The following is a 115,343-nucleotide window of genomic DNA, read 5'->3' on the forward strand; positions in this document are numbered from 1 at the left end:
AGTTTGAATTAGAAAAAGCACAAAAAGAAGCTCAAGAAGTAGTTAAAAAAGCGAGTCTTGAAGCGCAAGAAATTTTGAAGAATCTCAATGATAAAGCAGCGTTGAAACCACATGAAATTATTGCTGCTAGAAAAGAACTTGAAGGTTTGGCTCCAACCATTGATTTTTCTAAAAATAAGGTTTTGAAAAAAGCGAAAGCACAAAGAGGACTTAAGCAAGGGGCTGAAGTTAATGTCACTTCTTATGGTCAGCGTGGTAAATTGATTCGTTTAGAAAAAGATGGACGTTGGACGGTTCAAATGGGTTCAATCACGACTCGTTTAAATGAAGATGAATTTGAAGTGATTGAAAGTCCAGAACAAATTCAAGCCAAAACTAAAAATGTCAGCAAGAAGGTGACTTCTAAAGTCAAAGCTCAACTTGATTTACGCGGGATGCGTTATGAAGAAGCAGAACTGGAATTGGATAATTATATTGACCAAGCTCTACTTGCAAATTTGATTCAAATTACGATTGTTCATGGGATTGGAACGGGTGTTATTCGAGAAATGGTACAGAAAAAACTTCAAAAACACCGTCATATTAAATCTTATGAATATGCACCAATTAATGCTGGTGGCTCTGGAGCAACGATTGCTATTTTGAAGTAAAATAATAAATTTCTCAAAATCTATTTTCTTGAAATTTTAAGTGAATTACACTAGAATAGTCTTACTGAAGAAAATTATTTCAATGAAGGAGATAAAATGGAATATAATATTACTGATGCAACGTTTGATGAAGAAACAAAAGAAGGGCTTGTTTTAATTGACTTTTGGGCAACTTGGTGTGGTCCATGTCGCATGCAAGCGCCAATTTTGGAACAACTTTCAGAAGAACTTGACGAATCAGAACTTAAGATTTGCAAAATGGATGTTGATGAAAACCCAGCAACAGCCCAAGGATTTGGCATTATGTCTATCCCAACATTGATGTTCAAAAAAGATGGTGAAGAAGTAAAACGCATTGTTGGTGTTCAAACAAAAGCACAACTTAAAGCCGTTATTGCTGAATTATCATAATAAAAATTACTGACAGAACTTTTTTCTTCTTGAAATAAAGTCTGTCAGTATTTTTTTATATTCAATTCTAGTGAAAAGTTCTGTCAGTAAAAGAGAGTGAAAGCATGGCACATACTGACAAGTCTGTCATTAAAATGAGCGTGACAAAAGGCTTTTAAAATGATATGATTGAAAAAGAAAAATTTCAAAGAAAATAGGGATTTGGAAGGTCAAAAAGACTTTTCAAATTTTGAGGAGTTTAATATGTCAAAGAAAAAAGATACTGAACTTGAAATTATTGATACAGCTGACGGAGCTGTCATTAAAAGTGGAAAAAAAACAATCGCCGAAATTAAAGAAAAATCAGGAAATTTTGTCATTGTTTTTTCAGGTAAAGAAATTGCTACAGTGACTTCTTTTGAAGCAGCTCTTGAGGAAGCAATTATGGCTTATAATCTTTCGATTTAAAGATTTATTTGTGATTGATTTGAAATTTCTAAGTTATAACTTGAAATTAATAAGATAATTTGTTAAAATATTTCTTGTCGTCATAAAGCGATCTTGGGGTATAGCCAAGCGGTAAGGCAAGGGACTTTGACTCCCTCATGCGTTGGTTCGAATCCAGCTACCCCAGTAAAAAAACGTAAAAGGAAACGCTGTTTCCTTTTTTCTTTTTGCGAAAATATGCTAGAATAGGGGAAAGCATTTATGAAAATGTAAGGAGAAGTTTATGAGAAAAACAAAAATTGTTGTTCCAATCATGCTGACAGAGTTAGCAGAGCTTGAGAAAGTTTCTGTCAGTGATTATCGAACAGCAGATATTGTTGAATGGCGTGCCGATTTTTTGTCAGCAGATGAAATTTTAGAGATGGCTCCTAAATTCTTTGAAAAATTTAAAGAAAGTAAGATTTTATTTACTTTAAGAACAGTCAGAGAAGGCGGAAATATTCAAGTTTCTGAAAAAAAATATTTACAGATTTTAAAAGAAATTTTGACTTACAATCCCGCATATATCGATGTCGAATTCTTTACGCATGGCCCTTCATTTGCCGCTTTGAAAGATTTTCGGGATAAAATGGTGCTTTCTTATCATAATTTTGATGAAGTTCCGTCCGATTTGACCAATCGGTTGATTAAAATGCACGAAGAAGGAACTGCCTTTGTTAAAGTTGCTGTGATGCCAGAACGTGAATGTGATGTTCTTGATTTATTACAAATCACTCGTGATATGACTTTAGAATACGGTGATCATTTTATCAGCATGGCAATGGGTGACTTAGGACGACTTTCAAGAATTTCTGGCTATTTGACTGGCTCTTGCTGGACTTTTGCAAGTTTAGAAAATTCTAGTGCGCCTGGGCAAATTTCTCTCAAAGAAACAGAGTATATTTTGGATATCTTAGAAAAATAGAGAATGATATAATCAGAGATATTGTTCGGTTATGACAGATAATTTTTTTACTTTTATTAGGACAAGTAGAATGGACCAAAAGCTTTATAAGTGAAAATGTTATAATAGATAATGAAAAAGGACGCTTTGTTCATTAGAAATTAAAAATAGGATTAATTTACTGACAGCTATTCTGTCAGTAAAAAAGGAGAAAAAAGTGGTTATTAGCCGTTATTCACGTCCAGAAATGGCAGAGATTTGGTCAGAAGAAAACAAGTATAAAGCATGGCTTGAAGTCGAAATTCTTGCAGATGAAGCATGGGCAGAGCTTGGGGAAATCCCAGCAGCAGATGTGAAAAAAATTCGCGAAAATGCAACTTTTAATGTTGAACGTATTCTTGAAATTGAAAAAGAAACACGTCATGATGTGGTAGCTTTCACACGTTCTGTCAGTGAATCATTGGGTGAAGAACGCAAATGGGTTCATTATGGTCTGACATCAACAGATGTCGTTGATACAGCTTATGGTTATCTTTATAAACAAGCTAATGATATTTTGCGCAATGATCTAAAAAACTTTGCAGAAATTGTTAAAAATAAAGCTTTAGAGCATAAATACACAGTAATGATGGGTCGAACTCACGGCGTTCACGCTGAACCAACAACTTTCGGCTTGAAATTAGCCACTTGGTACAGCGAAATGAAACGAAATATTGAACGTTTTGAACATGCTGCGAAAGCTGTTGAAGCTGGGAAAATTTCTGGTGCTGTTGGAACTTTTGCTAATATTCCTCCATTTGTAGAAGCCTATGTTTGTGAAAAATTAGGGACTCGTCCGCAAGAGATTTCAACACAAGTCTTACCACGTGATTTACATGCAGAATACTTCCAAACGTTGGCGCTCATTGCGACATCAATTGAACGCATGGCCACAGAAATCCGTGGATTACAAAAATCTGAACAACGTGAAGTTGAAGAATTCTTTGCTAAAGGTCAAAAAGGCTCGTCAGCAATGCCACACAAACGTAACCCAATTGGTTCTGAAAATATGACAGGTTTAGCCCGCGTCATTCGTGGACATGCAATTACGGCTCTTGAAGATGTTAGTCTTTGGCATGAACGTGACATTTCACACAGTTCTGCTGAACGTATCATTGCACCTGATACAACAGAATTATTGGATTATATGTTGAATCGTTTTGGGAATATCGTTAAAAATTTGACTGTTTTCCCAAAAAATATGAAACGAAATATGGATGCGACTTTTGGCTTGATTTACAGCCAACATGTCATGTTAATGTTGATTGAAAAGGGAATGACGCGTGAAGCAGCTTACGATTTAGTTCAGCCTTTGACTGCAAAATCTTGGGATGAACAAGTGATGTTTAGACCATTGCTTGAAGAAAATGAACAAATTCGTCAGTATTTGAATGATGAAGATATTGATAAAGCTTTTGATTACAATTATCATTTAACAAGAGTCGATGAAATTTTTGACCGTGTCTTTGATTAATAAGAAAGCCTACTAAAAAGTAGGTTTTTTTGTTATTAAAACGAAATATAAAAAGGATTGACAAATTTAATGAAAACGGATACACTTATAAAAGTAAATATGAGAACGTTCCCACATGTGAAAGGAGGAAGTGATGACAACAATCAAGCAAGTTGCGCTTGAATCAGGAGTTTCAAAGTCCACTGTTTCTCGTTTTATTGCTCAGAATGGCTATGTAAGTGATGAAGCCAGAGAAAAAATTGAACGAGCAATAAAAAAACTAAATTTCAGACCCAATCTTTCTGCCCAATCTTTAAAAACTAAAAAGAACCAGCTTGTTGGACTATTATTGCCAGATATTTCCAATCCTTTTTTCCCAATGCTAGCCAAAGGAGCAGAGGAATTTTTAAAAGAAAAAGGTTATCGTGTGATGCTCGGAAATATTGGTGAAAAGAATCAATCTGAGCAAGATTATTTGAAAGTTTTGATTCAAAGTAATGCTGCTGGCATCATTTCAACCCATGATTTTAAAGAAGACTTTCCTGATTTGGATATTCCAACTGTAATCGTGGACCGAGTAGGCCATAAAAGTAACTATGGTGTTTTTTCGGACAATGAGTCAGGTGGACGATTAGCAGCAAAAGTGATTGTAACAGCAGGAGCAAAAAAAGTCGCTGTAGTCAGCGGTCCTTTGAATGCCACAAATATCAATAATCGTTTTAAAGCAAGTATTGCTTATTTAAAAGAAAAACAAGTTGATTTTAAAGCTTTTTACAGTCAAAGTTATGATTTTGAAGAAATTCAGAAAGAGGCGAGAGAAGTGCTTGCCAATGAAGAAAACTTTGATAGTATCATTGCACCATCGGATATTCATGCCATGGCTTATATCCACGAAATTCATCGTTTAAATAAGAAAATTCCTGAGGATATTCAAATCATTGGTTATGACGATATTCAAATGAGCCAATTCATTTATCCAGCACTCTCAACCATTCATCAATCTGCTTATCAGATGGGGCTTGAAGCTGCTCAACTTATTTATAAAATCGCGACTGACCAAGTAATTGAGAAGTCTAAAATTGAACTCCCTGTTCATTATGTAGCGCGTGAAACAATTCGACAAAAGAGAAAAGAATGAGGAAAAATTAATGACAAAAGTAAGTGTTATAGGAAGTATTTCAATGGATTTAGTCACAAGGACTAACCGAGTGCCGAATGCTGGAGAAACAGTATTTGGTGAAGATTTCGCTATGGTTCCCGGTGGAAAAGGAGCGAACCAAGCCGTTGCTTTTGCTAGACTTTCTCCTAATGAAGTAAGTATGATTGGAGCAGTAGGCAAGGATGCTTTTGGTGAGAGTATTTTGCAAAACTTCAAAGAAAATGCAGTTCTTTTTGAAAATGTGGGAACGGTACCACAAACAACAGGGATTGCTCAAATTACTCTCTATGATGACGATAATCGTATTATTATTATTCCAGGTGCTAATAATGAAGTTCTACCAAGTTATCTAGCAGACCTTTGGGAGAAAATTAAAGAAAGCCACCTTGTTATTCTACAAAATGAAATTCCACATGAAACAAATCTAGCGATTGCTAAATTCTGTAAAGAAAATGCGATAAAAGTTCTTTATAATCCAGCTCCAGCAAGAAAAACAGATTTGGAAATGATTGATTTTGTTGATTATATCACACCGAATGAACACGAATGTAAGGAACTTTTTCCAAATTTAGCACTTGAAGAAATTCTCAAAAAATATTCAAATCGTCTGATTGTCACCTTAGGAAGTGAAGGAGTCATTTTCCACGATGGAGAGACTCTTCAAAAAATTCCTGCCATAAAAGCTAAGGTTGTAGATACAACTGGTGCAGGAGATACATTCAACGGAGCCTTTGCCTTTGGTTTGACTGAGAACTTATCAATTAGTGATTCTATCAGATTAGCTGTCGTTGCTTCTCATTTATCTATTCAAAAATTTGGCGCACAAGGCGGGATGCCAAAGCTATCAGAGGTTAAAGCAAAATTAAAAGAACTTGAAATTAATCTCTACTAAAAAAGAAAGAGAGTTAAATTTATGAAAAAAGAAGGAATACTTAATAGTGAATTAGCAAAAATTGCTGACGATTTGGGCCATACTGACCAAGTTTGTATTGGAGATTTAGGCTTACCAGTACCATCAGGTGTCAAAAAAATTGATTTAGCCCTGACAAGAGGAAAACCCAGTTTTCAAGAAGTGCTGGACATCTATTTGGAAAATATTTTAGTTGAAAAAGTCTATCTTGCTGAGGAAATAAAAGAAAATAATCCTGAACAGTTAGCGATTTTACTGACAAAATTATCAGCAGATGTTGAAATAGTTTTTGTCAGTCATGAAACCTTAAAATTAATGAATCATGAGGTCAAAGCAGTGGTGAGAACAGGAGAAAATACGCCTTATTCAAATATTATTTTACAATCAGGTGTCGCTTTGTGAAAAAGGAGGAGGTCAATTTTGAAAATAGAAATGAAGAACATTTCTAAATCATTTGGAACGAATAAAGTTATTGAAGCAATTGATTTAACGATTAATTCAGGAGAAGTTCATGCCTTAATGGGAGAAAATGGGGCTGGAAAATCTACTTTGATGAATATTCTAACTGGTCTATTTCCAGCTTCTGGTGGGGAAATTGAGATTGACAGTGAAAAGAAAATTTTTAAAAATCCTCAGGAAGCAGAAGGATTTGGAATTAGTTTTATTCATCAGGAAATGAATACTTGGCCTGATTTAACAGTCTTAGAGAATCTTTTTTTAGGACGAGAGATAAAAAATAAATTTGGTATTTTAGATACGAAGGCCATGCGAAAAAAAGCAAATTTTGCTTTTGAACAGCTGGGAGTAAAAATTGATTTAGACAAAGAAATTGGTAATTTATCAGTTGGTCAGCAACAAATGGTTGAAATAGCTAAAAGTTTTTTGTCTGATTTAAAAATTTTGATTATGGATGAACCAACAGCAGCATTGACCGAAAGAGAAACAGAAAGATTGTTTTCAGTTATTGCTGGTCTAAAAAATCAAGGGGTTGGAATTATTTATATTTCTCATCGAATGGAAGAAATTTTTAAAATCACAGATTGTGTAACTGTCATGCGTGATGGCCTAGTCATTGATACACAAAAGACGAAAGAAACCAACGTTGATGAATTAGTTAGAAAAATGGTTGGTCGGCCAATTACAGATTACTATCCCCAAAAAAATGCTGAAATTCGAGAAATTGTATTTGAAGCCGACCATTTATCGGCAGAATCTTTTAAAGACATTTCATTTTCAGTTCGTTCAGGTGAAATTCTCGGATTTGCAGGACTCATGGGAGCTGGTAGAACTGAGGTCATGCGAGCAATTTTTGGAATTGATAAGCTAAAATCAGGTACGATAAAAATTAATGGAAAGAGTCTAACTATCAATAACCCGGCACAAGCAATCAAAGAAGGAATTGGCTTTTTAACAGAAGACCGAAAAGATGAAGGACTTGTTCTTGATTTCTCAATAAAAGATAATATTACTCTTCCGAGTACAAAGGATTTTATTCATCATGGCCTCTTTGACGATAAAACAGCAACAACTTTTGTTAAGCAACTCTCTGAGCGTCTTAATGTTAAAGCGACAGATGAAGAACAAATAGTTGGTTCTCTATCTGGAGGAAATCAACAAAAAGTTGTCCTTGCCAAATGGATTGGCATTGCGCCAAAAGTTTTAATCTTAGATGAACCAACACGAGGAGTCGACGTGGGAGCCAAGCGTGAAATTTATCAATTAATGAATGAACTTGCTGAACGTGGTGTTCCAATTATTATGATTTCAAGTGATTTACCCGAAATTCTTGGTGTTGCAGACCGAATTGCAGTGATGCATGAAGGAGAAATAGCAGGAATTTTAGCCAAAAATGAAGCAACACAAGAAAATGTGATGCAGCTCGCAACAGGAGGACAATAAGTGTGAAAGCTCTATCTCAAAAATTCAGTTCTTTAACGACAATGATTGCTCTGATTGTTTTGATGATTATCATTACGTGTATCAATCCCAACTTTATGACGGCAAACAATTTGCTAAATTTACTCTTACAAGTCACGGCTAATGGATTTATTGCTTTTGGGATGACCTTCGTAATTCTAACTTCAGGAATTGACCTGTCAGTTGGCGCAATTTTAGCCCTTTCAAGTGCAGTGTCCGCAGGTTTTATAGCCCAAGGAATGCCTTTACCGCTAGCAGTAGTCTGTGCGTTAATCATTGGTGCTTTTCTTGGAGCGATCAATGGTGCACTTATTGCCTATGGGAAATTGGCCCCTTTCATTGTAACTTTAGCTACTCAAATGGTTTACCGCGGAGCAACCCTTGTTTTTACTGATGGTAATCCAATTACTAAACACATGGATGGCTATTTCTTAGCCTATATTGGACAAGGTTATTTACTGGGTATTCCTTTCCCTGTTATTTTAATGATTCTTGTTTTCATTGTTTTATGGATTTTGCTTCATAAAACAGCCTTTGGTAAATCAGTTTATGCTTTGGGTGGTAATGAAAAAGCTGCTTATATTTCAGGAATTAAACTAAATAAAGTAAAAATTGCCATTTACACTTTATCTGGAGCAATGTCCGCAATTTCTGGTTTAATCATCAGTTCTCGTTTGTCATCAGCAACGCCACAAGCAGGTTCTGGATACGAAATGTATGCAATCGCTGCCGTTGTCCTTGGGGGAACCTCTCTAATGGGAGGAAAAGGGCGTATGTTTGGAACAATGATTGGGGTATTAATCATTGGTGTTCTAAATAATGGCTTAAATATAATTGGTGTGTCAGCCTTTTGGCAACAAGTCATCCAAGGATTAGTTATTCTCGTTGCAGTTCTTATCGATGTCATTCGTAGCAAACGGAAATAGGAGAGTTGAACATGAAATTAGTAAAAAAATTAACTTTTGCTTTTGTAGCTACTTTAGCAGTCTCAACTTTGACCGCATGTAGTCTTTATACCGGCATTCCAGGCCGTGATGGAAAAGAAAAAGTAGAAGAGGTAACGCATAAGAAACCAAATGAATTAAATATTGGTGTTTCTATTTCGACAACAAACAATCCTTATTTTGTTTCAATGAACAATGCGATTAAATCAATGGCCAAAGAAAAAAATACAAAATTAACGGTTTCTGATGCCCAAAATGATTCTGCAACACAATTAAATAATGTTCAAAATTTCATCAGCCAAAATGTGGATGCGATTTTAATTAATCCTGTAGATTCTGATGCCATTGTTCCAGCCATTAAAGCAGCCAATAATGCCCATATCCCAGTGATTGCAATGGATAGAGGATCAAATGGTGGAACAGTTTTAACAACCGTTGCCTCTGATAATGTGGCCGCTGGAAAAATGGCAGCTCAAGCCGTTGAAAAATTGGTTGGTAAAAACGTAAAAGTTCTGGAACTTTCTGGAACACCAGGAGCTTCGGCAACAATAGACCGTGGTAAAGGATTTAATAGTGAAGCTAAGACCTTAGGATTAAATATATTATCCAGTCAATCAGCTAATTTTGACAGAACAACTGGTTTAAATACGACTCAAAATATGCTCCAATCTCATAAAGACGTCCAAGCAATCTTTGCGCAAAATGATGAAATGGCACTGGGAGCAGCTAAAGCTGTGCAAGCCACTGGACAAAAAATAGCTATTTTTGGAATTGATGGTGAGTCTGAAACACATGATGCCATAAAAGCAGGGACAATGACCGCAACGATTGCTCAACAACCGGCTAAAATTGGTGAAATGGCTTTGCAAGCTACCTATGATTATTATCAAGGTAAAAAAATTGCACATATGATAAATTCGCCAATCTATCTTGTGGATAAAGATAATGTTGACCAACATCAATGGTAGTATAAAAATATAAATTCTGTCGCTAGGGTAGTTTGATATAGATTATCATAGAGTAGCTTTTGTTATTAAAAGTTATCAAAAGCTAGGTAAATAAAGGGTTTTATAGATTGTTTTATTTTATAAAGTTATCAAAGTTTGCTAAATATTATCAAATTTCTGCCCCTTTTTTTGCCCCTTTTTTAAAAATAGACCTCTAATTTAAGAGGTCTATTTCATTTAGTTTTTCTATTATATTTTTGCTCATTTCTTCAGTTACATGAGAATATATAGAAAGAGTTGTTTGAGGGTTATTATGACCCACTCTTTCCATGATGGACTTCAAAGGTATTCCAAGCTCAGTTAATAAAGCAATATGAGTATGCCTGAAAATATGTGTACTTAAATTTTTAGATGAATTTATTTTTTTTAGTCTGCTATTCACAACAGAAATGTTATATGGTTTATTGTTTTTATAAATAAATATATAATTATCTTTGCTTATTTTATCCTTTGGATATTTTAAAGGATATTCATCAATTATTTGAAGACATCTTTTGGGTAGCGTGATTTTTCTATCTGAATAAATATTTTTAGTTGTTGTTTTAGAGTTAGAAACACTATCCCATGTACCATTTATATGTAAAACATTATTTTCAATATTCTTGTTTTGAATTGCTACACATTCTCCAAATCTTAGACCTGTAAGTGACATAAATTCAATTAACAATGCGGTTGATTTATCTATTACTGCCATATCTTTTATGACTTGTTTTAATTCGCTACGCTCAAGATATTTTTCTTTTTTCTTTTCTCTTTGTTCTAATGTCAAAACTTTCTTTTTGATTTTAACATTAGGAATAGGATTAACTGACAGGTATTCTTTTGATATAGCGTAGTCTAAAACCATATTAAAAGATGCCTTAAGTGTCTTAATATAAGAATAAGAATAATTTTCCTTATAATATAGTTTTTCCAATATCTCTAAAATAAAAACAGAGTTAACATCTGATAATAAAGTATCTTCACTAACTAAACTTCTAATTTTTTTCTTTGCAGTATCTCTTAATGAGGCTGTTTTAGCTTTTACGGTTTCTTCATAAATCGAAAAATATTCGTCTTGGACTTCCCAGAAAGTGATAGAAGCTATTTTATTTTGCTCATCTTCAATTTTTTGTTTTTCTTTTTCAAGCTTTGCATCTATTTTATTATACAATAGCCTAGAAGCTTCATTTTGCGCCCTAGAGCTATTCTTATCTAGTGTTACTGATACTTTCCTTGTCTTACCTTTAGTATCTGTATAGCGCTCACAATACTTATATTTACCATTAGGTAAATCTTCTACCCACATTTGCTTTTTATACCTCATTTCTGATAGAATGGTATAGTAAAAAAGCTTATTGAAGCCTTTATACTACTTTATAGTTTAAATCCACCCTCGTCCGACCAAAGATAGGGTGGATTTTTTAGTTTATTCTAATCCTGATTGGTATTTATGTGACAAGAGCCAGCTACCATCTGCCTGTTTAACAAAAGTTAATGAAATTGATTTATACTTTGAAGCCCCCATATTATTCCAAGATACATCTTTGACGGTATAATCTCCACTAGATGATTCATTTGAATCTGATGGAGTGCCAAATTTTGCTTCAAGTCCATCATAGTTTGTCCCGCCAGCTCCAGTCATAGTATCACCAACCACTAGTGCATCGTAGTCAGTTTTGGCCCATTTAAAGTTCTCATCAGCTTTCTTTTGCGAACTTGAAATATCGCTATTAACTTTCTTACCAACACTATCTATAGCATTCGAATACATAGATTGAGTAGCTAAGACAATAATAAAAGCTAAAACTGATATAGCAAAAGAAACAATACTCAAAGTTTTTTTGTTTTTTCTATTCATGATAATTGCAATTAATCCAAGAATAGCAGAAACGACTGCTAACACCGCTGCAAAATTATTTACAATAGGTACCCAAGATAGAATTAACGCAAGTATCCCAATTATTAAAGCTATAATAGCTAAAACTTTTGATTCTTTTTTCTTTTCCATAAATATTAAATCTCCTAACCTAGCTTTTAACGAGGTTCAAGATATTGCTCGTAGTTTTTAAGTAGTTCCCAATAGTTGTTGGAATTCTTTTTTTGCCATTTCGTAGAAATTATGACTTAAATGATATCGATCTAAAAATTCGTAAATGCTAACAGTCTCAATCACATCAAAATAACTTATGTAATCTATAATATACTCATGCATTTCTTGTTTGTTAATGCTAACTTTTATTTCATCTTCAAATATTTCAGTGATAGCTTCATGCATCTCTAAATATTCATTTTTGATGATTGACTCAGCTAATTCAAAAGGTGCATCTGTTGTATTCACAAACACATTGAAATATTCATAGCTTCCCCCATTGGCTTCAAATATTTCCCATAGGAGAAGAATAGCTTCATGATTTGCTCTCACTTCTTGAGGGTTAATTGCATCAAAGTACTTTCCACGATGATTATCTTTATTAATAATATGAATCAGTTCATGAGCAATTTCAAAAGGGTTTACTTCAACAGAGCTGTAAATCATTATTTTATTATCTGTATTAACGATTGCAGGTATAGGGAACGTTTCATCAGATATTACAGAAAACCCAAATTTTTCAACTTCTTTAAGGAGATATTCTAAAAGCTCCTGTCTGCCCATAGAAACCTCCTTATTTGTCTTCCAAACGTTTGCCTAGTAACTGTTTCATAGCTTCCTTAACTTCATCAGTTAATGGCTTACCATCAAAAGATACCCATTTGTCCCAATCAACTTTACTATCATCTACTAAATCTGCAAGGTCAATACCTTGCTTTTGTTGTTCACTTTTAATAGACACAATTTTTGCCTGTTCTTTTTTCTGTTCTTCTAATTGAGTAGAAGCAGCCTCAAGCACAGCTTGTTGACGTGGTTCTTCAAGTTTTTTCATAACTGAAACAGTTTCTTCTATAGTTTCAGAATCATTTGCTGATTCCCGAGTTTCAATCATTGGAACATCATAACCCATTAACCAAGGCTCACTAACTCCCAAAGTTTGAGATAATAATATCAATTTTTGTTGATCGGGATTAGATTTTCCGTTTATATAATTAGATAAATGAGTTTTTGACATTTTTATACCCAATTTATCTTGAAAAGGTTTTGATTTTTCAAGTATATCAACTTGTCTTAAGCCTCGATCGCTCATTATTTTCTTTAGTCTTATTTGAGAGTTTTCTTTTTTCATGAACTTATTATAAAACATTTATAAAAAAAGTTCAAATTTTTTATACTTTTTCCTTGACAATTATTTTCCAAATGATATAATGAAATCATAAAGTTCAAACTATTTGGACTTTCTACCAAACAAGCAAACAAACAAAACAGTTGCGAAGCTTCTGTGAATGTAGTTACACGTTGTATTCAATTCAGCGTAAGTAGCAAGTTTGGCAAATAAAAACCCCCAGAGGGGCAGGGTTATTTTTCTTTAAATATTTCTTGGATCATACCCATGATAAGAAAAGTCGCTATGGAAAAAATCGGATTAGTTGGTTCAATTAGAGCTACTAAGCTTGATAATGCTGAAGATAAACCAAAATTTGATAACACTCTATCAAAAGAATAGGAGACCATATGATTAAGAGATTCTTTGTAAAGTTTACAGGCGATAACAAAATCAAAAAAAGCATATTGCAACGCCTGTATTTGTTGGGTTGCAATGTTTATATCTACTTTGCGTTCGGTATCACTTGGGAGGTTTTTTTCCTCTACCTTTTGATCGGAACTTATGAACTGTTTTTCAATATCGATCATTTCTAATAGGTACTTATTTAATAATTCTTTGATATTATTTTTATCTATTTCATTAAAAATTTTATTAGGAATTCCATAAGCAGCGGCGTGTTGCTTCATAGCTTTCTTTGTTAGTTCACCTAACATTTCTTTATTATAAAAGCGAGACATTCTCTCGAAATATCCAACATAGTTTCTTTGAACGGTCAAAAATAAGTTTTGATTATAGTCCGTGAGAGGATGTTCTCTGAAGGCTTTTACGATTAATTCTTGATTCTTATTTGAGAAGTTCATCTCACTCATTGTCTCGTAAGTTCTCATTACATTGCTCTGAAACTCTTTATAATGTTTCAAAAAATCGTCGTTTAAAGGCGACGTTAAATAATCTTTGTTCATAAAATCTCCAGTGTATTTTTATTTTGAACAAAACCACCAGCCGCGGTATCTCATTCAATATAATTATATCACGGAGTTATGATATCGCTCACAATGAGCAGGGAAGACTGGCGAACAGGTTCGATTCCTGACTTTCCCTTACTGCGTATGCAGAAATTTTATTTAAAAGAAAGGATGTATCATGACTATTGATTATTCTAAATTGAAAGGTCGCATTAAAGAAAAGTATGGTAGTCAGCAAGATTTTGCAAAGGCTATCGGTTTATCAGAAAAAATCATTTCTGATAAGCTCAATAATAAATCATACTGGAAGCAATCAGATATCGATGCCGCTACAGAACTTCTTGGTATTAAAAAAGAAGACATTGGTATTTATTTTTTTAATAAAAAAGTCCAAAATATTTGAACTTAAATAAAAAGAAAGGATTCTAAAATGAACAAATTGATTAAAATTTTGTCAAATGAAAATGACGAACAAGAAGCAACAGTTAAATCTTCACTTATCGAAGCAAATGAATTAATTAAAGCAGTATTCTCGGATTATGGAATTCAAAATAAAGATGGAGAGCAAATCACTCGAAAAGAATTTGCTGATCTAGTTGGTCAAAAGATTTGGTTAGCATCTGATATTTTAGGAATTGAATTAGATTAGGAGAAAACAATGAATCAATTAATTACAATCACACAAAATGAAAACAATGACCAAGTAGTAAGCGGTCGTGAATTACATGAATTTTTAGGAGTAAAAACACCATACACACAATGGTTTAAAGATATGTGCAAGTATGGATTCATTGAAAACATTGACTTTGTATTGGTTTCAGAAAAAAGTGAAACCAATAATCCTAGAAATCCATTTACAACTATTATTAATCACGCACTAAAACTTGATATGGCAAAAGAAATTTCAATGATTCAACGTAATGAAAAAGGAAAACAAGCTCGTCAATATTTTATTGAAGTTGAAAAAGAACTCAAACAACAGCTTTTACCGCAAACTCCTGAACAACAAATTGCATTACTCGCTCAAGGTAACGTGAACTTGAATAAAAAAGTTGAGCAAATCGAAAATTCAGTTCTTGATTTGACTGACCGATTCGGACTTCCATCAAATAAAGCTAAAGTTTTGCAGAAGAAAGTAGCAAGCAAAGTTTATATGTTTACTGGTGGTAAATATTCAAATGCTCATAAGAAATTAGGAGCTAAGGTATTTAGAGAATTTTATAAAGATTTGAACAATCGCTTCGATGTTGTGAAATATAGCGATATTCCGCTAAGTCGTTATGATGAAGCAACAGAATATCTTGATATGTGGCAACCATCGTTCAATACAACACTTGAAATTCGTGGATTGAACTCACAAACCAGCTTTGACTTTGAAGCTTAGAAAGGAGTTCAGATGGAATATAAAGATGATGATTACTTGACTACTCAGCAAGTAGCGGAAAAGTTTTCCATCCATGACCAAACTGTTTATCGACGTAGAAAAGCAATGGAGTTATTTCCACAATTCAAGTCTGGTATTTTCATGAATGGGCGTAGATTTCGATACAAAGAAATTAGAGACTTTATGCAGTTCGTAAATACTCCTGAGTATAAGCAAGAACTTAAAAAGCGTCAATCAGTTATCAAATAAGAAGAGGCACTCATGACCTACACATACATAGTCAACCCAGAAACGGGGGAAATCCTGTTTGATCTGGTACACGACTTAATCACACAAAACATCCGAGCAATCAAGCTCATTGCAAAGAAATTAAATGCGGTGCTCCGATAGAAAGGCAGAAAATGCACTATATACCTAAATATTCAAGAGAGAGACAAAATAAAAGACAGTCACAAAAATTTGTAACTGTCCTTGATAAAGATAAATTAGCTAAAATTTTGGATGAAAATAAACTCATTGTCACTAATTTGCGAGTAGATACTTTAAAAAAAGTAAAGCTAGATGAATTCAAAGAGAAAGGAAAATAAAATGAAAAACACAATTTTAACATCAAGAGAAGCAGATGCTGCGCTTCAAACTGCTCTAATCGATGGTGCAAAGTGGATTATCACACGAACAACTGATACAGTGCTTTATCAAGGTAAAACAATGAACTTTACACCACTTAGAAGCGGTGGAGTGTTGCTGGAGGTTTACTGATGGATAAGACAGAAAAAGCCCTCGCAGGCAAATGGAGGTTCTAATGGAACAAGTAAAAACAATTAATCATCTTGGACAAGTAGTTTATCAAGAGTCAGTCGAATTTTATAAAGAAAAACTCTCAGTTTACTCAAAAGATTTTCTTCAAAATTCGCTTATCCCTCAGCTTTATGAATGGTCAAATGCTTATAAAGCAGCGGTTGAGCTGACAAAATAAAAAAGCCCGCACTGGCATGCGGACTAAGACGTGGTGTGTCTACAAAATTTTATACCTAGATTATATCACGTTTCAACAAAAATAAGAAATGGAGAATTCAAATGGACTTACAACTTATACCAGTAGATGGAGATGGGCAAAGGGTTGACTTGAATCCATCAGCTATAAAAGATATGGATAATGCCACACTTACAGGGTTCTTAGCTCAAGGTAAAATTATAGTTGATCTTTACAAAAAAGCTGAGACAGAAGCTAAAAAGCGTCTTGATGAAGGACAACAATTTAAACGGTTGAGTTATGGCAAAGCAGCACAACAAAAGGTTTTAACCATGACTAATAAACAGAAATATGACTTAGTTAAGGCTCATGGTTGGGATTGTGTAGAGCCAATTACTTTAACTAAACTCAAGAGCAAGTTTGGAGATGGAATCGAACAAGAGCTTGAGCAGTCCATTGTTTATAGAGATAAGAAGCCACCTCTTAAATGGGATGTGTGAGGTAAATTATGGCAGATAAAGAGAAGTCAGTTTTTGAACTGTTAAATTCAATAGATGTCAGTGACAAAGTCGAAAAAAAGAAATCTGGTAAAAATGAGCTAAGTTATCTTAGCTGGACTTGGGCCTGGTCTGAATTTAAAAAGAAATTTCCAAAAGCGACTTATGAAATTAAGAAGTTTGTTTCAAAAGATGGAAATGAGCTTCCATATATGTATGATAGCACAACTGGTTTTATGGTTTTTACATCAGTAACCGTTGAAGATGTTACTCATGAAATGTGGCTCCCTGTCATGGATGGAGCAAACAAAGCCATGAAAGATAAGCCTTATAAATATATGACTAAATATAATGGTGAAAAATCAGTTGAACAAGCTTCAATGTTTGATGTAAATAAAACAATCATGCGTTGTTTGGTAAAAAATATAGCAATGTTTGGATTGGGACTATATATCTATGCTGGAGAAGATTTACCAGAAGAACCACCACAACCTCAATTAAGCGATGCTGATTTAATTGAGAAATATTTAAAACAACATCCAGAAAATAAACCTAATGTAGATGAATTTTTGAAAACAAAGTCGGAACACGAAGTTGCTGAAATGATGAAAGCATATATAGATTGGAGTAAATAATGATTAATAATGTTGTATTAGTAGGTCGCTTAACTCGTGACCCTGAACTTAGATATACACCACAGAACCAAGCAGTGGCTACATTTGGGTTAGCTGTCAATCGTCAGTTTAAAAACTCAAACGGAGAGCGAGAAGCTGACTTCATTAATTGTGTTATTTGGCGTCAACAAGCAGAAAATTTAGCAAATTTTGCTAAAAAAGGGGCTTTGATTGGAATAACTGGACGGATTCAAACACGAAACTATGAGAATCAACAAGGGCAAAAGGTTTATGTGACTGAAGTTGTTGCAGATACTTTCCAAATGCTAGAAAGCAATAAAACACAAGGTCAGCAAGCAAGTAAACCGCAAGCTCAAAATAAAAAACCACTAGCGCCAGACCCTTTTAAAGCTCCTGCTGCTGATCCATTTGCTGGCGGTACTGAAATTTCAGACGAAGACCTACCATTTTAACTAAGTTAGTGCTGGAGGGTGGCGGAACGAGCCGTAAAGTCAATGAGTATTTAGTGTTTACACATAACCACTCATCGCCAGCTTTTAATTTGAATAATAAAACTTGAAATAAATATCGAAGAAAGGAGTATAAGGATTGGCAAGACCAAAAAAACAAACAGTTGATTATTTTCCTCATTATGTGAATAGTGGGAAAACGCTATTCATCTTAGAAAAAAGATACGAAAACAATGGATATGCATTTTGGTTTAAGGTTTTAGAACTACTTGGTTCAACAAATGGACACATTATTGATAGTAGAAACCCTGACGAGTGGGAGTTTCTACTAGCAAAAACCCTTGTAAGCGATAGTTTAGCGCGAGAAATGTTAGATTTATTGGCTAAATTAAACGCTATTGACTTAGAGTTATGGAATGTTGGCATAATTTGGGGCACTAATTTTGTAGAAAATGTAGCTGATGTTTATAAAAATAGGAAAGTCGGAATGCCTAAAAAACCTGATGTAAATAGTTTCTACGAGCAAAAACCCGAACCATCTGAGTTTTCTACCCAGCCTACTAACATTAACTCACAAAGTAAAGCAAAGGAAAGTAAAGTAAACCAAAGTAAAGTAAACCAAAGTAAAGTAAAAGAAAGTAAAACAAATAACCAAGAAATCTTTTCTCGCTTTTTCGAACTCTTTTCAAACTTTAATAAAAAAAACATTTCCAAAAGAGCAATGGCTTTACAAGTTTTTCTTGACTTACCCCAATTCCAAAAAGATTGCATTGTAAAAGGAGCTGAGAATTACATTCAAGATTATATAAATAATCATTCGGATGATCCTGATGGTAACTATAGTGTTAATCCGTATGAGTTTTTAGATAATGTAATGTTTATGAATTACCAAGAAGAAGTGAAAGCAGATACTGGATATGATGAGGATTTGGGATTCTAGGAGGAATATATGCAGTCAATGGCAGATGGAATCCGAGAGTTCCATAAAAAGAGAGAAGTTAAAACAGGTCTATTTTGTGAAAGACATCAAGAAACTGAGCTTGTTAGATATAAACATCCAGTAAGTATAGATTATGATCCGTTGATTCATGGCGAGTTAGTTGATGGTTTGCAGGTAACCTCAATGAGTTATTGTACAGAATGTGCTAAAGAGGGAATATACCAACATCACCAACAATCAAGTGCTGAAATAAAAGCAAATGAAGATTTCTTGAATAAAAGTAAATATGGAAAATATAGCTTGCTTAAAACACAAAGCCTTGTGGGCAAGAAATCGCTCTGGTTTGCACGTTTCAATACTTTTAAGGTAAATGGATTAGAAGAGCAAAATGTGTTGAATCAAGCCCAAAGAATAGCCAGAGAGTACACTCAAGGGCAAAGATTTAACACTGTGTTTGTTGGCGGAGCTGGTAGAGGTAAATCTCACTTAGCAATGGCCATCTTGCAAGAAGTTAACGAAAATCTCAAAGATGATAAATTTTCAACATTGTTTATCAATATTAGTGAATTAATTCGAGAAATTAAAAATAGTTGGAATTACGCTGATACCAAGGCAGAAGAAGAGCGACTGACAACATTAATGCGAACAGTTGATTTGCTTGTTATTGATGATTTAGGAACTGAAAGTACATTTTCTAAGGATAATAGCTGGGTACAAGGTGTTATTTACAATATTTACAACGCAAGAGAAGGTAATACGATTATCACATCAAATCTTACTGGTAAAGAAATGCGTTCGTCTTATGACGATAAAATAGTTTCTCGAATCATGGAAGGCTCCAAAAATAGTGTTGTTAAATTTGAGGGAATTGCTGACAAGAGGAAAAGTAAATGAAAACAATAATCATTGAGCAGTGGGAAAACGAACACTACCCACTTGGAAGAATTAAAAAGCAGAAGTTGGCAGAGAAAACTGAACATGAGATTATTTTTATCCTTAATCGCATGGCTCAGATGCCTGCAATTGCTAGATTTGGAGAAGTAAGTGAAGTTTGAATTTGAATTGGATAAAATGCCAACTACTCAGCAACAAAAAGGCATTAAAAAAGTGAACGGGAAACTTCAATTCTATGACCGTCGAGGGACAAATAACTACAGCCTTAAAGCTCAACTCATGAAACATAAGCCGAAAGAGTGCTTCGAAAAAAATATTCCTTTGAAGCTATCTGTCACTTTCTTCTACGCTATTAAGCAGAAGAAACGCTGGTGGCAATGGAAAACAAGCAGACCTGACTTAGATAATCTTATGAAGAATTTGCAAGATTATATGACTAAGTTGCGTTATTACAGTGACGACAGCCAGATTGTATGGCTTGAGGCTAAAAAGGTTAATGACGAGAAAAACAGAATTGAAATTGAAATTACAGAGGTGTAAGAATGACAGCATTCAGAATCATACCAACTGTTAAATTATTTAACTTAGCTAAGAAAGCAAGATATGACGGTTATGGAAGTAATTCGGTTTTTATCACAGTTCGGACTAAAGGAAGCCATGAACTGGTTGAAATTTATCGAGATATTAAATCTGTTTTCAACAACGGAAAAGATATGACTTGGAATCAACTGTTTAATTTTATGGATAAGCAACTGACAGAATCATTAGTTGTATTTGAATAGCTTTAATTCATGAAATTTACGGTTACATTGAGCGTTTAAACCATTTCATGGATGATTTATCACGAACAATCTAAAAGCGCTTAAAAGCTAAAATATGAGGTGTTAATATGACAACGCAAAAAGAAAAGAATGTTTTGGAATTTAAAAGACGGAGATTTATTATACACAAAGAAAGTTGCTCAAGAGTACGCAAAAGAGTGTGTTAGAGAAGCGATAATCTTAAATAGCGGTGGTGCTGTATCTGACGACATGATTAAAAGAGTTATTGATTCAGTATTTACGGAGGACACGAAAAATGATTAAAAAAATAAATGTAACATGCGAAAAATGCAAAGAGAGTTTCATATTTACATCTGAAAGTTCAGTCGTTGATAAGGTTTTAGATGAAGGGCATTATATTTGCTTCACTTGTGAAGATGAAAAAAATGAGGACACGAAAAATGATTAAGTTTGAAGAAGAAGCGATTAAAGAAGCTAAAAAAAGTAAATTTATAATGAACTCTTATGATGGAGAATTTACTGCTTCTGATATTGGGTTAAATATAAAGTTAGGGAGAGTCGCTTTCAACTTTCCGTGGTTAGAATTTGCTAAAAACTGGCACTCAGACGAAGAGTTTCAGGAGTTATTGGATAAATATAGTAATCTCAATGATAACTATGAAAAAGAAGTAATCAGAAGTTCTAAAATAGAATCGCAAATCATTGGTTTAAAATCCCAACTCCAACAGCAAGCCCTGCCAGTCGTGCCTGAGTGTGTGGCGGAATTATTTAATGAATATCGTTTTGAAAATATTCAAAGACTTTTTGAATTTGGTATTGATGATATTAAGTCAAGTAAAACGATTAAAGCTCTTATGTGGCGAAATGAACATCCAGATACTTTCTCACTAGCATTCATCACTGGTAAATACGAAGTCGAAAAACCGCAGCTGTTCAGATTGAAATTAAAGAATGCAACAATTAGTAATTACTATTTATGGCTAAATCAGGCTACTGGTAAAGTTTTCGTTGACAAAAAGTTCCTTGATTGGACTAACCATGACAATGTAAAAAATATATTTACAGAACAAGAAATTCCTAAAATTTCAGACGGTGCTTTTGTAAATAACGAAGCTTTTGAGCTTGTGCCTGTGGAGGACGGAGAATGACAAGGAAATTTAAAAAACTAGACGAAAATGCGACTATTCCAGAACGAGCGACAGAACACAGTGCAGGTTATGACATTTCAGCAAGCGAAACAGTTACGATTCAACCTGATGAAATTAAATTGGTAAGCACTGGGCTAGCTGTTCAACTTGGACATGACGAAGTACTGAAATTATATGACCGCTCAAGCAATCCAGTTAAGCGTGGCATTGCATTGATTAATTCAGTAGGAATTATCGATTCAGATTATTATCCTAATGAATTCAAAGGCTTGTTTATGAACATCTCAAAAGAGCCTGTAACCATTTCTAAAGGTCAACGAATTATGCAAGGTGTATTTGTAAAATATCTTACAACAGACGATGACAACGCAAAAGGAGAGCGCACAGGTGGATTTGGTAGCACTGGGGAGGTGTGAAAAAATGATGAAGCAAACAACATGTTATAGCTGTGATAAACCAATCGAGCCTGAATGGCTTCCAGAAGGAGAATTTATTGTATGTGATGAATGTTCTTCCGCCACTGACAAACTTTCGGTTGAAAAACTAGAGCCAATCGGATATTACAACGAAGTGCATGGATTCTTACATGATGAGTTTGATAAAGATTGTTATTGCCAGGGCGGTTGTTCTATGGAAGCAGTTTATACGGAAAGTTAAGTTAAAAAATTAACTGGCGAAAATAAGGTTGAAAAACTCCAAGAACAGCTTAACACTGGGAAAAAGGCACTGACAGAAATAGCTGAGTTTGATTGCTCAGATGATTGTTATTTTACAGCACGAGATGCACTCGCAGCGATTGGAAATGAAGGGAGCGGCGATGGACAATAAAAGAATTTCTGAAATCGTTGACGAAGAAATGATAAAGCAAGATGCAAACAGATATCGTGATATGAGGAAAATTCTCACGATTCCTCAAAGCATTGCGGATGAGTTTGACCAAATTTACGAAGACACGGAAGAATATCAAACAAACGTAGCACAGATGTTTAGCTCAATGCAGCCTTACTTTGTCTTAGAAAGTTATCCAGAAATATTGCATTGGTTAGAGGATGATGTTAAAAATACAAACGTGGTACTCGCCTACCTCGCAGGCAAAGCCCTCGGAGTTGATTTAGTGAAAGTGGTGGAGGGATGAATAAAGAAAATCTTAATAAAATCAATGCTATCAGTTCAGAGATAGCAAAAATTGACCGATTTATTGAAAGTTACTGTCGTGCACCAAGAACGATTGGCTTAAACATTTATAAACAAGATAAGTTTTTAGGTATGGAACTAAAACCTTATGGCTTTTTAGGAAATATAGAGTTTGCTATACCAAGTAAACTCAACCGTAAGTTGATTGATTTGATAGTAGAACATCGAGAAAGTTTAGTTGCTGAACAAGAAAAATTGTGGGGGCAAGAATGACCGACAAACTAATATCGCTGGTCAATGACTGGTGGGGAGGGATTGAATGAAAATATCACCGGGTATAAAACGTAGGATGACCGCTGAAATCACAAATGATGCTAGAGGTTATGAACATATTTTACCAGTTACAATTTCAGCAATAAAAAGAAACATAGATGAAGATGTGGTAATTGAAGATGTCTATGTTTGCTTGAAAAATAATAGAAATGAAACTCTTAGTTATGAATATAAGAAAGGCGAGGGGATTTGAATGATAAAAAGCGGAAAACAAATGATTGAAGAATTTGATAATAAAACAGAAAATGAGAAATTGGTTGAATGTCAGGCTTTAAACAGCTTTGTCACATTTAACGGAATTTCTAAAGATTATCTTATTCATGTATTTAAATGGTTATATAGCGAGACAGTTGATGAGGTAGTCGAATGAAACTAATGTGTAAGCTGTTCGGGCATAAGTGGTCGGAATGGAGAATTTATTTATTTGGCACTCATGAAGAACGCTCTTGTCGTCGTTGCTACATCAGAGATAAACGAATTCCACGCTCAGACCTTGACGAGTCAGAGAACGTGTTCCCTGAAAAATGGCTTGATAAACACATGGATTGAACACAAAAAAACTCCTGCTAGACAACAAATAGCAAGAGTTAAGTATGAACTGGCCGAGTTCTAATTTAATGTAAAATAAATCCAAAATCTAGATTAATTTGACCAAGATTATTATAGCACTATTAACATTATTTTGTCGTTAACAAATGGCAACAAAAAAGTCTCGGTTGGCCAGTCGAGACATGGATAGTTATTTTAAATTCGCTAGTTATATTTTATCCAATTTTATTATAACACTATTATAAAACAACTATTGTTAACAAAAGATAATATAAAAGCCCGAACTGACCAGGTTCGAGCGAAATTGTGAATTCTAACATTTATATTTTTTTGGTCCACTCTAGTATAGCACTAATCAAATTAAAAAGCCCAAGCTGACCAAGCTTGAGCGAATGTTGTAAAAATTATTAGTTACTATTGAATGGTCACATTCATTATACCACTGATTAATTGATAACTATAAAATTTGATTTATTAAAAAATCTTTAACTATAACAAAAAAAGCCCGAACTGACCAGGCTCGAGTTATATGTTCTAGGTTTAAATTTTATTCTTAAAATTTAGGTCTACTACATTATACCATAATAAAAATAAGTTATAACAAAAAAGCTCGAGTTGACCAAGCTCGAGCGAAATACTGAACAATGTTGCGAAGTTAATTTTTGGTCTTAAATATTATAGCACACAGAACAATAATTTATACCAAAATAAAAAAGCCCGAACTGACCAGGCTCGAGTGCAAGAGTTAGTAAACAACTTAGTTCTATTATTATTATAATATTTTTGGTCAGTTATATTATATCACATATACTGAGCTAGGAACTCGCTAAACTCAACTGGAGGAGAAAATGGATATAGTCTGTAATTTCATTAAAAAAGCTGGTAAAGCTTTTGATAGAACTATTTATAAAACAATTATCCGTGGATTTACTTATTTCTACGAAAAAACAAAATACTATGTACTCTTATTCGGAATATCATGTTTGATTATAGGATTGATATTAAAATTTATAGGTATTACATGAAAATGAAAAAAGCCCACGGCAATGGGCTTCGGCAACTGAATTTCTAACTTAATTATACCACAAAAGGAGAATTTGATGAATGGCAGATAAGTTAGATAGAATTATTGGAGATTACGTGAATGGCAGACTTGAAGCCAGAATAAAATCAATTGAAAGCAGATATCTTTATAAGCAAAAAGTAGATAATTTAGGCATTCGTACAGCTTATTCTGGTGGTTCGGAACAATTGAGTCATGTAATAAATCAAGAAAAGCTTGAGAGTGATGAAGAATACCTTAAACTCAAGGAACAACTAGAGATATTAGACTTCTGGTTTAAGCCTTTGATACCTGATGAAAAAAGAGTTATTGAGCTAAAATATAGTGGGTATGCTGGCTTGTATTGGTACCAAGTAATGCAATATTTAGATATCGAAGGAATTAAAGATATTGGATTGAAAAAAGCTAAGACGATATTCTACAAATTTAGAAATGATATTTACCGACAAATGCAGCATTGTTTTTAGGGCATATTTTTGGACAAAAATTGGCACGAAATTGCCTAAAAACGAAACCTCAACCGTTGTTTTTGCTGATATACTTGTATTATGAAGTAAAAGGCAAAAGCAAAAAACAACAACTAATTCGGTTTGGATATACTTCATAACGTTGCTGGACGATAAAACCAGCGTAGCAAGTGACTGGCAGATATTAGGCATAATATCTTTGCGAGGTTCGACTCCTCGTCTTGCTATATCCAACATTGTTTGGGGCTGATAATACTAGTACAGTTTCCGAATAATATTAATAAGTCAGTGCGGTTGGAGCTGACAGCAAGGAATAGAAACGACTTCGCTATTAGAAGTTATAGAGTTCGCGGCTCTATCTTGCTATTATATTTTATTACAGGTTGTCCACTGGGCAGCCTTTTATTGTTGGATTCACGAATAAGATAGGAGGGAGGTATGAAACTTACTGAAAAGCAGAAGAAGTTTGCAGATTATTACATAGAGTTAGGAAATGCAACGCAAGCAGCCATTAAAGCAGGTTATAGCAAGAAAACAGCTAATAGAATTGGCCCTGAAAACTTGTCAAAACTTGTAATTAAAAAATACATTGATGAAAGAATGGAACAGATCGCTTCTGAGCGTATTATGAGCGCACAGGAGATACTTGAAAGACTTAGCCTTATAGCTAATGCAAAAATAAAAGAAACGGTTGTAGTAGCCAATGCAGAGGGATATTCGGAAGTTGAGAAGCCTCCTGATTTCAAAACGCAGATACAAGCAATGAAGGAACTTCTTAAACGTTATCCTGGTAATGATAAATTACTTGAACAAACTCTTCGCAAACTTACTGCAGAAGCTGATATTGCTGAATTCAAAGCTGCAATGATACAATCTGCAACTGATAAATCAACTGAAGAAAAATTGGATGAATTGCTTGGTAAAATTAGTGAGGTTATAGATGATAAGTGATATTTATAGCAAAAAACAAATCGATGTTTTAAAGCAAACAGTAAATAAAGATTGGTTCATTGCTTTACTTCATGGTGCTAAGCGTTCAGGTAAAACAAAGATGAATAATGATTTATTCTTGTTTGAATTAAGACGTGTTCGTAAAATAGCCGATGAAGAGGGTGTGAAGGAACCTATGTATATATTGGCTGGTGTTTCATCAAATACAATAAACAAGAACATCCTACAAGAGCTTTATAATATGTACAATATAGAACCTAAGTTTGATAAGCACAATAACTTTAAATTATTTGGTGTGAAAGTAGTTCAAGCATACACTGGGAATATCGGTGGAGTTGGTGCTATCCGTGGTATGACTGCTTATGGAGCATATGTTAATGAAGCTTCACTTGCTAAACAAGAAGTATTTGCTGAAATTGTTTCTCGTTGTTCAGGTAATGGTGCAAGAATTCTAGCGGATACTAACCCTGATAATCCTGAGCATTGGTTAAAGAAAGAATATATAGATAAGCCTAACGAAAATGTTAAGGCTTTTCATTTTGAATTAGATGATAATACTTTCTTATCTGAGAGGTACCGTGAAAACATTAAAGCAGCAACTCCAAGCGGTATGTTTTATGACCGTGATATAAAAGGACTTTGGGTATCTGCTGATGGTGTGGTTTATCAAGACTTTGATAGCAACAAACATTATATACAATCCAAAGACTTGCCTAAACTATCAACATTCTATTGCGGTGTTGACTGGGGTTATGAACACTGGGGATCTATTGTTGTTATAGGAGAAACAGATGATGGAACAGCTTATTTAATTGAGGAGCACGCAAAACAACATGAAGAAATTGACTATTGGGTAGATATAGCTAAAGGTATTCAAGAACGTTATGGTTCAAGAGTTCCCTTCTATTGTGATTCTGCTCGTCCTGAGCATGTTGATAGGTTTAAACGAGAACACATTGAAGCGTTTAATGGAGACAAAGCACGTTTAACTGGTGTTGAAGCGGTTGCTCGTAGGTTTAAGAAAGATAAGTTATTTATTTGTAGAGATAAAGTCGAGAAATTCCCTAATGAGATCTATCAATATGTTTGGGATGAAAAAAAGGGAGAACCAATAAAACTTTTTGATGATGTACTTGACTCTTTGCGATATGCAATTTATACCAATGAGGTAAGAAATGGCAAGACCGCTGAAATTGTGAGCAAAGTACAATTTGGTCTTTACTAAAGGAGGAACATGGCAATTAAAATAAATAGAGAGATGGCAGGGAATTTAAATAGTCCTACTCCAGAACTGCTAAATTATTGCATCTCTCAACATTTAAGTACTATAGGGAGATTAGACAAACTATCTGATTATTACGATGGCAAGCAAGACATTTTAAAACGAACAAAAGATAATGCTGCAACACCTAATAATAAAGTTGTTGTTAATCATGCAAAGTATGTCACTGATATGAATGTTGGTTTCATGGTAGGAAATCCAGTAGCTTATACAAGCAGTGATGATATTCAATCTATTCTTGATGCTTATACAAAAGTTGATATTGTTTCTCATGATACTGAACTTGAAAAAGATTTGTCAGTATTTGGGATAGGTTATGAATTGATTTATATGAATCAGGAACCTCAAACTGGGAAAGTATTTGCTGACATTAAATGTATTGATCCACGAGGAATTTTCCTTGTTACGGATGATACGATTGACACCAATCCTTTATTTGCTGTACATTATCAACCAGTATATAACCTTCAAGGAGCTGTTGATTATTATCTTGTTAAGTACTATAACGACAATAGAGTATTGACGTATAGAGCGGCTTCTATTGGTTTCGGAGATTATCAATTAATTAAAGCACTACCACATTATTTTAAGGCGGTACCTGTTATTGAATACCGTAACAACGAAGAACGTCAAGGAGATTTTGAGCAAGCAATTAGCTTAATTGATGCTTATAACTTGCTTCAGTCTGACAGATTGAACGATAAAGAAGCCTTTGTTGATGCAATTCTTTTTATCCGTGGGTTTACCTTACAGGATGGAGATGGTGCTAGGTTAGCAAAAGAAAAGATGATGCAGACATCATTTAAACCTGGTGAAGTAGATGCTAGTTATCTTACTAAACAAATGGATGAAAGTTCGGTAGCTGTGTTACGGGATGCAATACTTGAAGATATTCATAAAGTGACTTATGTGCCCAATATGAATGATAAAAACTTCTCAGGAAATGTTTCAGGCGAAGCAATGAAATACAAACTCTTTGGCTTACTACAACTTATGTCAGTGAAGTCAAGATACATGATAAAAGGACTTAGACAACGTTTGATTCTCTTTGCCAATTATTTAGAGATTGGCAATAACAATGTTGATATTGAAGGTATTAAGATTAAACTCAAACCTAATTTGCCAATCAATACAACTGACATTGTTAATCAAATCGTTCAGGCACACCAAGCAGGAATTCTACCTCTTAAAGTCTTGCTTTCATGGCTTCCAGATATTGATAATGTCGATGAAGTTCTTGAACAGTTACAAGAGGAAAAAGAGGATGCTATCGAAATGAATCAGAAAGTTATGGGAATTCAGTCAGAAGATAGCCACTCTAATCTCGATGATCCACCAGATGATAATGAGGAAGGCAGCAAAGATGGAAATAATAAACAGAAAGATGAAGGTAAATAAAATGGAATTTGAATTTAGTGACAAAACTATTGAAATGCTTGGTAAAATGAGTGCAGCTTTGGCTGGACAAATTCAAAAAGACTATAAGCTTGATGAATTAAAAGACCTTGAAATGAAAGAGGCATTCGAAGACCTGGCAAAAATGTATAAATATCTTTATTATGGGCTGATTACACAAGGGTTTGACAAAACAGATGCTATGCAAGCAGCTACTCGAATGCTTGGTATTAGTAATAAATGATTACAGTAAAGTTCAAAAAGAAAAACAACCAAATTTATTGGTATCAAGTGACTGGTCATGCAGGCTTTGCAAATATTGGAAATGATATTGTATGTGCTGGGGTTTCTGCCTTATATATCACAGTTACTAATGCATTGTTATCCTTTGGTAAGACTTTTGAGCGTGATGAAGGATATTTTATACTTGATCCAACAGATAAAGAACTGGCAAGCCTTAAGATACTTTATGATGGAATAGTTTCAATAGCTGAGCAATACCCTGAGCATGTAATAGTAGAGGAGTAAAAAGAATGTCTGACTACTGGCAAAAAAGAGCGATTAAAGCCGAAAAGAAAGTAAATGACGGTGCTAAACAGCTTGAGGAAGTCGTAGCACAGGCATACAAACAAGCTCAATCATATTTAACAAAACAGATTGCTAAATTATTTAGTCGAACTAAGCAGCAAACGGAACTGACAGATGATGAAGCCAAAAGAATGCTTAATGAAACTGTTCCTGTTTCTGAATTAGTTGAGCTTAGAAGATTAGCTAAAGATATCAGCAATCCTGACTTGCAAAGAGAAGCTAAAAAGCGGCTCACAGGACTGGCACTTAAATCAAGAATTACTCGTGCAGAAGATTTAAAAGCAAAGTCTTATCTAGTAACAAAACAAATTGCAGATGTTCAGCTTGATAAGCAGACATCTTTTTATATTGATACGATAGATGAAGCTTACAAAGAAACTACTGCTGAAACGATTATTCGTAAAGCTCAAGCAAATGCTAAGAATGGTATTGTTAAAGAAGTCTGGAATAAAAAAGACTATAAGTTTAAAGAGTTATCCGCCAAATCTGTGGAAAATATACTTGACAGTCACTGGTTAGGAAGTAACTACTCTAAAAGATTATGGGGAGATACAGAAGCTTTAGCTAAACGGTTAGAGCAGCTATTCACGGTTGAAGCTTTAACTGGAATGAGTGAATTTCAGATGTCAAAGGCAATTGCTAGTGAATTTGACCGCTCAATTAACGTTTCTAGGCGTTTGATTCGTACCGAAGCGAATTATATGGCGAATCAAGCAAAACTCAAATCGTGGCAAAATAATGGCGTTGAAAAGTATCAAATCATTGCAATCTTAGATTTGAGAACATCACAAATTTGTCGTCATAAAGACCACAAAGTCTTTCTAATATCTGAAGCAGTTGTAAATGGTGTAGAAGGGACATATCCACCTTTTCACCCGTGGTGTCGCTCAGTTGCTTCGATGTATTCAGAGCGACTAAATAACATAGTACGCAAAGCACTTGACCCTATCACTGGTAAAACATTTGATATTAAAGGAAGTACAACTTACAACGAATGGATGGATAAATTAAAATCAATGCATCCAGATGTTGATTTTAAAAGTAGCAAATGAGGTGATCTAATATCTCGCAGTTATGCGTGAAATAACAACTACTTAAATACACAAAGCGTTTGTCACTGACAGGCGCTTTTCTTATGTCCAAGCGTGATGACATTAAAAGCTTCGGAAGTGCAAGCATTGAACCACTTTAAAAGCAATTGGAAAGGATTAATAACATGAAAATCGCAACATTATGCGGAAACAGTTTACTCAAACTCAACTTACAACAATTTGCTGAAGGTCAAGAAGGCGATGAGGGTGGAGCAGGAACTGGCCAAGAAACTCCTCCTGAATTCAATGCTGATAATCTGACCGATGAACAAGTTGCAGCAATCAAAGAAAAGTTTGGTCTTAAAGATAATACTGAGGTTGACTCTATTGTTAACGCTCGTCATTCTCGTTGGCAAGAAAAACTTGAAGAAGAAAAAAATGAAGCTGCTCGCCTTGCCAAACTTTCGGAAGAAGAACGCCAACAAGCGCTGATTCAAAAAGAAAAAGATGACTTTGAAAAAGAAAAAGCCGTCTTTCGTCAAGAACAGTTGCTTGCAGAAAAAGGCAAACAACTTCAAGAAATCGGTATTCCAAGTGCTTTCGCTGCTCGTATTCAAGGAAATACTGCTGAGGAAGCTATTAAAGATGTCAAATCTTTCAAAGCTGAATGGGATAAAGCTTTAGAAGCAGCAGTTAATGAAAAACTCAAAGCTTCTGTAGATACTCCGCTTGGAAGTGATGGAAAAGGCATCTCGAACAATCCTTTTGCAAAAGAGACTTTCAACTTAACCGAGCAAGGCCGACTTTTCCTAGAAGAACCAGAAAAAGCTAAGACTTTACAAGCTTTAGCAAACAAAAAATAGAAATAGAGGAATAAAAATGGAACACAAACTCATTAAATTTGATTTGCAAAAATTTGCAGATAAAACAAAAATTGCAGATGTTATCGTACCTGAAGTATTTAATAAATATGTTATTGAACGCACTGCTGAGCTTTCTGCTTTATATCAATCAGGAATTGTAGTAAAAGATCCTGAACTCGATGCACTTGCAACCTCTGGTGGTCGATTAATTAATATGCCATTTTGGCAAGACTTGTCTGGTGATGATGAAGTACTTTCTGATACTGACTCACTTTCAACTGACAAAATCACATCCAGCAAAGACGTTGCTGCCCTCTTGATGCGTGGTAAAGCATGGAAATCAAATGACTTAGCTAAAGCATTGTCCGGTGATGACCCAATGCGTGCTATTGGTGATTTGGTCGCTGCTTACTGGGCTCGCCGTCAACAAGTTACTTTGTTATCAATTCTTAAAGGTATTTATGCAGCCGCAGGAACTAAAATGTCAGGCAATGCTCTTGATATCTCAACTTTAACTGGTAATGCAGCAGCATTTACTGGTGAAACTTTCCTTGATGCTTCATACAAATTGGGCGATGCAGAAGAAAAACTTACTGCAATTGGGGTACATTCTCAAGTGTATGCCAACTTGCGTAAACAAAACTTGATTGAATTTTCTTTGGATTCAGAGAACAAACCAATCCCTACATACATGGGTAAACGTGTCATTGTTGATGATGGTATGCCAGTAGATGGAGATGTTTTCACTTCTTACATCTTTGGAGCTGGTGCAATTGGGCTTGGTAATGGAGCAGCTCCTGTGCCAACAGAAACTGACCGTGATTCATTGGCAGGAGATGATATTCTTATCAACCGTCAACACTTCTTGTTGCACCCTCGTGGCGTTAAATTCACTGACAAATCAGTTGCGGGTGATTCACCAACAAATGCTGAATTATCAACAGGGTCAAACTGGGAACGTGTTTATGAAAATAAAAATGTTCGTATCGTTCAATTTAAACATAAACTTTGGACACCTCAAACAGTTGTTCAAGGTGGAACTGGTGGAGAATAAGGAGTAATAATCTATGGATGAGAATAATGAACCAAAAACTAAAGCAATTGAACGTTTAAAAACTGATTTGGGCGTCGATGATGCTACTGGTTTAATTGAGGATGCGGTTATTCTCATCCTTGATTATACGAATCAGGATAAGATGTTAGATTCAATGTGGCTGTATGCTCGACAGTTAGCCACAATTAATTTTAATCGTGAAAGCACAGAAGGAGAGTCTAGTCGTTCAGAAGGTGGCGTTTCTCAATCCTTTATTGAAGATATTCCTTTAAATATCCAGCGTGGCTTGAATCGTTATCGACTCGGAAAGGTGGTTAGTTTTTATGCGCCTGATGAAACGTGACTTAATTACTGTCTATTTAAGACGAGCAACGATTACGCAGGACGAAGAATTCAATGATGTAATAGCATGGGAAAGTCCTGTTGCTCTTGAAATGAATGTTCAGTCCGTAAGTGGTGCTGTCAATGCCACAATTTACGGCTCAAAGCTTTCTAGCATGAAATCATGTAAGTATCAAGGTGATGAGCTAAAAGAAGGCAGAGATGAAAACAGTGGTATCTGCTTATATGTTGATAAGGACAGTGACCCTGATTATAAAATCAAGTCGATTCAACCTTATTCTACACACATCAATGTGATGTTAGAAAGGAACGATTAAATTGGGAGTTGAAATTAAAGGATTGGACAGGCTTAAAAGAAAAATTAATGCCATGCCTAAAATCTTAAATGACGCTGTGAATAATGCGACTTACGAAATCACTGAGTTGGTTCGCTCAGCTGCTGAGTTACGACTTTCTTCTAGTATGAAATTCAGCTCTGGAGAGCTAATTGGAAGCTTGAAGACAGAAGTAGTTGAAAATGCGGAAGGTAAAGTAGTTGGGCGTGTCTGGTCGGATAAAGCTCATGCCATTTATCGTGAGTTTGGTACAGGTCCTAAAGGTGAGGCTAGTGTTAAAGATTTACCTGAAGGAATTAATCCAGTTTATACGCAAACTCGATGGTTCATTCCAGCTGAAGAAGTTGGTATTGATTTGAATGAAATCTATGGAATGCCTAAGATTACCATTCAAGGCAAAGAATTCTACATCACAAGTGGTCAACCAGCAAGGCCTTTCTTATATCCATCATTGAAAGAAATACTTCCGCAAATGCCTGAGATATACAAAGAGCATGTCCAAAAGAAATTGAGGGAGCTTAAATAATGGAGAGAGTTGATATTAAAATTATTGCTGGCTCAGTTATGAGCGGTGTTTCAGAAATTAAAAAAATTGCAACGGACTATCCCTCAACTTGGAATACTTTTCCTACAGCTATCTACAGAACGGTTAACAACCCACATTTTGTAGATGGAAGTGGCGAGGAACTTCAAACAAAATGGTCAATCACAATTGAATTATATTCTAAAAGTAGCTTGACCACTATCGTTAATAATATCATTGAACAATTTGGTGATATTGGTTTTACAGGCACACAAAGAGATGCGAATACAGCAGATTTAAAGCGTGTCATTATTGAACTATCCGCAATCGTGGATAATAAAACAAAATACGTTTATTCGAAATAGGAGGAAATAAACATGGCAACATTTGCAGGTCTATTATCAAAAGGAGCTGTGCTTTCTTATAAAGATGGCTCGACAACAAAAACAATTGCAGCGGTAAAATCTATTCCAGCAATGGGCTCTGACCCAGAAAAAGTAGATGTTACCCACTTAGGTTCAGCTAAAAAAGCATATATTGCAGGGATTCAGGATTCAGATAATTTGGAATTCGCAATCATCTACCAAGGAGACAACTTCAAAGATGTCGATACATTGGTAAAAGCTGGTAAGTCAGTAGATTGGACAGTGACTTATCCTGATGGTATGAAAGTCGACTTTACAGGTCAACCATCCTATAAATTTGATGGTGTTGAAGTCAACCAAGCACTTGGATTTAACTTAGTAGTGGTTGTATCTAAAGGTCCAGACTTCACACCAGCTCCAGCTGGCAGTGGTCAATAATTTAGCAACTAAAGGTTAGTCAGAGCGGCTAGCCTTTTTATTTTTTATAAATATAGAAATCGGAGAAACAAAAATGACAAAAGGAAATATCGTAAAAATGCCTAACACAAAACAATTTGAATTTGGTGGATTGAATCTTCAACTGCGCTTAGACGGAAACTCAATTCTCTCAATTGAAAAACGCTTGGATGAATCAATTGTTGGTTTGTTCTTGAAAGGTCAGGGAGAAGCGAAAATCCCGGCGACAAATAAATTGTTAATTGTATTGCAAGGCGCTAATCAAACAAGCAATGTATCTGAAAGTGATATTGTTGCTGCTTTTGGGCGCTATGTTGACGAAGGACATTCAACTTTAGATTTATTTGCCGCAATCAATGAATTACTTGAAGAATCAGGTTTTTTCGGAAACAAGAAAACGGAGAAAGAGGCGACAAATGGGGTATCTCTGGACAGCGAACCAGTAGAGGAAGACAGCATTCTGTAAAAACTTATAACAATTTATCTAACATGCTTGAGGATTTATACCCTCAGGCAGTTGAAGCTGGTATTTCTTCTACTGATTTTTGGGCAATGACTTTTGATGAAATCATGGTCCAAGTAGAAGCAAATAAAAAAAGGCATGAGAACGAACTAAAAGAGAAAGCAATGTTTGATTATTCTCAACAAAGGCTTGCTATCTATGCTTTTAATGATCCAAAGAATTTTCCTAAATATGAAGATACCTACCCTTTCTTGAATCAACTCAAGGAAGAAGTAGTGCAAGCTGTATCTGAGGAAGAAGAAAAGAAAAAAGCGATGCTTACTGACCAAGAAATCATGCGACAAAATGCAATGTTAATTCAGGAAACTCGTAAAAGAAAAAGTCAAAAGAAAAATTAAAAAATATTGAATAGAAAAGGAGGTGAGAAATATGGAATTAGAAACCTTGGAAGTTTTATTAGACGTCAATACAGCAAGAGTTCAGGCATCTTTGGATAAAATAATGCCAAATATTGAATCTGCTATGTCAAAAATTCAAAATATCACAGGTAGGTCTATGAAAAAGACCGAAGATAATATGAATATTGATAAAGGTGCAACGCAATTCGGTAAACAGTTAGAAAAAATGAATCAGACTTTTGAAAAAATGATGGGCCATCTTGAAAGTTCTTCTAAGAAGTCATCAGAAAGTATTGGAGATAATTTATCTACTGGATTTAAGAAAGCACGTCCAAAAGTATCAAAAGAAATTGATGCCATGCTAAATGAAATTAATGCAAAAATGGGTCAAGCTAAAGCCGCTCAAGAAAAAGTGGCTTATCTTAAATCACAGCGTCAAAGTTCTTCAGCAAAAGGAGATGGCGGTCAAACGGTCAAATATGATGACCAGATTGCACGGGCTCAGGCATCAATGGTTAAGTACCAAGATCAAGCAAAAAGTCTTGCTAGATCAATGAAGACTGAGTTTGATGCAGTGCCTTCATCTTTAGAGCGAATTGCAAAAGTAATGGATGCCAATGAAGCTAAATACTACACAATGCGTGAAAGTGTTCGAGCTTTACAAAAGGAATATCAATATCAATTGAAACCAGTCGGAAGCTTTGACAAAGGATTTAAAAATGTTGATACTCCAGATTCATTGAAAACTGCTCAAAAAATGCAAGCACAGTCTGACAAAATGCAGAAGTTAGCAAGTAGTAACGATGTTCTTCAAAAAGAATATCAAAGAACAGAAGAGCGTGCAGAATCATTGAGAAAGGCAATAGGACGAATTAATTCAGTTCTTAGTCAATCGTCAATGGCAACTGGAACAGCTGCGGCTGGGGCTAGTATGACAGGCTCAGGATTGAAACAATCTGAACGTGCTGTTTCTAAATATGGCGGAGTGTTCAACCGCATGTCAAACTCCATTTCTCACGGTGCTGGAGGAATTGGAAATGGATTGAAAAATTCATTTGGGATATTAGATAAATTTGGAAATCTCTTTTCAAGAAATTCAAATAAAGTAACACAAGGCACTCGTAGTATGTCTATGGGTAACAATGCATTTCTTCAGTCTATGAAATATTTGTTGCCTTCATTAATTGTTTATCAATTAATTGGGAAAGCTATTTCTGGACTTGCAAAAGGATTTGTTGCTGCACTTAGCACAAATGAGCAGTTTTCAAATTCACTAAACCAAATTAAAGTGAATTTAATGACCGCATTCTATCCAATTTATACAGCCATCTTACCTGCAATTAACGCTATGATGAGCGCTATTGCTACGTTAACAGGACAGCTTGCAGCCTTCATTTCACAGTTGTTTGGTACAACTTATCAAGCTTCTAAAAAAGGAGCTGAGGGGCTGTATAATAACGTTCAAGCAATGAATGATACTGGTTCATCAGCGACTAAAGCACAGAAAAAAGTTGATAAGCTTCAACGCTCACTTATGGGCTTTGATGAGATTAATCGTATTGGTTTGCAAGACAAAACTGATGATGACACTGACAAAAATAAAGATACAAAAGCGCCAGGTATTGATTTTGGGGCTGCGACTGGTAGTTATTCAACTCCTAAATGGATGAAGGATATGCAAACCTTGCTTAAAGATTTCTTCAAACCTTTCCAAGATGCATGGAAAAACCAAGGTCAAAAGGTTATTGATGCGTGGAAATATGCACTTGGAGAAGTTATCGGTTTAGCAAGTGCTATCGGAAAATCCTTTATGGAAGTCTGGACAAATGGCACTGGTCAAAAATTCATTGAAAATCTATTAATTTTACTTGCGGATGTGCTTAACATCATTGGTGATATAGCTAAAGCGTTTAAAGATGCATGGAACGAAGATGGTAGAGGAACTGCCTTAATCCAATCGCTATTTGATGGGCTGAATAGAATACTAGAACTACTTCATTCAATCGCTAAATCATTTAGAGAAGCATGGAATGATGGAACTGGTAAAGAAATAGCAGCAAACCTCCTTGAGATTTTTACCAATATTTTCAAAACGATAGGTAATCTCGCAGAACAGTTTAAAAAGGCTTGGGAACAAGGCGGAACTGGTAAGAAAATATTTTCTGATATCTTAAAAATTGTTAATGGATTACTTGGTCATCTTAATAATATGACTAAAGCTACAGCCGATTGGGCTAAGAAATTAGACTTTTCTCCACTTCTTAAGGGTATAGAGAAGCTATTAAAGAACTTAAAACCCCTCACTGATAATATCGGTGCTGGTTTAGAGTGGTTATACAAGAATGTTTTGTTACCACTTGCTAAATTTACAATAGAAGATGTGCTTCCTGTATTTCTTGAGGCTTTAGCTGGTGCCTTAAAAGTTATTAATGGTGTAATTGAGGTTTTAAAACCTTTATTTATATGGTTTTGGGAAAAATTCTTGCAACCTCTTGGTAAATGGGTTGGTACACATATAGTTGATGGGTTGCAAAATATAGCCGACGTCCTAAATGGCTTAGGTGACTGGTTGGCCAAAAATAAAAACTTTTTACAATCCGCAATAAAAATGGGAACAGATCTCATTGATGGCTTACTCAAAGGTATTGGAGATAGTTTAAAAAACATCGGTGCATGGTTACAAGAAAATCTTGTAGATCCAATAGTAAATGGTGTTAAATCATTATTTGGAATTCATTCTCCTTCTACTGTATTTGCTGAAATAGGAAGTTTCTTAATTCAAGGTCTATTAAATGGGATATCAAGCCTTATTGGTGGCGTTTCAGATTTAATTGGTGTAATTTGGGGAGATATTAAAAAAACTATTTCTGATAAAACACAAGAGATACTGGACACTTCAAAAGCCATTTGGGGGAATATCAGTAATGCTATAGGTGGTGCGGTAGACGGTGCTAAGAAATGGGTTAGTGATAGATGGTCTGATATATCTAAGACAACATCAGATACTTGGGATAATGTTAAAAAATGGACATCTGATAAATGGAATGATGCCAAAAAATCCATAAGCGATACTGCTGATTCAATTGGTTCAAAAGTTTCTACAAAATGGTCTGAAGTTAAAAAAGGTACATCAGATGCTTGGGACAATGTGAAAAATTGGACTTCTTCAAAATGGAATGATACTAAAACAGCAGTACACAGCGTAGCGGATTCCATTGGTTCGAAAGTATCGAGTAAGTGGAATGAGATAAAGAGCGGAACCTCAACCGCTTGGGAAAATGTAAGAAGTTCTGTTTCAAACGCTGCCAACAATGCGAAAGATAACGCTTCAAACGCCTGGTCTAATATGAAAGATAGAATGGGCGGTTACGCAAACTCTATTAAATCTACTGCCAAAAGTGCGTTTGACAATGTTGCTTCGTGGGCTTCCGATATGGGAAGAAAGATTGGCTCAGGTCTTGAAAATGGAGTGAATGCAGTCAAAAGAGGTGCAGCCGCAATTGGTAATGGTATTGCTGGGGTCATTGGTGGTGCCGTTAATGGAGTTATTGACGGTATTAACTGGGTTCTTGGTAAAGTTGGTTCAGGTAATAGACTAGGTCACTGGAGTGTACCAAGATATGCTAACGGTACTGACGGTCACCCAGGAGGGCCAGCATTAGTAAATGATGGCTCAGGTAGCCAATGGCAAGAAATGTATCGAACACCTGATGGTCAAACTGGGCTATTCCCTAAAGTGAGAAACCTCATGGTTGATTTACCAAAAGGAACCCAAGTATTGAGTGGTGCTAAAACTGCAAAAGCAATGTCAGGAATGCCTGCTTATGCAAATGGTATCGGTAATTGGATGGGTGAGAAATGGAATCAAGCCAAAGAAATGGTTGGCGATATTTGGGACTATGCCACTCATCCAGAAAAGATTTTAAACATTGCAATAAGTAAGTTTACTAATCTTTCTCAAGCAGTTGAACCTGCGTTATCTATTGCGACTGGTGGGATATCTACTATAGCTAATGGAGCGATGGGAATGATTGAAAAGGCGTTCTCAGAAGGGTCAGAAAGCCCATCTGGTACTGGTGTTGAACGGTGGCGACCAGTTATTAAAAAAGCTCTGTCAATGAACGGTGTATCAACTTCTGAAAACTATGTCAATGCTTGGTTAAGACAAGTACAAAGCGAATCAGGAGGTAATGAGAAAGCTGTCCAAGGTGGATATACTGATATTAATACAATTACTGGTGACTTGGCCAAAGGATTGTTACAAACCATCTCGGCCACATTCAATGCAAATAAATTCCCAGGGCATGGAAATATCTTTAACGGATATGATAATGCACTTGCTGCAATTCATTATGCAATGGGGCGTTATGGTGACCCTGGTATGCTTCAAGTGATTGGGCATGGACACGGTTATGCAAAAGGTACGCCATATGTTCCTGAAGATCAGTTAGCAATGATTCATGAAGGAGAAATGGTTGTTCCTGCTAAATATAATCCATATAATTCTATCAGCGATTTCAAATCATTTGAAACTTTGCAGTTGCCTGAAATGTTCACGGACAAACCAACTGATTATAGTAATTCTGGAAACCTTGGAGGAGGACAAGATGTTTCAAGCTATGGCTTGGCAAACATGAATGGTTCATTAACAAGTGCCATCATGTTGCTTGTTCAATCTTTAGGCGCACAAACTAGCCAAACTTCAAATGGAGATATTGTGATAAATATCGGAGGCAGAGAGTTTGGCCGGATTGCAGTTTCAGAAATCAACAAATACCATCAACAGCTTGGGTACAGTGAGCTTAACATTTAGAAGGAGGAATTATGTCTGCCGAACTACAATTTAATGGAGTGACGGTAAAAACTCCTAAAGAATTCAGCGTCAGTATTTCAACAATTGATGCTGACTCCTCAGGGAGAAATGCAAATGGAGAAATGGTAAGAGATGTCATTGCTCAAAAAACTAAATTAAACATCAAATGGGGCCCGTTAAGCGACTCGGAAGTATCTGATATTTTACAAAGAATTAATCAACCATTTTTTGTAGTAATCTATCCAGACCCACAAATTGGAAGACAAAGAAGTAAAACTTTTTATGCTGGGGATTCTACAATGCCTTCTTACTCATGGAACGATAAGTTTAAAGCGATGAAGTGGGAAAACTTATCTGTGAATCTGATAGAAAAATAGGAGGATAAGAAATGCTTACTGTCTCAGATGATTTTAACACTGCTATGAAAGCAGAGAATCGAAGATTTGAGACTCGAATAAAAGTTGGTGATAAAATTTTTACAAAAAATGATATCAATAGTTGGGTATACAGTGGCGGCTCTATTTCTGGTGAAACATTTCAAATAGGTTCAACATTTTCAAATTCTATAAAAATAGAATTTTGTTCAATAATTGAAAATATTAAAGAGCTGGCAGAAGTAACTGTAGAAGTCGGAATAGCAACTTATGATGCAGATTATCATTATGATAATATCCCTCCTGAAAAAGTGGGAAGCGCAAGAGTGGGCTATGCTAAATTGATTCATTATAAACCAACGTTTTATGAGTATGTCTCAATTGGAACTTTTTATGTCACTAAGTGTGATCCAGATAGAAATGAAAACAAAACGACACTTGAAGCAAGTGATCGTTTTGTTTTTTTAGAAAATGAGTATGTTTCTGAACTGACCTACCCTGCTTCTATTCGAGATATAGCTTTAGAGATTGCTAACAAAAGCGGTTCTGTCATTAATGAAACCAACTTTTCAATGATTAGCACCCAAAAAATAAGAAAACCTGAGGGTTATACTTTTAGACAAGCAATAGGTTTAATCGCTCAGTTTGAAGCAGGTTATGCAAGGTTTAGCCGGACAAATCAATTGGAAATCATGCAATTGATCGACCCTAAGTTTGCAGTTTCACCAGCAGAATATTTTCAAAAGGGGCTAACAAAAAATGAATTAATGTACAAAATTGGTGGGATATCTTGTACAGTACCTGTTCAAAGCGAAAGTGGAAATGAACAAGTTACATATTTATCGGGTAGTAATACTGGTCCACAAATTGTTTTAGAAAATAAAGTGATGACTCAAAGTTTACTTGATGATATTTATCAAAAAGTAAAAAACATCAACTTTTATCCTTTTACTTTAAATTGGAGGGGGAATCCAGCACTAGAAACAGGCGATTGGTTAACACTCACTGATAGAGATGGCACACCATTTAAAACTCCCAATTTAAGTTACACCTTAACTTTTAAAGGAGGATTGACAGCAACTAGTTCAGCTAATACTAACTCTTCAGCTCAAACAGTCTCAGCTTATTCCCCACCGCTTAATCAAATTATCAAAGATATTAATTCTCGTGTTGATGCAGCTGGTAAAAATTCAGTTTATGACGGAACAGAAGAACCTCCTTATCCCAAAGAAGGAGATATTTGGTTCAAAAAGAACGGTCCTGATGATGAAATATGGATTTATACAAAACTTGCGGACGGAACTTACGATTGGGTAATGACTACTTCTACAAGATTATCTGATGAAATTCAAGAAAAAATCGACAATTCTGTTCCTTCTGATGAGATTGTAAAAACAATCAATTTATCACAAGAAATGGATGGTAAAGAGTGGTTAAAAATTACGGGTGCAAAAATTTGGTTAACTGATAAAACTCGAATAGATGATGCCATCATTAAAGATGCAATGATTGGTAATTTGAGCGCTTCAAAACTAAATGCTGGAACAATTAACGCTTCGTTAATTAACATCATTAATTTGAACGCTTCGAATATATCGTCAGGAACTTTGACCGCTGTTGATATAGAAGGGGTAAAAATCAAGGGTTCTAAAATCACTTCTGCGGGAGATGATTTTTCTATGCTTCAGGATAATGGAGCAATTACTTGGATAAGAAATAGCGATGGCAAAGAAATTTTTAAATTTTATACCACGTTAATTAATTTGCAAGAAGGAAATGTTCGACTTGATGTTTCTGATTCTGGTTCTTTATCCATTTATAGTCAGAAAACGGATAAAGATTTCTTACATTTTTCAGCCGTTGGGAATACTATGTCATGTTCTGCAGATTTAGATCGCTTGCAAATAACAGGGGATAATAATTCGCTTTCATATACTCCAACAAACTTTGAATATCAATCTAGTGGTGACAATCGTCCTAATTTGAGAGTGGGAGTGACTGGCTTTAAAATAGGAAGTAATGCAACTTACCTATCAGGAGATAACAATGGAGCAATAACTGCTGTAGCAAGTGCTTTGAACATTTTAAGTAATGTTAAAATTAGCCAATTCACTAATATTGGTGGAAATCTTAGTGTTAACGGTAGTCTAAGTGTAATTGGTTCTAAAAATGCTGCTCACGTCACAAGAGATGGGCTTAGATTAACTCCAGCCTATGAAACGGCTGAGTCATACTTAGGTGATATTGGAACGGCAGAAACAGGTGAAGATTGCACAGTTATTGTTCCTATTGAAGAACATTTTTCTGATGTTATTAATACAGAATTCGAATATCAAGTGTTTTTACAAAGCTATAGTGACGGTTTTGTTTATATTACATCCAGAGATAAAACGAGTTTCACAGTGCAATCATCTGTCCCTAATCTTCCTTTTACATGGGAAATTAAGGGTAAAAGGAGAGGATATGAAAATGACCGCTTGACTTTGACTGATATGAAGTTTGAAGAAATAAAAGAAATTGAAGAACAAAACTTTAAAGAGGAGGAAGCATGAATAAAGAAATTGATGCAGAAAAATTGATTAACAAACTACTATCTAAAATTACTCAACTAGAGTTTGATAACGCTAAATTATCAGTATTAGTTGAAACTTACGAGCAAGAAAATTCTAAGGAGGTTGGCCAATAATGAGTTATGAAAAGCAAACTTGGAATAAGTATGATGAGCTAAAAACTGAAGAAGAGAATATCAAAAATGGTGCGGTTGTTACTGACAATCGTATGAACCATATGGAATCTGGTATTGGCGACAACGATAATAACCTTGCTTCACATCTTGCGAATACAAATAATCCTCACAAAGTAACAGCTGTTCAAATTGGACTGGATAAGGTCATTAATGTGAAACAAGCTTCGAAAGTAGAGTTTGACTCACATACAAGTGATATATCTAACCCGCATAAAGTAACCGCAGCACAAGTTGGCCTTGATAAAGTTGATAATATTCAACAAGCGGCAAAGACTGATTTTGTTTCTCATGTCAACAATAAATCTAATCCTCATTCAGTGACGGCGAGCCAAGTTGGAGCTTATTCGAAATCAGAAGCAGATGCAAAGTTTGCGACTGGACAATCACTGACAGATTTATCAAATAAAGTTATCGCAAACAAAGGTGACCTAGCAAGTGGAACCGATTTAAACAAAGTAACAGCCACAGGATATTACCGGATAGGTGGGCTTATTGGTGGAACGGATATTCTAAATTTGCCATCTGAGCTTAGTGGTATTAGATTTTATGCGTTTTTAACAGTCATAGGTGCACTTCAAGAATTAACAGTTTACGCTCCAAGAAAAAATACCACTTGGACATATAGTCGCTCTCTTTCGGGAGATCCAGCAGCATGGAGCGTTTGGTCTAAAACTGTAATGGCTGATGATTCTGGGAAAGTGACTGTAACAAGAATTGAAACAACCTCTGATGTTAGAACTTGGACGCCTATTACACTTAGTAATGTTTCAAGTGCTGTTTTGATGTATCAAATCATCAATGGTGTTATTCACTTAAATGGTCAAGGAAATTGGGGGAGCTTCACTGCAAATCAATCAAAAACTGTCGCTACGCTTCCCGCTGAATTACGCCCTACACGTACAGTTAATAAAGTGATTACTACTCAAAATACAAACAATAACGATAAGCCTATGGAAATTCAATTTCAAGAAGGTGGAAATGTTAACATTTGGTCTATGCCAGCATCAACTAGTGGACGTTATGGCGGTTTTGAAGAAAGTTACCCATTGGGATAGAAAGTAAAAAGAAAGAAGGAGTAATGGAGGAAAAAGCATGGCTAGAAGTTCTTGACTAACCTAACTTATAAATAATAAATAAAATAACAGACCTATCAATCGATAGGTTTTTAATATGGAAGGAAAATATAAATTGGAGTATCAATTATTGGGAGTTTCAGGACTAATCTTAATCATTTTAGGATTAACATGGTTAAAAGATGGGGAGAAAATGGACCCACCTTTGAGAAAAAGAATCATCATCGATTTAACAACAATCGCTTTATTTTGGATTGTCTTTGAGTTTTGGCACTTCTCAAGTTCAAGAGCTTATGAAAATGAAGTAAATTGGATTATCAATGGTTCGCTTGCTTTCTTTGGAGCACGAATGATTCAATTGATTTGCCAAGTAAATCCAATGTTTCAAGAGTTGGTAAATTATTTGAAATCTAAGAACGGCAAAACAGATGTTATTGAAAATGAAAATACAGAGGAAAACAAATGAAAAAGTTGATTAAAAAAGCTGCCATTGGAATGGTAGCTTTCTTTGTTGTTGCAGCAAGTGGACCAGTATTTGCGGCAGTTGGAGACCAAGGGGTGGACTGGTCCAAATATAACGGAGACTATGGTAATTTTGGCTATGATCATGATAAGTTCGCTTTTAGTCAAGTTGGTGGAACTTATGGCGGTTTATTCGTTGACCAAGCCACTTATCCAACACAAGTTGCCTCTGCCATTGCTCAAGGTAAACGAGCGCATACTTATATTTGGTATCAAGTCGGAGGTTCGCAAGAAGTAGCAAAAGCAGCACTTGACCGCTACTTGCCAAAAATCCAAACGCCTAAAAATTCTATTGTTGCTTTAGACTATGAAAGTGGAGCAAGTGGAGATAAACAAGCGAATACTGATGCGATTCTTTACGGAATGCGTCGAGTAAAAGCAGCTGGATATACTCCAATGTATTATTCTTACAAGCCTTACACTTTGGCCAATGTCAATTATAAGCAAATCATCAAAGAATTCCCTAACTCACTATGGATTGCAGCTTATCCAAGCTATGAAGTGACTCCAGTTCCTAACTATAGCTTTTTCCCAAGTATGGACGGAATTTCGGTATTCCAATTCACCTCAACTTATGTTACTGGTGGACTTGATGGAAATGTTGATTTAACTGGAATCACTGACAAAGGTTATGAGAACGGAAACGCAACTAAACCTGATACTGACACACCAGCCACTGATGATGGTAAAGATGCTAACGAAGTGACACCAAGTGAAATCCAAGAGGGAATGGCTGTCACAATCAAGTTTAGTGCCACAAATTACTCAACAGGACAAGCAATCCCTAAATGGGTTAAGGAAAATTCCTATAAAGTCCTTCAAAAATCTGGCAATAAAGTCTTGCTTGATAACATCATGAGCTGGGTTGCAGCAAGTGATGTTCAAGCGCTAGACACAGGCGGAAGTAATTCAACTGGGGATACTCAAACTCACATTGTTCAGTCCGGAGATACTTTAAGTGCAATTGCTTCAAAGTGGGGTACAAACTGGCAAGAATTGGCTCGTCAGAACAGTTTATCTAATCCGAACATGATTTACACCGGTCAGGTTATCCGTTTCACAGGCGGTCAATCTGGGACTAAATCACGAACTTACACCGTACGCTCAGGCGATAATCTTTCATCAATTGCCAGTCGTTTAGGAACAACAGTTCAAAGTCTAGTTTCAATGAACGGTATTTCAAATCCTAATTTGATTTATGCTGGTCAAACCCTAAATTATTAACAATTAACCCTGACTTCGGTCAGGGCTTTTTTTGTTATGGTAAATCATAAATTAAGGTATAATATATTAAGAAAATTTAGTAAGGGAATATATTATGAGAAAAATTTACTTTCTTTGTACTGGGAACTCTTGCCGCTCACAAATTGCGGAAGGATATGGACATAAATTATTAAAAGATTGGGAAGTGAAATCTGCAGGTATAGAAACTCATGGATTAAATCCAAGAGCTGTACAAGTTATGGCAGAAGAAGATATTGATATTTCTCAACAGAAATCTGAACTTATTGATATAGATTACTTTAATAGTTGTGATTTAATTATTACTCTATGTGGAGATGCATTAGATAAATGCCCAATGATTCCTAAAGGAGTAAACCACGAACATTGGGATTTACAAGATCCAGCTCGAGCAAAAGGAACAAATGAAGAAATTTTAGAAGAGTTTAGAAAAACTAGAGATTTAATAAAAGAGCGAGTTGAAAAATTAACAAAAGTGTAAAATTAAACCCCGCTTCGGCGGGTGTTTTTTGTTACATATATATTAAAAAAACTATAATTTAAAAGTCTACCACAATTCTTATAAAAATTATGATAGAATAGTTAAGTTTGTCAGTTAATTATTTGACATTTCACTTACTTTCAAGTAAAGTGTAAGTGTACATGAAGTAGAACACTTCCGATGTTAACTTTAATAATAAAGGAGAATATTGTGGCGAAAATAATCTCATTCTTCAATCATAAAGGTGGAGTAGGAAAAACAACTCTGGCTTATAACGTTGCTTGGAGCCTAGCGGAAAAAGGGAAAAAAGTCTTGATGCTCGACGGAGACGCTCAAGCAAATTTAACAGAAATAGCAGTTGATAATGAATTTTTGGATGATTATAACCAAATGAATTTATTTGCTAATTATGATTCAGAATTTTTTTTAAAAAATAACGTATATGAGTATTTTGTTCAATATATCGAACCAACATTTGGACAAGAAATAAGAGAAATAGAACTTTTTCAAAAGAGTGATAATCTTAAATTATTAGCAGGGTCTTTGCGTTTTGCAGAATTGGAAGAGAGCGTAGGTTTATCGATGGCAGGGATTAGTGCCCTTTCTCATATTCCCACCTCAGTTTACCAAGCGCTCCAAAAACTTGGAGAGGGTCAAGATTATATTATTGTGGATCTTTCTCCAGCTTTGTCAGCTGTTAACCAACTTTTTGTAATGCTGTCGGATTATTTTATTGTACCTGTAAATCCTAGTATTTTTAGCAGACAAGCTTTAAGAAACTTGAATCAAATTTTTAGAGGCTGGAATAGGAATGTATCTGATTTTGAAATATTTGCAAGAAAGACTAAACAACTCCCTAAAATGTTAGGAATTGTTTGTCAGAACTATCGTCCTTTTTCTAGAAAGAATGAACAGAATACAAAGTCTGCGAAGAGATTTGAGCAAATTCTTGATGAACTTAATGACTTTACAATTGAGTTGGCCGATGATCTTAACGGGTTTGGTATGGCAGTGACACCAAAGGAATTTAAAGAAATTTTTGAGAAAAGAGATCCGTATCGGATTGCCAATATCCCTGACTACAATCAACTTGCGATGGTTTCTGAAAAAGAACAATTACCTGTTCAAGCCATAACAAGCACTATTCTTACAGAACATGGTTTGAATACTGATTACTATAGAGATAAAGTATCTGGATTCAAAGAGGAATGTGACAATATAGTCGGTGGTTTATTGAATTTAGTGGATAAATAGCCTCTCGCCCTCCAGGGCGTTTTTCTTTTGCAAAAAAAATCCTACTAGCAGCGGACTAGTAGGATGATTTTAATAATGAAGGAGGTGGGAATTGAACCCACTAAATAAAAATATTCTCCCAACCATTTCGGGTTTCCTTCTTAATTGATAGTTTAAGAATACCAATAAAAGATAGCGTTGTCAAAAGAAATGCTCTAAGCGTTATTGGCATATTTTTCTTTTGTTTGATTTAAGAATGAAGTACTATAATATAACTATTCCAAATATAAAATTTTCATAAATTCATTCCTAAGCGTCCCTCTCCTAACTGGGGCGCTTTTTTCTTGACAAAAAATAATGATAGCGCTATAATAAATCATCCTGATATTTTATTTCCTTGAGCTTTCTTCATCCATGAGAAGCTCGTTATAAAATTTTTCTTAAATGCCTCCTCCCCTTATGAGGCATTTTTTGATATAAAAAAGCACTAGCATTAAGCCAGTGCCGGAACGTGATTAGAGCAAGGTATGAATAATATAGTATAAAACTAGATTAACTTGCACTAACTGTTATAATATTATCAATTTTATGAACAATTGTCAATAATAATATGTTATAATTTAGGCGGGATGATTGTGGGATTTCATCCTATTTCTAGAGTTAAGCTGCTCTTCGGAGTGGCTTTTTTATTTTGCTATTGTTTTTAAATTTTAAAGTGTTATGATTAGCGTAGGAGCTTAGTAGACTCCTTACTATATATCAGAGCTGCCCTCTTGCGTTTGGGGCGGCCTTTTCTTTGCTATTGTAATTAAAAAATAATGTGTTATACTTGCCATGGGGTTCGTTGGCCCTTAGGTGTAGTCGCCCTTGTCATATTGGGCGGCTTTTTAAATATGTTTGACTTTACTTAAGTATAGTGCTACACTTGCGCTAGGGAGTCAGTCACTCCCAGCTTATTTCAGTCACCCTCCCACATTTGGGGTGACTTTTTATTTACTATTGTAATAACTGATCAAAGTGATATACTTAACGTAAGGTTGGTACTTCGAAAGCACCGCCTGTCATCTTTAGCCGCTCAATTGTGAGTGGCTTTTTATTTTTCAATTAGTAGTTAGTTTGACTTTAACTAACCTTAGTGTTATACTTGCTGGACGGAAAGATTAGTTGCTTTCCTTACAGTTCATAAAAACCATATCATCAAGATATGGTTTTTATTAATAAATAGGCAGTTTGACATTGAGTATAATTAGTGTTACTATGAGAAAGTAGATTTTGTCATGAGTAAAATGTTTTATAGATTCACTTTTCGCAAAATGAGATTTACAATTTTGTCGAAAGGAAATAAATATTATGGCAAATGGAACAGTAAAATGGTTTAACGCAGATAAAGGATTTGGCTTTATCACTTCAGAAGAAGGCAAAGATTTGTTCGCTCACTTCTCAGCAATCCAATCTGATGGATTCAAATCACTTGATGAAGGTCAAAAAGTTGAATTTGATGTTGAAGAAGGTCAACGTGGTCTTCAAGCAGTCAATATCACAAAAGCATAATTATATTTGAAAATCGTGCATAAACTGGAGCAGTAGCTTCAGTTTTTTTAATACGATGTTGTAATTCTAGGATAGTATGTTATACTTAGCCAGCAAGAGAAAACACACACTTCCCTTTGCGTAAATTAGGGCCACTCTTTTATAGAGTGGTTTTTAATTAAGGTAGTATGTTATAATGAAAGTCTTGAACATAGGCGGCAGTAATGCTGCCTAACGGTTCTTTAGCTTAGTTGGTTAAAGTCCCCCGCTCATAACGGGGTTAGCGCTGGTTCGAGTCCAGCAAGAACCATAATGCCCCTTTATAGCCCCTTTCGATAAAACAACTTATTGAAATGTTGATTTTAAAGTATTTTTCTCTGTCGCTAGGACAGAGTTTTTTTATTTTTAAAAATAAAGATGAATAATGAATAAAAATATAAATTTGTCCAAGTGACATTTTTAAACTTCGCAAAAAGTAAAATTTATAATATAATAGATAGCTGGGGCTCTTTTAGGTTTGTAAAATTAAAAAGAGTTTATCCTCTAAAAAAAGGAGAAAAAATGGGAGAAAATACTGTTCCTCAAAAATCTAGTGATAATGCGGGTTCAATAGTGGCTTTAATGGTGGCCCTATTGGTAGCAATCTTTGCTTTTCAGCTCAATGCTTCAATGCTCTCGCCTGCTTTGGTTACCATGCAGACCCAATTACACACGACAGCTTCGTCTATAGCACTAACACAAACCATCTTTTTTACAGCTGCGGCCTTATTTGCTCTATTTTTGCCTCGTTTGGCGGATTTGATTGGACGAAAAAAAGTTCTAATTGGAATGCTTACTTTGACAATGATTGGTTGTCTTATCTCAGGATTTGCTACAAATGTAGGGATTTTGATGATTGGTCGTATTTTACAAGGTGCTGCTGGCCCTGTGGTTCCGCTTTGTTTAATTATTCTGCATGTGAAAGTGCGTGATGAGAAGAGATATGCAAAATTAATGGCCATACTCACTTCAATCAATGGTGGAATTGCTGGGGTTGATGCATTAGCAGGTGGTTGGCTAGTAAGTCATGGTGGATTTCGTTCTGTATTTTTTGTTATGGGAATTACTGCGGCACTTGCTATTCTTTTAGTAAGTTTTGGAACGCAAGAGTCAACTGCAAAAGATACACCAAAAATGGATTGGAGCGGAGTCATTCTTTTAGTAGTGGCAATGGGTGCGCTCTTGAGCGCGGTGAATGCCTTGCAAGGAAGTTTTGGAAATCTTGGACTTCCTAATTGGCTTTTAGCTTCACTCTTGGCTCTTTTAGGTTTGATTTGTTTTGTTGGATTTTGGCAAGTTGAAAAACGAGTGAATCATCCAATGGTTCCTATTCATTATTTGAAACAAAGAAGAACTTGGGGGTTATTAATTACAACTCTCCTAACGATGACTGGTGTCTTTGCAATTATGAATGGTATTATTCCAGCTTTGGGTCAAGATGGTAAGTTTGGTTTGGGACTTGGGGCAGATATGGTTTCTCTTGTTACCCTTACTCCTTATGCGCTTGCTGGCTTATTCTTTGGACCTGTTTCAGGATTCTTGGCTGCTCGCTTTGGCTTTACAAAAGTCCTTCGGGTTGGACTTTTAACGACGATTATCGGTATTGGTTTGGCCGTTGTTGGAGTGCTACAACCTTCAATCCGGCTTTTATTGTTGGTATCTACCTTCATTGGGATTACCTATGCTGGAATAACAAATATTATGTTAAATGGTCTGGGAATCGTGCTTTCACCAGAGGATAATCCAGGTTATCTTCCGGGCTTAAATGCAGGAATGTTTAATTTAGGAGCTGGTATCAGTTTCATTATCTTGTACGCAGTGCCAACGCTTTTACATACCAGTGTTGGTGGAAGTAGTTCTGGTTATATTTCTGGAATTGTCACAGGATTGATTCTTGTTATTATTGCTTTCTTTACTTCATTTTTAATTCCAGATTCTAAAAATGTAAAATAAATGAGTTACTTATAAAAAACTCTGTCGGAATTCCGGCAGAGTTTTTTATTCGGGTAAATTATCAAAGTATTCAGGAAAAGCTTGTAACACTGCCATTTCTTCGTCAAACATCAAGTGCAAATGTTTGGCAGCTGCTGTGACAGCTTGTTCTCCATCATGATTCTCAACAGCGCAAAGTATTTCCTTATGTTGCTCAATCAAGGTATTCCATGGTAAATCAGAAATCGCAAGACGTAACCAACGGAAACGATTGAACTGAATATTAATGGTTTGAAGCCAGTCCCAGACTTGGGCATGATTAGTCATTAAATAAAAAGTTTTATGAAATTCTTCATCGGCATTAAAAAAATTGTGATATTCTGCTTTAGCAGCATATTGTTCTTGAAGTTCAATTGCATCACGCGCTTGGTTGAGTAAAAGATTATTATTCTCTAAAGCCGCGGCTTCGGAAACAATTTTGGCTTCTAAATTTTCTCGAATGAATCGAGCATTGATGGCAGCATCTAAATCAATTTTTGTGACGAAGGTTCCTGATTGAGGGATGCTGTAAATGAGTCCATCACGACGTAAACGAAGAAGTGCCTCTCTGACAGGAGTTCGGCCTAATTGCAAATCAATTTCGATATTTTTTTGTGAAATTTTTTGACCAGGACGATATTCATTCCTGAGAATTTTGCCTGTAATTTGTTTATAGGCCTGATTCTGTAGATTAAAATTCAATTCATTCATTCTGTAATTATAGAGCAGAGGGGCGGTAAAGTCAAATAATAAAGGTATTCTTTTAAAATAATGTCTTTTTTTTAATATATTCTTGACAACGGTTTCTCAAAAGTGATATACTAGTTTTCGTAGAAGAAAAACTGATATATCACTTTTCGAGATTTAAAGGAGAAATCATGGTGAAATTGCTTGATGATTATTTGATAAAAGCTGAGGAATTTAAAAAAGCGAAAATTAAAATTCCTAACTTTAATCAAGACAAAGTTATAGAGTCAACAGCTGATAATCCAGTCTGGGTCCACTTTGGTGGAGGAAATCTTTTTAGATGTTTCCATGCGGGTGTCGCCCAAGACTTACTCAATCAAGGAGAACTCAACTCAGGTCTTATTGTGGCCGAAACTTATGATGATGAGGTAATTGATAAAAGCTATCGGGCATATAATAATCGTTTTCTGTCAGTGACAATGAAATCAGATGGAACTTTTGACAAAGAATTGATTGCGAGTGTTGCTGAAAGTTTTTATTTTAATGCAGAAAATACCGAGGGTTGGGCTCATTTAACAAAAGTCTTTGAAAATCCGTCTTTGCAATTGACAACTTTTTCGATTACAGAAAAAGGTTATTCACTACGGGATTCAAAAGATCAATTGACGCCTTTGGCACTTGAAGATATGCAAGGAAGAAGCAAGCCCAAAACCAATATGGGAGCCGTTACTTATCTCCTTTATGCAAGATTTAAAGCTGGTAAATTTCCGATTGCCATGGTGAGCACAGATAATTTTTCAGAAAATGGTTTGAAATTGCAAGAAGCGATTTTGACCATTGCTAAAGCTTGGGTGGAAAATGAAATCGTAGAACAAGATTTTTATGATTACCTTATCAATCCTAAAAAAGTCAGTTTTCCCTGGTCAATGATTGACCGAATTACACCCAATCCGTCTGAAAAAGTTGCAAAATTACTGACAGCTGATGATTTTGAGGATACAGAAATTTTACATAGTCAAAAACATACAAATATTGCTCCTTTTGGTAATACGGAAGAAGTTCATTATTTAGTGATTGAAGATACTTTTCCAAATGGCAGGCCGGCATTAGAAAAAGCTGGAGTTATCTTGACTGATCGTGAAACAGTCAATGATGCTGATCAGATGAAAGTTACCGCTTGTTTGAACCCCTTGCATACCGCTTTAGCTATTTTTGGAAGTTTATTAGATTATCATTCAATTTGGGAAGAAGTTGCCAATCCAGATTTGTTAGCACTTGTTAAGAATTTGGGGTATGGCGAGGCTTTGCCTGTGGTTAAGAATCCGAAAATTATCAATCCAAAAGATTTTATTGACCAGTTATTGACTAAACGTTTACCAAATAAAAATATTCCAGATACACCACAGAGAATTGCGGCAGATACGTCACAAAAAATTCCTGTTCGCTATGGCGTAACAATTGGACACTATATTGCCAATCCAAGATTTTCTGTTAAAGAATTGGAATTTATTCCATTAGTCATTGCTGCTTGGTGCCGTTATTTAATCGGAATTAATGATGAGTTAGAAAGTTTTTCTCCAAGTCCTGACCCTCTTCTTGAAGAGTTGCAAGCTTTTGTTGCCGAGGTAAAATTAGATGGTAGTCAGCAAGAAATTCATGAAATTCTAAAACCTATCTTATCTAATCACCAAATTTTTCCAAATGAGATGTACCAAACAGGGCTAGCTCAAAAGATTGAAAATTACTTTGAGCAAATGCTTCAAGGCAAAGGAGCAGTGCTTAAGACACTGCAAATCGTCCTAAAAGAACACGGAAAAAAATACTGACAGACTACTTATTTAGAACTGTCAGTAAAAAATATCTGAAAATTTACTGACAGAATGTTTAATTTTGAGCTGTCAGTAAAAATACTGCTATCAGTTTTCCATTTCTGCCAAATTGTGAAAAGAAAAAACTGACCAACTTTTTAATCAAGCTTTAAATAAAGTTTTGGCAGATTTGCAAAATCAAAATTACGAAATCATTGACGTACAACTTTCAGCTGGTCTTACCGCTTAGTGGGAAGCTATAGCACGTTATTTGGTTTTATATAAATAAGATAAAGGAATAAAAAAATGGAAATGACAATGCGTTGGTTTGGTTCAAATGCAGATAAGATAAAACTTTCTGAAATTGCCCAAGTTCCAGGTGTTAAAGGAGTAGTTGGAATGATTATGGACATTCCAGCAGGAGAAATTTGGCCAAAGGAGAGAATCAAAGCACTTAAAGAAGAAATTGAAGCCGCAGGTTTAAGTTTAAAAGTAATTGAATCTGTCAATATTCATGATGATATCAAAATTGGTTTGCCAACTCGTGATAAATATATTGAGAATTATAAAGAAACGATTCGAAATCTTGCTGAGTTTGGGATTGAAGTGATTTGCTATAATTTTATGCCTGTATTTGACTGGTTGAAATCAGATTTGGATTATCATTTATCTGATAATTCACAAACTATGGCTTTTATTGCTGGGGATATTCCAGCAAACCCTCAGGAGATAATTGACCGCGTTCAAGCAGCGGATGGTGGCTTTTCACTCCCGGGTTGGGAACCTGAAAGATTATCAGAAGTCAGAGGACTCTTTGAGGCATACAAAAATGTCGATGAGCATAAATTGCGTGAAAATTTTGCTTATTTTCTAAAAGCAATCATTCCTACATGTGAAGAAGTTGGGATTAAAATGGCTGTTCACCCTGATGACCCTCCTTATCCGATGTTTGGGCTTCCTCGGGTGGTGAAAAATCGGGAAGATTTAGATTGGATATGTAATGTTGTAGATAGTCCGTCAAACGCGATTACGCTTTGTACGGGGTCGATTGCTGAAGATCCAGCTAATAATGTCTATGAAATTATGGCTGAATTTGTCAAAAGAGACCGAATTCCTTTTGCACATGTGCGGAATATTAAATTTTTGCCAAGTGGTGAAAAAGATTTTTATGAAGCTCCTCATATGTCGGAGTATGGTTCGCTTGATATATATAAAATAATGAAAGCCATGTATGATAATGGTTTTGATGGCTATATTCGTCCAGACCATGGTCGAATGATTTGGGGAGAAACAGGACGCCCAGGCTACGGTTTATATGACCGAGCACTTGGAGCAAGTTATCTTAATGGGCTTTGGGAGGCGCTTGAGAAAACGAATCAGTAAATAAAAATGATATGAAGAAATCTATTTTAAAGAACTTTTTGTGAAAAAAATGTGCGGAGAATACTCTCCGCTAAAATTAAAACGTTGGAGTAAGCGTTTCACAAAGTTCACAAATTAACAAAGTTTATGGAAAAATTTGTCAATTTTCACTGACAAAAATATAAAAATAGGAGAATCTGTTTAAAATGGCAGAAAAACAAAAAACTTCATGGGTTTATACCCCAAAAGCAATCAATACAAGGCGTGGTCTTCTTTACGGTTTGACTGATTTAATGGGCGGAGGCTGGAATAACATTGTTTCAGGAGTTATCTTTGTCTTTGTTCTTTCACAAGGAATTAGTCCTCTTTTTACAGGAGCAGTTTTGGGAATTGGTCGGATTATTGATGCCATCTGGTCCCTCTTTTTTGGGGCAATTACTGACCGTTTTTATCGAACAAGATTAGGACGAAAATATGGCCGACGTCATTTCTTTATTGCACTTGGCGGAATATTATTTGCGATTTTATTTCCAATGTTTTGGATTTCAACTAGCAGTTGGCAATATTATCTTTGGGTTTATGTTGCTATTGAGGTAGCGATTTCCATGATTTTAATTCCTTGGGAAACCTTGCCTACGGAAATGACGCCTGATTATAAAAAACGAACCACTCTTTCAGGGAGTCGAATGTTTATTTCAGCAACTGGAACGGCTATTGTCTTCTTTACCTTAGCTGTACTTAAGTCATTTAATAATCCTAATGCTTATCTTTATACGGGAATTACTTGGACAGTCATTTTTGTCATTGCCATTTTCACTTCATGGCGAGCAAGCTGGGAACGCCCTTTAACTCCAGAATTTCTAGCAGAATTAGATGCTCAACCACGACTTGGATTTAGTGGATTTATGAAAAAAACAGTGACAGATTACTTTGGCACTTTCAAAAATAAATCATTCAGAAAACATTTATTGGTTTATCTCCTCTCATTTACAGGAAAAGATTTCTATTCTACACTGCTCCCAACTTTTATCGTGATTGGATTGTCTGGAACATCTGCCAATGCTCCGTGGGTTCTCCAAGCACTCTCAGCATTTGGTATTCTATCGACTATTGCCGCAGTAAAATTAATGGTCACTCGTGGTCCGAAATATTTATTTACTTTGAGTTATTTGGCGATTATTGTGGCCATGTTAGGTTATTTTGTTATCTATTTGACAGGGATTAATAATCCAATGTGGATGCTTGTGATTGTTTCCATTATTTATCAACTTGGACGAGGAATTTTAGAATTTACTCCTTGGAATGTTTTCCCTTTTATACCCGATGTTGACCGAATTTTTACACATGGTGATAAAGCGGGCGTATATGCTTCTGTCATGACTTTCTTTCGTAAATCAACAGGGGCACTTGCAACATATATTGCTGGTTGGGCTCTTGAAGAAATTGGATTTAATTCCACAACAATGACGACTCATGCAAATACACCATTAGGTATTCAGCACGGAATTATGTTGATTTTCATCTTTGTTCCAATTGGCTTGTTAGCAGCCGCATTAATTGCAGCTCGCACCTTTAAACTTAATCGAGCCAATCATGATATTTTAAAAGCAGAATTGCAACGTCTTGAAGAAGGAGGCTCAAAAGCTGATGTAACTCTTGAAACACGTCAGGTCGTTGAATTACTGACAGGTCACTCTTATGAAAAATGTTGGCCTGACCAAGCAGACATTTAATGACAAAAGCTTAAAAGTTTAGTGACAGGCGCTGTCAGTAAATTTATCGGAGAAAAACGATGGAAAATCAATTGTTAACACTAAAAAATAATGAGCTTACTGTTCAAATTAATCCAAAAGGGGCTGAATTAACTCATGTAATTGAGAATAAAAATAAATTTGATTTTATTTGGAATGGCTCTGAGTGGCCAAAACATGCCCCAATTTTATTTCCGGCTATTGGACGTTCAACTGATGATGAATATTTGCTGAACCAGAAGATTTATCCGATGCAACAACATGGTTTTGCTTCAGATTATTTCTTTGAAATTATTGACCAGAAAGAAGACCAGATAAGTTTGTCGTTAAAAGATAACGAGGAAACTTATCAATCCTACCCTTTTCAATTTGAATTAAAAGTCACTTATCAACTGGTCAGTAAAAAATTGAAGATTCAATTTGAAATAAAAAATCTGTCAGTAAAAAAATTGACTTTTGCCTTAGGATTTCATCCAGCTTTTAACCTGTCAGCAAATTTTGAAGATTACCAGATTTCCTTTGAAACTAAAGATAGGACTTTAAAACAATTTGAAATTGTCAAAAATCCATTTCCTTATCGTTCGGGAAAAATCATAGAAATTAATAAAGCTGTCAGTAATTTTCCACTTGAAAGAGAATTCTTTGAAAAAGGGCTCGTCATTTTTGACAATAAAATCGAGGAAGTGAAACTTTTTTCACAAGAGACTGATTATCAAATGACCATGAAAATGACGGATTTTCCTTATCTTTGCTTGTGGACAAAAGAAGACGAAAATCTTTCTTACCTCTGTATTGAACCCTTTCAAGGACTGCCTGATATTCTCAATCAAAAACAAGAACTCTTGCAAAAAGAAGGAAATATCAGCTTAAAATCAAATGAATCAAAAACTTATGAAGTTGAATTAACTTTTAATAGTAATAAAGGAGAATCATGAAATTTTTATCAGAAGATTTTTTACTAACGAATGAAAGTGCCAAGATGCTCTTTCACAAACATGCAGAAAAAATGCCAATTATTGATTATCATTGCCATCTTGAACCCGCAGAAATTTATGAAAATAAAAAATATGAAAATTTAACACAAATTTGGCTAGGTGGGGATCATTATAAATGGCGTTTGCTCCGTGCGAACGGCATTCCTGAAAAATTGATTACTGGAGATGGAGAGGATTATGAAAAGTTTTTAGCATTTGCTAAAACACTCGAAAAATCATTTGGTAATCCAATTTATGAATGGACTCATCTGGAATTAAAACGATTTTTCCATATTGATAAGTTGATTTCAAGCGAGACAGCCAAAGAAATTTGGGATGAAGCGAACCAAATGCTTGCCACAGATGATTTCAGACCACGCGCATTGATTAAAAATTCACAGGTAAAAGTTGTTTGTACAACAGATGACCCTATTTCAACGCTTTCTTATCATGAATTATTAGCCAAAGAGGAAAAAGATTTCAAAGTTTTGCCAGCTTTAAGACCAGACCATTTAATTTCGATTACTGACGGACATTTTGCAGACTATTTGACAGAGCTGTCAGCAGTTTCTGGAATTGAAATAAAAGGTTTTAAGACGATGATTAAGGCACTTGAACAAAGATTTGAATTTTTCACAAGCCTTGGTGGACGTTTGTCTGACCACTCCTTATCTACCTATACTTTTGCAGAAACTAAAAACGTGGATTTAGATTCTATCCTTCAGAAAGCCAAAGAGAATCAAACTTTAACAGACCTAGAATACAATCAATACATTACGGCATTAATCCTTGAAATTATGAAATTAAATAAAAAATTTGAATGGACAATGCAACTCCATGTTAACGTCAACCGTTCTATCAATGGCCCAGCCTTAAGTAAAATTGGTGAAAATACTGGATTTGATAGTATGGGTACTCAAGCTAATATTTCTGAGGAATTAACCAAACTCTTTAGCAAAGCAGCAGAACTTGAAACCATACCAAAAACCATTCTCTACTCCCTTAATCAAAATGATTGGCTTGAATTAGCCACAATGATTGGCTGTTTTCAAGGTGAAGGAGTGCAACAATTACAACTTGGAGCTGGTTGGTGGTTCAATGACACCAAAAAAGGAATGGAAAACCAATTAGAGATTTTTGCTTCACAAAGTTTATTGTCCAATTTTGTAGGAATGTTGACAGATTCACGGAGCTTTTTAAGTTATCCACGTCATGAATATTTCCGTCGCGTCCTCTGTAATTTTGTTGGACAGTTGATTGAAAATGGTAGAATCCCTGATAATGAAGCACTTGTTGGAAAAATGATTGAAGATATTAGTTATAATAATGTGCATGATTATTTTGGATTTTTCAAAGATGAGGACTCTAAGCAATGACTGAATTTATAACTCTTGGCGAACCTTTAGTCGTTCTTGCCTCAGAAAATCAAGATATAAGTTTAGATGCAGCTGAGCATTTCAGCAAATATTTAGCTGGTGCGGAGCTAAATGTTGCGATTGGTTTGAGTCGTCTAGGACATAAAGGAATTTATATTTCTAAAGTCGGAGAGGATTCATTTGGGAATTTTATTATTGAGTCAGTCAAAAAAGCGGAGATTGAAACGACCTATCTCACCAAAGATAAAAACTATTCAACAGGCTTTTATTTAAAACAAAAAGTAAGTGAGGGCGACCCAAAAGTTGATTATTATCGCAAAAATTCTGCAGCGGCCAATTTATCCATTGCTGAACTAAAAGCTCTAGATTTATCAGGGATAAAAATTGCGCATCTCTCAGGAATTTTTCCAGCCCTTTCAGAAACTAGTTTAAAAACATTTCAAGGGTTCAATCAAAAATTAAATGAAGCAGATATTTTAACCATTTTCGATCCAAATTTACGACCTGTACTTTGGGATAATCAAGAAAAAATGATAAGAATAATCAATGATTTAGCAAAGCAAAGTCAAATCATTCTGCCAGGAATAAATGAAGGTGAAATCTTGACCGGTTCATTTGAACCAGAAAAAATCGCTGATTTTTACCTTGAGCAGAGCACTCTCACAAAGATTGTAGTTGTCAAATTAGGCGCTGATGGTGCTTTTGTAAAATTAAAAAATGGTGAACAATATTTTATTTCTGGATTTAAAGTAGCAAAAGTTGTTGATACGGTTGGAGCAGGAGACGGATTCGCCGTTGGTCTTGAGTCTGCCTTACTTGAAGGAAAAACCTTAAAAGAAGCCGTCAAGCGCGCCTGTGCCGTTGGAGCATTAGCAGTTCAAAGCTCAGGAGATAGTGAAGGTTATCCCACAAAAGAAGAACTAAAAGCATTTTACAAGGAGATGTAGTCATGCAAAGAGCAGAATTATTAAATAAAGTGATTCAATCAGGAGTCGTCTCGGTCGTCCGAGCTGAGAGTGGCGAAAAAGCATTAAAAATCGTAGAAGCTGTCGTCTCAGGAGGAATCACTTCTATCGAATTGACCTATTCAGTCCCGCGAGCTAACGAAGTTATTTCTGATTTGGTAGCCAAGTATCTAGGAACAGATGTAGTGATCGGAGCAGGGACAGTTTTAGATCCGACCTCTGCTCGTTTGGCCATTGTTGCAGGGGCTCAATTTATTGTCAGTCCAAGTTTTAACAAAGAAGTCGCAAAGATATGTAATCTTTATCAGATTCCCTATGTTCCGGGAATTTTAACTCCACTCGAAGCTCAAAAAGCTTTAGAGTATGGGTCAGAGTTAATCAAACTTTTCCCAGGTGATATTACAGGTCCCAAAATGATAAAAGACTTAAAAGGTCCATTTCCTTATATTAATATCCTTCCATCGGGAGGAGTAAATGTTGATAATGTTGCTGAATGGTTTGCAGCAGGAGCAGTAGCTGTAAGTGCTGGAGGTGGGGTTACAGCTCCAGCAGCCAACAACAATTATAGTGGGGTTACTGAAAATGCCAAGAAATTTATGGCAGCATTTAAGGCAGCTAAGAAATAAAAATTAGCTATTAATTTTCCCTTTTGAATAATAAAAAACTTCATTTTTTGGAGTTTTTTTATTTTCTAAAGTTCAGTCCAATTATTTTATTTAGTAAAAGTAATTTGGACTGTAAGCGCTATATTTTGGTAAAATAATTGAGTTATAATAAAAAATACAAGGGAGCGTTTTTATGATTAATTATGATTTAGACATTCTCTTTTTTTCAAAACATAAATTATGGAAATTAGAGCGAATATTGGAGGTCACTAATCTAGATAAAGAAAAATTTTATCGAATATTGGAGGAATTTAATCAAAAATTAGAAAATCAAGGTTTAAAAAAATTAGATTATAAAAATGAATGCTTAGCAATTTTTGATAAAATAGAAAATTTTGAAGAAACTCGTTATTCTATCAATCAAAAGACATTTATTTTATCAGAAGTTGAAAGACGTTCCCTTATATATCTACTTATTTTTACAAATGAATCTTCCCTCTCAATAGCTCTTTTTCAAAAATATCTTCAAGTAAGTAAAAATACGGTTTTAAGTGATTTAAAAAAACTTAGAGAGGAGCTTATGCGCAAAAATATTCAGATTGAATATTCAAGAAAAAAAGGATTTTACCTTAATTTTGAGGAGAAAATTTTACAGGAGAAGGCTTGGTATTATTTGCAAAATTTATCTGAGGACGCAGGATTTTATACCTTATCAAAAGTTTTAAATGATAAGGATCCATTAACTATTTTTAAGAATAATCAGCTATTGAAAAAGATAATGCAAGAACTACAGATTGAGATTGTTTATAGTCGATATCTTTCGACATTACTGTTTGCAAGTCTGCTCAAGTGTAGAGGTTTTGAAAAGGGGAGTGAAAATATTAATGAGCTACTCAAATCATTAATTATTGGGATGTCGGATGGAAAAAATACAATTGAGCAAGACAATGGTTTATACCGAATGGCCTTTAACATTATGGAAAATGTTATGAAATTAGCAGCAATTGAATTCGATGATTTCACAAAGACCTTTATGGCACTATTAGCTCACCTAACTCCTGCATACTATCGATTAAAAAATCATTTTGAATTAAAAAATGTCCTGCTTGAACGGATAAAAAAAGAGTACCACTCCTTGTTTTTACTGATGGATAACGTCCTTCAACCATTAAAAGAAGAGGTCGGTGAAATTTCAGAATCTGAGAAAGCTTATTTTGTCATTTTATTTGGTGGAGAGATTTATAAAAATAAGTACTCAGGTAAATCATTAAAAGCAATTGTACTCTGTGTAAATGGAATCAGTTCGAGTTTAATTATGCAAAAAAGACTAGAGAGTTTATTCCCGACAATGGAATTTATTCTGAGTGCTCGAGTCTCTCATTTCGAAAAATTACCTATAAATTCATATGATATTATTTTTTCAACGGTTCCTGTAAAGTCAGACAAAAAAGTTTATCTTATGTCAGCTTTTCCAGAGCAGCGTGAAGAAAATAAGCTCTATAATCAAGTTTTACAAGATTTTCAGCTCCCAGGTTTTATAAAACCATCTGCTCAAACTATTTTAGATTCAATAGAACCGTACATTATTATAAAAAAACCAGCAAGTAAACTGGATTTAATAAAAATTATTGAAAAAAAATTAAATCGTACTAGAAAAGAAGGGAAACTATCAGGAGTTATGCTAACAGATTTACTTACAAAAGAAAAAATAAATTTTACCAATAGAGAATTGACCTGGCAAGAAGCAATTGAATTAGCTGCACAGCCCCTTCTTGATAAACATGAAATTGAAGAGCGTTATATCAAAGCTATTATTGATAAAGTAGAAGCTTTCGGCCCTTATATTGACTTAGGATTGGGAATTGCACTTCCTCATGCTCGTCCAGAGGAAGGGGTCAAAAAATTAGGAATGTCATTTTTAAGATGTGAACATCCAGTAAAGTTAATGAACGATGATAAGCATGAAATTAAACTTTTTATTGTTTTAGCAGCTATTGATAATGAGACCCATCTTAGAGATTTATCAACACTTACTAAGATATTATCAAATAAAGAACGCTTGGGTCAGTTACTTGCAGCAACAAATGCAACAGAAGTTGAACAAATACTTTTAGAAGAAGAAGGAGAAAAATAATATGAAATTTGCATGTGTATGTCAATCTGGGTTAGGAACGAGTTTTATGGTTCAAATGAACATTCAGTCATTATTAGAAGAATCAGGAGTAAATATTGATTATTTCGAATTGGAGCATATGGATGTTGGGTCAGCAACACCAGATGCAGCGGATTATTTTTTTGTTGAGGCAACATTAGTATCTGCTCTTCCTAATATTCCAACAGAAAAAATTATGCCACTTCAGTCAATTATTGATAAAGAAGTTGCGCGTGAAGCACTTTATAAAGTGCTTGATGAAAATAACATAAGTCATCAATAAGAAAAAATAAATCGAATCTATAAAGTACAAAATTTTTCTAGACTAGAGGAGAAAAATAAAATGAATGGTATTTTAAACTTTATTGTATCAGTCGCAACTACTCCAGCGCTTTTAGTTGGATTAATTGCAATGTTGGGATTGATTTTGCAGAAAAAAACAGCAAGTACAGTTATCCAAGGTTCAATTAAAACATTTGCAGGTTTTTTGGTTTTGACTGGGGGTGCGGGGATATTAGTTACCTCATTGAATCCCTTTGCAACGATGTTTCAACATGTCTTTAATGCTAAGGGAGTTGTACCATCCAATGAAGCGGTGGTTGCTTTAGCATTAGTGAAGTATGGAACACCCGCAGCCTTAATTATGATTGTGGGATTTATTGTCAATGTGATACTTGCACGTTTTACAAGATTTAAATATATTTTCTTGACTGGGCAAGCAATGCTCTATGTATCAACAATGTCAGCTGTTGTACTTATTTCTGCTGGACTAGGAAATGGTTGGTTGACAATCTTGTTAGGAGGAATATTTGAAGGAACATTGCTGACAATCACACCCGCTCTAACTCAACGCTATATGCGGAAGATCACTAGTAATGATGAAGTTGCAATGGGCCATACTGGCAATATGGGCTATGCTCTATCCGGTTGGCTTGGAGAAAAATTTGGAAATAAGGATCCAGAAAAATCAACTGAAAAATTAAATATCCCTAAAAACCTTGGGTTTTTGAGAGATTCTACTGTTTCTATTTCTCTAGTAATGATGGTTGTCTATGTTATTTTAGCTTTAATTGCAGGTCCTCATTTTGTTGAAAGTCCAGCTTTATCTGCTGGAACTAATTATATTGTCTATGCGGTCATTCAAGCAGGGACTTTTGCAGCAGGATTTGTGGTTGTTCTTCAAGGCGTTCGTATGATTTTGTCAGAAATTATTCCAGCATTTCAAGGGATTGCTAAAAAGCTTGTTCCTAACTCAAAACCAGCATTAGATGTTCCAATAGTATTTCCTTATGCGTCCAATGCTGTTTTAATTGGATTTTTTGTCTCATTTATTGTTGGAGTTATTTCTATGCTAATAATGCTTGGCTTAGGAACAACTGTGATTATTCCTGGTGTTGTTGGTATCTTCTTTTGTGGAGGAGCAGCAGGAGTTTATGGCAATGCTTTTGGAGGTTTGCGTGGGGCGATTATCGGCTCAACAGCGAATGGATTACTGTTAGCTTGGGGTCCACTTTTAATTCTGCCTGCCTTAGGTTCGTTTGGAGCGAATTCTGCATCGACCTTTGCAGATTCAGATTATATTGTTTCAGGAGGATTGCTTGGGGTAATTGGCAAAGCTGGATCAATAGCATTAATTTCCTTTATAATAATTTTTCTCTTAATTGTATTAATGACGAGTTTGATTTCGAATAGAAGAGATAAAATTAATTCAAAAAGCAAAGAATTATAATTGAAAAAATAATTTTTTTGAAGATTTATAAAAACAGGTCAACCGCAACCTTTCCTACCAAAATTAAAAAGATTTTCATATAAAAACATAAAAAAAGAAAAAAATTTTAATTTCAGAGAATGAAAACCGTTTCTAACTTGTGTTATAATGTGAGTATAAATAAAAAATATGGAGAAATCTTATGTTTGATACTACTGATCAATTGGCTGTAAATACGATTCGTACTCTATCATTAGATGCGATTCAAAAAGCAAATTCAGGACATCCTGGACTTCCAATGGGCTCTGCACCAATGGCTTATGTACTTTGGAGCAAATTTCTTAATGTGAACCCTAAGACAAGTCGTAAATGGTCAAATCGTGACCGTTTTGTCTTGTCTGCTGGTCATGGTTCTGCAATGTTATATAGTTTATTACATTTGGCAGGTTATAATGTAACGACTGATGATTTAAAAGGTTTCCGTCAATGGCAATCAAAAACACCGGGACATCCAGAAGTTAATCATACAGATGGTGTTGAAGCAACAACAGGTCCTTTAGGACAAGGAATTGCCAATGCTGTCGGTATGGCAATGGCTGAAGCACATTTAGCTGCGCAATACAATAAACCTGGTTTTGATATTGTTGACCATTACACTTACGCCTTAAATGGTGATGGTGATTTGATGGAAGGTGTTTCACAAGAAGCAGCTTCACTTGCAGGTAAATTGAAACTTGGTAAATTGATTCTTTTCTATGATTCAAATAATATTTCTCTAGATGGTGACTTATCTATGTCATTTATTGATGATATTCAAAAACGTTTTGAATCATATGGCTGGCAACATTTATTGGTAAAAGATGGAAATGATTTAGAAGAAATTGCAGCAGCTGTTGAAGTGGCTAAAGCTGAAAAATCTAAACCAACAATTATTGAAGTTAAAACAGTCATTGGTTTTGGTGCCGAAAAACAAGGAACTTCAGCAGTTCACGGAGCTCCTCTTGGAGCTGAAGGTGTTGCATTTGCCAAGAAAGCATATGGTTGGGATTACCCTGAATTTACAGTTCCTGAAGAAGTTTCAAAACGCTTTTTAGAAACGACAGTTGCGCGTGGTGAAGCAATGGAGCAAGTATGGCGCAATACTTTTGATGATTATTCTGAAAAATACCCTGAGCTTGCTGAGCAATACGCAAAAGCTTTTGAAAATGAAACGCCAGAGCTTACTTTGACCAAGCATGAAATGGAAACAAGCAAGGCCAGCCGTGTAACTTCACAAGAATCTATCCAAGAATTATCAGCTCAAATGCCAAATCTTTGGGGCGGGTCTGCTGACCTTTCGGCTTCAAATAATACAATGGTTAAAGTTGAAGAAGACTTCATGCCAGATAACTATGCTGGACGTAATATTTGGTTTGGTGTACGTGAATTTGCGATGGGAGCCATTATGAATGGGATTGCTTTGCATGGTGGAACTCGTGTCTATGGTGGAACATTCTTCGTCTTCTCAAACTACATGCTTCCTTCTGTTCGGATGGCTGCTCTACAAAGCTTGCCAGTCACTTATGTTTGGACACATGATTCCATTGCTGTTGGGGAAGATGGTCCAACTCACGAACCTGTTGAACAATTAGCTTCTGTTCGCTCAATTCCTAATTTGGATGTAATTCGTCCAGCTGATGGAAATGAAGTAGTGGCTGCATGGCGTCGTGCTGCATCAAGTAAAAGCCGCCCAACCGCACTTATTTTGACTCGTCAAAATCTTCCAGTTTTACCTGATACTTATGAATTGGCTGAAGAAGGTCTGAATCGTGGGGCCTATATTCTTTCAAAAGAAGAAGGAAAACTTGAAGGAATCATCATTGCGACTGGTTCAGAAGTAGCATTAGCTCTTGAAGCTAAGAAGACTTTGGGTTCTGGCATTCGTGTCGTTTCAATGCCTTCAATGAATATTTTTGACGAACAAGAAGCAGCTTATCGCGAAGAAATTTTACCAAAAGCTGTAAGACGTCGTTTAGCGATTGAAGCTGGTACAAGTTACGGATGGGGTAAATATGTTGGACTTGATGGTGCAACAGTTACAGTAGATACTTGGGGCGCTTCGGCACCAGCAAATATCGTTCTTCCGGCTTACGGATTTACTGCTGAAAATGTAGTTAAAGCATACAAAGAGCTTGACTAATATTGAAAAAGGAGTTCTGATTTTTTGTCAGAGCTCTTTTGATTACAAACAAGTCTGTCAGTAAATTTTAATTAAAAAATAGAAAGGAAATAAGATGGGAATTTTACTTGCAATTATTGTGGGAGTAGCTTCAATTTTGAACTTAATGTATGGACAAAATCAGCCAATCCAATATTTACTGACAGTTCTGTCAGTAATATCTTTAATCATTTATCGTGGGAAAAGAACTAAAAGGGTTCATTATAATGGATATGGTCAGAATTATTTTACGATAGGATTTACTATTTGTATCCTTAGTTTTGTGGGAACGGTAGGAATTTTGATTGGCTTCTTGTTTCATTTAGCATAATATGTTAAAATTTAAGTATGCGATGAGTCGAATAATTCTACTTTGTAGAATTTCGAAGCTAAGGAATACTGGGAAATTGGGTTTTCCGCGCAGGAAGCGTGAGTATTTGTCAAATTGTGTGAACCTTTTTGACACACTTTTAGTGCCTTTAAAAGCCCTCGAAAGAGGGCTTTTTTTACGTAACGATTAAAATAATTAATAAAAAAATCTTGTTATAATCAGATGAATACAATGCTGAAAAAACTTCAAAACAATCTATTATAGGAGTTAATCATATTTTCAATGTTATTATTAGCAAGAGTTAAGAAAAATATGATAAAATTGAAGTGTCAACATCTTTATATATTTTTTAAAATAGAAAGGAAATTATCATGGATGTTTCATGGATGACAAAATATATTGCTGAGGGATTGGGAACTATGCTTCTCGTCTTGCTTGGTAATGGTACAATTGCTGGGGTAACCCTCAAAGGCTCTAAAAATGAGGGCATGGGTGGTCTTGCAATTGCATGGGGATACGGAATTGCGATTTTAGTTCCTGTACTTGCTTTTGCAAATGTTTCAGGTGCACATATTAACCCAGCAATTACAATTGGACTCGCTTCAGCTGGTTATTTCCCTTGGGCACATGTTGCACAATATATTTTGGCACAACTTATTGGTGCAATTATTGGTCAATTACTTGTTGTAGCGATTTATAAAGAATACTTCGCTAAAACTAATGATGGAGCAATTTCTTTAGGCGCTTTTTCAACAACTAACGCTTTGGATAATGGTTCAAATCGTGGAAAAGCAATTTTCAACGGATTTATCAATGAAGTAATCGGAATGTTTGTATTTGTTTTCGGAATTCTCAGTTTTACAACGAACTTCTTTGGTGCAGAATCAATCAAATGGATGACAAGTTACGCTCAACAACAAGGAGCTGATGTTACAGCGAATGCAACAGTAAGCCAAATTTGGGCTTCTGTTTCAGGCGCTTCATCATCTAAAATGATTGGTGCGCTTGCTATTGGTTTGATGTTTGTTGGTTTGGTTACAGCATTTGGTGGACCAACTGGTGCAGCATTGAATCCAGCACGTGACCTTGGTCCTCGTATCGTTTATAGCTTCTTGCCACAATCAGTTGTTGGTGAAAATAAAGACGCTAAATGGTGGTACGCTTGGGTTCCAGTTGTTGCCACAATCGTTGGTGCAGTAATTGCAGCTACAGTCTTTAAACTTATGTTTAAATAAAAACAAAAATTTCTGTCGAAAGGCAGATTTTTTCTTGCCCTTAGAACTTAAAAGCGCTATAATAATTATAATTTACTGAAAAGGACAGACAATTATGACACAATATAATATCGCCGTCGTTGGTGTTACTGGTGCCGTGGGTACACGTATGCTTGAACAATTAGAAGAATCTACACTTCCTATAGAAACCGTACGTGCGCTTGCAAGTAAACGTTCGGCAGGAAAAATTGTTGAATTTAAGGGGCAAGAGCTTGTTGTAGAAGAATTGACTGAGGATAGTTTTGAAGGTATTGATATTGCTCTTTTTTCAGCCGGGGGCTCAGTATCAGAAAAATATGCCCCTTATGCTGTAAAAGCTGGAGCTGTTGTCGTGGATAACACCTCATTTTTCCGTCAAAACCCTAATGTCCCCTTGGTTGTTCCAGAAGTTAATGCACATGCTTTGGAAAAACACAATGGAATAATTGCCTGTCCTAATTGCTCAACGATTCAAATGATGGTTGCTTTAGAGCCGATTCGTCAAGCTTATGGGCTTGAGCGAGTAATTGTCAGCACTTATCAAGCGGTCTCTGGTGCGGGTCAATCAGCAATTAATGAAACAAATCGTGAACTCCAAGAAGCACTTGATGGAAAAGCACTGACAGAATTGTCAGCAGAAATTTTACCGTCTGCTGGAGATAAAAAACATTATCCAATTGCTTACAATGCGCTTGCACAAATTGATGTATTTACTGACAACGATTATACTTATGAAGAAATGAAAATGACAAATGAAACCAAGAAAATCATGGAAGATGATTCAATTGCGGTTTCGGCAACTTGTGTCAGAATTCCAGTTCTTTACGGTCATTCTGAGTCAGTTTATGTTGAAACGAAAAAAGTAGCAGATATTGCTGAGGTTAAACGTTTGATTTCTGAATTCCCAGGAGCTGTTTTAGAAGATGATGTTGCTCATCAAATTTATCCACAAGCCATTAATTCAGTTGGTCGTCGTGAAACTTTTGTGGGTCGTATTCGCCGTGATTTGGATGCAGCAAATGGGATTCATCTTTGGGTAGTTTCTGACAATTTACTCAAAGGAGCAGCTTGGAATTCTGTTCAAATTGCTGAAACGCTACATGAGCGTGGCTTAGTTAGACCAACTCATGAGTTAAAATTTGAACTGAAATAATGTCTGTTAAATGAGTTATATCAGTAAAATTCGTGAAAAAATTGGCCATGAGCTTTTGATTTATCTGGGAGCAGGCGTTATTGTCTATTCTGATGAAAAAATCCTCTTACAAAAATGTAAAGATAACGGAACTTGGGCTTTACATGCGGGTGGCATAGAAGTTGGTGAAGAACTTGAGGAAACTGCTCGCCGAGAATTATTTGAAGAAACGGGACTAAAAGCAGGTAAACTTGAGCTTTTAGGAATTTATTCAGGACAAGACCGTTTTATAACTTATCCCAATATGGACCAAGTTTATATGCCAGGCCTTTATTATATTTGTCGAGATTTCACAGGGAGTTTAAGACCACAAATGAGTGAAGTTGAAGAGCTGAAATGGTTTAAATTTAAAGAAATTCCAAAAAATATTCATGAGCCAAATCGCCGTGTTATCGAAGATTTCATCCAATTAATTGCGAAAGAATAATAAACTAGACTGTATAAAAATAAAATTTTTGACCTCGTTTACTAAAGTATGCTATAATAGGTCAAACAAAATTAGAGGTTGCGAAGACGAAGAAGTTAGTGGAGCGGTGAACGCACTGAAGCTGATGGCGGCGTTCTTTGCCGAAAGAAAAATTGTCACAAAATTTTTCTTGGGCTGTGTGGTTAAATCCTACAGACTGTCTTTCTGTCAGTACTGACAGAAAGGGGAGCTAATCAAAATCATTTTTGACGAACTTTTGAGAACCTCTTTTGCATAAAAAGAGGTTCTTTTTGACCTCTTGACAAGAGCTTGTCAGTAAGCTCACACATAAGGAGAAATTATGTCAGCAAAAGAAACAATTGAAAAATTACAAAATGCACGTATCATCACGGCCCTAGTGACCCCTTTTAAAGAAAATGGCCAAATTAATTTTGGAGCATTTCCTAAGCTCATTGAGGATTTACTTGCTAATCATACGGAAGGCCTTATCTTAGCTGGAACAACGGCTGAATCGCCTACTCTTACTCATGATGAAGAATTGGCAATTTTTGCTGCGGTTAATAAAATAGTGGATGGCCGTATTCCATTGATTGCAGGTGTTGGGACTAATGACACACGTGATTCGGTTGAATTTGTCAAAGAAGTTGCTGAACTTGGTTACATCGATGCGGGACTTGCAGTGACTCCTTATTACAACAAACCTTCTCAAGAAGGAATTTATCAACATTTTAAAGCCATTGCTACTGCGAGTGATTTGCCAATTATTTTGTATAATATTCCAGGAAGGGTGGTCACTGAAATTCAGGTAGAGACCATCTTACGATTAGCAGAACTGGAAAATGTAATTGCCATCAAAGAATGTACAAATACTGATAATCTGGCTTATCTCATTGAAAAGCTACCCAAAGACTTTTTAGTTTATACTGGAGAAGATGGGCTAGCTTTTCACACTAAAGCTTTGGGAGGTCAGGGTGTAATCTCGGTTGCCAGTCATATCCTAGGTCAAGAATTTTTTGAAATGTTTGCAGAAATAGACCAGGGCTCTATTCAAAAAGCAGCGGCTATCCAAAGAAAAATATTACCCAAAATAAATGCACTTTTTAGTGTCACAAGTCCGGCTCCAATCAAAACGGTTTTGAATGCAAAAGGATATGAAGTTGGTGGCTTACGTTTACCACTTGTAGCTTGTACTACTGAGGAAAGTAAAATAATTCTTGAAAAAATTGGAAATTAAAAAATACCCTTTTAGGGTATTTTTCTTTATAAAAGTAGGTCAATATTCAATTGATTTAATCTTATCATTCGATTCCAAAAGACTCATTAACGAAGCGACTTCATAAGCTTTTGGTAAGTTCAAATATAGCTCTGTTTTTAAAGAATTATTTGATTTTTTTTCAACTTTTATACTAAGAATTTTGACATCTTCCTCTTTCAGCTGTTGTTGCAACAGTTGAAGCCCTTCAAAATCTTCTAATTGAAGAATAAGATGATCGCTCGTCGCTGATTTTATCCATCGATAATTTTGGTGTAAAATAATTTGAAAAAGTAAAATAAGTAAAGTAGCTACAATACCTATAAAATATAATCCAGAACCGATAGCCATCCCAATACCAGAAGTTGCCCAAATTCCAGCCGCAGTAGTCAATCCATTAACGGATTGATTGTGAACAAAAATCATTCCAGCTCCTAAAAAGCCAATACCACTTACAATTTGAGCCGCAATTCTGGAAGGATCAAGATTGACTCCATGAGTACTGATGATGTCCATAAAACCATATTTTGAGACAATAATCATTAAAGCAGCACTCAACGCAACAATTAAATGAGTACGTGTGCCAGCATTTTTGGAACGGCTATTTCTTTCATAACCAATGGCATATCCACATACCCCAGCTAATATTAATCGAATTAACCAATCAAGTTGTGTTAAGAAAGTAATCTGCATAAAATTTCCTCCTTGTCATTTAAAACTTACCTTCCATTATATCGCTATTTTGATGAGAAAAAAAGTAAGACCCATAAAAAATGAAACTGACTTGCTTTTTTACTTGCTTTGGGTTAAACTTATATTAGTGTATTCTCGGTAGAGATTGGAATGCCAATCTCTTTTATTTTAATTCTAAGTAGAATTATCTTTTCAATATCGCTTGTCCCACTCGACCGATTTCGAGAGTGAATATGGCAAGGAAATTGCTAAAAACAGGACTGTAAATTTACTGACAGAATTTGTCAATAACTTACAGATTCTTTTTATATCGAAAAAATTATAAATTACACTGACAAGAAAGGTTTTTATGTCTAATATTAAAATCACTCCATTAGGTGGTGTGCGTGAATTTGGTAAGAACATGTATTTAGTTGAGGTTGAAGAGCAAATTTTTGTGCTTGATGCAGGACTTAAATATGCTGAAATGGATCAACTTGGTGTTGACTTTGTTATTCCTGATATTACATATCTTTTAGAAAATGCGGATCGTGTCGCAGGAATTTTCTTGACTCACGGACATGCTGATTCAATTGGGGCTTTGCCTTATATCGTTTCTGAATTAAAAGTTCCTGTTTTTGGTTCAGAATTAACAATCGAACTTGCAAAAATTAATGTCAAAAATTATGCTGACAGTCGCAAATTCAACGATTTTCATGTTGTAACTGAAGATACAGAAATTGATTTTGGTAAAGCCGTCATTTCATTCTTCTCAACAACACATACAATTCCAGAAAGCTTAGGAATTGTGATTTCTACAAATGACGGAAACATTGTTTATACAGGTGATTTCCGTTTTGATCCAGCTGTTGCAAAAGGCTATCGTACCAATATGCGCCGATTGGCTGAAATTGGGAATAGTGGAGTCCTTGCTTTACTTTCGTCATCACCAAACGCTTTGTCAACAATGCAATCTGCTAGCGAGCATGAAATTTATGAAAAAATTTATGACTATATTGATGACAATGAAGGGCGGGTCATTATTGCTTGTAATGCAGGTAATTTAGGTCGTATTCAACAAACGATTGATGCTGCCATTAAACTTGGTCGTCGTGTTGCTTTTACAGGCGAAGATATGGACCAAATCATCGAAACAGCAACTCGTCTTAACAAATTACAAATTGTTGATAAAAAATCAATTATTAAACCAGCAGAAATTAAAAAATATGCTGACAATGAGTTAGTTATTTTAGAAACAGGACGAATGGGTGAACCACTTAAATCTCTTGGAGACATGGCTCATCGTCGTCATAAATACGTTAAAATTAAAGATGGAGATTTAGTACTTGCTGTTACAAGTCCATCTGTCTCTTATGAAACAACAATTGCTCGTATTGAAAATGAAATCTATAAAGCTGGCGGAGTCATGAAAATGTTGGCTTCAGATTTGAAAATATCTGGTCACGCGAATGCTCGTGATTTGCAATTCTTACTTGATATCTTCCGTCCAAAAAATTTGATTCCAATCCAAGGGGAGTATCGTGAACTTAGTGCCCATGCTGATTTAGCAATGGAAATGGACATTTTACCAGAACATATCTTTATCGCTAAACGTGGTGAAACAGTCAGTTTGGAAAATGGAGACATGATCCCATCTGGTGTTATTCAAGCTGAAAATGTTATGATTGACGGTTCAGGAGTTGGAGATATCGGTTCAGTTGTTTTACGTGACCGTAAAGTGTTATCAGAAGATGGTATTTTCATTGCCGTTATCACAATTTCTAAGACTGAACGTAAAATCGTCAGCAAATCTCGTGTTCACACTCGTGGTTTTGTTTATGTTAAAACTTCACGTGATTTGATGCGTGAAGCTGGTGAGTTGGTCAACGAAACTGTTGATAAATATCTTTCTGGAAAAGAATTTGATTGGGCAGAAATCAAGGGTTCTATCCGTGATGCTCTTGGAAAATTTTTATACGAGCAAACAAAGCGTAAACCAGTGATTCTTCCAGTAGTTATGGAAGCACGTCAACCTCAAGATTTAAATAAACGTTACACTAAAAAAAATCATAATAAAAAATAAAAGTTACAAAACCTCCATTTTTTCGTATAGAAAGTTAGGAGGTTTTTTATGTCTCAAAAATCAATAAAGAAAATAACGATGACTGTTGGAGTGGGATTACTGACAGCCACTCTTAATCCCACATTCTTGAATCATCAGTTGCTGACAGAATTGCCGGTGGAGGCCACGACAAGTAAAATTACTTATACTGATGAGCAAAAAATTACTTACAATCTTGATAAAGTTTCAATGACAGCTGAAGTTGCCTCCTATGCTGGCTTAGCGGGAGCTGATATTGTAATTCCGGATATCATTGTAAATGACGGTCAAACCTATGCAATAACATCAATTGGAACTTATGCATTTTCAAATAGTGGAATTCATTCGGTTATTATCGGAAATAATGTTGTAGATATTAATACGAGTGCCTTTCAAACAACAACAGCTTTTCCTGACTATTATAAGAAATCACTGACAGAAGTAGTTTTAGGAGCAAAAGTCCAAAATATAAAAACAGATGCTTTTGCTGGAAACGCCATAAGTAGTATAGAATTTCCAAATTCTGTCCTAAAGATTGCGACAAGAGCTTTTGCAAATAATAATTTAACAGAACTTTCATTGGGTCCAAATATCACAGAAATTATGGCCAAAGCCTTTCAAAGTAACCAAATCACTACAATAAAATTTGCTGATGAATCATTGACAATAGTAGATTCAGCAGCCTTTTCTGGGAGTCCCGTTCAAAGCTTGACTTTGGGAATTGGAGTGACTTTGGCTGATGACGTATTCAATAAAACGAGTCCTTTATTTGGTCAGTTATCAGATTTACCGACAGATGGAATTCGGACAATTTCTGTCAACTCTAGTGGTCTTTTGGATAAAAGTTGGATAAATTCTGACAGTTCACAGTCGGCTTCTGTGATTACTGAACATGCAGATACAGCCCCTGTCTCTTCTTCCAATTCAGTAGAGCAAGTTGATGTTGCCAATTCAGAATCAACACAAGAGGCAAATTCGGCTTCATTCTATCCAATATCTGAAGCGAGTAGTATTACAGATAATACTTTAAATTCAATCTCTTCTTTAGACAGTAGTATTTCTAGCTCACAAACAGAGAATAGTCAGTCAGGAGCTTCCAGTACAGCAGAAATCAGTTATGATTCAGAAAACCCAAATAGTTTGTCTTCTTCAAACCAAATCAATTCCAATTCCAATTCAAATAGTGAAAATGATTCAAACCAATCCTCATTATATTCAAGTATGTCCTCTAACGAAGAAAGTAAGCAATCTAATTCTTCCAATATCAACGAAACGAATAATAGTTCAGAAATAACCAATATTTTACCATCATCAAATCCGGCAGAAAGTAATTCAGTATCAGATCAAACAAGTTCTGAAGCTTCAACCAATTCAAATAGTAGTATCAGTTTATCCCCCTCAAACATGAGTTCGACTTCTGATTCAGAATCAGCAACTAATTCGTCAGATTTTTCTAATGTAGCAGAAGTGGCTAATAATTCCTTAGCTTCCATAAACAATAGTTCAAGTTCAGTTTTATCCAGTACAAGCACGGCTGATAATTTAGAAATCAATCAATCTGGTTCTGATAATCTTACAAAGGATAGCACGGAAATATCTACTTCAGAAGCCGTTTCGACTTCAAATCAAACAAGTTCTGAAGCTTCAAGCAATTCAAATAGTAGTATCAGTTTATCTCCCTCAAACATAAGTTCGACTTCTGTTTTGGAATCAACAACTAGTTCGCCAGATTTTTCTAATGTAGCAGAAGTAGCTAATAATTCCTTAGCTTCCATAAACAATAGTTCAAGTTCAGTTTTATCCAGTACAAGCACAGCTGATAATTTAGAAATCAATCAATCTAGTTCTGATAATCTTACAAAGGATAGCACGGAAATATCTACTTCAGGAGCCGTTTCGACGTCAAATCAAACAAGTTCTGAAGCTTCAAGAAATTCAATGAGCAGTATAAATTCACCATCATCAAGTATGAGTTTAACTTCCAACTCAGAATTAGCAACTAATCAGTCTAATTCTTGCGAAGCAACAGAAGTATATAATAATTCATCAACTCATTCTTCAGATCTTTTAAATAGTGGTTCAAATGATAGTTTAGATTCAGATTCAGATTCAGATTCAGATTCAGATTCTTCAAACCTTAGTAGTATCCCTAATTTGGAAACGAATCAAACTATTTCGTCCAGACCAAGTGAAGTAAATAATATATCAGAAAACCCTAAGAAAGTTTCTTCTTCAAATTCAGTTCAAGAAAACTCAACAGACCATGAGATGTCTACTAACCCAAAAAGTAGCATAAGTTCACCTGTCAGCACAACTTCTAGCTCACAACCAAAAGAGAGTCAGTCGAATCTACTTAATACAACAGTAGGAATCAACAATCCGATAACTTTTAATAATTCGTCATCAGAAAATTTTGCTGCCTCTAATCTAACTAGTTATTCAAATAATAACCCAGAATCATCAGAATCAAGATATTTAAATATATCTAATGAGGCACAAAGAAACAATCATTCAGAAATTTCTTATAGTTTGCCATCTTCAAATTTAAATGAAAACAACACGTCTTCTATACAATCACAGGTAATTTTAGAAAGCTCTAAAAGCTCAACAAATAAGAGAAGTTCATTATTATCAATTATAAATTCAACTTCTCACCCACAAAAAGAAGATCATCAGTCAAATTCTTCTGATGAAGTAAAATCAAATAATAATATAGAGTCAATTTTAGGTCAATTAAATTCCATAAGTAACAAAACTCATGTGAATTCTTTGACTAGCCAAAAACTATCAGTAAGTTACACCTTACCAAGCAAATCGAAAGTGATGAATGAAAAAAATAAAAATTCAAATATAATAAGCGAAGAAAAACTCATCAGAACTCCTCAAAAAAATGATGAAAGTCAAAATTTAGGACAAATAACTGCTCTTGACTTATCTTTTAACAAAGAAGTAGAGACTATGGAAGATTCTAAAACAGTTCCAGATAAAGTTCTAGATAATGAAAATGGTGATCGGAGTCAAAATAATAAAACGAGTACTATTGCTAAAGATAAAAATAAAGTTTTTTTCAAAAGGTCTGAATTTAATTCTAAAATACTTGATAGCGACAATAATATTTTAAAGAAAACTGTTCTTTTAAAAAAACATGGCTTTATAAGTGACAATTTTTTCATTGGACTAATAACAATTTTAGAAGCTTGTTTTATTTTCATATTTATATTATTTAAAAAGAAAAAAAGAGTGAAAAAAGATATCGACTAGAACTTTTGATGTATTCAATTTTAGCTAAAGAAATGTTATAATGAAGTAATTGTAAAAAATAGAATTGGATTATAAAATATGGCATTTGAAAACTTAACTGAACGCTTACAAAACGTTTTTAAAAATCTACGTGGAAAGAAAAAAATTACTGAGACAGACGTCACAGAAATTACAAAAGAAATCCGAGTTGCTCTCCTTGAAGCCGACGTTGCTCTCCCAGTTGTCAAGAAGTTTATTAAGGCAATCCGTGAACGAGCTGTCGGTGTTGAAGTATCAGAAGCATTAAACCCAGCTCAACAAGTAATTAAAATTGTTGATGAAGAATTAACAGCTATTTTGGGTGGTGGCGAAGCTGAATTACTTAAATCTCCTAAAATTCCAACAATTATCATGATGGTTGGGTTGCAAGGGGCAGGTAAAACAACTTTTGCTGGTAAACTTGCCAAAAAACTCAAAGAAGAGCAAAATGCTCGCCCTTTAATGATTGCAGCCGACGTTTATCGTCCAGCAGCGATTGACCAATTAAAAACCTTAGGTGAACAGCTTGAAATTCCTGTCTATGATGAAGGAACTGCTGAAAAACCAGTTAATATTGTTCGTAATGGTCTTTTAAAAGCTCAAGAAGAACGTAAAGACTATGTTTTGATTGATACTGCAGGTCGTCTTGAAATTGACGACACTTTAATGAACGAATTGCAAGAGATTAAAACACTTGCTGAACCAACTGAAATTTTGCTTGTTGTTGATGCAATGACTGGTCAAGTTGCAGCACAAGTTGCCAAGACTTTTGATGAAAAATTGGACATTACAGGTGTGATTATCACTAAACTTGATGGTGATACACGTGGTGGTGCGGCATTATCAATCCGTGAAATTACAGGAAAACCAATTAAATTTACAGGGACTGGTGAAAAATTAACAGACCTTGAAGTTTTCTATCCTGATCGAATGAGTTCACGAATTCTTGGAATGGGTGATATGCTCACCTTAATTGAGAAGGCTCAAGCAAATTATGACGAAGAACAATCAGCAAAACTCGCTGAAAAAATGGCTGAAAACCGTTTTGATTATGAGGACTTTGTTGAACAACTTGATCAAGTGACAAATATGGGACCAATGGAAGATATTATGAAAATGATTCCAGGAATGTCACAAATGCCTGGTTTAGATAAGGTTAAAGTTGATCCTAAGGATGTTGCCAGAAAACGAGCAATGGTCTTGTCAATGACACCGGCAGAACGTCATTTAGAGGCTGAACTGTCACCAGCCCGTCGTCGTCGGATTGCCGCAGGTTCTGGAAATTCATTTATTGAAGTAAATAAATTCATTAAGCAATTCAATCAGTCCAAAGAAATGATGCAAGGAATCATGAATGGTGATATGAATGCTATGATGCAAAAAATGATGGGTGGAGCCGGTGGACAAATGCCGAATATGCCTGCAGGTTCTGGAATGCCCGATATGTCATTGGGTGATTTACAAGGGATGATGGGCAATGGTTCAGCAAATGGGATGCCCGATATGAGTTCTATGTTTGGTGGTGGTTTAAAAGGTAAAGCAACTGAGTTTGCTATGAAACAAGCCATGAAACGTGCTCAAAAGAAAATGAAAAAAGGTAAGAAAAAACGCTAAATAAAAACAGGAGTTCTCCTGTTTTTTTATTTAACCGCTTTTTCTCTTTGAGTATATTCAGATTTAAGAATCCCCATAAAGTAGCTATCATGATATCTACCGCCAGCAAAGAATTGTTCCTTAATCGTTCCTTCAATTTTGAATCCTAATTTTTTATAGATATGAACAGCAGGAGCATTATCAATATCTACCCATAAATAAACTTTATGCATATTTAGAGTATTGAAAGCATAGTCAACACCTGTTTTTAACGCTTTTTGAGCGTAGCCTTTTCCAGAAAAACCTGAAATGATAATGATTTGAATTTCGCAGGTACGATGAATGTAATCAATAGACATAAGTTCCACAATTCCAATAAAAGTATCATTGGCTTCAATTACAAAGCGACGTTCAGTATTATCATGGATATGTTTATCATAAAGACTGGTTAACTCGTCTAGAGATTCATAAGGTTCTTCAAACCATAGCCGCATTGTTTCAGCCTTATTATTGATGATATGAATATTTTTTAAATCTGTTCGTTCCAATGCTCTGATTTTCATTGTTGGTTCATTTGTTAATGTAGTCATTATTCTACTCCTTGATGATATTTCTTTATAAAATAAAAAACCTTGTTATTCAATTATAACAAGACTTAAATTTTTAAGCGACTATTTGAAAATCCCAAAACCGCCGTCCCAAGAAATTTTTTCAGAAGCAGCTAAAGTAATTTGCAGAAAACCAATAGCTTCTAGTTCGCGAGCCCTTTTTAGTGAACCAGCGTCTAATAGACTCAAACCACTATTTTCAAGAGATTTAATAATGGTCTCTTTTGCTTCCTGACTATCACTAGCGAGTAAAACTGTTGTTTGATGTTCATTTGCCACTTTTTTGTTGCCAATGTATCGGAAAAAGTCGTATTAAAAGCCTTAACAATCATTGAATTTGGGAGTTGCTTAGCAATGAGAGCCGCAGCAGAAGTATCCGAAGGCACTAATAGACTATCAAATGTTGTGAAATCAACGGGATTTGTAATATCGATAATTACTTTTCCTTGTAAATCAGTCGAATATTCTTGGATGATTCCAGCAATTGCGACATAGGGAACAGCTAAAACAACAATTTCACCCAATTCTGTTTTAGCTGAGTTTGATAAGATATAGTTGACTTTATTACCAGATGAACTAAAATTATCACCGATTGCTTTTCCCATTTTTCCTTTACCAAAAATACTAATTGTTGCCATAGTCTTCCTCCTCTAAGATTGATGTTGTTATTAATTTGATTATATCATTGAAAAAATGAAATCTATAGCAATATACCTTGCAAAAATCAAGTGATTAATAAATTTTTATTGACAGTTAGTTAATATTTATGTGATAATGGTTAGATATAATCTTTTAGGGAGTGAGGGGAATATGAATTCGGAATTAACTTTTAAACAAGGCTTGAAAGATACAATGCCGACAGTTTTTGGATATATTGGGATAGGAATTGCGTTTGGGATGATAGGGCACAGCGAGGGGTTTAGCGTTTGGGTAATTTTATTACTCTCATTGATTGTTTACGCTGGTTCAGCACAATTTATCATGGTTAGTATGCTAGCAACTCATAGTCCTATTATGTCAATAGTATTAAGTGTATTTTTAGTTAATTCACGAATTATTTTAATGAGCATGACGACGGCTTCATATTTTAAAAATGAAAGTTTACTGAAAAATATTTTACTTGGGACATTATTGACCGATGAAAGTTTTGCTTTAGGAATGAATAAACAAAATTATACTGAGGGTAAACTGAATTTTTCTTGGTTTAATGCATCAAATTTACTAGCCTATTTAGTTTGGGCATTAGCCAGTGCTATTGGAGCTCTATTAGGGAATTTACTAGCAAATCCAGAAAAATTAGGTTTGGGATTCGCAGTTATCGCAATGTTTATTGGCTTACTTTATTTGCAACTTATTAGTGATAAAACTTTGGGTTTAATGCTACAGTTAGTCATGGTTGGAATTACCTTGGTTCTATTTTATTTTGGTTTGATATTTTTGCCAAGCAACTTGTTAGTTTTATTTGTTACTTTGATTGCTTGTGCTTTAGGTGTGGGGGTAAAACGTGTCTTCTTTTGAATTTATATCATTAACAATTATTGGATGCGCTATTGTAACTTGGATTTCAAGAGTTCTACCTTTTATTTTATTAAAAAAAATGAGTTTGCCTAAAATAGTTGTGGAATATTTAAGTTTTGTGCCGGTAGTTATTATGTCAGCCTTATGGATTTCAAATCTTTTTATTCAACATTTAGGTCATTTACCATCGGTTAACTGGAATAATTTACTTGCTTCAATTCCAACGGTTTTAGCAGCTATTTTGACAAAAAACTTATTAGTTATTGTGCTTGTGGGAGTATTTTCACTAGCCTTCATTCAAATTATTTTTTAATAATTCATGAGAATCTATAGTTTATAGATTTTTTTTTTATCTTTTAATGAGACTAATATTTTGTTAGAATAAGATAAGATGTCAAAGTTTTTTTACAAAATTTTGACATTTGAAAAGGAGATTAGAATGATTCAACTGGATATAAATGCTAAACTTTATGATTTAGCAACAGAACACCCTGAAATTATTGATTTAATGGATGGTTTGGGTTTTCATGAGATAAAAATGCCTGGAATGCTACAGACTGCTGGAAGGATGGCGACAATTCCAATGGGAGCAAAAATGAAACATATCGATTGGGATAAAATTGTTATTGCTTTTGCTGAGGCTGGTTTTGAGTTTTCAAAGTAGAAGGTGGAAGAATAATGACAAATATGAATAAATCGACTACAATTGAGCGCCAAAAAAGAATTGTTGAAATATTGACACTCTTACACGAAGGGGGGACGTTTGAGGACGCCAAAAAAATTTTTAATGAAGAATTTGATGGTGTAGATGTTTCGGAAATAACTGGTGCTGAAAAGGCATTGATCCAAGGGGGGCTCAATCCCTCTGAAATTCAAAAATTATGCAATGTTCATGCAGCTGTCTTTAAAGGGGCTATTACAGATATTCATAAATCATCTTTAGAAGAAAATACTCCAGGACATCCTATTCATACAATGAAACTTGAAAATCAAGTGATTACATCGCTACTAAATGATGAAATTCGGTGGGTTTTTTCAAAGATTGAAAAAGGAGATTGGTCTTATAAAGAACGTTTACTTGTAGCGGTTATTGATTTGTATAATATTGACAAACATTATGCTAGAAAAGAAACTTTAATTTTTTCTTTTATGGAAAAATATGGAATCACAGCGCCACCAAAAGTTATGTGGGGTGTAGATGATAGTGTTCGTGAGATGATTAAAGAAGTAATTGTTTATTTAAAAACAGATAAAACAGCTTTGAACCCATTACGTGAAATGCTAGAAAATTTACTGACGGAAATTGAAGAAATGATTTTTAAAGAAGAAGCAATTATGATTCCAATGTGCTTGGATGTCTTTTCTTTAAAAGATTGGGAACAAATAGAGGAGGATTCTAAAGAGATTGGCTATGCATTCATTGCGGAACCTTTAAAATGGAAAGCTTCTAAAGAGTCAATTGAAAAGGAAAAAGAGCATGAACCTCAAAGATTGGCGGCGATTGAATCTGCTAAAGCAATGACAGAGGCTATTGCTAAGGAATCTGGTTTAGAAGTAAGCAAACCTAAAAGAGTTAAGCGGCAATATGATTGGGAAAAAGTTACAAGTGAGGGAGTGGTTGTTTTGCCAACTGGCATGTTACACCTCAATGAGTTGACGGCTTTGTTTAATGTTTTACCGGTTGATCTAAGTTTTGTTGATAAAGAAGATATCGTTCGCTTTTTCTCGGGAGGAGAACGAATTTTTCCACGAGCTAAATCTGTAATTGGTCGACGTGTTATTGATTGCCACCCGCCAAAATCAATGGCGGTAGTAGAAAAAATCCTAGAAGATTTTAAATCTGGAACACGCGATCAAGCTGATTTTTGGATTGATTTACATCGTTTTAATAAGAAAATTTATATTCGATATTTTGCAATGCGTGATGAAGAAACAGGAGAATATCTGGGCTGTTTAGAAGTTTCGCAGGATATTACATCCATTCAAAATTTGGTGGGAGAGAAACGATTAGATGGTCATGAAAAAACAACTTCTGAATATGAAAATCAAGTGGCTAAATCAATAAAAAAGTCTACTGACGGAGCTGTCAGAGGGGAAATGCCTGATTTTGTTAAGAAGATGTTAGCTGAAAAAGAGACAAAAAATAGCTAGTGGGGTATGGAAAATAAAAAGTGCTCAAAAGCACTTTTTTTATAAAATTCTAGTTGTAGAATAAAATAATAAAAAGTAGAAATTTAATCATTTTACTCTCGTATTTGTTGAAATATCTTGCTATAATAAATGATTATGACAAGAAAAAATATTTTGAGTGTTAAACGAATTGTAGTTAAGATTGGAACGAGTTCGTTGATTTTGCCAAATGGAAAAATAAATTTATCAAATATAGACGAGTTGGCTTTTGTTTTATCTGATTTGAATAATAAAGGTTATGAAGTGATTTTGGTGACTTCTGGAGCGATTGGAGTTGGCTTGAATGTGCTTGGTATAGATAAACGTCCCAAAGGGATTGCTGACCAGCAGGCTTTGGCTTCAATCGGTCAGGTTGAATTGATGAGTCTTTATACGCAAATGTTTCGTCGTTATTCGCAAAAAGTTTCTCAGTTACTTTTGACACGTGATGTGACTGATTTTCCAACGAGTCGTGAGAATGCTGAAAATGCACTAAATGCGTTACTTGGGCTTGGGATTATTCCAATTATTAATGAAAATGATGCTATTGCGGTTGATGAAATGGATCATCAAACAAAATTTGGTGATAATGATAAATTGGGAGCGATTGTTTCTAAATTAGTGAATGCTGATTTATTGATTATGCTGTCAGATATCGATGGACTTTTTGATAAAAATCCAACGATTTATGATGATGCGAAAATTTTTAATGAAATTCATGAAATTACTGATGAATTACGTCAAATGGCTGGTGGTGCCGGTTCGCGTTTTGGAACTGGCGGGATGACTTCAAAATTGGCGGCTGCACAGATTTTATTTGAAAATGGTCAAGAAATGGTTCTGACCAATGGAGAACGGATTCGAGAGATTAAAGAAATTATCGAAGGACGTGAGATTGGGACTTATTTTCATCAAAAATCTTGAGGTTACCTCTAAAAACCTGCTTTTTCGTCCAACTTCACGAGTCGCTTGGCGTGCAACGCCAAGTAAATGAACAGCTCGTGGCGTTGCCATTTCGCGTTGCGACTTTAGAGTCGCTTACAGCGAATGGACATTCATGCGCAGCGAAGATGGACTTCAAAAGCAAAGCGGTTTTTGCGATGTGACTAGGCGCTTCAGCGCCATAGCGAGCATGGGACAGCCTAGCGAAGCTGAGATAGACACGCCCCAAAGAAAGAAGGATAAAACGATGATTGAAGAACTTGGATTAAAGGTTAAAAAGGCGAGCAAAGAAGTAGCAAAGCTATCAACTGCCGACAAAAATGTTTTTTTGCAAAATTTAGCTGACAGCCTTATCGAAAATACTGACAGAATTATTTCTGAGAATGAAAAAGATTTGGCTAACGCTCTGGAACATGGAATTTCTGAGATTATGGTTGACCGTTTGCGTCTAAATGCGCAAAGAATTTCTGATATGGCAACAGGGTTGAGACAAGTTGCAGAACTTCCTGACCCAATTGGGCAAGTATTGCAAGGTTTCACTAATCTTGATGGACTTAAGATTTTGCAAAAAAGAGTGCCACTTGGCACTGTTGGAATGATTTTTGAAAGTCGTCCAAATGTGACTATCGATGCTTTTTCTCTTTGTTTTAAAACAGGAAATTCTGTTTTGTTACGCGGTGGGTCTGACGCGATTTATTCTAATATGGTTTTAGTTGAAATTATTAAGGAAAATTTGCTGTCAGCAAAAATTACTGACGGAGCAGTTGAATTGTTATCTGACACAAGTCATGCTGAAGCAGAAAAAATGATGCAGGCAGATAAATTTTTAGATGTTTTGATTCCGCGAGGGTCAGCGCGATTGATTAACCGTGTCAAAGAAAAAGCAACGGTTCCTGTCATTGAAACTGGGGTGGGTAATTGTACAATTTTTGTTGATGAATCTGCTGATTTAGAAATGGCGACAAAAATTGTGATAAATGCCAAAACACAGCGTCCTAGTGTTTGCAATGCAGCAGAAAGTTTAGTGGTTCACGCAAAAATTGCTGACGAATTTTTACCAAAGTTGGAAAATGAAATCAATAAAGTTCATGAAATTGAATTTCGTGCTGACGAGCGTGCGCTGAAAGTTCTGTCAGCTGGAATTCCTGCAACTGACGATGATTTTGGGACAGAATTTTTAGATTATATTCTGTCAGTAAAAACGGTTGATAATTTGGATGAAGCAATTGAGCACATTAATACTTATTCAAGTCGTCATTCAGAAAGCATTGTCACTCATGATTATTTCAATGCGCAAAAATTTCAAGATGAAATTGATGCGGCAGCCGTTTATGTCAATGCGTCTACAAGATTTACTGACGGTTTTGTATTTGGCTTAGGTGCTGAAATTGGCATTTCAACTCAAAAACTTCATGCCAGAGGGCCAATGGGCTTAGAGGCTCTAACCTCAACAAAATATCTGATTGATGGCACAGGACAAATTCGTTAAAAATATTAAAAGACTCGGCTTTTTATAAGCCGAGTCTTTTAATTCATCAGTAATTTTATAAATTGACAAGTTCTGTCAGTAATTAAATTTCATATTGAACATGTTTTTTATGTTCGTCAGTAGTTTCATCAAGTTCAATGGCTGAGCGACAAACTTTCTCACTTTCTAAAAGCTTACGAACAGCGATTTTTGCATCTGAGAAATCTTGATTTTCGGGAATCACAATATGAATCATTGCTGCATTTTGCTCACCGTCAATTGACCAAATGATAAGTTGTGTGACAGCAAGTACTTCAGGAAGTTGTTCAAGGGCTCTTAGAAGATTTTTGTAATCAATATCTTCGGGGACTGATTCAAGAAGAATACGTAAAGTTCCCCAGAATTTTGGAATGGCTTTGGATAAGATGAACAAAGCAATTAGAATAGAAAGAAGTGGGTCGAGCCAGTACCATTTTACAAAATGAAGGACGATTGAAACAATGAGGACTCCCAGCCAACCTAAAACGTCTTCGAGCGCGTGAAGATTTAAAATACTTTCATTTCGTGAGGAACCACGAGCCAAAAGCCATGCACCAAAACCATTGGCGACAATTGCAAAAATAGCCAAACCAAGCATACCTGTTGCTTCTACAGGTTGAGGGTTGAAAAATCTAGGAACGGCTTCGAAAAGCACAATGAAACTCCCCGTAATTAAAATGACACTTGTGAGTGAGGCGCCAAGTAAACTAAAACGTTGATAACCAAAAGAGAAGTGTTTGTCTTCTTGTTTTTTAGAGAATTTTTGGAAAAACCAGGCTAAACCGATAGCAACGGCATCTCCTGTGTCATGGACGGCATCAGATAAAATAGCCGTAGAATTAAAGAGCACCCCAAAAATAAATTCTAAAATCGCAAAGAAGAGGTTTAAAGCAAAAACGATTGTGACGTTTTGTGAGACAAGTTTATCCAGATGATTATGGTCATGCTCGCTTTTTATTTGTTTATTTTTAAGGCTCATGATTTCCTCCCTCTTGTTCATCCAAATGTTCTGCAACATCTTTCAAAAGATGTAAAATATGGCGGTCATAGATACTGTAAGTGACCGTTTTTCCAATTTTTTCATTCGTTAAAATCCGTGCATTTTTTAAAAGTTTTAGTTGTTGACTGACAAGAGATTGAGAAAGTTGTGTTTTTTCAACAATCTCATTTACGGTTAGGTTATCAGTGGCTAGGCTGGAAATAATTTTTAAACGTCCGTCGTTAGAGAAAAGTTTAAAAAATTCAGCAATATCTTTCTCGTTAATCATATTATTATATTATAATTTTATAATATATTTGTCAAGCTTTCTTTAAATATTTTATTTTAAGTTATTTTTGTTATGATAAACTGAAAGGAGAAGTTTTGCAAGATTTTATCCAATATATTTATTCTGCTTTTGAAAGAATCGCAGACTTTAGTGACCAGCAAAAAATAATTTTATTAGGTTTGATTTGTGGGCTTTTAATAGCTATCTTTCTTTATCCCTTATTAAGAATTTTAGTGACGCTTTTACATGAATTTGGTCATGCTCTGGCGGCGAAAATTACTTTTGGTAAAGTTTATAGAATTCATCTTAATCATGATAGTTCCGGCCTCACCCAAACAAGTGGTGGTGGGAGAAGCTTCTTTGTTTTATTGATGGGCTATCCAATGCCTTTACTTTTTGGCTGTCTCTTTAGCTGGTTTTTGATTATCAATCATCCAGAATTCATTCTTATAAGTCTGTTGATAGTCAGCCTTTCTGTTCTAATCGTCGTTAAAAATTGGTATGGCTTTTTGATTTGTTTGCTAGGAATTTTAATTACAGGGGCTTTGCTTTATTTTGGTCAAATTCAGATTTTTAATTTTATGGGTGGAGCTTTAATTGGTTTTCTGACTTTAGGGGCATTTATTGACCTTAGAGTAATTTTTCATAAAAATGAAGAACTTTCTGATGCAGATTTACTCCATGAGAAATTTCAAATAATCCCTGCTTTTGTTTGGAAATTAATTTTTCTTTTAATGATGTCATCTTGTCTATTTTTGATTATAATCACTTTCAAGACTTTATTCTCTAAATAAAAAATAATTTTTGACAAGTGGCGAGAACTTTGCTATAATCTATCTAACCTTTAAGATTGTCCAGAGAGGCAGGCAAGGTCAGAAATTAATAATGTAATAATATGATGGATACTGTCCATTTTCTGATACCTACCTGCATTCTCTTTTGAGTGCAGGTTTTTTGTATGTTAATGGACAACTTAGAAATGGAAGCTAAATCGCTAAATGAAAGATTTGTTAGTTTACTGACCAATTGATCATCAAGAATGAAAGGAGCCACAATGGCTAGAAAAGAAATTATTGACGAAATCACAATGAAACGTGCAATTACACGTATCACTTACGAGATTATTGAACGTAATAAAGAGCTGGACAAATTGGTTTTGATTGGGATTAAAACACGTGGTGTTTATTTAGCAAAAAGAATCCAAGAACGTTTGCAACAATTAGAAGGTTTGGAAATTCCTTTTGGTGAGTTGGATACACGTCCATTCCGTGATGACAAACAAGCTCAAGAAGACACGACAGAAATTGACATCGATATTACAGGAAAAGATGTCATTCTTGTCGACGATGTGCTCTACACAGGTCGGACAATCCGTGCGGCAATTGATGGAATTGTAAAACTCGGTCGTCCAGCTCGTGTTCAATTGGCTGTATTAGTTGACCGTGGACATCGTGAATTGCCAATTCGTGCAGACTACGTTGGGAAAAATATTCCAACAGGTCGTGATGAAGAAATCATTGTTCAAATGTCTGAACACGATGGCAATGACAGTATTTTAATTAAACGTGAAGATTAAAAAATTTCTGTCAGTAATTTAAAGTAAAAAATATGCTGTCAGTTACTGACGAAAGAATTAACAAATATTCAACTTAGAGTTTTAGGAGAAAAAAGTGCACGATAATGATATTATCTTAAAAGTTGATGAGAAACCAGCTGCAAGTCAGTGGTTTGGTCTCTCATTTCAACATTTGTTTGCCATGTTTGGCTCAACGGTTTTGGTGCCAATTTTAGTTGGGATTAACCCAGCCATTGCCCTCTTGAGTTCTGGACTTGGTACACTTGCACACATGAGTGTTACAAAATTTAAAGTGCCAGCTTACATGGGTTCAAGCTTTGCCTATATTGGTGCGATGACTTTACTGATGAAAAATGGTGGAATGCCAGCCATTGCTCAAGGGGCAATGACCGGTGGATTGGTTTACCTGATTGTCGCTTTAATTGTAAAATTTGCAGGTAAAGGCTGGATTGACAAAGTTTTACCGCCAATCGTCGTTGGGCCAATCGTTATGGTCATTGGATTATCACTTGCTCCAACAGCAATTAATGATGCCATGTACACGGACGTTGCAAATTTAAAAGGATACAGTTTAGCTTATATCATTATTGCCCTCATCACTGTGTTATCTATTGTCATTTACAGTATCTATGGCAAAGGATTTCTGTCAGTTGTTCCAATTTTACTTGGAATCATCACAGGATATGTTGCAGCAATGATTATTGGTAAGATTACAGGGATGAACATTGTTTCATTCACTGGAATCTCACATGCTAAGTGGCTGACCATTCCACCAATGGAAATTCCATTTGCCAATTACAAGTGGGCCTTCTATCCGTCAGCAATTTTGACAATGGCACCGATTGCTTTTGTCACAATGACTGAGCATTTTGGCCACATTATGGTTTTGAATTCATTAACTAAAAAAGATTACTTTAAAGAACCAGGATTAGAAAAAACATTAACTGGTGATGGTCTAGCTCAAATCATCGCCGGATTTATTGGTGCACCGCCGGTGACCTCTTACGGTGAAAATATTGGAGTTATGGCAATTACAAAAATTCATTCGATTTATGTTATTGCTGGAGCTGCCGTTCTTGCTATCGTTGTCTCATTCATTGGGAAAATTACAGCGCTCTTGCAATCAATTCCAGCACCCGTCATCGGGGGAGCATCAATTGCCCTTTTTGGAGTAATTGCAGCTTCTGGTTTGAAAATTTTAGTTGAAAATAAAGTTAATTTTGATATCAAACGAAACTTACTAATCAGCTCAGTTGTTCTTGTTATCGGGATTGGTGGAATGATTATTAATATCACTCAAAATTTACAAATTTCATCAGTAGCCATTGCAACAATTCTCGGAATTGTTTTAAATCTTGTCTTGCCAAAAGATCCTAGCGAAATTTAAAAGCTCCAAAATTACTGACAGAATCGTCAGTAATTAAAAAAAGTGAACTTATAACTGATAGAAATCCTATCGAGATTTCCATCAGTAGATAAAAATTTTGTCAGTTTACTGACAAAACAATCAAATATATTGTCAATAAAACTGTTGTGACAGAGAGCACACAGTCAGGGTAAAGGAGACCTCATGTCAGTAAAAAATGGATTAGTTCAACTCGAAAACCTCACAAGTATGGAAAAATTGAGTGTTGATGAAGTCATGGGACTTATCAAAAGAGCCTCAGCTTTCAAAGCAGGAACAGCAGAATTTGATTTAGAAAAACAAACTTTTGCTTCAAATCTTTTCTTTGAAAATTCTACAAGAACGCACCATAGTTTCCATATTGCTGAGCGTAAATTAGGCTTAGATGTTCTTGAATTTGATGCGCAAGCAAGCTCAATTAGTAAAGGAGAAACTCTTTACGATACCGTCTTAACACTTGATGCACTTGGCGTTGATATCTGTGTTATACGTTCAGGAGTAGAACATTACTATGAAGAATTAGTGAATTCAGATAATATTCATTGTGCGATTGTTAACGGTGGAGATGGTTCAGGGCAACATCCAAGTCAATGTTTACTTGACTTGATGACCATTTATGAAGAATTTGGCAAATTTGAAGGTTTAAAAATCGCAATTTCCGGAGATTTAACCCATTCACGTGTCGCCAAATCTAATATGATGATGCTCCAAAAATTAGGAGCTAGACTTTACTTTACAGGCCCAGCAGCATGGTATAGTGAAGAATTTGATGATTACGGTCATTATGCCAACCTAGACCGAATTTTGCCAGAACTTGACGTTCATATGCTCTTACGCGTTCAACACGAACGTCATGATAGTGGCGAAAGCTTTTCTAAAGAAGGCTACCATAATCATTTTGGACTGACAGAAGAACGAGCAAAAATGTTGAAACCAACAGCTATTATCATGCACCCAGCTCCAGTCAATCGGGATGTTGAAATTGCTGACAGCCTTGTGGAAAACTCACAAAGTCGGATTGTTCAACAAATGAGCAATGGTGTTTATACTCGAATGGCAATTCTTGAAGCAATTCTTGCTGGAAAAAAAGCTAAATAATTCAAAGCGCTGACAACAAGAAAAAATAATTGCTAAAGCAAAATTCAAAGGAAATATTTATTATGAGCAAAAGACTTTTAATTTTAGAAGACGGAACCATTTTTGAGGGAGAATCTCTTGGTGCAAACTTGGATGTTACAGGTGAACTTGTCTTTAATACAGGAATGACAGGCTATCAAGAATCAATCACTGACCAATCATACAACGGACAAATTTTGACTTTCACTTATCCAATTGTTGGAAATTATGGCGTCAACCGAGATGATTATGAATCAATTCATCCAACCTGTAAAGCCGTAGTTGTTCATGAAGCAGCGCGCCGTCCTTCGAACTGGCGGATGCAAATGTCTTTTGATGAATTTTTAAAAGCAAAAAATATTCCTGGAATTACAGGTGTGGATACTCGAGCGATTACTAAAATTGTTCGAGAACACGGCACTATGAAGGCCTCACTTGTACAAGCAAGAGATGAAGTAGAGCATCAAATGAGCCAACTTCAAGCGACAGTATTACCAACAAATCAAGTTGAAACAAGTAGTACGACGACCGCTTATCCATCACCAAATACAGGTAGAAAAGTTGTCGTTGTTGACTTTGGTTTGAAACACAGTATCTTACGTGAACTTTCAAAACGGGAATGTAATCTCACCGTTGTCCCATACAACACCAGTGCTAAAGAAATTTTGGAAATGGAACCTGATGGTGTCATGTTGACTAATGGCCCTGGTGACCCAACAGATGTACCAGAAGCAATTGAAATGATTAAAGAAATTCAAGGTAAAATTCCAATTTTCGGTATTTGCTTAGGTCATCAATTATTTAGTCTTGCAAATGGAGCAAAAACATACAAAATGAAATTTGGACACCGTGGATTTAACCATGCCGTTCGTGAAATTGCAACAGGACGAATTGACTTCACCTCACAAAATCATGGATATGCCGTTTCATCAGAAAACTTACCTGAAGACCTAATGATTACCCATGTTGAAATCAATGACGACTCAGTTGAAGGAGTGCGTCACAAACACTTCCCAGCTTTTTCAGTCCAATTTCACCCAGACGCAGCTCCTGGACCTCACGATGCCAGCTATCTTTTTGATGATTTCATGGATCTCATGGATAACTTCCAAAAATAGGATATTGATATAAATGTCTTTGAGTGTGTGACAGTATATTGCTCGTTAGATAATAAAAAAACTCAGAACTACTGAGTTTTTTTATTATCTATTTTTGTATAAGATTGTTACTGCTGAGCTTATTATTATAATTCCGATTAGTACAAAACTAAGATCCGCTTTGCTATTAACACCAGTTTCTGGTAATGTTTTTATATTTCCTTCTTCTGAAGCTTTTGTAATCTTGTTATCCAAGACAATAGAATCTTTTGAAATATTTAATGTATTTTTATTTATAGAGGGAGCTGGTTCAGGATTTGGAGCTGGTTCAGGATTTGGAGCTGGTTCAGGATTTGGAGCTGGTTCAGGATTTGGAGTGGGTTCAGGATTTGGAATAGGTTCGGGATTTGGATTAGGTTCAGGGTCTGGATTAGGTTCAGGGTCTGGGGTAGGATCAGGGTCTGGATCGGGCCTAGGTGCCTCATTAATCTGAATCATATTTGTTATTGAATAGGGAGTTACATGCCGATCATTTTCAGGAAGTGCATCTGTAACGTTAAGTTGAAATGTCTGGCTTCCAGAACTAATATTAGAAGTATCTATCATAATATCAAAGGTACCCGTATGGGAATTATTATCAATAGTAATATTTGAAATAACTACATAGTCAAGGTTAGAGTTCACAATTATGTCTTGAGTTGTAAGGGAGTCACCACCATAATAACCGAAGGTAGCCCTCCCGGTGATAATGTCGCCTTGTGTTACTTCAACAATTCCAGAGTCAAGTCCCATATTGAAAAATTCAATCGTTGAAATACCATACCATTCTTGTTCGGCTTTTGCAGAAATATCCGATGATGGAGTATCAAGTTGGTCCGCCATTGAAGGTGAAGGTAAAGTAGTGAATAGTATACATGTTAAAAGAGTACATGTAGATAATGCAATAATTGATTTTTTCATTTTTAAAACTCCTGTAAGATATAAAATACATTTTAACACATTATTTCAATAATTAAAAAGACAATTTTACAAAATTGTCTATTATTTTACTAAAAATACTTTGAGGTTATTGAAAATATGGTCTTAAATTAGAGAAGTTCAGTTATAGGGAACTTGTCTTGTATTGGCTGTTAATGATTCTTATTTTCTCCGAAGCCGAAGACTCAAAAAAGTATAAGTTATTGATTATTTTTTATTATTCATTTAAGAAATAAGTTCTATAATAAATCTATTCCAAAAAATAAACTTTTTCATAAATACTCCTAAAGCGCCTACTAATCTAGGCGTTTTTTTATCCTCTCGCTTACAAGTTTTATTACTTCAGAAAGTGAATAAAATATTTTTAGAGGCATTATCAAGCATACAAAGTATTTTAGAAGTTGAGATTCAAAGTGATACTCAAAATATTAACAATAAAAAGGCATAGGGATAGGTTTTTTCTAAGTTAGTTTTTATCGAGAAGAAAATGTTCTTCACTTATTTACTGGTAAAATAATCAAATTTCCTCATGAATTTTTGTTTATAAACTTTAAATTTCAACCAATCTATTGATTACGCATTTCTATAATTATATGTAGCATGCACTTAGAAAAAGTTAATTCTTTTTGTAAGTTTAAAAAATACGCAATATGTTATAATCTAGAGATATGAAAATTAAAAAAATAGTATTTTCACTTATTATTCTTATAATATGTACTGTTATAGGAGTCTTTTACTATGCTTTTAAAGTTGAACCTTACCGTTTAGTAGTCAATGAGCATCAAGTGAATAATACAAATTCTAAAGAAAATTTGAAAATTGTTCAGTTATCCGATTTACATATTAAAAAGGATTTTAATGCTGATCGATTAGATAAAGTGATTCAAAAAACAAATGAACAAAATCCTGATTTTATTATTTTCTCGGGAGATTTATATGATAATTATTCGCAATACAATGAAAATGAAGCTGTTATTTCTAAGTTAAAAAGTCTGAAAGCAAAATATGGGAAAATTGCAATTTGGGGCAATCGAGATTATGGTGGGGGATCTGTCAGAGAATATGCAAATATTATGGCTGAATCTGATTTCTCTCTTTTAAGAAATGAAAATCAAGTTTTTACTTTGGATAATGGTAAGAAAATTTTATTCACAGGTTTGGATGAAGCTTTGTTAGGAAATCCGCAATTTCCCTCGCCAAATCAAATGGCTGAAACGAGTTATGATATATTATTGACTCATGAGCCAGATGAAGTTAGCCAATATCAAAATAAGGGTTATGAATTAATTCTTTCTGGTCATAGTCATGGCGGTCAAATAAACATCCCACTTATTCCTCAAATTCAAAAAAAAGCTACCGCATTGATGAGTCATGCGAATAACTATACTGGTGGACTTTATCAGTTAGGGGCAAATGAAAAACTTTATGTTAATACCGGAATAGGAACGACTCATTTATCAGCCAGATTTGGTGTAGCTCCTGAAATTGCCGTTTTAACTTTTTAGATATCTAGATTACTAAATGAAATCGCTTGACATTTTAGGTGACCTATTATAGAGTTTAAATAGAATACATTAGCTTAAATAGCATAAGGCTAGGCTAAAATGGAGGATTTGGATGCAAGGAAAAAAAGTTTTTTTGCTGCTTGGTATTATAACAGCAGTGGGTGCTTGGAATATCGCTAATGGAACTCAGGTGAAAGCAAGTTCGAAAAGCCCAGTTTATCGACTTTATAACCCTAATAGTGGGGAACATTTTTACACCACAAATTTTTATGAAGGAAATTCTCTTAAAAATGTGGGTTGGCGTGACGAGGGTATTGGTTGGCAAGCAGCAAATTCTGGTGAACCAGTTTATCGGCTTTATAATCCCAATGTTAAAGGTGGGGATCATTATTATACCTTGAGTAAATATGAAGCGCAAACTTTGGTCAATCTAGGTTGGCGCTGGGACAATAATGCAAATCCTGTCTTTTATTCAGCTGGAACAGTCAATCTTTATGTTTCTTATAATCCTAATGCTCAGTCAGGTGCACATAATTATACAACGAATGTATTTGAGCAGAATAGTTTATTATCTGTAGGTTGGAAATATGGAGCTATTGCTTGGAAAACAATGCCTTCTGACAGTTTGCCTGGAACTCCAGCGGGTTGGACGATTGATAGACCGATGAATATTGATAATTATTCAACCCAAACTTATGCTTATAAACAATGTACTTGGTGGGTCTATAATCGAGCGAAAGAGTTTGGGATTAACTATGGCCAATATATGGGGAATGGTAAGGATTGGCAAAATCAAGCAGGTTATCAAGTTACATCAACTCCTCAACTTCATAGTGCCGTAAGTTTTAAGGCAGGGCAAGACGGAGCTGATGCCACTTACGGTCATGTTGCCTTTGTAGAAAAAATTCGTTCTGATGGTTCAATATTAATTTCGCAATCAGGAACAGGTTATAGTACTTTATTTTCTTATCAAGTTTTAAGCAAAGATCAAGCTAGTCGCTTACGTTATGTAATTGGAAAATAGGTTTCTTTAAAAAATCAGCTAATCAAATTACTTGAGAGCATCCTTTTATCAAGGTATAATAGATACATCTTTATTTCAGATATTAATTGTTAATTCTAGAACTCATCGGTTGAACAATCGGAAATCAACAATTAATATCTGATTCAAATAGGGAAAAGAGAATTCTCCTTCGGGAGGATTTTTTAATAAAGAAATTTTTCTATTCTAAATATGAAAGGGGAGGATATGAGACTTTGGCATGAAGCTTTAATCAAAAAGCTTCCAAGACAGCAACTTTTGGGACAGCATCGTGAATGTTGTGCCCTTCGAGGAAAAGGCTGGGAGAAACCACATTCAACAGTAAATTATGTTTTTAATTATTCGCCCTATAAACTTTTTCAATATCATTTACAAGTCATGACTGAAATGAGAAAAAGAGGCTATCATCCGGATGAAAAATGGCTAAATCCTTTATATCGGGGACAAACTTCTAAAGTATATTTAGAACTAGAAGAAGTTATTCAAACCTTCCCGATCTATCCTGAACATAATAATGATTATCTTGAAGACTGTAAAGAAAATTTGAGAGAAAAGGGAATAATAATCTAGAAAATAAAAAGAGGATTTCCTTTGAAAAGGCTAAAATGATATGATAAAATCATGAGTATAAAATGAGAAAGAGAGTGACTCATGATTATCGATTTAGGAAATGTCTGGGATGCCCTGAGTGCGATTGGAACTATAGCTGTAGTTATTGTTTCGCTTTATTTGGCAAGAAGAGACTATCGAAAAAAATTAGAAGTTGACTACTGGATTTCTTATAAAATATTCTCCGGAGAAAAAATATCTTTGTGGTCTATTGATCTTGTAAATATTGGATCCGTTCCCGTAAAGATTTATGAAGTCGGTCTTTATCAAAAAAGTTGGTTAAGAAAAAGGCGGAAAAAAATAATATTTATGATGCCTAGAGATTTCGAGTACGAAAGTGCCAAACTACCAATTTTACTTAATCCGCAAGAAGATGCAACTTATTTCATAGCTAAAAATGAGTGGATAACTAAAATAAAAGAACTTGGAATTAATCAACGTAAGATTGGACTTTATGCTAGAGATACTACTGGAAAATATTATTATAGAAAATTTTTATTGAAGTAAATTTACTTTTTTTAAGAATTGAAAAGTTTGTAAAGTTTTTTTCTTGACAAAAGAAAATTTTAACTTGAAATTTATCTATAAATTTGATAGAATATTTAAGTATTCGTACAACTTTGGTCTGGCAAACAGTCCAAGGCAGAAAGGAAATTCTAACGATGAAACAAAATATCCATCCAAATTACCAACCAGTAGTCTTCATGGACACTACAACTGGTTTCAAATTTTTGACTGGTTCAACTAAAGGTTCTAAAGAAACTGTTGAATGGGAAGACGGAAACACTTATCCATTGATCCGTGTTGAAATCTCTTCAGATTCACATCCATTCTATACAGGTCGTCAAAAATTCCAAGCAGCGGACGGACGTATCGCTCGTTTCGAAAAGAAATACGGCAAACAATAATAGAAATGGTCATTCGACCATTTTTATTTTTACCTGTAAAAGTTGTCATTTGACAGCTTTTTATTATGAAAAAATATAGAAATAAGATAAAATAAAGAAAAATAATTAAATTGTGGGAGAATATTAAAAGATGAAATGGTCTTTAAATGAATTAACGAAAAAAAAGCAGATTAGTTTCAATGAAGAATTAAATCTACGTGATGAGTTGCTCAAACGTTCACAAGAAATTTTGGATTGTCAACCAATTGAGGTTAAAGGTGAAATTGCTTATGATGATGATTTATTCTATTTAGATTATCAAATTAAAACAGTATTGACATTACCTTCGTCAAGAAGTTTAAAACCAGTCGAGTATCCTATTGATCTTTTTGTCAATGAAATTTTTGCGACTGAAGAGAGTTTGAGAGGGAATCAAGAATTATTAGACAATGATTTGATTATTGTTTTGGATAAAGATTTAATCAGTTTAGATGAATCAATCACTGATAATCTTTTATTGGAAATTCCTTTGCAAATTTTTGCTGAAGATGAAGAGGCTGAAGAGTTGCCGGCTGGTAAATTCTGGTCTGTTTTGAGTGAAGAAGATTATGCCAAACAACAAGAAGAAAAATTGGAAGAAAAGAAATCTCCTTTTGATGGTTTAAATGGATTATTTGATTAGATAGCTCTCATTTTCAAAGGGTTTCAGCCTTAAAGCCTAAGAAAGCGAAAACAATTTAAAAAAAGCGTCAAATAGTTTGTACATAAATTAAATTTATCTTATAATAGTATTATAAGAAATCGAATTATACAGTTTTTTTAACAAAGGAGAATGATATGACTTCAAAGAAAATTTTGATTATTGAGGATGAAAAGAATTTAGCGCGATTCGTCTCATTAGAATTAGAACATGAAGGCTATGCGACTGAGATTAAAGATAATGGTCGTTCTGGTCTTGAAGAAGCAAGTTCAAAAGATTATGATTTAATCTTGCTTGATTTGATGCTTCCTGAACTTGACGGTTTTGAGGTAGCTCGTCGTTTACGAAAAGAAAAAGATACACCAATCATTATGATGACGGCACGTGATTCAACGATGGACCGTGTTGCTGGTCTTGATATTGGGGCTGATGATTATATCACTAAACCTTTTGCGATTGAGGAACTTTTGGCGCGTGTTCGTGCTTTCTTCCGTCGTGAAGAGCATGGTCATGCCGTTGAACGTGCTGAAAATACTTCTTTCCGTGATCTTGTGATTGACAAAACGAATCGCACCGTTCATCGTGGTAAAAAAGTAATTGATTTAACACGTCGTGAGTATGACCTCCTTTTGACATTGATGCAAAATGTTGGCGATGTTGTGACTCGTGAACATTTAGTTTCACAAGTTTGGGGATATGAAGAAGGAACAGAAACAAATGTTGTGGATGTTTATATTCGTTATCTTAGAAATAAAATTGATGTTGAAGGTCAAGATAGCTATATTCAAACTGTTCGTGGCTTAGGTTATGTAATGCGTGAACGCAAATAAAAAATAAGATGAAAAAATTATTTACTTTCAATAAGAAAAAAGAGACGGTAGAGGAAAGTTCGGCTAAGCGGTCTATCATGCTTAGGTGGGCTTTTGCTAACACCGTTTTTTGTTTTATTACTTTTACTTTGTTTGCTACTTTGACTTATCAATTGACAATCAGTTCTTTTATTAAAGAAGAACAACAATTATTAACTCGCTCTATGGATAGTGTTGAGGAAGTCTTAGAAAAAGCAGATGCTCCTTTGAATTCATCGAATTTGAACACATATATTGAAGCGACATCAAAGATTCAAAATGGTGAGTCTGAAGGAATGAGTTTGGGTAGTATCATTGGGACACGGAAAGCATTTTATATTTATGACTTAAATCATAAATTATTGTATTCAACGAATCGACATACTTTTGGTTTTCAGAATCAGGCTAATAATGAAATGAAAGAGATTCGGGGAGAAAATCCAGGTTATTTAGTTCAGAGAAAAATTATTTCTAAGTCAACAGGACAAGTTGTGGGATACTTACAGGCTTTTTATGATACGACGACTTATCATCGAATTTCTAATCTTCTTTTGATTGTCTTGTTAATTTTAGAAATTGTTGCCTTGATTGTCGCTCAGTTGATTGGTTATTTCATGGCTAATTACTTTATGAAACCATTGGAAAAACTTTATCAGGGCATGAAAGAAATGGCAAATGATCCAACAAATGATTTTGAACCGATTGAAATTCAAAGTGGAGATGAAATCGAAGAGTTGGCTCATGTTTACAATGATATGATGTTGAAGATGAAGGCATATCTTGAACAGCAAAATCGCTTTGTTTCTGATGTTTCTCATGAATTAAGAACACCTTTAGCTGTCTTGGATGGACATATTAACTTGTTGAATCGATGGGGGAAAAATGATCCAGAAGTATTAGATGAATCTTTGCAGGCAAGTTTAGATGAAGTTGATCGAATGAAGAAAATGCTTGAGGAGATGTTGGCTCTTGCTCGTCTTGAAAATGTTGACTTATCAAGTGAAGAACTGGATTGTGATGTTGGAAAAGTTTGTAATCGGGCCCTTAAGAATTTTCAGCTTTTGCATGATGATTTTGAAATAGTGCTTGATAACCGGCTTATTTATCCCACTCATGCGCGAATTTCAGAAAATCATTTTGAACAAGGTTTACGAATTCTGTTAGATAATGCTGCTAAATACTCTCCTGATGATCGTAAAGAAATCGTGATTACTGTTTCTGAGGATGAACAGTTTGTGATTACGAGTGTATCTGACAAAGGAATTGGAATTTCAGAAGAAGATATTAATCATCTTTTTGAGCGTTTCTTTAGAGCGGACAAGGCTCGCAATCGAGAAATTGGTGGAACTGGTTTAGGTTTATCAATTTTAGCTCGATTGGCAGAAAATTATCAAGGGGAAATTGAGGTAAATTCAGAACTGGGTCTTGGTTCAACTTTTACACTAAAATTCCCGAAAATAAAATAAAGAATAAGAGAATTGCTAAAGGGCAGTTCTTTTTTTGCGACTCATGTCATGTTTTATAACATCAAATATAAAAATAATTGACTTGTTTAGAAAGTTGTGTTATATTTTATTACATGATTAAATTGTCAGAAAATATTGATAAATATTCTGTTTTAATCTCGAACTTTTAAAGGAGAAATTTTATGGACACAGGCTCAATTGCATTTATTTTAATTTGTGCGGCATTGGTATTTTTGATGACGCCTGCATTAGCATTTTTTTATGGAGGACTTGGACGCCGAAAAAATGTGTTAAACACAATGATGATGTCTCTTGCACCAATGACTCTGGCTTCTATTTTATGGGTAATTATTGGCTTCTCATTTTCATTTTCAGGAAGCAATAGTTGGATTGGTGATTTCAACCATTTGTTTATGAATGGTGTGGATATGGCTAAAAATTCACTTTTCCCTGCTAATCATATTCCAGATGGACTTTTTTCTGGTTTTCAAATGATGTTCTCGATTATCACAGTAGCTCTAATTACGGGATCTGTTGTTGGAAGAATGAGATTTACACCAATTTTGATTTTTATGACTGCTTGGTTAATTTTAGTTTATTATCCTTTGGCTCATATGGTTTGGGGCGGTGGATTTTTGGCTCAAATTCATGCGATTGACTTTGCGGGTGGAGATGTTGTTCATATTTCAAGTGGGGTGACAGGACTTGTACTTGCGTTAGTACTTGGAAAACGTCGAGATTACGAACGTTTAGATTATCGTCCACATAATATTCCTTTTGTTGTTTTGGGCGCTGGTCTCCTATGGTTTGGTTGGTTCGGCTTTAATGCGGGGTCAGCGCTTGCTGCCAATGGTGTGGCAATTAACGCCTTTATGACGACCAATACAGCAGCTGCAGCAGCAATGTTTTCATGGATGATTGTTGAAAAAATATTGATTGGTAAACCTTCAATTGTTGGTGCTTGTTCTGGTGCGGTAGTTGGCTTGGTGGCCATCACTCCAGGAGCTGGTTTTGTTTCTTTATGGTCGTCATTGATTATTGGTCTTTTGGTTAGTCCTTTATCATACTTTATGATTTCTGTAGTTAAAAAGAAATTGGGATATGATGATGCTTTAGATGCTTTTGGTTGTCACGGTATTGGCGGGATGTTTGGCGGAATTATGACAGGAATTTTTGCAACGCCGGCTTTGGCACCAGAAAAAGGCTACGCTGGTTTAATCTATGGCTCTGGGAAATTGCTTTTGGCTAATGTATCTGCGGTTGTCTTCACAGTTATTTTCACTGCTCTTGTGAGTTGGATCATTATTAAAGTAATTGCCTTGTTTATGCCAATTCGTGTATCTGACCGTGCTGAAGCTATTGGACTTGACGACAGTGAGCACGAAGAAACTGCTTATCCAACCTTCTTAGGTTTGGATTCTTAAGTTTAATTTTACTGACAGATATTTCTTATATAAAATTGTGAGTTTGTCAGTAAAATCAATTTTGAATGATGTCTTTGAAGTATGCTGACAAGTCTGTCAGTAAAAATGTAAGATACAAAGAGAGAAAAAATATGAAAAAAATTGAAGCGATTATTCGGACAGATAAATTAGAAGATTTGAAAGCAGCCCTATCAGATAATGACTTGGTGCATGGGATGACAGTTTCTCAAGTTTTGGGTTATGGTGAACAAAAAGGATTTACAGAATATGTTCGTGGTCAACGAATTGAAACTACTTTACTTTCAAAGTTAAAGATAGAAATTGTATCAATCGATGAAAAAGTTGATGATATTGTTAATGTGATTATTAAAGCAGTTCAAACGGGCGAAGTGGGAGATGGTAAAATCTTCATTCAACCTGTTGAGCGTGTAATTCGAATTAGAACCTCAGAAGAAGATGCTCAAGCGCTCTAAGTATCACTGCTTATAACGCTTTGAAGCGTGAATGGGTGCTCTTGCTAGATACCTTATTACTCACTCATCGGAAAATTATTGTTTCCACTGAGTTCGGTCATAATACGGTAAGAATCAAGCAAAACAAATCGTTATTTTGTGTTACTTATTACGCTCTAAGTCTCATACTTTATAACAGGATAAAGTGTAGATGCTTGGAGACTATCTTTCCAGATTCACTACTGCTGACTCTCGGTGTAACAACTAGTATATTTCGTAAGTCAGCAAATCTAACAACGAATTTTCTAGGTTAGAAATGATTCTTCTTGCTGAGTTCTATCTTATTAAAAAGTAAGCTGACAAATAGGTCAGCTTTTTGTATTTTTTTGAAAAAATTACTGACAGACTTGTCAGTAAATAAGACTGTTGAAAAAAAGCCCGATTAGGGGTAAAATAGATTAGATAAAGTCGTCAGTGAAATATTTTACTGACAACTTAAAAAGGAATAGAAAATGAAAAAAATAACGAAATTTAAAGATCAAAAATTCTTAGTTCTTGGACTTGCCCGTTCTGGAATGGCTGCTGCCCTTGTGCTCAATGAGTTGGGTGCGATTGTTACGGTCAATGATGGCAAACCTTTTGAAGAAAATAAAGAAGCGCAATTACTTTTAGAAGAAGGAATTAAAGTCATCACAGGGAGTCATCCTATTGATTTATTGGATGAAGATTTTGCACTAATGGTTAAAAATCCAGGAATTCGTTATGATAACCCAATGGTTGAACGAGCTGAAGCATTGAATATTCCTGTAATTACTGAGGTTGAACTTGCTTATCTCATCAGTGAAGCTCCAATCATTGGAATTACCGGAACCAATGGGAAAACAACGACGACAACATTGATTGCTGATATTTTAAATGCCGATGGTCAGTCAGCAAAATTGTCAGGGAATATTGGTTTTCCAGCGTCAGAAGTAGCCGAAAAAGCGAGTGCTTCTGATACATTAGTGATGGAACTTTCAAGTTTTCAATTGATGGGCATTGATAGCTTCCGCCCTAAAATTGCCTTAATTACAAATTTATTTTCAGCTCATTTAGACTATCATGGTTCGCAAAAAGCCTATGAAGCTGCAAAATGGCGAATTCAAGAAAATATGACCTCAGATGATTTCTTGATTCTCAATTTTAATCAAGAAAAATGTCGTAATTTGGCTGACAAAACGAAAGCGACTGTTCTTGCTTTTTCAACAAAAGAAAAAGTTAATGGTGCTTATTCTAAAGATGGAAAAATTTATTTTAATGATGAATATATCATGGAAGTTTCTGAACTTTCACTTCCTGGTGAGCACAATCTAGAAAATGCTTTAGCAGCCATTGTAGCTTCAAAATTACAAGGGACAAAAAATGAAGCGATTGTAGAAGTACTGACAAGTTTTGCTGGCGTAAAACATCGTCTGCAATATCTTGGTGAAATTGATGGTCGTAAAGTCTATAACGACAGCAAGGCAACCAATATTTTGGCTACTCAAAAAGCACTTTCTGGTTTTGATAATAGTAAACTTTGGCTTTTAGCTGGCGGACTTGATCGTGGAAATGGTTTTGAAGAGTTAGAAAAAGACTTGCAAGATTTGAAAGGAATGGTTGTTTTTGGTCAAACAGCAAATAAATTACGTTTGACTGCAGAAAAATTGAATATTCCCGTTTTTGATAGCGAAAATGTTGCAAAAGCCCTCGAAGAAATTCTACCTCAAACGCAAGCAGGAGATACAATTTTACTTAGTCCAGCTTGTGCAAGTTGGGACCAATATAAAACTTTTGAAGAACGCGGTGATTTATTCATTCAAGCCTTTGAAAATTTGAAAAAATAAAAGTACTGACAACTATTGAATTAATTTATGTTAAAATTAATTTTACTGACAGAAAGAATAATTACGATTCATCTTGCTGACAGCTATCAGATTTAATTTGTACTTTATTTCTATCATTATTTTCTTGTTTATTAGAGAACAGGATTTAATGAAACTTGGGTACAAAAATATTTGTCAGAGAATCCCCAAACTATTGGAGAAAAACAAACATGCGAATTATCATTACAGGTGGCGGCACAGGCGGTCATATTTATCCAGCGCTAGCTTTCCTTAAGTATTTGGAAAAAGTAGAACCAGATACAGAAGTGCTTTATATTGGAACGAAAAAAGGCTTGGAGGCAAAAATTGTCCCTCAAGCAGGAATTAAATTAAAAACAGTTGATATTCAAGGATTACGTCGTTCACTTAGTCCGCAAAATTTAAAAACAGCTTATAAGTTTTTTAAATCTGTCTCAGATGCTAAAAAAATTATGAAAGAATTTAAACCGGATGTTGTTTTGGGAACTGGTGGATATGTGGCAGGGCCAGTTGTTTATGCTGCTGCGCAATTAAAAATTCCAACAATTATACATGAAGGAAATTCTTTCCCAGGAATAACTAATCGTTTTCTTGCTAAAAAAGTTGACCGAATTGCAGTAGGTTTTCACGCAGCAGAACAATATTTTCCAGCGAGCAAAACAACTTTTACTGGAAATCCAAGGGCACAAGAAGTTGCAGATGCAGCGGCTCAAGTAGAAAAATTTGAAGAGCCAACGGTTGTTATTTTCGGTGGCTCACGTGGCGCTTTAAAACTTAACAATGCTTTTATTGAAGCCCTTCCTGAATTAGCACAACGTTCATTTAAAACCGTTTATGCTTCAGGAGAGATTTATTATGATGATTACAAGGAAACTTTTAATCAATATAAAGAAAATTCTAATTTAGATATTCGTCCTTATATTAATAATATGACAGAACTTTTAGCAAAAAGTCAGCTCTTTTTAGGACGCTCTGGTTCAACAACTATTGCTGAAGTTACCGCTTTAGGCTTACCAGCCGTTTATGTCCCAAGTCCAAATGTGACAGCTGACCAACAGACTAAAAATGCTCAAGAATACGTTGACCAAGGTGCAGCTATTATCATCAAAGACGAAGACCTAACGGGTCAAACTTTGATTGAAGCTATTTCAAATATACTCGAAAATAATGAGAAGTATCAAGAAATGCAAGCAGCTAGTCTAAAAGCGGGCGTTCCAGATGCTAGCCAACGCCTTTACAATCTAGTGAAAGAAATTAGTAAATAAATGAGTGAAAAAGATAATAACTTAACCCCTTGGCAGCAAAAACATCTTGAATATCAGAAAAGAAAAGCAGAAGAAGCCAAAAAAGAAAAGAAAGCAAATCAACCTAAAAAGGTTCATTTTTCTTCACCTTTTCTTAAAAGTCTCCCAAAAACTGAAAAAAACTTTGATGACACTAGAGACGAAGCTGAGTCAGCTGAGTTGTTAGAAGAAGGCTTTGAGACTAATAACGAAGAAACTCAATCAAGCGAAGCTCCGATTGAAAATGAAAAAATTATTGCTCAGTTAGAACAACTTTCTCAAGAGAATGAATATGAGTGTGAAGAAGATCAAATCAAAAGACCTTCGAGATTTTCTTCTTTATTTAAAGGTTCAGCTCCACTTTTAAAGAAAATGTGGCCAGCCTTAGCAATTGTTGTTCTGGCATTCGTCGGCTCTCTTTATTTGATTTCACCTCTCAGCAAAATATCAACTTTTAGTGTTTTTGGAAATGCGAATGAAAGTAGCGAACAAGTTGCATTAGCTTCTGGAATTCAAACAAGTGATAGTATTTTTAATATCCTAAATAATAAGGAAAAAATTGAAGCGACAATCGAACAAAAATTCCCTAGAATTTCTGCCGTTACAATCAATTACCATTTTCCTAATCGCTTTGAGGCCATTGTAAAAGAACATACAAACAGTGTCTATGTCAAACGTAATGATCAAACTTACCTTGTCTTAAATAACGGTTACGTGATTACAACACCAGTTGATGCAACTAAGCTTGAGAAATTGCCAGTTTTACAAAATTTTAATGACGAAGAAGTTAAAACTTTTGTAAATGCTTATGAAACGCTTAAACCAGCAATAAAATCACTGATGACTAATGTTACTAAAACTCCTACAGATGCGACGAAAGATTTCATTGCCATTGATATGAGTGACGGAAATCAGGTTCGAGTTTCATTGAGTCAATTAGCTGACCGCCTGCCATATTATCCAAGTGTTGCTAAACAAGTTCAAGCACCACAAGTTGTAGATATGGAAGCTGGTATTTATACGAAGCCAAAAGCTGCTTATGATGCTTATCTTTCACAATTATCTACCTCAAAATCAGCATCTATTTCTGCTCAAAATGCGAAAAAGACTGATGCAAGTAGTGAAAATACTGCTCAAAGCACAACAACAAGTTCAAATTAAAAATAAAAAAAGTGATAATTTAGGATTGTCACTTTTTTAGCACAGGGCAAGCTATAAAAAAAGCTGATAAAATGATATAATAGATAGCACGCATTTTTGTGGAAAAATAATAAATAAACTATATAAAGAAAATTTAGAGGAGAAACTGTATGTCTTTATTTTTAGATACAGCACGAATTGAAGTAAAAGCTGGTAAAGGTGGCGATGGTGCAGTTGCTTTTCGCCGTGAAAAATATGTTCCAGATGGTGGTCCTGCCGGTGGTGACGGGGGAAAAGGCGGTTCTGTAATCTTTAAAGTTGATGAAGGAATGTCAACTTTGATGGATTTCCGTTATAACCGTATTTTCCGTGGTAAACCAGGTGAAAAAGGGATGAACAAAGGAATGCACGGTCGTGGAGCCGAAGATTTGATTGTTCATGTTCCTCAAGGAACGACTGTTAAAGATAACGAAACTGGTGATGTTTTAGTTGACTTAATCGAAAAAGACCAAGAATTTGCGGTTGCTAAAGGCGGTCGCGGCGGTCGTGGAAATATTCGCTTTGCCACACCACGTAACCCAGCACCTGAGGTAGCAGAAAATGGAGAACCAGGAGAAGATAAAATTCTACTTTTGGAACTTCGTGTTTTAGCAGATGTTGGTTTAGTTGGTTTTCCATCTGTTGGTAAATCAACATTATTGTCAGTTGTTTCAAATGCGCGTCCTAAAATTGGCGCTTACCATTTCACAACAATCACTCCTAATATCGGAATGGTTCAAGTTGGTTATGGAGATAGTTTTGTTATGGCAGATATGCCAGGATTGATTGAAGGAGCGCACTCTGGTGCAGGACTGGGAATTCAATTCTTGCGTCATATTGAACGTACACGTGTCCTTCTTCATGTTCTCGATATGTCAGAACTTGAAGGACGAGATCCATACGAAGATTACAAAACAATCAATGATGAATTAGAATCTTACAATTTACGTTTGATGGAACGTCCACAAATTATTGTTGCCAACAAAATGGATATGCCAGAAGCTGCCGAACGTTTAGCTGAATTTAAAGAAAAATTAGCTGCTGATTTAGGTCCTGATAAAGAAATGCCTGAAATTTTTGAAGTTTCTGGCCTGACTAAAACAGGACTTCAAGGTTTGCTTGCACGCACAAGTGAATTACTTGCACAAACACCAGAATTCTTACTTTATGATGAAGATGAATTAGCGGATGAAACAGCTTATTACGGCTTTGAAGAAGAAGAAAAACCATTTAAAGTTTCTCGTGATGATGATGGTGGATGGCGCTTATCTGGTGATAAGATTGAAAGACTCTTTATCATGACTAATTTTGATCATGATGAATCAGTTATGAAATTTGCTCGCCAAATGCGCGCGATGGGTGTTGACGAAACACTTCGTTCAATGGGAGCCAAGGATGGCGATTACGTTAGAATTCAAAAATTTGAATTTGAATTTGTAGATTAAAAATTTCAATATTTTCGGAGATTAAAAATGGGATTTAAAATTATTGGTGACCGTGACAAAGACGGAAATTTTATTGCCTCAGCCGATTATTGGACCGATGAACGGATTGATGACTTGTTAAAGAAATACAATCCTCATGGTAAATTGACTTTATCAAAGGCCAATCAAAATAAAAACGATGAAAAAAAGACTGATTAATTCAGTCTTTTTTTTACTGACAGAACAAATATTTTCACTGACAGCTAGAATAGTGATTTTTGTCAGTAATTTTAGGTCCAATTATTTCTTGAAAAATAACTTTATTGACCGTTTTGGATTGGTCTGCAACTTTATAAAGTGCATTACGTTGAAGGGTTTGAACTTGAAAAGTGGGAGTGATATTCAAAGATTTATTCAGATTATCAGTAATAATTTGATTGGGGTTGAAAGAAATATCATCGGGAATCAAAGAAAGAATTGCCGATTTTTCATAATAGCGTTCAGAAATGTTTTGATTTGCAACATGAAAACTTAAAGCTTTAGGGACTTTGGGGGTTTCAATAGGAAAACCAGCAATGACAGCATTAAAAGAAATATGTTGACCAAAATTAACTTGCTTACTTTTATATTTTTCAAGTTCAGCCCTAAGCAAAAGTTCAGCTTCCTCAAAATTTAAATTAGGTTGATAATAAAATTTCTTGCGAATATTATTGGTAATCAATTCAAATCCGGTAATTCCAACAACGAACCCATTTGGATTACTTTCAAATTTTTTAAAATGACTTTGGGTAAGAACTTTGTTGGTTGTAATTTGTCCATCTGAAATAATACTGATGAAATCAGGCAACATAACAATATTTATAAAACTCATGGTATAAAATCCTTAAAAATTTCTGTCAGTAAAGTATCTAGTAAATTTTATTGACAGAAGAAGTGGTTGATTTTCAAATGTTTCTTATCATTGTATCACTTTTGGGAAATTTTATACTATTTTTTTCATATTAAAAAACAATTTATGAAGTAATAAATTGTTTTTTTTAGTAAATATAAAGTTTCATTAGAAAAATAGCAAGAAAAAACTTTCTATTAGCGGTGTTCTTTCCGAAAAACTTCAATTTTTCGTAAAGAACACTAGTTAACTTATCAAATTTTCACTCTAGAATTACTTTGTAACTAAAAAAATTAGATACATACAATTATATTATATAATAATTAATTATTTTGTACAAGATTAACTACACGATTATTAAAAAATATATCTGTAAAATTACACATTACTCAATTACCTAAACAAATCAAGACCTAAAATTGAGCAAAAACATTGCAATACAATGAAAAAAATTTCCGAAAAATTGAAGTTTTTCTGGAAATTACATTAGAATTTATAGAGAAAGAGAGGTCTTTTATTGATTACAAAGATAAAAATTTGTAAATGTAAAGATTAAGAAAGGAAAGAATATTGAAAAAATTAGTATTAATTATTTTATTGCTATTCTCATCGTCAAATTTATTGACGACCATGGGTTCAGCAGATACAACAAGTTATGGTACAAAAGGTCAAGTTGGATTTACGGGAAATTGGGTAGGACCAGAATCGAGTTCAAGTAGTAAAGAAAATCCTAAAAAAGACCTACCGATTACTCAGACCATACTCCCAAAAACAGGAGATATGGAATTCTCATCAATGGTAACTAGTTATGTTGGCTTATTAATTTTGGCAAGCATAATAGTTTATAAAAAAGAAAGAGGGAGGTTAACTTTATAGAAAATAAATAATAGTCGATTACTGCACCTTTTTTAAGGATAAAACAAATGGAGAAACTTAATGGATAAACTAATTTTAAAATCAACAACACTTCTTGCCGGCATATTGATTTCTGCCCCTATGATAATCACAACCGCTAGTGCGGCGACTACAGGTGGGGATTACACTTCAAGTGCAAATTTGACTTTACAAGCAGGAACTGGTCCAGTCGACCCTCTTGATCCAACAGACCCAACTAATCCTGTAACACCAGTAGACCCAGGTACTCCAGGTGCTTCTGGAAATCTTACTGTCGATTATGGTTCAACCCTTTACTTCGGAACCCAATCAATTTCCACTCAATCTAAAACTTATTATGCACATCCTGATATGGTAAAAGATCAATCTAACGCTGTAAAAGTAGTGCCTAACTATGCTCAAGTAACAGACCAATCAGGTGAGCTATCAGGTTGGACATTAAGTTTAACACAAGCTTCAGATCTTCATATGACTACTGGAACATCAACAGATCCTGGATATGCACTTAGTGGTGCACAAATTAGCTTTACCGGAGGCACTCTCCTTGGAGGAAATGGTATTACCGCTGGGAAGCCAAGTGATGTTGTTGCTTCAGGAACGCTCACACCAGGAGTAGCAACAAAACTAGTTTCAGCTGCAAAAAATGAAGGAGCAGGAACTTGGTTATATAATTTTGGTGATGTAGATGCCTATGATGCAAGTTCAGTTGATACAGCCAATACCACAGATCATACTAAAGTGGCGACAAAATCAGCAATTAGTTTGGCTGTTCCTGCAGGTTTGATTGAGAAAGCGGCACCATATACTACAGATTTGTATTGGAGCTTGCAAGCCGTTCCAGGAAATGATTGGGATGGAAATACATCTGCGGTTACACCAGCACCATAAGTCTGATTTTGATAAAAGGAGAGAATAAATGAATAAAATTTTATTAAAATCAACGGTACTACTAACTGCTGCATTAATCGTGGGACCAATAATTGCCAGTGAAGCTGATGCCGCAAGCACCGGTGGAGATTATACATCAAATGGTTATGTTAACTTTGCTGAAGGGGACAATACTGGAATTAACCCCGTTGATCCTTTAGACCCCTCTGTCCCTGTAGGACCAACAAATCCTGATGGTACCGACCCAACACCCGGAACAGGAGGAGCACTTTCAATCGATTTTGCTTCAAGTCTAAGTTTTGGAACACAAAAAATTTCTTCAAAGGATGCCACATACTTTGCTCATGCACAGTGGATTAGCAAAGATAAAGATGGAAGTGCAGTTGATATGACACGTCCTAATTATGTTCAAGTTACTGATACACGCGGAACCTGGGATGGATGGACCTTGACTGTTGCAGAATCCGATCAATTTCAAAATACTTCAGGAGAAAAGCTAACCGGAGCAGAACTATCTTTTAGTAAAGGTTATACCGATGGAACCACTGCTGCAAAACCCGGTTATATCAATAACACTAATTTTGTTGTTAGTACAGCTGCTAGCAAAATTTTAGGAGCAGGTCCAAATCAAGGGATGGGAACTTGGGTATATGGTCTAGGAGCTAATGCAGATTACCAAGAAAATGGTGGAGCGCATCTGGGTAATGAAGCAGTTTCTACAGCATCACCAATCAGTCTTAAAGTTATTGCTGGTACAAATAAAGCGACGTCATATACGACACAATTAATTTGGTCCTTAACGAATACCCCGGGAAATTAAATGTTTATAATTTCTAAACTATGAAAAGGAGGGTACTGTGAAAAAAATAAGATGGTTAAGTATACCTCTCATCTTAATGACATTAGGATTGGAATTTCGAGTTAATGCAGCAGAAGTCCAAAGCTATAATTCGCAAGGAATAGTTGGTTTTGGTCCAGGTAGCGGAGTTCAACCCCCTGTTAATCCTAACAAACCTGATCCAACTTTACCTGTATTTCCACAAAATCCAGATGGTTCAAAGCCTAATCCAGGGGGAAATGGCTCACTGACAATTGATTTTGCTTCAAGTTTTGACTTTGGGAATCATAAAATTTCTAATAGAGATCAAACATATTTAGCTAAAGCCCAAAAGTATTTTGATTCTGAAGTTTTAACACCAAATTATGTTCAAGTAACCGATCGTCGAGGAACATTTGCCGGTTGGAACTTAAAAGTAGTCGAAAAAACACAATTTACTCAAATTGACTCAGGCCCTCAGAAGTACAAAGTACTTAAAGGAGCAACGATTAATTTAAAAAGTTCAGAAACAGCTTCTTTTACTAATGAAAAATCTCCCAAAACACAAACAATTTCGGGACTTATTCCCGGTGTTGAAACTCAAGTAGCTCTTGCCTCAACTGGCGAAGGAGCTGGAACTTGGGTAATTCGCTGGGGAAACGATTCAATGGTCACTGAAGATTGCTTAACAACAGCAGTTTCATTATTTGTTCCTGGAGATACCCCCAAGGATGCGACTGCTTACACTACAACTTTAAATTGGATATTGTCTGATTTACCGACAAACGTGCCAAATTAATTTGTAACACACATTATTATAGAAAAGAGGACATTATATGTCTAAATCAGTAACAAAATATCTCTCTCTAGCAACTTTAGGGATATTAGCAACATCAGTAACTCCACAACTTGCCAGTGCAGCTACAACACAATCATATGGCACGCAAGGAGAGGTGACTTTTACCGCCGGAACAGATACCACAGGTCCAGTTGACCCGCAAGACCCAACTGTTCCAGTAAAACCAACGGAACCAGATGGCGTTAATCCAGTAGGACCGACAATGCCTGATAGTGGTTTAACTATCGTCTATGCCTCAAGTTTTGATTTTGGAAGTCATCCTGTAAGCAATAAAGCAGAAGTCTACAATGCTGCTGCACAAAAATTAGATGATAATACGACACGTACCAACTATGTTCAAGTTGCAGATAATCGTGGGACTTTCTCAGGTTGGAATTTAAAAGTTCAAATGACGGACTTCACAACAGCTGATAGTAATTTAGTAGCGAATGGTCATGGTACATTAACAGGAGCAACAGTGACTTTAGGTGATGCTGAGATTCAAGGAGCTGGTACAGCAAACCCAGCAGATATTTCTTCAGCTACTACAGTTTTGACACCTGGAGTACAATCGGCAACAATATTGGGAGCAACGGCTGGTCACGGCTCTGGTAATAGTTTACTTGACTTTGGGGGGAAAGATGGAGCTACAAAAGACACAGCCATCAAACTTTCTGTTCCAGCAGGTGTGGCAGGTGCAGCCAAGTATACAGCAGATTTAACCTGGACACTTGACGATACACCATCTAATTAATATTTTTAGTGGTGAGAAACAAGCAAGGGAGATTTCATGCAAAGAAAATATAAATTTAAACTTGTGACTTTTATAATGTTGCTAGCGTTGGTTTCATCTATGAATTTGGGGGCAATTTTTCAAGGTATTAATAGTGAACCTATTACGGCAACATCTCTTGGGAAGGTGTTATCATCTCAAGAAGTAGGAGCGACAACGTCTAATACTAGTATGAATACCATGCTTAAAAGCGTTGTTCCCACTAGTAGTACTTTTAATGGCGTATCTTTAACTCAGCCTAGTCGCCCAGCTTTAAATATTATACTTCCCACAGAGGCAACCAATGGAACAAGTTTTGGTTATCAGCAAAGTATTTCGGGTTTGCCTAATGTAGCAGCAGGTCAGATTTCTGTTATTCAAGGCGGAAGTACAATCTATAATGTTTCTGGTGTATCGGATCCTAATGTTCAAGCTGCTTTAAGTTTTATTGCTTCGAACGCCTCAAATTCAAATGACTATGTCCTGTTTATTGGCGGTAATGTGACCTTGTCCAATTCTATGGCCAATACAGGCGCAGCAGGAACTTTTTCAGGCTTATCTGGAAAAGTTAAATCACTGACCATTGTTGCCAATACAACTGATAGTCTGACAAGTACACCTAATGTTGCAGCGACAGGAAGTTATACGATTACAACTCCAACAAATAACTATTTTGGTGCCCCAACGGTCTTTCGTAACATTACTGTTGCAGCAACTTATGACAATTTCTACGCTCAGGGTAATTCGATTGCATTTATGCCAGGATCGAACTTCACAGGATCTGGAATTTCAATTTATGGTGGAACAGCTGGAACGTCTAACGTTACAGGTGATACCAATATTTATGTTGCCTCAACTGGTACAGGAACGATGAGTTTTTATGGCGGAAATAATGCAGGCGGAAATATCTCAGGAAGTACCCATGTTTCCATCACAAATGCTTCTGGATTAGGAACGGTTACCGGAGGCAATGCATCTGGCGGTATAATCAATGGCAATACAAATGTATCTGTAACTGGTTTTACTGGTAATGTGGGAAATATTTACGGTGCAGGTGTTGGAACAAGTGCTAGCCCTGTCACTGTAAACGGCAATGTTTATAACAACTGGAATTCAAGCATTGCAGGTGCCTCTTATAATACACGTTATTATGGAGGTACAGCTAACGGTACAGTCAAGGGCACAATTTACAACACATTTAAAGGTCTTGGAAGCTGGAATGGTCAAGAAGGTTACGATGGCGGTAGCGATACAGGTATCGTAGGTCAATCAGGCAACAGTGGGGATGCAATCGTCAATAGTGTAGATACAAGCCAGTTTACAGGCACAGGTCAATACGATTTCGCAGGGGCTGGCGGAGCACAAAACAGAAATTCGGGCACGGTTTATGGTAATATTACCAGTTATGTTAAAACTGGTTTCACTAATGCACCGATTTCTAGTTTCTCTGGTGGATTTGGTCAGGCTTATTATGGCTATACTATCAGTGGAATGCAAAGTAATGCTACGAATGACGCTAATCCCTCATCAGGTGCGGCGATTGCAGCAAGTAATTCTACCATAAAGATTTACGGCAATATCTATTCTTGGGCACAAGGCGGAACATTCTCTACCGGAACCGGAAATAATTACATGCGCGGTGGCGGTTATGGTTATGTTCAAGGAAATAGTATTCTTGAAGTAGGAGATTCAAGCACCGCTCCTGGTGGTAATACAACAGGTGAAAATGGAGTGTCCGATGGCAGCCGCTCGTCTTCAAATCGTACAGGGGTTGGCGGTTCTGGTTTTGTAAATGTTGGCTACGGGACAGCCAATGGTAATACTATTGCGACAAGTAATTTAGCTTATAAGTCAATGACTTCTGGTTATCAGGCTATCAATGCTTCTGACATTGTTGGCGGTGGTGGTACTGAAGGAAGTGATAACTCTTACTGGCAAGTAGGAGATTCTACTACCATTCAAAATAATGATATCGCTCGATGGACTTACGGCGATTGTTTTGGCGGATATCATCAGGGAAATTCTTATAATTTCAACAATGGTGGTATTCAGGATACGCTTGAAGGTGCAGGCTATACCGGTACTCTTTATGGTAACTCTAATACTCAAATGAACAACGGTCAGGTTGACTGGTTTGAATCGGGTGGTTCCTGGAATAACCGAGTAATTCAAGGCAATATGACCAATGTCATTTATAATGGAGTTATCAACGCTATTGCTGGAGGAAATTACGGCTCAGGTGGTGGAAATGTTACTGGAGGGAATTCTGAAGTAGATGTATATGGTGGAGATTTTTCAGGAAATCCACGTACGGGAACCAAACAATTATGCGGTGGTAATTTCTATAATGCCA

At 35.3% G+C, this 115,343-nt stretch carries 126 protein-coding genes, 2 tRNA genes, 1 pseudogene and 1 riboswitch (2 of these 130 only partly in view); of the genes and pseudogenes, 116 read left to right on the plus strand and 13 right to left on the minus strand.

Annotation, left to right across the window (positions count from 1 at the left end):
* The 12 genes from HFD15_RS01815 to HFD15_RS01870 all read left to right on the plus strand — a co-directional run.
* On the plus strand, positions 1-650 hold the 3' end of the coding sequence (locus HFD15_RS01815; RefSeq protein WP_058207890.1) for an endonuclease MutS2. 1,681 nt of this gene lie to the left of the window's left edge; only the last 650 of its 2,331 coding nucleotides appear in the window; its start codon lies off the left edge, out of view; the stop codon is at positions 648-650.
* Between the two features lie 96 nt (positions 651-746).
* A complete protein-coding gene (trxA, locus tag HFD15_RS01820; RefSeq protein ID WP_003129442.1) occupies positions 747-1,061 on the plus strand; it encodes a thioredoxin in 315 nt (104 codons plus the stop codon).
* Positions 1,062-1,304: 243 nt separating this feature from the next.
* Positions 1,305-1,508, plus strand: coding sequence for a DUF2969 domain-containing protein (locus tag HFD15_RS01825; protein WP_010906074.1), 204 nt, complete (start codon positions 1,305-1,307; stop codon positions 1,506-1,508).
* Between the two features lie 94 nt (positions 1,509-1,602).
* Positions 1,603-1,674: transfer RNA gene (locus tag HFD15_RS01830), tRNA-Gln, on the plus strand.
* Positions 1,675-1,770: 96 nt separating this feature from the next.
* Positions 1,771-2,451 carry a type I 3-dehydroquinate dehydratase gene (aroD, locus tag HFD15_RS01835; protein WP_003129440.1) on the plus strand — a complete coding sequence of 227 codons (681 nt, stop codon included), beginning with the start codon at positions 1,771-1,773 and terminating at the stop codon, positions 2,449-2,451.
* Between the two features lie 196 nt (positions 2,452-2,647).
* A complete protein-coding gene (gene purB / locus HFD15_RS01840) occupies positions 2,648-3,943 on the plus strand; it encodes an adenylosuccinate lyase (protein WP_167593243.1) in 1,296 nt (431 codons plus the stop codon).
* A 133-nt stretch (positions 3,944-4,076) separates the two neighbouring features.
* Positions 4,077-5,060, plus strand: coding sequence for a LacI family DNA-binding transcriptional regulator (locus HFD15_RS01845; RefSeq protein ID WP_058207889.1), 984 nt, complete (start codon positions 4,077-4,079; stop codon positions 5,058-5,060).
* Between the two features lie 10 nt (positions 5,061-5,070).
* Positions 5,071-5,973, plus strand: a complete 903-nt coding sequence (gene rbsK / locus HFD15_RS01850) for a ribokinase (RefSeq protein ID WP_058207888.1) — start codon at positions 5,071-5,073, stop codon at positions 5,971-5,973.
* A 21-nt stretch (positions 5,974-5,994) separates the two neighbouring features.
* On the plus strand, positions 5,995-6,393 hold the full coding sequence (gene rbsD, locus HFD15_RS01855) for a D-ribose pyranase (RefSeq protein ID WP_003129436.1): 399 nt from the start codon (positions 5,995-5,997) through the stop codon (positions 6,391-6,393).
* Between the two features lie 18 nt (positions 6,394-6,411).
* Entirely contained in the window at positions 6,412-7,890 is a 1,479-nt protein-coding gene (locus tag HFD15_RS01860; protein WP_167593242.1) for a sugar ABC transporter ATP-binding protein, read from the plus strand.
* Positions 7,891-7,931: 41 nt separating this feature from the next.
* On the plus strand, positions 7,932-8,834 hold the full coding sequence (locus HFD15_RS01865; RefSeq protein ID WP_003129433.1) for an ABC transporter permease: 903 nt from the start codon (positions 7,932-7,934) through the stop codon (positions 8,832-8,834).
* A gap of 11 nt (positions 8,835-8,845) precedes the next feature.
* Positions 8,846-9,820, plus strand: a complete 975-nt coding sequence (locus tag HFD15_RS01870; RefSeq protein ID WP_003129432.1) for a substrate-binding domain-containing protein — start codon at positions 8,846-8,848, stop codon at positions 9,818-9,820.
* A 193-nt stretch (positions 9,821-10,013) separates the two neighbouring features.
* Here the strand turns inward: HFD15_RS01870 and HFD15_RS01875 are convergent, their stop codons facing one another.
* The 5 genes from HFD15_RS01875 to HFD15_RS01895 form a co-directional block, all read right to left on the minus strand.
* Positions 10,014-11,147 carry a site-specific integrase gene (locus HFD15_RS01875; protein WP_167593241.1) on the minus strand — a complete coding sequence of 378 codons (1,134 nt, stop codon included), beginning with the start codon at positions 11,145-11,147 and terminating at the stop codon, positions 10,014-10,016.
* Positions 11,148-11,267: 120 nt separating this feature from the next.
* Positions 11,268-11,849: a DUF4190 domain-containing protein gene (locus HFD15_RS01880; protein ID WP_167593240.1), complete on the minus strand. Its 582-nt coding sequence runs from the start codon at positions 11,847-11,849 to the stop codon at positions 11,268-11,270.
* Between the two features lie 57 nt (positions 11,850-11,906).
* Complete coding sequence (locus tag HFD15_RS01885; protein ID WP_167593239.1) at positions 11,907-12,494, minus strand: hypothetical protein; 588 nt, start codon at positions 12,492-12,494, stop codon at positions 11,907-11,909.
* 10 nt (positions 12,495-12,504) lie between these two features.
* Positions 12,505-13,059 carry a helix-turn-helix domain-containing protein gene (locus HFD15_RS01890; protein WP_167593238.1) on the minus strand — a complete coding sequence of 185 codons (555 nt, stop codon included), beginning with the start codon at positions 13,057-13,059 and terminating at the stop codon, positions 12,505-12,507.
* Between the two features lie 230 nt (positions 13,060-13,289).
* Entirely contained in the window at positions 13,290-14,000 is a 711-nt protein-coding gene (locus HFD15_RS01895) for a hypothetical protein (protein WP_167593237.1), read from the minus strand.
* Positions 14,001-14,181: 181 nt separating this feature from the next.
* Between HFD15_RS01895 and HFD15_RS01900 the strand changes: the two genes are divergently transcribed.
* The 53 genes from HFD15_RS01900 (at position 14,182) to HFD15_RS02155 (ending at position 51,303) form a co-directional block, all read left to right on the plus strand.
* Positions 14,182-14,406, plus strand: a complete 225-nt coding sequence (locus HFD15_RS01900; protein ID WP_058220936.1) for a DUF739 family protein — start codon at positions 14,182-14,184, stop codon at positions 14,404-14,406.
* 27 nt (positions 14,407-14,433) lie between these two features.
* Positions 14,434-14,652, plus strand: coding sequence for a hypothetical protein (locus HFD15_RS01905; RefSeq protein WP_167593236.1), 219 nt, complete (start codon positions 14,434-14,436; stop codon positions 14,650-14,652).
* A 9-nt stretch (positions 14,653-14,661) separates the two neighbouring features.
* A complete protein-coding gene (locus HFD15_RS01910) occupies positions 14,662-15,387 on the plus strand; it encodes an ORF6C domain-containing protein (protein ID WP_042749061.1) in 726 nt (241 codons plus the stop codon).
* 12 nt (positions 15,388-15,399) lie between these two features.
* Complete coding sequence (locus HFD15_RS01915; RefSeq protein ID WP_011834775.1) at positions 15,400-15,636, plus strand: helix-turn-helix domain-containing protein; 237 nt, start codon at positions 15,400-15,402, stop codon at positions 15,634-15,636.
* A 152-nt stretch (positions 15,637-15,788) separates the two neighbouring features.
* Complete coding sequence (locus HFD15_RS01920; protein WP_167593235.1) at positions 15,789-15,974, plus strand: hypothetical protein; 186 nt, start codon at positions 15,789-15,791, stop codon at positions 15,972-15,974.
* Positions 15,949-16,146 (plus strand): hypothetical protein, encoded by a 198-nt coding sequence (locus tag HFD15_RS01925; protein ID WP_167595085.1) that lies wholly within the window; start codon positions 15,949-15,951, stop codon positions 16,144-16,146. Before HFD15_RS01920 ends, HFD15_RS01925 begins: the two co-directional genes overlap by 26 nt.
* 43 nt (positions 16,147-16,189) lie before the next feature.
* Positions 16,190-16,363, plus strand: coding sequence for a putative transcriptional regulator (locus HFD15_RS01930; protein WP_014573167.1), 174 nt, complete (start codon positions 16,190-16,192; stop codon positions 16,361-16,363).
* Positions 16,364-16,464: 101 nt separating this feature from the next.
* Positions 16,465-16,860 carry a hypothetical protein gene (locus HFD15_RS01935; RefSeq protein ID WP_167593234.1) on the plus strand — a complete coding sequence of 132 codons (396 nt, stop codon included), beginning with the start codon at positions 16,465-16,467 and terminating at the stop codon, positions 16,858-16,860.
* Between the two features lie 8 nt (positions 16,861-16,868).
* Positions 16,869-17,492, plus strand: coding sequence for a DUF1071 domain-containing protein (locus HFD15_RS01940; protein ID WP_167593233.1), 624 nt, complete (start codon positions 16,869-16,871; stop codon positions 17,490-17,492).
* Positions 17,492-17,944, plus strand: coding sequence for a single-stranded DNA-binding protein (ssb, locus tag HFD15_RS01945; RefSeq protein WP_167593232.1), 453 nt, complete (start codon positions 17,492-17,494; stop codon positions 17,942-17,944). The genes HFD15_RS01940 and ssb overlap by 1 nt, the downstream gene beginning before the upstream one ends.
* A 136-nt stretch (positions 17,945-18,080) precedes the next feature.
* On the plus strand, positions 18,081-18,881 hold the full coding sequence (locus HFD15_RS14230) for a phage replisome organiser protein (RefSeq protein ID WP_238785263.1): 801 nt from the start codon (positions 18,081-18,083) through the stop codon (positions 18,879-18,881).
* 18 nt (positions 18,882-18,899) lie between these two features.
* Entirely contained in the window at positions 18,900-19,775 is an 876-nt protein-coding gene (locus tag HFD15_RS01955) for an ATP-binding protein (protein ID WP_238785265.1), read from the plus strand.
* Positions 19,772-19,936, plus strand: coding sequence for a hypothetical protein (locus HFD15_RS01960; RefSeq protein ID WP_058213069.1), 165 nt, complete (start codon positions 19,772-19,774; stop codon positions 19,934-19,936). Before HFD15_RS01955 ends, HFD15_RS01960 begins: the two co-directional genes overlap by 4 nt.
* Positions 19,926-20,315 carry a RusA family crossover junction endodeoxyribonuclease gene (locus HFD15_RS01965; RefSeq protein ID WP_167593230.1) on the plus strand — a complete coding sequence of 130 codons (390 nt, stop codon included), beginning with the start codon at positions 19,926-19,928 and terminating at the stop codon, positions 20,313-20,315. Before HFD15_RS01960 ends, HFD15_RS01965 begins: the two co-directional genes overlap by 11 nt.
* Before the next feature lie 2 nt (positions 20,316-20,317).
* Positions 20,318-20,557 carry a DUF1031 domain-containing protein gene (locus tag HFD15_RS01970; protein WP_167593229.1) on the plus strand — a complete coding sequence of 80 codons (240 nt, stop codon included), beginning with the start codon at positions 20,318-20,320 and terminating at the stop codon, positions 20,555-20,557.
* Positions 20,558-20,686: 129 nt separating this feature from the next.
* Positions 20,687-20,860, plus strand: coding sequence for a hypothetical protein (locus tag HFD15_RS01975; RefSeq protein ID WP_167593228.1), 174 nt, complete (start codon positions 20,687-20,689; stop codon positions 20,858-20,860).
* Positions 20,853-21,005 carry a hypothetical protein gene (locus HFD15_RS14235; protein WP_167593227.1) on the plus strand — a complete coding sequence of 51 codons (153 nt, stop codon included), beginning with the start codon at positions 20,853-20,855 and terminating at the stop codon, positions 21,003-21,005. Before HFD15_RS01975 ends, HFD15_RS14235 begins: the two co-directional genes overlap by 8 nt.
* Entirely contained in the window at positions 20,998-21,705 is a 708-nt protein-coding gene (locus tag HFD15_RS01980) for a DUF1642 domain-containing protein (protein WP_238785267.1), read from the plus strand. Before HFD15_RS14235 ends, HFD15_RS01980 begins: the two co-directional genes overlap by 8 nt.
* Positions 21,702-22,121, plus strand: coding sequence for a dUTP diphosphatase (locus HFD15_RS01985; RefSeq protein WP_167593226.1), 420 nt, complete (start codon positions 21,702-21,704; stop codon positions 22,119-22,121). Before HFD15_RS01980 ends, HFD15_RS01985 begins: the two co-directional genes overlap by 4 nt.
* 4 nt (positions 22,122-22,125) lie before the next feature.
* A complete protein-coding gene (locus HFD15_RS01990) occupies positions 22,126-22,362 on the plus strand; it encodes a hypothetical protein (RefSeq protein ID WP_167593155.1) in 237 nt (78 codons plus the stop codon).
* A 145-nt stretch (positions 22,363-22,507) separates the two neighbouring features.
* Entirely contained in the window at positions 22,508-22,840 is a 333-nt protein-coding gene (locus HFD15_RS01995) for a hypothetical protein (RefSeq protein WP_238785269.1), read from the plus strand.
* On the plus strand, positions 22,837-23,112 hold the full coding sequence (locus tag HFD15_RS02000) for a hypothetical protein (RefSeq protein ID WP_167593225.1): 276 nt from the start codon (positions 22,837-22,839) through the stop codon (positions 23,110-23,112). Before HFD15_RS01995 ends, HFD15_RS02000 begins: the two co-directional genes overlap by 4 nt.
* 46 nt (positions 23,113-23,158) lie before the next feature.
* Positions 23,159-23,365 carry a hypothetical protein gene (locus tag HFD15_RS02005; RefSeq protein ID WP_167593224.1) on the plus strand — a complete coding sequence of 69 codons (207 nt, stop codon included), beginning with the start codon at positions 23,159-23,161 and terminating at the stop codon, positions 23,363-23,365.
* The gene (locus HFD15_RS02010) at positions 23,366-23,542 is read left to right on the plus strand and encodes a hypothetical protein (protein WP_167593223.1); all 177 of its coding nucleotides are present in this window, start codon (positions 23,366-23,368) and stop codon (positions 23,540-23,542) included.
* Positions 23,539-23,721, plus strand: a complete 183-nt coding sequence (locus HFD15_RS02015) for a DUF1660 domain-containing protein (protein ID WP_167593222.1) — start codon at positions 23,539-23,541, stop codon at positions 23,719-23,721. The genes HFD15_RS02010 and HFD15_RS02015 overlap by 4 nt, the downstream gene beginning before the upstream one ends.
* Positions 23,722-24,825: 1,104 nt before the next feature.
* Entirely contained in the window at positions 24,826-25,251 is a 426-nt protein-coding gene (locus HFD15_RS02020) for a RinA family protein (protein ID WP_058211293.1), read from the plus strand.
* Between the two features lie 438 nt (positions 25,252-25,689).
* Positions 25,690-26,202 carry a terminase small subunit gene (locus HFD15_RS02025; protein ID WP_021722218.1) on the plus strand — a complete coding sequence of 171 codons (513 nt, stop codon included), beginning with the start codon at positions 25,690-25,692 and terminating at the stop codon, positions 26,200-26,202.
* A complete protein-coding gene (locus HFD15_RS02030) occupies positions 26,192-27,427 on the plus strand; it encodes a PBSX family phage terminase large subunit (protein ID WP_058220957.1) in 1,236 nt (411 codons plus the stop codon). Before HFD15_RS02025 ends, HFD15_RS02030 begins: the two co-directional genes overlap by 11 nt.
* Positions 27,428-27,436: 9 nt before the next feature.
* Positions 27,437-28,882 carry a phage portal protein gene (locus HFD15_RS02035; protein WP_167593221.1) on the plus strand — a complete coding sequence of 482 codons (1,446 nt, stop codon included), beginning with the start codon at positions 27,437-27,439 and terminating at the stop codon, positions 28,880-28,882.
* 1 nt (position 28,883) lies between these two features.
* The gene (locus tag HFD15_RS02040; RefSeq protein WP_167593220.1) at positions 28,884-29,123 is read left to right on the plus strand and encodes a hypothetical protein; all 240 of its coding nucleotides are present in this window, start codon (positions 28,884-28,886) and stop codon (positions 29,121-29,123) included.
* Positions 29,120-29,407 (plus strand): ribosomal-processing cysteine protease Prp, encoded by a 288-nt coding sequence (locus tag HFD15_RS02045; RefSeq protein WP_167593219.1) that lies wholly within the window; start codon positions 29,120-29,122, stop codon positions 29,405-29,407. Before HFD15_RS02040 ends, HFD15_RS02045 begins: the two co-directional genes overlap by 4 nt.
* Positions 29,408-29,412: 5 nt before the next feature.
* On the plus strand, positions 29,413-30,519 hold the full coding sequence (locus HFD15_RS02050; protein ID WP_167593218.1) for a minor capsid protein: 1,107 nt from the start codon (positions 29,413-29,415) through the stop codon (positions 30,517-30,519).
* Positions 30,520-30,683: 164 nt separating this feature from the next.
* The gene (locus tag HFD15_RS02055) at positions 30,684-31,361 is read left to right on the plus strand and encodes a DUF4355 domain-containing protein (RefSeq protein ID WP_167593217.1); all 678 of its coding nucleotides are present in this window, start codon (positions 30,684-30,686) and stop codon (positions 31,359-31,361) included.
* A gap of 16 nt (positions 31,362-31,377) precedes the next feature.
* Positions 31,378-32,415, plus strand: a complete 1,038-nt coding sequence (locus HFD15_RS02060; protein ID WP_167593216.1) for a major capsid protein — start codon at positions 31,378-31,380, stop codon at positions 32,413-32,415.
* A gap of 13 nt (positions 32,416-32,428) precedes the next feature.
* Positions 32,429-32,758 carry a phage head-tail connector protein gene (locus tag HFD15_RS02065; RefSeq protein ID WP_058208793.1) on the plus strand — a complete coding sequence of 110 codons (330 nt, stop codon included), beginning with the start codon at positions 32,429-32,431 and terminating at the stop codon, positions 32,756-32,758.
* Entirely contained in the window at positions 32,739-33,074 is a 336-nt protein-coding gene (locus HFD15_RS02070) for a hypothetical protein (RefSeq protein ID WP_167593215.1), read from the plus strand. The genes HFD15_RS02065 and HFD15_RS02070 overlap by 20 nt, the downstream gene beginning before the upstream one ends.
* A complete protein-coding gene (locus tag HFD15_RS02075; protein WP_167593260.1) occupies positions 33,070-33,618 on the plus strand; it encodes an HK97 gp10 family phage protein in 549 nt (182 codons plus the stop codon). The genes HFD15_RS02070 and HFD15_RS02075 overlap by 5 nt, the downstream gene beginning before the upstream one ends.
* On the plus strand, positions 33,618-33,980 hold the full coding sequence (locus HFD15_RS02080) for a hypothetical protein (protein ID WP_167593214.1): 363 nt from the start codon (positions 33,618-33,620) through the stop codon (positions 33,978-33,980). The genes HFD15_RS02075 and HFD15_RS02080 overlap by 1 nt, the downstream gene beginning before the upstream one ends.
* 12 nt (positions 33,981-33,992) lie before the next feature.
* On the plus strand, positions 33,993-34,418 hold the full coding sequence (locus HFD15_RS02085; RefSeq protein WP_167593213.1) for a phage tail tube protein: 426 nt from the start codon (positions 33,993-33,995) through the stop codon (positions 34,416-34,418).
* Positions 34,419-34,491: 73 nt separating this feature from the next.
* Positions 34,492-34,902, plus strand: a complete 411-nt coding sequence (locus HFD15_RS02090; RefSeq protein WP_167593212.1) for a DUF6096 family protein — start codon at positions 34,492-34,494, stop codon at positions 34,900-34,902.
* Between the two features lie 23 nt (positions 34,903-34,925).
* Positions 34,926-35,297, plus strand: coding sequence for a hypothetical protein (locus HFD15_RS02095; protein WP_167593211.1), 372 nt, complete (start codon positions 34,926-34,928; stop codon positions 35,295-35,297).
* A gap of 31 nt (positions 35,298-35,328) precedes the next feature.
* Positions 35,329-40,110, plus strand: a complete 4,782-nt coding sequence (locus tag HFD15_RS02100) for a phage tail protein (protein ID WP_167593210.1) — start codon at positions 35,329-35,331, stop codon at positions 40,108-40,110.
* A gap of 11 nt (positions 40,111-40,121) precedes the next feature.
* Complete coding sequence (locus tag HFD15_RS02105; RefSeq protein WP_038600483.1) at positions 40,122-40,487, plus strand: DUF6711 family protein; 366 nt, start codon at positions 40,122-40,124, stop codon at positions 40,485-40,487.
* Between the two features lie 11 nt (positions 40,488-40,498).
* Entirely contained in the window at positions 40,499-43,036 is a 2,538-nt protein-coding gene (locus HFD15_RS02110; protein ID WP_167593209.1) for a gp58-like family protein, read from the plus strand.
* Positions 43,033-43,170, plus strand: a complete 138-nt coding sequence (locus HFD15_RS02115; protein WP_167593208.1) for a hypothetical protein — start codon at positions 43,033-43,035, stop codon at positions 43,168-43,170. Before HFD15_RS02110 ends, HFD15_RS02115 begins: the two co-directional genes overlap by 4 nt.
* A complete protein-coding gene (locus HFD15_RS14240) occupies positions 43,170-44,285 on the plus strand; it encodes a pyocin knob domain-containing protein (protein WP_238785271.1) in 1,116 nt (371 codons plus the stop codon). Before HFD15_RS02115 ends, HFD15_RS14240 begins: the two co-directional genes overlap by 1 nt.
* Positions 44,286-44,418: 133 nt before the next feature.
* Positions 44,419-44,769, plus strand: coding sequence for a holin (locus HFD15_RS02125; protein WP_167593259.1), 351 nt, complete (start codon positions 44,419-44,421; stop codon positions 44,767-44,769).
* A complete protein-coding gene (locus HFD15_RS02130) occupies positions 44,766-46,049 on the plus strand; it encodes a LysM peptidoglycan-binding domain-containing protein (protein WP_167593207.1) in 1,284 nt (427 codons plus the stop codon). Before HFD15_RS02125 ends, HFD15_RS02130 begins: the two co-directional genes overlap by 4 nt.
* A gap of 94 nt (positions 46,050-46,143) precedes the next feature.
* Positions 46,144-46,548: an arsenate reductase (thioredoxin) gene (gene arsC / locus HFD15_RS02135; RefSeq protein WP_012897990.1), complete on the plus strand. Its 405-nt coding sequence runs from the start codon at positions 46,144-46,146 to the stop codon at positions 46,546-46,548.
* A 180-nt stretch (positions 46,549-46,728) separates the two neighbouring features.
* Positions 46,729-47,802: a ParA family protein gene (locus HFD15_RS02140; protein ID WP_081041340.1), complete on the plus strand. Its 1,074-nt coding sequence runs from the start codon at positions 46,729-46,731 to the stop codon at positions 47,800-47,802.
* Between the two features lie 1,329 nt (positions 47,803-49,131).
* The gene (locus HFD15_RS02145; protein ID WP_010905424.1) at positions 49,132-49,332 is read left to right on the plus strand and encodes a cold-shock protein; all 201 of its coding nucleotides are present in this window, start codon (positions 49,132-49,134) and stop codon (positions 49,330-49,332) included.
* A 215-nt stretch (positions 49,333-49,547) separates the two neighbouring features.
* Positions 49,548-49,621: transfer RNA gene (locus HFD15_RS02150), tRNA-Ile, on the plus strand.
* 251 nt (positions 49,622-49,872) lie between these two features.
* Positions 49,873-51,303 (plus strand): MFS transporter, encoded by a 1,431-nt coding sequence (locus HFD15_RS02155; protein WP_167593206.1) that lies wholly within the window; start codon positions 49,873-49,875, stop codon positions 51,301-51,303.
* Between the two features lie 45 nt (positions 51,304-51,348).
* On the opposite strand, the gene HFD15_RS02160 is transcribed toward HFD15_RS02155, so the two are convergent.
* The gene (locus tag HFD15_RS02160) at positions 51,349-52,032 is read right to left on the minus strand and encodes a GntR family transcriptional regulator (RefSeq protein ID WP_023189673.1); all 684 of its coding nucleotides are present in this window, start codon (positions 52,030-52,032) and stop codon (positions 51,349-51,351) included.
* A gap of 167 nt (positions 52,033-52,199) precedes the next feature.
* Between HFD15_RS02160 and HFD15_RS02165 the strand changes: the two genes are divergently transcribed.
* The 16 genes from HFD15_RS02165 (at position 52,200) to dapA (ending at position 71,343) form a co-directional block, all read left to right on the plus strand.
* Positions 52,200-53,834 carry a mannitol dehydrogenase family protein gene (locus HFD15_RS02165; RefSeq protein ID WP_058208061.1) on the plus strand — a complete coding sequence of 545 codons (1,635 nt, stop codon included), beginning with the start codon at positions 52,200-52,202 and terminating at the stop codon, positions 53,832-53,834.
* A 288-nt stretch (positions 53,835-54,122) separates the two neighbouring features.
* Positions 54,123-55,199 (plus strand): mannonate dehydratase, encoded by a 1,077-nt coding sequence (uxuA, locus tag HFD15_RS02170; RefSeq protein WP_058208062.1) that lies wholly within the window; start codon positions 54,123-54,125, stop codon positions 55,197-55,199.
* 185 nt (positions 55,200-55,384) lie between these two features.
* Positions 55,385-56,911, plus strand: coding sequence for an MFS transporter (locus HFD15_RS02175; protein ID WP_012898235.1), 1,527 nt, complete (start codon positions 55,385-55,387; stop codon positions 56,909-56,911).
* A 59-nt stretch (positions 56,912-56,970) separates the two neighbouring features.
* Positions 56,971-57,864 (plus strand): aldose 1-epimerase family protein, encoded by an 894-nt coding sequence (locus tag HFD15_RS02180; RefSeq protein ID WP_058208063.1) that lies wholly within the window; start codon positions 56,971-56,973, stop codon positions 57,862-57,864.
* Complete coding sequence (uxaC, locus tag HFD15_RS02185) at positions 57,861-59,279, plus strand: glucuronate isomerase (protein WP_058208064.1); 1,419 nt, start codon at positions 57,861-57,863, stop codon at positions 59,277-59,279. The genes HFD15_RS02180 and uxaC overlap by 4 nt, the downstream gene beginning before the upstream one ends.
* Positions 59,276-60,226, plus strand: coding sequence for a sugar kinase (locus HFD15_RS02190; RefSeq protein ID WP_023189669.1), 951 nt, complete (start codon positions 59,276-59,278; stop codon positions 60,224-60,226). The genes uxaC and HFD15_RS02190 overlap by 4 nt, the downstream gene beginning before the upstream one ends.
* Before the next feature lie 2 nt (positions 60,227-60,228).
* Entirely contained in the window at positions 60,229-60,870 is a 642-nt protein-coding gene (locus tag HFD15_RS02195) for a bifunctional 4-hydroxy-2-oxoglutarate aldolase/2-dehydro-3-deoxy-phosphogluconate aldolase (protein ID WP_017864827.1), read from the plus strand.
* Positions 60,871-61,042: 172 nt separating this feature from the next.
* Positions 61,043-62,983 (plus strand): PTS sugar transporter subunit IIA, encoded by a 1,941-nt coding sequence (locus HFD15_RS02200; protein WP_167593205.1) that lies wholly within the window; start codon positions 61,043-61,045, stop codon positions 62,981-62,983.
* A gap of 1 nt (position 62,984) precedes the next feature.
* Entirely contained in the window at positions 62,985-63,284 is a 300-nt protein-coding gene (locus HFD15_RS02205) for a PTS sugar transporter subunit IIB (protein WP_025017020.1), read from the plus strand.
* A gap of 60 nt (positions 63,285-63,344) precedes the next feature.
* Entirely contained in the window at positions 63,345-64,730 is a 1,386-nt protein-coding gene (locus HFD15_RS02210; RefSeq protein ID WP_167593204.1) for a PTS ascorbate transporter subunit IIC, read from the plus strand.
* Positions 64,731-64,911: 181 nt separating this feature from the next.
* Complete coding sequence (tkt, locus tag HFD15_RS02215) at positions 64,912-66,888, plus strand: transketolase (protein WP_023189664.1); 1,977 nt, start codon at positions 64,912-64,914, stop codon at positions 66,886-66,888.
* Between the two features lie 94 nt (positions 66,889-66,982).
* Positions 66,983-67,237, plus strand: coding sequence for a hypothetical protein (locus HFD15_RS02220; protein ID WP_003129418.1), 255 nt, complete (start codon positions 66,983-66,985; stop codon positions 67,235-67,237).
* A gap of 371 nt (positions 67,238-67,608) precedes the next feature.
* Positions 67,609-68,472, plus strand: a complete 864-nt coding sequence (locus HFD15_RS02225; RefSeq protein ID WP_003129417.1) for an MIP/aquaporin family protein — start codon at positions 67,609-67,611, stop codon at positions 68,470-68,472.
* Positions 68,473-68,566: 94 nt separating this feature from the next.
* Positions 68,567-69,643, plus strand: coding sequence for an aspartate-semialdehyde dehydrogenase (locus tag HFD15_RS02230; protein ID WP_023189663.1), 1,077 nt, complete (start codon positions 68,567-68,569; stop codon positions 69,641-69,643).
* 10 nt (positions 69,644-69,653) lie between these two features.
* The gene (locus tag HFD15_RS02235) at positions 69,654-70,109 is read left to right on the plus strand and encodes an NUDIX hydrolase (protein ID WP_039115713.1); all 456 of its coding nucleotides are present in this window, start codon (positions 69,654-69,656) and stop codon (positions 70,107-70,109) included.
* A gap of 64 nt (positions 70,110-70,173) precedes the next feature.
* Positions 70,174-70,349, plus strand: a riboswitch (Lysine riboswitch).
* Positions 70,350-70,449: 100 nt separating this feature from the next.
* Entirely contained in the window at positions 70,450-71,343 is an 894-nt protein-coding gene (dapA, locus tag HFD15_RS02240) for a 4-hydroxy-tetrahydrodipicolinate synthase (protein WP_003129414.1), read from the plus strand.
* A 39-nt stretch (positions 71,344-71,382) separates the two neighbouring features.
* Here dapA and HFD15_RS02245 read toward each other — a convergent pair whose 3' ends face one another.
* On the minus strand, positions 71,383-72,054 hold the full coding sequence (locus tag HFD15_RS02245) for an MgtC/SapB family protein (RefSeq protein ID WP_010906063.1): 672 nt from the start codon (positions 72,052-72,054) through the stop codon (positions 71,383-71,385).
* A 349-nt stretch (positions 72,055-72,403) separates the two neighbouring features.
* Here HFD15_RS02245 and HFD15_RS02250 point away from each other — a divergent pair, with 349 nt between their 5' ends.
* The 3 genes from HFD15_RS02250 to ffh all read left to right on the plus strand — a co-directional run bounded on the left by HFD15_RS02250 (position 72,404) and on the right by ffh (position 79,027).
* Positions 72,404-74,116: a ribonuclease J gene (locus tag HFD15_RS02250; RefSeq protein WP_003129410.1), complete on the plus strand. Its 1,713-nt coding sequence runs from the start codon at positions 72,404-72,406 to the stop codon at positions 74,114-74,116.
* A 48-nt stretch (positions 74,117-74,164) separates the two neighbouring features.
* A complete protein-coding gene (locus HFD15_RS02255; RefSeq protein WP_167593203.1) occupies positions 74,165-77,395 on the plus strand; it encodes a leucine-rich repeat domain-containing protein in 3,231 nt (1,076 codons plus the stop codon).
* A gap of 78 nt (positions 77,396-77,473) precedes the next feature.
* Complete coding sequence (gene ffh, locus HFD15_RS02260) at positions 77,474-79,027, plus strand: signal recognition particle protein (protein ID WP_023189658.1); 1,554 nt, start codon at positions 77,474-77,476, stop codon at positions 79,025-79,027.
* 26 nt (positions 79,028-79,053) lie between these two features.
* On the opposite strand, the gene HFD15_RS02265 is transcribed toward ffh, so the two are convergent.
* Positions 79,054-79,596, minus strand: a complete 543-nt coding sequence (locus tag HFD15_RS02265) for a GNAT family N-acetyltransferase (RefSeq protein ID WP_003129407.1) — start codon at positions 79,594-79,596, stop codon at positions 79,054-79,056.
* A gap of 81 nt (positions 79,597-79,677) precedes the next feature.
* Positions 79,678-80,252 (minus strand): annotated as a pseudogene (locus HFD15_RS02270) (NADPH-dependent F420 reductase).
* 172 nt (positions 80,253-80,424) lie between these two features.
* On the opposite strand from HFD15_RS02270, the gene HFD15_RS02275 reads away from it, so the two are divergent.
* The 6 genes from HFD15_RS02275 to HFD15_RS02300 all read left to right on the plus strand — a co-directional run bounded on the left by HFD15_RS02275 (position 80,425) and on the right by HFD15_RS02300 (position 85,732).
* Positions 80,425-81,132 (plus strand): AzlC family ABC transporter permease, encoded by a 708-nt coding sequence (locus HFD15_RS02275; RefSeq protein WP_010906060.1) that lies wholly within the window; start codon positions 80,425-80,427, stop codon positions 81,130-81,132.
* The gene (locus HFD15_RS02280; protein WP_025017015.1) at positions 81,119-81,445 is read left to right on the plus strand and encodes an AzlD domain-containing protein; all 327 of its coding nucleotides are present in this window, start codon (positions 81,119-81,121) and stop codon (positions 81,443-81,445) included. Before HFD15_RS02275 ends, HFD15_RS02280 begins: the two co-directional genes overlap by 14 nt.
* Positions 81,446-81,571: 126 nt before the next feature.
* Positions 81,572-81,796 (plus strand): DUF1858 domain-containing protein, encoded by a 225-nt coding sequence (locus tag HFD15_RS02285; protein WP_012898217.1) that lies wholly within the window; start codon positions 81,572-81,574, stop codon positions 81,794-81,796.
* Positions 81,797-81,810: 14 nt separating this feature from the next.
* Complete coding sequence (locus HFD15_RS02290; RefSeq protein ID WP_012898216.1) at positions 81,811-83,283, plus strand: DUF438 domain-containing protein; 1,473 nt, start codon at positions 81,811-81,813, stop codon at positions 83,281-83,283.
* A gap of 135 nt (positions 83,284-83,418) precedes the next feature.
* Positions 83,419-84,225 carry a glutamate 5-kinase gene (proB, locus tag HFD15_RS02295; protein WP_026138929.1) on the plus strand — a complete coding sequence of 269 codons (807 nt, stop codon included), beginning with the start codon at positions 83,419-83,421 and terminating at the stop codon, positions 84,223-84,225.
* A gap of 208 nt (positions 84,226-84,433) precedes the next feature.
* Positions 84,434-85,732 (plus strand): glutamate-5-semialdehyde dehydrogenase, encoded by a 1,299-nt coding sequence (locus HFD15_RS02300; RefSeq protein ID WP_255457148.1) that lies wholly within the window; start codon positions 84,434-84,436, stop codon positions 85,730-85,732.
* 82 nt (positions 85,733-85,814) lie between these two features.
* On the opposite strand, the gene HFD15_RS02305 is transcribed toward HFD15_RS02300, so the two are convergent.
* A complete protein-coding gene (locus tag HFD15_RS02305) occupies positions 85,815-86,729 on the minus strand; it encodes a cation diffusion facilitator family transporter (RefSeq protein ID WP_058207897.1) in 915 nt (304 codons plus the stop codon).
* Positions 86,719-87,018, minus strand: coding sequence for a helix-turn-helix transcriptional regulator (locus HFD15_RS02310; RefSeq protein ID WP_003129394.1), 300 nt, complete (start codon positions 87,016-87,018; stop codon positions 86,719-86,721). The genes HFD15_RS02305 and HFD15_RS02310 overlap by 11 nt, the downstream gene beginning before the upstream one ends.
* Before the next feature lie 95 nt (positions 87,019-87,113).
* On the opposite strand from HFD15_RS02310, the gene HFD15_RS02315 reads away from it, so the two are divergent.
* The 5 genes from HFD15_RS02315 to HFD15_RS02335 all read left to right on the plus strand — a co-directional run bounded on the left by HFD15_RS02315 (position 87,114) and on the right by HFD15_RS02335 (position 92,233).
* A complete protein-coding gene (locus tag HFD15_RS02315; RefSeq protein WP_003129391.1) occupies positions 87,114-87,812 on the plus strand; it encodes a M50 family metallopeptidase in 699 nt (232 codons plus the stop codon).
* 260 nt (positions 87,813-88,072) lie between these two features.
* Complete coding sequence (pyrR, locus tag HFD15_RS02320) at positions 88,073-88,594, plus strand: bifunctional pyr operon transcriptional regulator/uracil phosphoribosyltransferase PyrR (RefSeq protein WP_010906054.1); 522 nt, start codon at positions 88,073-88,075, stop codon at positions 88,592-88,594.
* Positions 88,595-88,688: 94 nt separating this feature from the next.
* A complete protein-coding gene (locus HFD15_RS02325) occupies positions 88,689-89,981 on the plus strand; it encodes a uracil-xanthine permease family protein (RefSeq protein ID WP_010906053.1) in 1,293 nt (430 codons plus the stop codon).
* A 183-nt stretch (positions 89,982-90,164) separates the two neighbouring features.
* Positions 90,165-91,097, plus strand: coding sequence for an aspartate carbamoyltransferase catalytic subunit (locus HFD15_RS02330; RefSeq protein ID WP_017864817.1), 933 nt, complete (start codon positions 90,165-90,167; stop codon positions 91,095-91,097).
* A gap of 62 nt (positions 91,098-91,159) precedes the next feature.
* A complete protein-coding gene (locus HFD15_RS02335) occupies positions 91,160-92,233 on the plus strand; it encodes a carbamoyl phosphate synthase small subunit (protein ID WP_039115702.1) in 1,074 nt (357 codons plus the stop codon).
* Positions 92,234-92,317: 84 nt separating this feature from the next.
* Here the strand turns inward: HFD15_RS02335 and HFD15_RS02340 are convergent, their stop codons facing one another.
* Positions 92,318-93,172 (minus strand): LPXTG cell wall anchor domain-containing protein, encoded by an 855-nt coding sequence (locus HFD15_RS02340; RefSeq protein ID WP_167593202.1) that lies wholly within the window; start codon positions 93,170-93,172, stop codon positions 92,318-92,320.
* A gap of 686 nt (positions 93,173-93,858) precedes the next feature.
* On the opposite strand from HFD15_RS02340, the gene HFD15_RS02345 reads away from it, so the two are divergent.
* From HFD15_RS02345 to HFD15_RS02415, 15 genes are all read left to right on the plus strand, one after another.
* Positions 93,859-94,695, plus strand: a complete 837-nt coding sequence (locus tag HFD15_RS02345; protein WP_025017008.1) for a metallophosphoesterase — start codon at positions 93,859-93,861, stop codon at positions 94,693-94,695.
* Positions 94,696-94,807: 112 nt separating this feature from the next.
* Positions 94,808-95,719, plus strand: a complete 912-nt coding sequence (locus HFD15_RS02350; RefSeq protein ID WP_023188699.1) for a CHAP domain-containing protein — start codon at positions 94,808-94,810, stop codon at positions 95,717-95,719.
* Positions 95,720-95,944: 225 nt separating this feature from the next.
* Positions 95,945-96,307 carry a TIGR02328 family protein gene (locus HFD15_RS02355; protein WP_023188700.1) on the plus strand — a complete coding sequence of 121 codons (363 nt, stop codon included), beginning with the start codon at positions 95,945-95,947 and terminating at the stop codon, positions 96,305-96,307.
* 81 nt (positions 96,308-96,388) lie between these two features.
* Positions 96,389-96,853 carry a hypothetical protein gene (locus tag HFD15_RS02360; RefSeq protein WP_023188701.1) on the plus strand — a complete coding sequence of 155 codons (465 nt, stop codon included), beginning with the start codon at positions 96,389-96,391 and terminating at the stop codon, positions 96,851-96,853.
* Between the two features lie 155 nt (positions 96,854-97,008).
* Positions 97,009-97,254, plus strand: a complete 246-nt coding sequence (locus tag HFD15_RS02365) for a type B 50S ribosomal protein L31 (protein ID WP_003130760.1) — start codon at positions 97,009-97,011, stop codon at positions 97,252-97,254.
* A 130-nt stretch (positions 97,255-97,384) separates the two neighbouring features.
* The gene (locus HFD15_RS02370; protein WP_012898210.1) at positions 97,385-97,915 is read left to right on the plus strand and encodes a DUF177 domain-containing protein; all 531 of its coding nucleotides are present in this window, start codon (positions 97,385-97,387) and stop codon (positions 97,913-97,915) included.
* 155 nt (positions 97,916-98,070) lie between these two features.
* Positions 98,071-98,763: a response regulator transcription factor gene (locus HFD15_RS02375; RefSeq protein ID WP_012898209.1), complete on the plus strand. Its 693-nt coding sequence runs from the start codon at positions 98,071-98,073 to the stop codon at positions 98,761-98,763.
* Between the two features lie 8 nt (positions 98,764-98,771).
* On the plus strand, positions 98,772-100,247 hold the full coding sequence (locus HFD15_RS02380; RefSeq protein ID WP_167593201.1) for a HAMP domain-containing histidine kinase: 1,476 nt from the start codon (positions 98,772-98,774) through the stop codon (positions 100,245-100,247).
* 182 nt (positions 100,248-100,429) lie between these two features.
* Entirely contained in the window at positions 100,430-101,671 is a 1,242-nt protein-coding gene (locus HFD15_RS02385) for an ammonium transporter (RefSeq protein WP_039115695.1), read from the plus strand.
* A gap of 131 nt (positions 101,672-101,802) precedes the next feature.
* Complete coding sequence (locus HFD15_RS02390) at positions 101,803-102,144, plus strand: P-II family nitrogen regulator (protein WP_167593200.1); 342 nt, start codon at positions 101,803-101,805, stop codon at positions 102,142-102,144.
* 491 nt (positions 102,145-102,635) lie between these two features.
* Positions 102,636-103,988 (plus strand): UDP-N-acetylmuramoyl-L-alanine--D-glutamate ligase, encoded by a 1,353-nt coding sequence (gene murD / locus HFD15_RS02395; RefSeq protein ID WP_058207894.1) that lies wholly within the window; start codon positions 102,636-102,638, stop codon positions 103,986-103,988.
* A 209-nt stretch (positions 103,989-104,197) separates the two neighbouring features.
* The gene (gene murG, locus HFD15_RS02400) at positions 104,198-105,271 is read left to right on the plus strand and encodes an undecaprenyldiphospho-muramoylpentapeptide beta-N-acetylglucosaminyltransferase (protein ID WP_058207893.1); all 1,074 of its coding nucleotides are present in this window, start codon (positions 104,198-104,200) and stop codon (positions 105,269-105,271) included.
* Positions 105,272-106,450 (plus strand): cell division protein FtsQ/DivIB, encoded by a 1,179-nt coding sequence (locus tag HFD15_RS02405; RefSeq protein WP_167593199.1) that lies wholly within the window; start codon positions 105,272-105,274, stop codon positions 106,448-106,450.
* A gap of 149 nt (positions 106,451-106,599) precedes the next feature.
* Entirely contained in the window at positions 106,600-107,913 is a 1,314-nt protein-coding gene (gene obgE / locus HFD15_RS02410) for a GTPase ObgE (RefSeq protein ID WP_003130743.1), read from the plus strand.
* A 27-nt stretch (positions 107,914-107,940) separates the two neighbouring features.
* A complete protein-coding gene (locus HFD15_RS02415; protein ID WP_017864795.1) occupies positions 107,941-108,111 on the plus strand; it encodes a hypothetical protein in 171 nt (56 codons plus the stop codon).
* Positions 108,112-108,145: 34 nt separating this feature from the next.
* Here the strand turns inward: HFD15_RS02415 and HFD15_RS02420 are convergent, their stop codons facing one another.
* The gene (locus HFD15_RS02420; RefSeq protein ID WP_039115689.1) at positions 108,146-108,763 is read right to left on the minus strand and encodes a hypothetical protein; all 618 of its coding nucleotides are present in this window, start codon (positions 108,761-108,763) and stop codon (positions 108,146-108,148) included.
* Between the two features lie 588 nt (positions 108,764-109,351).
* On the opposite strand from HFD15_RS02420, the gene HFD15_RS02425 reads away from it, so the two are divergent.
* The 6 genes in view from HFD15_RS02425 to HFD15_RS02450 are tightly spaced (at most 60 nt apart) and all read left to right on the plus strand, a layout consistent with a single transcriptional unit that may run on beyond the window.
* Complete coding sequence (locus HFD15_RS02425) at positions 109,352-109,657, plus strand: hypothetical protein (protein ID WP_017864793.1); 306 nt, start codon at positions 109,352-109,354, stop codon at positions 109,655-109,657.
* Between the two features lie 60 nt (positions 109,658-109,717).
* The gene (locus tag HFD15_RS02430; RefSeq protein ID WP_003130736.1) at positions 109,718-110,563 is read left to right on the plus strand and encodes a WxL domain-containing protein; all 846 of its coding nucleotides are present in this window, start codon (positions 109,718-109,720) and stop codon (positions 110,561-110,563) included.
* Positions 110,564-110,591: 28 nt separating this feature from the next.
* A complete protein-coding gene (locus tag HFD15_RS02435; RefSeq protein ID WP_012898201.1) occupies positions 110,592-111,383 on the plus strand; it encodes a WxL domain-containing protein in 792 nt (263 codons plus the stop codon).
* Between the two features lie 37 nt (positions 111,384-111,420).
* Positions 111,421-112,179 (plus strand): WxL domain-containing protein, encoded by a 759-nt coding sequence (locus HFD15_RS02440; protein WP_167593198.1) that lies wholly within the window; start codon positions 111,421-111,423, stop codon positions 112,177-112,179.
* A 37-nt stretch (positions 112,180-112,216) separates the two neighbouring features.
* Entirely contained in the window at positions 112,217-112,972 is a 756-nt protein-coding gene (locus HFD15_RS02445) for a WxL domain-containing protein (RefSeq protein WP_023188710.1), read from the plus strand.
* A 36-nt stretch (positions 112,973-113,008) separates the two neighbouring features.
* Positions 113,009-115,343: the beginning of a hypothetical protein gene (locus HFD15_RS02450; protein ID WP_167593197.1), read on the plus strand. The gene runs 2,522 nt beyond the window's last position; the window shows 2,335 of its 4,857 coding nt (coding positions 1-2,335); it begins with the start codon at positions 113,009-113,011; the stop codon falls past the right edge of the window.

The organism is Lactococcus sp. EKM203L (assembly GCF_011800585.1).
Classification (GTDB): Bacteria; Bacillota; Bacilli; order Lactobacillales; family Streptococcaceae; genus Lactococcus; species Lactococcus lactis.

Coding starts and splice junctions, on each gene's coding strand:
- trxA (WP_003129442.1), top strand. CDS start 747: ATGGAATATAATATTACTGATGCAACGTTTGATGAAGAAACAAAAGAA.
- HFD15_RS01825 (WP_010906074.1), top strand. CDS start 1,305: ATGTCAAAGAAAAAAGATACTGAACTTGAAATTATTGATACAGCTGAC.
- aroD (WP_003129440.1), top strand. CDS start 1,771: ATGAGAAAAACAAAAATTGTTGTTCCAATCATGCTGACAGAGTTAGCA.
- HFD15_RS01845 (WP_058207889.1), top strand. CDS start 4,077: ATGACAACAATCAAGCAAGTTGCGCTTGAATCAGGAGTTTCAAAGTCC.
- rbsK (WP_058207888.1), top strand. CDS start 5,071: ATGACAAAAGTAAGTGTTATAGGAAGTATTTCAATGGATTTAGTCACA.
- rbsD (WP_003129436.1), top strand. CDS start 5,995: ATGAAAAAAGAAGGAATACTTAATAGTGAATTAGCAAAAATTGCTGAC.
- HFD15_RS01865 (WP_003129433.1), top strand. CDS start 7,932: ATGATTGCTCTGATTGTTTTGATGATTATCATTACGTGTATCAATCCC.
- HFD15_RS01870 (WP_003129432.1), top strand. CDS start 8,846: ATGAAATTAGTAAAAAAATTAACTTTTGCTTTTGTAGCTACTTTAGCA.
- HFD15_RS01875 (WP_167593241.1), bottom strand. CDS start 11,147: ATGTGGGTAGAAGATTTACCTAATGGTAAATATAAGTATTGTGAGCGC.
- HFD15_RS01880 (WP_167593240.1), bottom strand. CDS start 11,849: ATGGAAAAGAAAAAAGAATCAAAAGTTTTAGCTATTATAGCTTTAATA.
- HFD15_RS01885 (WP_167593239.1), bottom strand. CDS start 12,494: ATGGGCAGACAGGAGCTTTTAGAATATCTCCTTAAAGAAGTTGAAAAA.
- HFD15_RS01890 (WP_167593238.1), bottom strand. CDS start 13,059: ATGAAAAAAGAAAACTCTCAAATAAGACTAAAGAAAATAATGAGCGAT.
- HFD15_RS01895 (WP_167593237.1), bottom strand. CDS start 14,000: ATGAACAAAGATTATTTAACGTCGCCTTTAAACGACGATTTTTTGAAA.
- HFD15_RS01900 (WP_058220936.1), top strand. CDS start 14,182: ATGACTATTGATTATTCTAAATTGAAAGGTCGCATTAAAGAAAAGTAT.
- HFD15_RS01905 (WP_167593236.1), top strand. CDS start 14,434: ATGAACAAATTGATTAAAATTTTGTCAAATGAAAATGACGAACAAGAA.
- HFD15_RS01910 (WP_042749061.1), top strand. CDS start 14,662: ATGAATCAATTAATTACAATCACACAAAATGAAAACAATGACCAAGTA.
- HFD15_RS01915 (WP_011834775.1), top strand. CDS start 15,400: ATGGAATATAAAGATGATGATTACTTGACTACTCAGCAAGTAGCGGAA.
- HFD15_RS01920 (WP_167593235.1), top strand. CDS start 15,789: ATGCACTATATACCTAAATATTCAAGAGAGAGACAAAATAAAAGACAG.
- HFD15_RS01925 (WP_167595085.1), top strand. CDS start 15,949: ATGAATTCAAAGAGAAAGGAAAATAAAATGAAAAACACAATTTTAACA.
- HFD15_RS01930 (WP_014573167.1), top strand. CDS start 16,190: ATGGAACAAGTAAAAACAATTAATCATCTTGGACAAGTAGTTTATCAA.
- HFD15_RS01935 (WP_167593234.1), top strand. CDS start 16,465: ATGGACTTACAACTTATACCAGTAGATGGAGATGGGCAAAGGGTTGAC.
- HFD15_RS01940 (WP_167593233.1), top strand. CDS start 16,869: ATGGCAGATAAAGAGAAGTCAGTTTTTGAACTGTTAAATTCAATAGAT.
- ssb (WP_167593232.1), top strand. CDS start 17,492: ATGATTAATAATGTTGTATTAGTAGGTCGCTTAACTCGTGACCCTGAA.
- HFD15_RS01955 (WP_238785265.1), top strand. CDS start 18,900: ATGGCAGATGGAATCCGAGAGTTCCATAAAAAGAGAGAAGTTAAAACA.
- HFD15_RS01960 (WP_058213069.1), top strand. CDS start 19,772: ATGAAAACAATAATCATTGAGCAGTGGGAAAACGAACACTACCCACTT.
- HFD15_RS01970 (WP_167593229.1), top strand. CDS start 20,318: ATGACAGCATTCAGAATCATACCAACTGTTAAATTATTTAACTTAGCT.
- HFD15_RS01975 (WP_167593228.1), top strand. CDS start 20,687: ATGTTTTGGAATTTAAAAGACGGAGATTTATTATACACAAAGAAAGTT.
- HFD15_RS14235 (WP_167593227.1), top strand. CDS start 20,853: ATGATTAAAAAAATAAATGTAACATGCGAAAAATGCAAAGAGAGTTTC.
- HFD15_RS01980 (WP_238785267.1), top strand. CDS start 20,998: ATGATTAAGTTTGAAGAAGAAGCGATTAAAGAAGCTAAAAAAAGTAAA.
- HFD15_RS01985 (WP_167593226.1), top strand. CDS start 21,702: ATGACAAGGAAATTTAAAAAACTAGACGAAAATGCGACTATTCCAGAA.
- HFD15_RS01990 (WP_167593155.1), top strand. CDS start 22,126: ATGATGAAGCAAACAACATGTTATAGCTGTGATAAACCAATCGAGCCT.
- HFD15_RS01995 (WP_238785269.1), top strand. CDS start 22,508: ATGAAGGGAGCGGCGATGGACAATAAAAGAATTTCTGAAATCGTTGAC.
- HFD15_RS02000 (WP_167593225.1), top strand. CDS start 22,837: ATGAATAAAGAAAATCTTAATAAAATCAATGCTATCAGTTCAGAGATA.
- HFD15_RS02005 (WP_167593224.1), top strand. CDS start 23,159: ATGAAAATATCACCGGGTATAAAACGTAGGATGACCGCTGAAATCACA.
- HFD15_RS02010 (WP_167593223.1), top strand. CDS start 23,366: ATGATAAAAAGCGGAAAACAAATGATTGAAGAATTTGATAATAAAACA.
- HFD15_RS02015 (WP_167593222.1), top strand. CDS start 23,539: ATGAAACTAATGTGTAAGCTGTTCGGGCATAAGTGGTCGGAATGGAGA.
- HFD15_RS02020 (WP_058211293.1), top strand. CDS start 24,826: ATGGCAGATAAGTTAGATAGAATTATTGGAGATTACGTGAATGGCAGA.
- HFD15_RS02025 (WP_021722218.1), top strand. CDS start 25,690: ATGAAACTTACTGAAAAGCAGAAGAAGTTTGCAGATTATTACATAGAG.
- HFD15_RS02030 (WP_058220957.1), top strand. CDS start 26,192: ATGATAAGTGATATTTATAGCAAAAAACAAATCGATGTTTTAAAGCAA.
- HFD15_RS02035 (WP_167593221.1), top strand. CDS start 27,437: ATGGCAATTAAAATAAATAGAGAGATGGCAGGGAATTTAAATAGTCCT.
- HFD15_RS02040 (WP_167593220.1), top strand. CDS start 28,884: ATGGAATTTGAATTTAGTGACAAAACTATTGAAATGCTTGGTAAAATG.
- HFD15_RS02045 (WP_167593219.1), top strand. CDS start 29,120: ATGATTACAGTAAAGTTCAAAAAGAAAAACAACCAAATTTATTGGTAT.
- HFD15_RS02050 (WP_167593218.1), top strand. CDS start 29,413: ATGTCTGACTACTGGCAAAAAAGAGCGATTAAAGCCGAAAAGAAAGTA.
- HFD15_RS02055 (WP_167593217.1), top strand. CDS start 30,684: ATGAAAATCGCAACATTATGCGGAAACAGTTTACTCAAACTCAACTTA.
- HFD15_RS02060 (WP_167593216.1), top strand. CDS start 31,378: ATGGAACACAAACTCATTAAATTTGATTTGCAAAAATTTGCAGATAAA.
- HFD15_RS02065 (WP_058208793.1), top strand. CDS start 32,429: ATGGATGAGAATAATGAACCAAAAACTAAAGCAATTGAACGTTTAAAA.
- HFD15_RS02070 (WP_167593215.1), top strand. CDS start 32,739: ATGCGCCTGATGAAACGTGACTTAATTACTGTCTATTTAAGACGAGCA.
- HFD15_RS02080 (WP_167593214.1), top strand. CDS start 33,618: ATGGAGAGAGTTGATATTAAAATTATTGCTGGCTCAGTTATGAGCGGT.
- HFD15_RS02085 (WP_167593213.1), top strand. CDS start 33,993: ATGGCAACATTTGCAGGTCTATTATCAAAAGGAGCTGTGCTTTCTTAT.
- HFD15_RS02090 (WP_167593212.1), top strand. CDS start 34,492: ATGACAAAAGGAAATATCGTAAAAATGCCTAACACAAAACAATTTGAA.
- HFD15_RS02095 (WP_167593211.1), top strand. CDS start 34,926: ATGCTTGAGGATTTATACCCTCAGGCAGTTGAAGCTGGTATTTCTTCT.
- HFD15_RS02100 (WP_167593210.1), top strand. CDS start 35,329: ATGGAATTAGAAACCTTGGAAGTTTTATTAGACGTCAATACAGCAAGA.
- HFD15_RS02105 (WP_038600483.1), top strand. CDS start 40,122: ATGTCTGCCGAACTACAATTTAATGGAGTGACGGTAAAAACTCCTAAA.
- HFD15_RS02110 (WP_167593209.1), top strand. CDS start 40,499: ATGCTTACTGTCTCAGATGATTTTAACACTGCTATGAAAGCAGAGAAT.
- HFD15_RS02115 (WP_167593208.1), top strand. CDS start 43,033: ATGAATAAAGAAATTGATGCAGAAAAATTGATTAACAAACTACTATCT.
- HFD15_RS14240 (WP_238785271.1), top strand. CDS start 43,170: ATGAGTTATGAAAAGCAAACTTGGAATAAGTATGATGAGCTAAAAACT.
- HFD15_RS02130 (WP_167593207.1), top strand. CDS start 44,766: ATGAAAAAGTTGATTAAAAAAGCTGCCATTGGAATGGTAGCTTTCTTT.
- arsC (WP_012897990.1), top strand. CDS start 46,144: ATGAGAAAAATTTACTTTCTTTGTACTGGGAACTCTTGCCGCTCACAA.
- HFD15_RS02140 (WP_081041340.1), top strand. CDS start 46,729: ATGTTAACTTTAATAATAAAGGAGAATATTGTGGCGAAAATAATCTCA.
- HFD15_RS02145 (WP_010905424.1), top strand. CDS start 49,132: ATGGCAAATGGAACAGTAAAATGGTTTAACGCAGATAAAGGATTTGGC.
- HFD15_RS02155 (WP_167593206.1), top strand. CDS start 49,873: ATGGGAGAAAATACTGTTCCTCAAAAATCTAGTGATAATGCGGGTTCA.
- HFD15_RS02160 (WP_023189673.1), bottom strand. CDS start 52,032: ATGAATGAATTGAATTTTAATCTACAGAATCAGGCCTATAAACAAATT.
- HFD15_RS02165 (WP_058208061.1), top strand. CDS start 52,200: ATGGTGAAATTGCTTGATGATTATTTGATAAAAGCTGAGGAATTTAAA.
- uxuA (WP_058208062.1), top strand. CDS start 54,123: ATGGAAATGACAATGCGTTGGTTTGGTTCAAATGCAGATAAGATAAAA.
- HFD15_RS02175 (WP_012898235.1), top strand. CDS start 55,385: ATGGCAGAAAAACAAAAAACTTCATGGGTTTATACCCCAAAAGCAATC.
- HFD15_RS02180 (WP_058208063.1), top strand. CDS start 56,971: ATGGAAAATCAATTGTTAACACTAAAAAATAATGAGCTTACTGTTCAA.
- uxaC (WP_058208064.1), top strand. CDS start 57,861: ATGAAATTTTTATCAGAAGATTTTTTACTAACGAATGAAAGTGCCAAG.
- HFD15_RS02190 (WP_023189669.1), top strand. CDS start 59,276: ATGACTGAATTTATAACTCTTGGCGAACCTTTAGTCGTTCTTGCCTCA.
- HFD15_RS02195 (WP_017864827.1), top strand. CDS start 60,229: ATGCAAAGAGCAGAATTATTAAATAAAGTGATTCAATCAGGAGTCGTC.
- HFD15_RS02200 (WP_167593205.1), top strand. CDS start 61,043: ATGATTAATTATGATTTAGACATTCTCTTTTTTTCAAAACATAAATTA.
- HFD15_RS02205 (WP_025017020.1), top strand. CDS start 62,985: ATGAAATTTGCATGTGTATGTCAATCTGGGTTAGGAACGAGTTTTATG.
- HFD15_RS02210 (WP_167593204.1), top strand. CDS start 63,345: ATGAATGGTATTTTAAACTTTATTGTATCAGTCGCAACTACTCCAGCG.
- tkt (WP_023189664.1), top strand. CDS start 64,912: ATGTTTGATACTACTGATCAATTGGCTGTAAATACGATTCGTACTCTA.
- HFD15_RS02220 (WP_003129418.1), top strand. CDS start 66,983: ATGGGAATTTTACTTGCAATTATTGTGGGAGTAGCTTCAATTTTGAAC.
- HFD15_RS02225 (WP_003129417.1), top strand. CDS start 67,609: ATGGATGTTTCATGGATGACAAAATATATTGCTGAGGGATTGGGAACT.
- HFD15_RS02230 (WP_023189663.1), top strand. CDS start 68,567: ATGACACAATATAATATCGCCGTCGTTGGTGTTACTGGTGCCGTGGGT.
- HFD15_RS02235 (WP_039115713.1), top strand. CDS start 69,654: ATGAGTTATATCAGTAAAATTCGTGAAAAAATTGGCCATGAGCTTTTG.
- dapA (WP_003129414.1), top strand. CDS start 70,450: ATGTCAGCAAAAGAAACAATTGAAAAATTACAAAATGCACGTATCATC.
- HFD15_RS02245 (WP_010906063.1), bottom strand. CDS start 72,054: ATGCAGATTACTTTCTTAACACAACTTGATTGGTTAATTCGATTAATA.
- HFD15_RS02250 (WP_003129410.1), top strand. CDS start 72,404: ATGTCTAATATTAAAATCACTCCATTAGGTGGTGTGCGTGAATTTGGT.
- HFD15_RS02255 (WP_167593203.1), top strand. CDS start 74,165: ATGTCTCAAAAATCAATAAAGAAAATAACGATGACTGTTGGAGTGGGA.
- ffh (WP_023189658.1), top strand. CDS start 77,474: ATGGCATTTGAAAACTTAACTGAACGCTTACAAAACGTTTTTAAAAAT.
- HFD15_RS02265 (WP_003129407.1), bottom strand. CDS start 79,596: ATGACTACATTAACAAATGAACCAACAATGAAAATCAGAGCATTGGAA.
- HFD15_RS02275 (WP_010906060.1), top strand. CDS start 80,425: ATGAATTCGGAATTAACTTTTAAACAAGGCTTGAAAGATACAATGCCG.
- HFD15_RS02285 (WP_012898217.1), top strand. CDS start 81,572: ATGATTCAACTGGATATAAATGCTAAACTTTATGATTTAGCAACAGAA.
- HFD15_RS02290 (WP_012898216.1), top strand. CDS start 81,811: ATGACAAATATGAATAAATCGACTACAATTGAGCGCCAAAAAAGAATT.
- proB (WP_026138929.1), top strand. CDS start 83,419: ATGACAAGAAAAAATATTTTGAGTGTTAAACGAATTGTAGTTAAGATT.
- HFD15_RS02300 (WP_255457148.1), top strand. CDS start 84,434: ATGGGACAGCCTAGCGAAGCTGAGATAGACACGCCCCAAAGAAAGAAG.
- HFD15_RS02305 (WP_058207897.1), bottom strand. CDS start 86,729: ATGAGCCTTAAAAATAAACAAATAAAAAGCGAGCATGACCATAATCAT.
- HFD15_RS02310 (WP_003129394.1), bottom strand. CDS start 87,018: ATGATTAACGAGAAAGATATTGCTGAATTTTTTAAACTTTTCTCTAAC.
- pyrR (WP_010906054.1), top strand. CDS start 88,073: ATGGCTAGAAAAGAAATTATTGACGAAATCACAATGAAACGTGCAATT.
- HFD15_RS02330 (WP_017864817.1), top strand. CDS start 90,165: ATGTCAGTAAAAAATGGATTAGTTCAACTCGAAAACCTCACAAGTATG.
- HFD15_RS02335 (WP_039115702.1), top strand. CDS start 91,160: ATGAGCAAAAGACTTTTAATTTTAGAAGACGGAACCATTTTTGAGGGA.
- HFD15_RS02340 (WP_167593202.1), bottom strand. CDS start 93,172: ATGAAAAAATCAATTATTGCATTATCTACATGTACTCTTTTAACATGT.
- HFD15_RS02345 (WP_025017008.1), top strand. CDS start 93,859: ATGAAAATTAAAAAAATAGTATTTTCACTTATTATTCTTATAATATGT.
- HFD15_RS02350 (WP_023188699.1), top strand. CDS start 94,808: ATGCAAGGAAAAAAAGTTTTTTTGCTGCTTGGTATTATAACAGCAGTG.
- HFD15_RS02355 (WP_023188700.1), top strand. CDS start 95,945: ATGAGACTTTGGCATGAAGCTTTAATCAAAAAGCTTCCAAGACAGCAA.
- HFD15_RS02360 (WP_023188701.1), top strand. CDS start 96,389: ATGATTATCGATTTAGGAAATGTCTGGGATGCCCTGAGTGCGATTGGA.
- HFD15_RS02365 (WP_003130760.1), top strand. CDS start 97,009: ATGAAACAAAATATCCATCCAAATTACCAACCAGTAGTCTTCATGGAC.
- HFD15_RS02370 (WP_012898210.1), top strand. CDS start 97,385: ATGAAATGGTCTTTAAATGAATTAACGAAAAAAAAGCAGATTAGTTTC.
- HFD15_RS02375 (WP_012898209.1), top strand. CDS start 98,071: ATGACTTCAAAGAAAATTTTGATTATTGAGGATGAAAAGAATTTAGCG.
- HFD15_RS02380 (WP_167593201.1), top strand. CDS start 98,772: ATGAAAAAATTATTTACTTTCAATAAGAAAAAAGAGACGGTAGAGGAA.
- HFD15_RS02385 (WP_039115695.1), top strand. CDS start 100,430: ATGGACACAGGCTCAATTGCATTTATTTTAATTTGTGCGGCATTGGTA.
- HFD15_RS02390 (WP_167593200.1), top strand. CDS start 101,803: ATGAAAAAAATTGAAGCGATTATTCGGACAGATAAATTAGAAGATTTG.
- murD (WP_058207894.1), top strand. CDS start 102,636: ATGAAAAAAATAACGAAATTTAAAGATCAAAAATTCTTAGTTCTTGGA.
- murG (WP_058207893.1), top strand. CDS start 104,198: ATGCGAATTATCATTACAGGTGGCGGCACAGGCGGTCATATTTATCCA.
- HFD15_RS02405 (WP_167593199.1), top strand. CDS start 105,272: ATGAGTGAAAAAGATAATAACTTAACCCCTTGGCAGCAAAAACATCTT.
- obgE (WP_003130743.1), top strand. CDS start 106,600: ATGTCTTTATTTTTAGATACAGCACGAATTGAAGTAAAAGCTGGTAAA.
- HFD15_RS02415 (WP_017864795.1), top strand. CDS start 107,941: ATGGGATTTAAAATTATTGGTGACCGTGACAAAGACGGAAATTTTATT.
- HFD15_RS02420 (WP_039115689.1), bottom strand. CDS start 108,763: ATGAGTTTTATAAATATTGTTATGTTGCCTGATTTCATCAGTATTATT.
- HFD15_RS02430 (WP_003130736.1), top strand. CDS start 109,718: ATGGATAAACTAATTTTAAAATCAACAACACTTCTTGCCGGCATATTG.
- HFD15_RS02435 (WP_012898201.1), top strand. CDS start 110,592: ATGAATAAAATTTTATTAAAATCAACGGTACTACTAACTGCTGCATTA.
- HFD15_RS02445 (WP_023188710.1), top strand. CDS start 112,217: ATGTCTAAATCAGTAACAAAATATCTCTCTCTAGCAACTTTAGGGATA.